The organism is Vibrio sp. ED002 (assembly GCF_023277445.1).
Classification (GTDB): domain Bacteria; phylum Pseudomonadota; class Gammaproteobacteria; order Enterobacterales; family Vibrionaceae; genus Vibrio; species Vibrio jasicida.
This window is the reverse complement of the sequence record NZ_CP080239.1, coordinates 2,016,139-2,131,481: the sequence shown is the minus strand read 5'-3', so window position 1 is coordinate 2,131,481 and position 115,343 is coordinate 2,016,139. Positions and strand designations below refer to the sequence as shown.

The following is a 115,343-nucleotide window of genomic DNA, read 5'->3' as shown; positions in this document are numbered from 1 at the left end:
TAAGCTTCAGAACCTGTTGTGTCACTGTAACCAGTGATTTCAACTTGAGCTTGTGGGTAAGTGTTCATTAGCTCAACAGTGCCGTTTAGAGAAGATGCATCTTGTACTTCTGCACTTTCTAGGCCGAACTGTAGAGTTGTAGTTTGAGCTGGGTACTCGTTTTCAACGATGCGAGTCGCTGGACGAGTTTCAACTACTTCTTCTTGAACTACTGGCTCAGAACCGAACTTGTAGTTGAAGCCAATACCGAAGAAGTCTGCGTCCATATCGTTGATGATGTCGTCAGACATATCTTGGTAACGTTGGTACTCAGCACGTAGGCTCCAGTTGTAGTTGATTTGGTATTCAGCACCTAGAGAGCCAGTTGGTACGAAATCTTTCTCGTCACCAGCCATCATGTATGCAGCACCTACTTTAGCAAATAGGTTCCAAGAATCTGTTAGTGGTAGGTTGAACTTAGGAGCAAGAGTGATTGCCCATAGGTCGCCATCTACTGTGTTTAGACCAGCTTTGTTGAAGTTAGCTGTGAAGTTACCTAGGTAATCAACGCCGTATTCAGCAGCAACGTATTCGTTGAAGTTGTAACCGATGTGCATGCCAGCTGCGAAGCTATCGTCATCACATGGAGCGTCAAGGTGACAAGCGTCGTTTAGTGCGTTGTAACCTAGTTTACCGCCAACGTAAGTATCAGCAAGAGCAACATTCGACATTACGCCACCAGCTAGAATGGTAGCCACTGCAAGAGCGATTTTTTTCATTATTTTACCTTTAATGCGAAGGCGACCCGACTACTATCCACAACTATACAGCTGCCATCACGCAAGTCAGAACCTACACTGTTTCGAGTGATTAAAAACTATGCCATTGGTCTCAATCAAAACGTCATCAGACATCTGGAATGAGCACTTATCTTCAAGCATTTTTCTCAGAGCTCAGATCCGAAACTCCGATTGTTTGGCGCATTCCGAATGATTCAGAGCACAAACAAAACGGACAAATCGTTCCAAAAACAGAACACCAAAATGCGAATTATCCTAAGCTAGGCGCAATAGTACATAGCAGCTATATTTTATTTTTAGCTACTGTGCCTACAAAGGGCGCTAAAGCATAAGATTGCTAAATGATTGAGATGAGATAACTTTTGTGACATAAATCTCAAAACAGACTTTAACAGAACAACCTTCGCTTTCATAAATTAGATTTCTTATCGTGACGATTAGTTTTTTTTATCGATAGCCACATAAGCACCAGAAACTGAAGGTTTTTTGTTTTTATTGGCGAAAAAATTTACAGTCACCAGACATTGAGGTAGGAAAAAACGCACAAAAAACACAGCCTACAAAAAGCAGGCTGTGAACTAATTGCTTTAAATCTTGTCGGAAACCGCCAACGTTGCCGCCAATACATCTTGGCCAAACAGCACACTACGTTCCGGAGACCAGCCGTAAAGTGGGTCTGGATGGTTGTTATTGTCTTTGAATGGCATTTCAATGGTGTAAGACAAACACTTGAATTGCTCTGCCACCCAGTTAGAGCCAACGGTTAGGTTCGCTTTACCCGGTTCATCTTTATCGTAACCGATCTCGTCTTGGAACTCTGGTGTAATCGTCAGAAGTGCTTGTTTAAACGCGTTTTCCAACTCAGCCATGCCTTCGTCATAAGAAGGAATACCTTCAGAGCCCGCCACGAAGTTGTACGGGATAGCTTCATCACCATGAATATCTAGGAACATATCCACGCCAGTTTCTAGCATGCGCTCACGAACCAAGAAGACTTCAGGACTCTTTTCCATTGATGGCGTTTGCCACTCACGGTTTAGGTTTACGCCAACCGCGTTAGTACGTAGGTGACCACGCACACCGCCGTCTGGGTTCATGTTTGGTACAACGTAAAGTACTGCTTTTTCAAGCAATGCACGTGCAACCGTGTCGTTCTCATCAAGCAGACGTTGGATCATGCCTTCCATGAACCATTCCGCCATCGTCTCACCTGGGTGCTGACGTGCAATCATCCAGATTTTCTTTTTGCCTTCTTCTGGTTCACCGAAAGTAAGCAAGCTCATGTCATTGCCATCTAGCGTATGGCCAAGCGTCTCTAGTTGGCAGTGGTGCGCGCTTTGTGCCATGTGTAACAGGTCTAGGTGACGGTCGTACGTGTAAGGTGCAAAGTACGCAAAGTAAATTGAGCTGCGCTCAGGGATAACAGTGAAAGTCAGCGTGTCGCCATCGAACTCTGCCGGTACTCGGAACCACTCTTCACGATCGTAAGACGCAACCACGTCGTAACCTTGCCAACCTTCAGGGTAAGCCGATTTCGCAAGATCAAGAAGTTTGATGGTGTGTGATTGCTCGGCTTCTGTCTCTAGACGGAAGTGGAACCACTGGTAGAATTCCGACATGTTGTCGTTAGGAATTTTGAGTTGGATGTCGTTTTTGTCGTCCGCTTTCACTACGTGAATGCTGCCGCTGTCAAAGTTGCTGAATACTTTCATTTTATTACTCACCTTTTGCATCTGAGCTTGAAAGACTGAGGCTAACACAAAGGGAAGAGGTGCCTCTAACACTTTCACTTCTTCCCTATCCGTTTGCGATCAAAATATTCAGTTTAGTCGAGCTTATCCGCTTTGCCTGCTGGTCCTGCGAGTTTTGCTAGCCACTTATCCCAGATGAATGGCGTCTGCTCGTTATCTTCTGCTTCCTCTTTTCGACGTACCGCGTTGCGTACCATCATTGCTCCTGTCCATCGGAATGGCTCTGGCGGGAAATGCCCCAACGGCCCTTTGGCTAAACCGCTTTTCGTCCATTCATTCTCGATTCCGAATACCAACGAAGATAAGATCTTTCCGCCCATTCGAGTCTGCGCTACCCCATTACCCGAATAACCAAAGCCATAAAAGATATTGCTTTGGTTATCTAACTCACCGAAGAATGGAAAACCAGTTGCGGAGCGATCTGAACCGCCTGTCCATGAATAAGCGAACTCAGCCCCTTTCAAACGCGGGAACAACTTATCGAACGACTTACGCAGTAGATCTTGATAGCGCGTTGGCTTGTTGAACATCGCGTTGACTTGGTTGTTGAAAGAGAACTGATTGCCGCCTTTCCCCAACATCAAACGGCCATCTGGCGTATCTCGGTAATAGTGGACGAAGATACGTGAATCCAACACGCTAGAACCTGACTGCCAACCAGATTGAGTCAGCGCGTCACCAAGCGGTTTGGTGATCACCATGTCGGAAGAAACCACCACGATACTGCTTTTGAATTGCTTAAACTGCTCCACCATCCAAGCGTTTAATGCCAACACCACCTGCTGCGCTTGAATATTCCCTTTAGGTGTAGAAACAGTAGCAGGTTTTCCATAATCTAAACGCGTCATCGGCGTGTTCTCATAGATCTCAACACCCAACTCCATTGCGACGCGTCTTAATCCTCTCGCCAACAAAGCAGGCTGAACACTGGCTGCAACCGGAGAGTGAAAGCCTTCTATATTGCGCGGCGATCCTGCATTGGCACGCAATTCCTCAGATTGACAGCGGCGCCAGCTGTTCACATCTAGACGCTTTAACTCGTCTACCACTGGCTGCATTCCCCCCGTCTGAGACTGATTGGTCGCCGTGTAGTAGACGCCTTTTAACGACAATTGCGCATCGATATTGTACTGCTGACAGAATTCGTCAATCTCCAATACCGCTTGCTCCGATTCCTTCACCAACCACGCTGCGTGTTCTTCACCAAATAAACGCTTTAATGTAGGGAACTTAGTCGACCATGTCAGCATGCAACCGCCATTAGCCCCGGAAGCACCGCTACCGCACAAGCCTTTTTCAACCACTATTATGTGTTTCTCCGGCGATTGTTGCTTGATCATGATTGCCGTCCAGAGCCCAGTGTATCCACCACCAACAATGGCGACATCAGCTTGGATATTTTGTTGAAGTGGTTTGGCGGTTTCTGGTTGCTCGGCTTCAAGCGCTTGCTTAAACCAATATGAAGGGTGAGTCATTACGTATCCTTTGTAAGTGTGCGCATACAATGTTGCTTTGTTGCCACTTTACAAACGATCCAAATCATCAACGAGCTAGAAAAACTGACGCTGAGCGTTAGAAAATATTAAACCTAAATTAGTCATTTATTTCATTCACCATAATTATGTATATTTAAATAATAAAAAAGGGGAGCAAAACTCCCCAAATTCAATAAGAATAAATATATGGCAACGATAATATTGAAAACAAAATATTTTGCTAGCGAGTAGATGTATTAACGATTACCTGGCTCACGCATGCGGTATTCATATTTCACATTCAATATTGGTTGATAGGCAATCTGACCGTTATCTTGAAGAAACTCATCAACGGTAACTTTTGCATTAGTAATGGAAAACGACTGACGGTCTACCATATCAAATGCACTCTTAAACTCATCTCGTAGCTCTTTAGAAGACTTGCTTTGGTAGTTTTTAATCATTTCAAAGCCCATGTCGTAGGCAGCTTGCTTACTATCCACAACATTACCTTGGATCGTTTTGCTGTTATTCGTCCATTGGTAACCACCAGCGAATGCCGCGACAGGAGTGGCAGTTAATACGATAAGACTGACTAGAGAGATTAAACGTTTCATAATATGCTCCTTACTTACCTTTTAAAATATCGAGTTCCAAATACTCGATGAATGTAGGTTACGTATAGAGACCTTTAGCTCGTCAAATTAATTTCAAAAAACATTCAATTATTTTTCAAGTTATTTTTAATTAAACGTAAGGCATAAAACTGCCATTTATTATTCATAATAAAAATATCTTAAAAAGCAGTCACTAAATAGCTTTTATTGTCTTATAAAGAAACCTTTATGGCTACTTTGCCACTCAGCCATGACACTCCCTTACCAAGCCATACAATACCTCTTGCCCCTTTTCTCTTAGAATCCTGCACAAACGAACACCGTTCAAAACGATCGTAATGGCACTGCGTCTGACACCAGAACACCACCTTTTGATGCCTCGGCGTCCTCTTTATCTTTTGGTGTTTTTCGACCATGACCAACAAGGCACTGCACAGATAACGAACTTAGGCTCGCCGAAAAGCCAGTCTGGAGTGAAATGACATGAATAAATCTATCCTTCATCACAGCAAAACCATTTACTCAGACGAGTACGCTGAGATCTATCACCCTATTTGGACATACCGCGCTAAGTTTATCGCGCGTGCACTGTTCTATCGCAAGTCATTCAACTATCTGGCGGACAATATTGAGGCGTCACTTCTAGAGATGCTTTGTTCTCGTACGCATCGTTTCTTAGAAAAGCCGTTTCGTCCTTACATCATCAAAAATAGCCCAGCAATCGATCGCTCTGAACTTGTGGTTGATCACTACAATACAGTGTCGAAGCTGCTCTCTTCAGAGCTGATTGAACAAATCTATACCGATGCTAAAGGCCAAACTCTGATGACATTTGAGATTGATGAGATCCTCTATACGGTTCGACTTGTTTATGAAGCTCGCTACCAAAAAGAAGGTGAGATGAGCTTGGTATTACATAGCGAAGAAGACGGAAACTTTTACACTATCTCTTTTACGCTCGGGCACGAGAATGGCGCTCGTTGCATCATGATTGGCGGCTTACAAGGTCCACGCAGTAATGAAACCAGCAGCGCAAAAATCAAAAAGCTAACACGTAAACTTTACGGTCAACGTCCAAAAAGCCTGATGGTGAGTTTACTGACTATTCTGGCGCAAATCTGGGGTGTAGAAACAATTTTGGCGGTCAAAACCGACTCCCACACTTACGCCGCGCGACGCTACAGCAAAGGACGAATCAAAACCGACTATGACGCACTCTGGCAAGAGTTGGGCGGGATAGAGTTCGACCGGAACTTCTACTCCCTTGCGGTGAATGCCCCAAGACGTGATATCGAAGATATGTCTCGCTCAAAACGCTCGATGTATCGTCGTCGTTATGAATGGCTAGACAACACCAAAGCCACATTCGAACAAGTACTAAAAAGCTAAAAGGCTAAAAGGCTAAAAAGCCAAAGAACTAAGGAGAAAGTCACATGCGTTATTCACTCGTGACGGCTTTGGTGTTGTCGACTCTTTCTTTGTCAGTGCACGCAACAACCAATAAACACATTGTTGGTACAAATTTAGGTTACGGCGTTGTCAATTACGATGCTCCAACAAGCGAAGAGTCCGGCGATATGTTCCTCGGTGAGGTTTACTACCGATACATGCTAACGCAAAACATTGGTATCGAAGCGGGCTTTAAAGGCGCTTTTGACGGTATCGGCTCGATACTTGTCAGCCCAATTTCTGAGGTCACGGATACCAGCTTTTCTGGGCCTAGGCTAAGTGGCTATGCGAGCTATCCACTTGGGGCAGGGTTTGAGTTGTACGGCAAAGCTGGCGTCACCGCCTACACACTGGAGTACACCTATAAAGTAAACGGGCAGAGTCGAAATATCGAAGAGTCGAGCATCGGCGGAGAAGCCGCGGCTGGTATTGGCTGGAGTTACAAACACCTTGGTTTAAATGCGGAATACGTGTATTCCAAAAACCGCGATTTTGATTCTGGCGGCGTGATGTTTGGCGCTCAAGTTCGCTTCTAACACCATCCAAATAAACAAAAAGGCAGCGATGGCCTGAGTCGCTGCCTTTTTCTTTCATCAATATGAGTCAGTTCGTCAACGCAAGAATGATCCCCGCCACGATAGAAGTAACGCCAAGTCCTCGGGTGAGATACCATTTCTCAGACAGAAACCAAATTCCCATAAACAAGCCAAACACGATACTGATTTGCCTTAGTGCCACCACCAAACTCACGTTATCCGTCATAGTCATCGCAAACAACACCAAGCCGTAGGTGGATGCCATCATTACCCCTGCCATGCTGGCTGTTTTGCGGATCTGCCACGCTGTCTTAATCTCATCTGGCTTGCCCGTAGCTAAGCACCATACAAGGGCTGGAATACCAATTGCCCAAAACTGCACACCCAAGTAGAAGATCGCACTGTACTGATCATTCAAGATTTCTGACGCTTGTCCTGTGAGTAAACTCAGCGCTTCTTTGTCGACCACCGAGTAACCCGTTGTGCCTATTGCGGCAATTAATGCCCAGAACACACCGACATTTAAATAAGAACCCAATGTCATTTGACGAAAATTCGTCAGTGGTACCAACATACAACCAAGGGTTATCAGCAGGAATCCAAGCCACTGCTGACTGGATAACTCATGCCCCATTGCCACACTGATTGCACCGACCATCATCACAGGCAGCGCCCGAGCAATCGGATAAACCACACCCACATCTGCGTGCTTATAAGCGACAATCAAACCGACCAGATAAACCATTTGTGAAATGCCGCTAATGAACAGCAATCCCCAAAATTCACTCGGTAATGATGCCCAGCCAATAGTTACCAAATACCAAATCAAATAAGGGGTAAGAATGAAACATGCAGAAAAGCTGGCCGCCATGGTAAACGCGAGCCCAGAGCCAGAATTGCTTTTACCAAGGATATTCCAACCCGCATGGAGAACAGCAGAAAAAACGACGAGACCAATCGCCAACAAATCCATTTCAATGTTCCTGTCTGAATAAAATAAAGGCCCCGAGATGGAGCCTTAGATAATGAGAAAATCCACTTAACGATTGAGTTCCGCAAGAGATTCAATGCTGATGGCATCGTGTCGCCAATACTCGATATCGCAATCAATTAACTCACCGTGTTGGTTGTAGTTGATGCGCTCCACTACCATCGCTGGTGTGCCGGCTGTCGCGCGCAGTGCCTGAGCCATTTCCCCCAACAAAGTACTGGTTGAAATGCGGTAGCGAATCTTTTGATACGTCACGCCATAATGATCGCGGTAAATGTCCGTCAGTGAATTTGATAAATCGTAATCCAACAGGTTCGGAAACAGCTCTGGGCGAATGTAGTTTGTTACGAATACCACAGGTCTGTCTTCAAGGTATCGCACACGGTCGACTCGATACACGTCCGAGAAAGGTTGCAAGTCCAGCAAGCGCGCGGCTTGTTTGTTTGCCAACGTCCCTTTTGCTGCGACCAACTCCGTTTTTGGCACGCGATTTTGCGCTTTCGCCATGTTCGGGAAGTTTAGCGTTTGGGTAGGGTCGTAACGCAATGGCTCAGGTGAGATAAACCAACCTCGGCGATCTTCGCGATAGATTCGACCTTCTGCTTCTAGCAGTGATAAAGCTTCACGCAAAGTAACGCGTGTAGTATCGAACGACTCCGCCAACTTACGCTCTGCTGGCAGTTTTTGACGCGGCGATAGCATGCCCGCTTCAATCTGTTCAACAATCGAATCTTTAATTTTTACGTATTGCACGAAGTGTCCTTATCTTTTGCGCCAAGCTTGTGTGCGATTCTCTAACAATTTACCCAAAGTCATCTGAACAATCTTCGCAATTGCGGCAGCCATCATAATCATCACGGCCATTGCCGCTGCAGCGCCAGTTTGACCTGCATCGTCCATATTCAGAATCGAGACCGAAGCCGGAATCGTATCGGTTGAGTAAAGGAATACTACCGCAGAAGTGGTGGTCAATGCATTAACAAACAAGTAAGTCGCAATGTCCAAAATCGCAGGTAAACACACAGGTAATGTCACTTTAAAGAACAACTTGTATTGAGGAAGCTTCACCGATGCCGCTGTGGCTTCAATCTCCGATGGCAACTGCTTTAGCGCTGTCAGGGCAGTCATGTGACCTACTGTGTAGTAATGGACTACCGTGTTAATTACCAAGAATGCCATGGTGCCATAAAGCATGTTCAAAGGATTGTTCGCATCATTGAAGTAAAAGATGTAACCCAAGCCAAGCACCATACCAGGAACCGCCATTGGCACCACGCTAAGCATTTGCATCACTTGACGAATTGGACCAAACGCACGTCCTTTCTCAATGCAGTAAGCACCGACAAAGATGATGGCTGTACCAATAACCGCTGTCCAACCTGCCAGCGTTAGCGAGTTGAAGAATGGGCTCCAACCGTAAGTGCTCATTTCGGCAAAGTTGTAGTTATTTAGCGTCAGCGCTTTGTTCCAAGGCCAGAACGTAACTAACGAGCCATACACTGCCATGCCAAGCACAGCCAACACTGCGATAGAAATGATACTGCAGTAAACCAAACAAATGCTGTCGCGCGCTTTGTTGGGTTCTGGCTGATATGGCACCGAACGTGTGTCGAATAAGCTCTTCTGCTTTTTCTGTACCCAGCGGTCTGCGCCGAATGCCATTACCGCAGGGAATAGAAGCATAATGCTGGTAACCGCACCCATGGCAAAGTTTTGCTGTCCCACAACTTGCTTGAAGATGTCAGTCGCCAGAACGTTATAGCTTCCACCAATCACTTTCGGCACACCAAAGTCCGTGATAACCAGCGTAAAGACGACAATAAGCGTACTGATCAAACCGTATTTCGCCGCAGGTAACGTCACCATAAAGAAGGTTTTGATGGGTGAAGTTTTCAGTGCGCGGGCTGCTTCATACAAGCGGGCATCTGAAGTTCGCAGCGAAGTGGTTAAGATCATCAATGCATGAGGAAAGGTCCAGAAGATCAAACCCATCGAGATACCAATCACGCCGTAAATCGAGTTTCCTAACAGCATCTCTTTGGCAATGCCTTGATTACCGAAAAGGAAGATCAAACTGATCGCTGGCAGTAACGAAGGCGCGAGGATTGGCGCAGTACCTAGGATTTGAAACAAACCTTTAAACGGCATGCATGAACGAGTCAGCGCGTAGGCATAACCGAACGCAAGCACACCCACTACCGAGGTCACAATCACGCCCAAAGTGAAGGTGTTTCCCACCGACACCCACAAGCTGGAAGAGGAAAAGTACGTCGCAAAGTTTGCCAATCCGACAAATTCGCCATTGGCATTTTGCACACTCTTGGTCAACATTGCCCAAAGCGGCATTAAGATGAACAGCACCATCATAGTCGACAAACCAGCGAGCAAACCGAACAACACAAGGTTGTCGCGGCTAACACGTCCGAGTAGGGATTTTGCTTTGTCTTGCGTAGTTAGGCTATTCATCGTCATTGTCTTCGCATCCATGTTTACACCTACGCTGCTAGTGCTTTATCAACCGAGGGCACGGCGTAACCATGCAGCCCTTCTTCAGCAAACTGGATGTAACGTACATCGCCCGCTTTGATATTGAGTTTTTGAACCGTTTCCACAGGCACATCCACGACGATGGTTTTCGTTGCGCTGTCGTTTTGCAATACGCAATCAATGCGGAAAAACGCCCCCAGAAACTCGGTAGCCGTAACTCGCACTGGTAAAGAGTTGGTGTAGTTTTCAACGAACTTGATACTTTCAGGACGCACCGCAAGGTCGAAGCGATCACCACGTTGGATCTTACGATTGGTCAAGCTTGGCGCTGGCATCAAGGTTTCTGCAATGCGCACTTGGGAGTCCGTCGCTACTGAGGTTTCAATAAAGTTCATGCTGCCGACAAACTCAGCGACAAAGCGCGTAGCTGGTTGTTGGTAGATCTCTTGAGGTGTGCCGACTTGCTCAATCACACCATGGTTCATTACCACGATACGATCCGCCATCGACAACGCTTCATCCTGATCGTGCGTAACCATGATGGTGGTAATGCCAAGCTTGCGTTGCAGCTTACAAATCTCATCACGTAAGTGAACACGTACTTTTGCATCCAGCGCTGATAATGGCTCATCAAGTAGCAGTAGACCCGGAGATAGCGCCAATGCACGAGCCAAAGCAACACGTTGTTGTTGACCACCAGAAAGTTGGTTGGGGAATTTCTCACCAGAGGTTGGAAGACCAATGGTTTCTAACCAGTAGTCCACCTTCTCTAGCACTTCTTTGGTCGACATACCTTGGTTCTTCAAACCCACCGCAATGTTCTCTTGCACAGTTAGGTTTGGAAACAGCGCGTAAGATTGGAATACGATACCGAAATCGCGCTTCTCTGGTGGTAAGAATGTGGTCTCTTGACCGTTTTGAAAAATCGCACCAGACGTTGGCAAGTCTAAACCTGCAATGGCACGTAACAGAGTGGTTTTACCGCAGCCAGAAGGACCAAGAAAACAAACAAACTCGCCCTTCTCAATCGCTAGCGAGATTTTCTTTAATGCAGTGAACTGTCCGAATTGCTTCACTACATTTTCGATATTTAGGTAATGTTGGTTAGTTGACATAACACACGCTCCAAATGGTATATACCAACTTTAGTTTTGGAGTGTTACGTTCCAATGACAAATTTATAGCCAGAAGATGACAAATAGATGAAGGGCGATGAGGTTTGTTTCTACGCTTGCAACCCCCTCCAACTCCCCCTTTTCTTGACATGGTTTGCCAAGCATTTGAATGTGGTTATCAAGGGGGAGGCTGTTCTTTGCTGCGGTGAGATCCGTGCTTTCCCGACGTCATTCTGAAGGAGCCTAGGCCAGTATTCAGAATCTACTTGAAGCGCGTTGGATGTTGCATTGTGAATTAAATTATCCACCAATGCAGAACCAGTCCCTCCCCTTTACCAGCACGACTATTATAGTTTCCCGAAGTTGAAGCCAAGGGGAGGTTAGGTGGGGTTGGTTGTTTAACGTTGAGTTAGAAGCTTGCAACCCCCTCCAACTCCCCCCTTTTATCGGCATGGTTTGCTAAGCATTTGAATGTGGTTATCAAGGGGGAGGGTTTTCTTTGCTGCGGTAAGCTCAGTGCTTTCCCGACGTCATTCTGAAGGAGCCTAGACGAGTGTTCATAATCTACTTGAAGCGCGTAGTGATGTTGCAACGTGAATAAAATAATCCACAAATGCAGAACCAGTCCCTCCCCTTTACCAGCATGACAATTGTAGTCTCCCGAAGTTGAAGCCAAGGGGAGGTTAGGTGGGGTTGGTGGTTTAATGCTAGGTTCGGTGCCTACAACCCCCTCCAACTCCCCCTTTTCTTGACATGATTTGCCAAGCATTTGAATGCGGTTATCAAGGGGGAGAGCTGTTCTTTGCTGCGGTGAGCTCCGTGCTTTCCCAACGTCATTCTGAAAGAGCCTGGGCGAGTATTCAGAATCTACTTGAAGCCCGTTGGATGTTGCATTGTGAATTAAATTATCCGCGAATGCAGAACCAATCACTCCCCTTTACCAGCATGACTATTGTAGTCTCCCGAAGTTGAAGCCAAGGGGAGGTTAGGTGGGGGTTGTTTTACGTTGAGTTAGGTGCTTGCAACCCCCTCCAACTCCCCCTTTTCTCGGCATGATTTGCCAAGCATTTGAATTTGGTTATCAAGGGGGAGAGCTGTTCTTTGCTGCGGTGAGCTCCGTGCTTTCCCAACGTCATTCTGAAGGAGCCTAGGCGAGTATTCAGAATCTACTTGAAGCGCGTTGGATGTTGCATTGTGAATTAAATTATCCACCAATGCAGAACCAGTCCCTCCCCTTTACCAGCACGACTATTATAGTTTCCCGAAGTTGAAGCCAAGGGGAGGTTAGGTGGGGTTGGTGGTTTAACGTTGAGTTATGTGCTTCCAACCCCCTCCAACTCCCCCTTCTCTCGACATGGTTTGCCAAGCATTTGAATGTGGTTATCAAGGGGGAGAGCTGTTCTTTACTACGGTAAGCTCAGCGCTTTTCCGACGTCATTCTGAAGGAGCCTAGGCGAGTATTCATAATCTACTTGAAGCGCGTAGTGATGTTGCAACGTGAATAAAATAATCCACAAATGCAGAACCAGTCCCTCCCCTTTACCAGCATGACTGTTGTAGTCCCCAGAACTTAAAGCCAAGGGGAGGTTAGGTGGGGTTGGTGGTTTAATGCTAGGTTCGGTGCCTACAACCCCCTCCAACTCCCCCTTTTCTTGACATGATTTGCCAAGCATTTGAATGCGGTTATCAAGGGGGAGAGCTGTTCTTTGCCGCGGTGAGCTCTGTGCTTTCCCAGCGTCATTCTGAAAGAGCCTAGACGAGTATTTAGAATCTACTCGAAGCGCATTAGATGTTGCATTGTGAATTAAATTATCCGCGATTACAAAACCAGTCCCTCCCCTTTACCAGCATGACTGCTGTGGTCCCCCGAAGTTAAAGCCAAGGGGAGGTTAGGTGGGGTTGCTGCTTTAAGGCTTTTGACTCTCGCCTCTTCTAAAAACAAAAAATCCACCTCAACCGAGGTGGATTTCAATATTCAAATCAAAGCAAATTCAATTAAGACTTTGGCTCTGATTTCGCGTCGAACTTCTCAGACCATGCTGCTAGAATCTCTGCACGCTTGCTGCCCATTTGCGCGAAGTCCATCTTCGCCATGTTCTCTTGAACGTTCGGGAAGTTAGAAACCTTAGCTTTCACTTCTTTATGTGCAACCACTGGGTACATTTCTACGTAAAGCTCGTTTGCTGCTTTAGAGATTGACCAATCGACAACGCGCTTCGCTGCATCCGACTCTTTTACTAGACCAACGGCTTCTGATTCCCAGCCGATGCCTTTTGGCGTGATAACCGCCAGTGGTGCGCCTTGTGTTTTCAGCTTCGCACCGCGGCTTGCCATCGAAATACCGATAGCCACTTCCCCCATACCCGCTTGAACACATGGCTTAGAACCCGAGTGCGTGTAGTGTGCAATGTTTTTGTCTAGGTCACGCATGTAGTTCCATGCCTGATCTTCACCCATGTTTTGTAGCCAAGCAGAAACCTGCATGTAGCCAGTGCCTGAAGAAGCTGGGTTAGGCATTGCAATATGACCTTTGTAAACCGGCTTTGTTAGGTCTTCCCAAGACGTTGGTTTCGGTAGGTTAAGTTGTTTCGCTACCGCTTCGTTGAAACAAACTGCGTTAAAGAATGCATCGTTACCGAACCAAGCTTGGTTTGATTGAGGGTCGTTTAGGTTCGCGTGCAGCTCTCCCAAACCTTTTGGTGTGTAAGGCTTAAGAAGACCTTCATCTTTAAGCAGTGCCATTGACGAGCCAGCAAGACCCCAAACCACTTCCGCTTGAGGGTTGTTCTTTTCTGCCAGCAACTTCGCCGTCATGATACCGGTTGAATCGCGAACCCACTTAATCTTGATATCTGGGTTATCTTTCTCAAACGCAGACTTGTATTTCGCAAGAATGTCAGTTTCGAAAGCGGTGTAAACCGTGACTTCCTGTGCTGCCATTGCATTCGTAGCTAGCAGAGAGACAAGTGCAGCCAGCGATCTTTTCATCAAACGGTTTTTCATCATTTTCTCCAGTTAATTTGGCTAAGTTTTCATTTGGTCTGTACCAGTTGACGATATACACCCTACTGAGCCTTTGTGACGAAATCATGACCATTAAATGGCAGTTTTACGAAAATTTGCGCTGAATAATCGTTCAATTGATCCGCCATTTTCTGGATATTAAAGTTTTATGAAATTGGATATTCGCCTATTTACTGCCCTTTTCTTCCTCGCTAGAGTGAACTCGAAATTTGGTGTAGACCAATTAGCCTATTCTGATGGAAATCGAGATGAAAAACGAATACCTACTACTGACTCCAGGTCCTCTATCTACTTCTGAAACAGTACGTGAAGCCATGCTAAAAGACTGGTGTACTTGGGATGATGAATACAACAAAGACATCGTAGAAGTGATCCGCACTAAGCTTGTAAAACTGGCGACGGAGCAAGACGGCTACACCAGCGTACTAATGCAAGGTAGCGGCACCGCATCAGTAGAAGCAACGATTGGCAGTGCCATTGGCAAAGATGGAAAATTGTTGGTTGTCGACAACGGTGCTTACGGTGCGCGTATCGCTCAGATCGCTGATTATCTAAATATTCCATGCCATGTAGTTTCCCCAGGCGAAACATCACAGCCACACTTGAACGAGGTGGAAACTGTATTGGCATCGGATCCTGCGATCACACACGTGGCGATTGTTCATTGCGAGACAACCACTGGCATGCTCAACCCAATTGAGGCGTTTGCTTCTGCGGCAAAAGCACACGGTAAAGTAGTGATTCTCGATGCCATGTCGAGCTTTGGTGGCATTCCTATCGATATTGCTGAGCTAGGCATCGATTTTATGATCAGCTCTGCAAACAAATGTATTCAAGGCGTGCCGGGCTTTGGCTTTGTGATTGCGAAACAAACTGAGCTAGAAAAGTGCCAAGGTCAGGCACGTTCTTTGAGCCTTGATCTTTACGACCAGTGGCACTGCATGAAAGTGAACCACGGCAAATGGCGTTTCACATCTCCAACGCACACGGTTCGAGCTTTCTACCAAGCATTGTTAGAGCTAGAACAAGAAGGCGGAATCGAAGCCCGTCACGACCGCTACCAGACTAACCAGAAAACACTGGTTGCTGGTATGCGCTCTTTGGGTTTCGAACCACTACTGAGTGATGACCTACACTCGCCAATCATCACTTCTTTCTACTCTCCGACGCACAGTGATTACCAATTCAAAGCGTTCTACACACGTTTGAAAGAGCAAGGCTTCGTGATTTATCCGGGTAAAGTATCAAACGCAGATTGCTTCCGTATCGGCAACATTGGCGAAGTTTACCCAGCAGATATCGAGCGCTTAATCGGTGCAATTGAAAAAGCAATGTACTGGCAAGTTGCTTAAAGCAGCCTTCTGATTGAGAGAGCGTTATGACTCAGAATATCAAACCGACCCATTTCCGCAGCGAAGGCGATGTCAACACAACACCAGCGCGCCAAGCTTGGAATGCATCGATGGACGACGAACGCACGCAAGCATTATTGAAGCGTGATTCGGAGGTCTTTCTTCATCAAGCCATGTCGACGCCTTGCTTAGATACCTTGGAAGCAGCAGAAGGCATCTACGTCCAAGATGCCACCGGCAAAAAGTACATGGACTTTCATGGCAATAACGTCCATCAGCTGGGCTATGGTCATCCGCATGTGATTAAACGCGTGCAAGAACAAATTGCCAAACTGCCGTTTTCACCACGTCGTTTTACCAACGAGACAGCGATTGAATGTGCTGAAAAGCTCACCCAAATCTGTGGCGGTGAATTGAATCGCGTGCTGTTTGCACCGGGTGGCACATCTGCAGTGGGCATGGCACTTAAACTAGCGCGCCACATCACGGGCAACTACAAGGTGGTGTCTCTGTGGGATTCTTTCCACGGCGCATCGTTGGATGCCATCTCAGTGGGCGGCGAAGCGTGTTTCCGTCAAGGCATGGGACCATTAATGGCAGGTGTTGAGCGCATTCCACCAGCCGTATCTTACCGTGGTGCTTTCCCTGTCGCGGACGGCAGCGACGTGCATTACGCCGACTACCTTGAATACGTGATTGAGAAAGAAGGCGGCGTGGGCGCGTTTATCGCAGAAGCAGTTCGTAATACCGACGTACAAGTGCCGAGCAAAACCTACTGGAAACGCATCCGTGAAATCTGCGACAAACACAATGTCATGCTGATCATCGACGACATCCCGAATGGCATGGGTCGCAGCGGTGAATGGTTTACCTACCAAGCCTACGACATCGAGCCAGATATGCTCTGTATCGGTAAAGGCTTGGGCGGAGGCTTAGTGCCTATCGCAGCCATGGTAACTAAAGACAAATACAACACTGCCGAGCAAATCTCCATGGGTCATTACACTCATGAGAAAAGCCCTATCGGTTGTGCTGCAGCACTAGCAACCATGGAAGCTATTGAGCAAGACGGCTTACTAGATAAAGCCAAAGCCGACAGCCAGTTCATGCGTGAAAAGCTGCTAGAGATGAAAGCCAAGTACCCTGTGATTGGCGATGTTCGTGGCATCGGCATGTTGTGGGGCATTGAACTGGTCACCGACCACGAGAGCAAAGCACGCGCGTATGACGAAGCGGAAGCTGTGTTGTACCAATGCCTCAACAATGGCGTGAGCTTCAAGGTATCGCAAGGTAACGTGATTCAACTCAGCCCACCGCTGATCATCACTCGCGAACAACTGACAGAAGCGTTGGCGATCTTCGAAGAAGCCATCGCCAAAGTGTGTAAAGACTTTAACTACTTCTAACCTCAACAAAAACCAATTTACCCAGAGCGCGGTTCCAACGTGTAGGCAAGCGCTCTGGCAAGCAAGAAAAAGGATTGAACATGAGCAACTCACCAATTCAAGCAGTGATCTTTGACTGGGCTGGCACTATCGTCGATTTCGGCTCTTTTGCGCCAACCAGTATCTTTGTGGAAGCGTTCAAACAAGGCTTTGATTTCGATATCGATCTTGAGGAAGCGCGCGAACCAATGGGGCTTGGTAAGTGGGATCACATCCAAGCTGTGGGTCGTATTTCTGCCGTTGATAAGCGTTGGAATGAGAAGTTCGGTCGCTCAATGACCAGCGAAGACATCGACGCTATCTACGCAGCATTCATGCCGCTGCAAAAAGCAAAAGTGGCTGACCATGCAGAGCCAATCCTTAATGCGATTGAAGTTGTGAACGGTCTGAAAGACAAAGGCATCAAGATCGGTTCTTGTTCTGGTTACCCTCGCGAAGTGATGGATGTGCTGATTCCTGTGGCTGCGGATTACGGCTACAAACCGGATTACGTAGTAGCAACGGATGACCTGCCGCAAGGTGGTCGCCCAGCACCATTTATGGCACTGAAGAATGTGATTGAGCTGAATGTTACCGACGTTAATGCGTGTATCAAAGTGGATGACGCCGCACCGGGCATCGACGAAGGTCACAACGCAGGTATGTGGACCGTTGGTTTGCTGCTTTCTGGTAACGAAGCGGGTCTGACATTTGAGGAATACCAAGCTGCGGACGAAACAACACTTAATGCTGCTCGTGAAAAAGCGCGTGCAAAATTGCTCATGAGCTCGCCGCATTACCTCATCGACACCATTGCTGACTTCCCAGAAGTGGTTGCAGATATCGAACGTCGCCTAGCGGCAGGTGAGCGTCCGTAGTCTTCATTTTCCACCAATAAATGAAAACAAACGCCCCTCACGTGAGGGGCGTTTTTCTTTTTGGCACTATCTTAAGGAGCTTTGGCTTATTGAAGCGTACTTCCATTAGATAGCAGCTTCCTTGTCGGCTCTTGCTCGGTGTATTCGACCGCATCTTGATCCGCGAGCTTATCGACTTCCGCCTGTTCACCCACCACAATCAACACGTGTTGTTTCACCAGAGCGTCGACCACTTCAATGTTGTGCTGACGAAGAAGCGCTCTCACTTCGCTCTCTTTTCCTTCATGATACTTAACAAAGTAACGTGCAGGTTGCTGCTCGGCTTGATCTTGGCGTTCATCCACGAGAGGAAATCCTTGATTGTTTGCCAAGCTGCTTGAGCTCAGTCCGATTGCCAATAGTGCGGTAGCGCCTACCGCAGACAAAGAAAGTAAGGTCAACTTCTTCATAGTCACTCCTTATTGAAAGGTCAGAGTCCAACTGTTGATGGTGCCTGTGTCTCTTCTGGCATTGTCCACCGCTTTAAGTTCCCATGTGCCTTGTGATTCAAAACCAGAGAAATCCGCTTGGAAACTGGTTTTAATGTCGTTTGCACCACCACCCGCATTGTCGTGCAGTACTACTTGACCACCGTCAGGTGACGTTAGCGTGACACGAAGATCGCCAATGTAGGTGTGAGTGATATCCAAGTCGATAGTCACTGAACCTGCATCGCCAGAGCGAGCCACATCTAATGGGCTTACGATACCTGCAGAGCTGTTGTCAGGAATCGCTACTGCATTCGAGTTGGTGTAGCTAGAAGGTGCAGAACCGCCACCTGATGAATCGCCCGAACCGTTATGCGCTGCAACAAGAGAAACACCAGAGTACGCGCTGTAGCCGTAAACCAATACTTCATATTGCCCTGCGCCAGATACGTTCAAGCTACAACTTTCGCCATTACCACCCGCCCATGAACGACAGTCGTAAGTGCTGGTGCTTGGTGTGCCATTAAAGCGTACGTAAAGGTCAGCATCACCAGAACCACCACTCATGTTGAATGTCGCTTGCGTTGCATCCGCTGGGACGTCAAACACGAATACTGTGCTTGATTTGCTGCCGCCAGAAAGCTGCGTTTTCGCCACGCCATTTTCTAGAACGTTGTCGTTGCCAGATCCACCGCCATCTGGACCATTACAGCCAGCGTCTAGGTATTGTTTCGCTGCTTCAGCATTCACAAGACCATGACCTGTGCGGTTATCACGACCTGTTACGTCGATGTCCGTTGCTGTCTTGATCAGTGCGTTACGTACTTGTGCTGCGGTACAGGTTGGATGGTAACTCCACACTAAACCTGCAACACCAGTTACGTGCGGCGTCGCCATCGAAGTACCGTTGTAGTATTCGTAATCTTCACCCTTAGTGGTCGATACCGTGATGTCTTGACCAACATAGCCCAATAGCTCCTGACCGAAGGCACGATCAACTGTCACTGACACAATACGCGCTGCGTTGTTTTGATCGACAAGGAAAGGATTCTGCAAACCCGGTAGCTCAGAGTTACTGTACACGATCGCCGCACTTGCGCCTGCGTTGTAACACGCTTGAACTGCATCGATTTCTGGGTAGTTGCCTGATGATTGGTTACCCACACGCTCGGTCAAACAGATCTTGCCAGACATATCACCACAGCTGAAACTGCTACCAGATACGTCACAGCTTGCCAGTGTCGCCGTGATAGAACCAGCTACTGGATCTGGACCGTAACTGCCGCCCGATTGGATCAAGCGGTTGTGAGGAACGATGCCACGATCGAACTGGCTAACACCGTTCAAGCGAATGTCTGAAAGCTTACCCTCGCCGACTGTCACCGTAGACAAAATTGCTACGCCCGGACCTGCGATTTCAACTTGATCTGTCGCTTGAGAGAACGCCGCGTGATCACGCTTATCATCCACTGCCGCAACCGACATTACTGAATCGTAAGACGCTGGGTAGCTATGTGCAGTATTACCATCGTTACCCGCAGCAGCAATCAGCAGCACGCCTTGATCATAAATAGTTTGCAACGCGTTTTTCTCCGTCACACTCGACTGGCTACCACCAAGGCTCATGTTGACGACGTTCGCGCCGTTGTCAGCACAAGTTTGTACCGCTTTCACCAAGCTGGATGAGTAGCCCCACCCCGCTTCATTGAACACCTTAACGATGTGCAAATTCACGTTTTGGTTTGGCATGACACCTTTGATGCCTTCCGTGTTGGCAATCGCAGCAATCGTACCTGCTACGTGCGTCCCGTGAGCGTTGTTGTTCCCCGGAACACTCCAAGAGCCTGTACCGCTGTCGTTTGTACCCGACACTCGGTTACCACTCAGATCGTTGTGCGCCAGATCGTAACCCGAGTCGATGATACACACGGTGCGATTCCCTGCATTCGAGTCATCCAGAAGCTGAGCGTTCACCGCCTCATAGCCCCAAGGGATAGTCTCACTTAACAGATAACGCGGTGGGTCAATTTCAACGTATTCCACATCGCTGCGGTTACGCAATTGCCCCAATTCCGAGTCTTCCATCTCCACGCTGTAGATCGCGCGGTTTCCTAGCTTTTCCACTTTACGCGCTTTGAGCTGATCTAATACCGACTCTTGCGCGATGCGTGGCCCCCAGAATGAGTTCCCACCCAATGCTGAGGGACTGGACGTATCTTCTTTAAATTTGACGATGTATTTGGTCGGCAAGTTAGATTCGTCGAACCCCGTTAGAGGAGCCGCATGCGCTGACATCGAAAATGTCATTGCTACTGCAACGGCAGACAATGAAAACAAGCCATTTAATTTAGTTGTTGTGTGATGCATTTGCTCTATTCCTTGTTGAGCTGATTTTTATTCACTTTTTACTCATGAAAAGTCATTCAAACCTCATTAACATGAGTTATTCAGCTATAGGTTATTTGTTAAAAAATCCAAATAATTCATTTTATGAATACATAATTGTTAATAAAAGATCATTTAATAAACAGAAATAGTGAACATTCAAAATCAACCAATTTACTTATAAAGCAATTACTTATTAACAACAAAAGTGCATGTTAAATTAATGTTGGTGAGTAATTATTCTAGATTTTATAAAATTGTTCTATTTACCAAATCTATTGAAATACGATTGCGGTACCAAAATTGACAATTTGAATAATTAGATATTTGACTGAATAGCGTATTTACCCAGAATGAGGAGAGTTGATGAGATAACTTCTCATCTAAATCATGACGATAATCATTATAGAGAGTGAATCATGAACAAAACCATTACGTTACTTAGTGCATTATTACTACCACTCAATCTTGCTCACGCTGCCGAATCAACACTGTCTCCGGAGATGATCAGTGCTTCACAAGTAAGAAGCACACAAGACAAGCAAACTTACACATACGTTCGCTGCTGGTATCGAACTAGTTATTCACACGATGACCCAGCAACTGATTGGGAATGGGCAGAAAACCCAGATGGCAGCTACTTCACTATTAACGGTTATTGGTGGAACGCACTCTCATTCAAAAACATGTTCTATACCGATACGCCACAAAATGTTATCAAACAACGTTGTGAAGAAACGCTCGATCTAGCGAATGAAAACGCCGATATCACTTTCTTTGCCGCTGATAATCGTTGGTCATACAATCATTCGATCTGGAGTAACGATCCTGTAATGCAGCCAGTTCAGATCAACAAAGTGGTCGCGTTGGGCGATAGCTTGTCGGACACGGGCAACATCTTTAACGCATCACAATGGCGCTTCCCGAATCCGAATAGCTGGTTCTTAGGGCATTTCTCTAACGGGTTTGTATGGACAGAGTACATTGCTCAAGCCAAGAACCTACCGCTCTACAACTGGGCTGTAGGTGGCGCTGCGGGTGAAAACCAATACATCGCTCTGACAGGAGTGGGTGAGCAAGTTTCCTCTTACTTGGCGTATACGAAACTGGCAAAAAACTACATACCAGCCAATACCTTATTTACCCTTGAGTTCGGTTTGAATGATTTTATGAACTATAACCGCAGCGTTCCAGAGGTAAAATCAGACTACGCTGAAGCTTTGATCAAGCTGACGGATGCAGGCGCAGAAAACTTTCTCCTGATGACGCTACCCGATGCCACGTATGCGCCACAATTTACGTACTCGACTCAAGAAGAGATCGCAACGATTCGAGCAAAAATTCTTGAGATGAACGAATTTATCAAAGCACAAGCTGATTACTACTCAGCGCAAGGTTTAAACATCACATTGCACGATACTCATGCACTGTTTGAAGGCCTAACAGCAAACCCTGAGCAACATGGGTTTGTAAATGCAAGCCAAGCCTGCCAAGACATCAATCGCTCATCGGCAGCAGACTACTTGTACAAACATTCGCTACGTTCTGAGTGTGCCTCTTCGGGCTCAGACAAGTTTGTATTCTGGGATGTGACTCACCCAACCACGGCCACGCATCGTTACGTAGCAGAGAAGATGTTAGAAAGCAGTGATCAGCTATCAAACCACCCTTTCTAAGCGGTCTATTAGAACCTCTCAAATGTTGAGAGGTTCTGTCCTCTAAATCTCTCTTTACATTCATAGTCTGAGATTGAATTAGCAGGCTGAACTCGGTAAGTTGAAAGAAAAACCAGAGGTCAATGTCGTGCTCGATCATCCATTTACTCAACGCGCTCTTGATGTGATTCGCTCGAAATCCGCAGGAGTACCGCAGTCACATCCTTTCGCAGTGACCATCAACTTTCATCCCGATCGAACCACTTCTGAGGGCGAACCGCTGCTTAAAGCAATAGCCCAAGATGGTAAGCTCAAATCCCAATTTGAAACCGGTACAAGCAACGGCGGACTGACGGCTTACGAAGGTGGGGAGCGTTGGCGTTGGGAGCAGCGCGTGTTTGATGGTGTTTACGACAATAGCCAACCAAATCAACGCCCAAAGTATGGCGCGTTAAACTTCTCTAGTTCAGAAGTTGGCGCATCACCAAGATTTGGTTCTAGCTACTTCTTATTGAAACCAGAGATCAGCAAGCGAGCGACATTTTGTTATCCAGATAGCTTCTTCGAGCCAGAGCACTTCGCCACTATTGAACGCATTCACCCCTTGTTGGATGAGTTAAACGCACAAGTGCCAGACAGGTTGGACGCCTATATCGAAACTCAAATCCACGGCGATTTGCACTTGAAGGAAGATATTCAAGCCTTGGTGCTCGACCCTTCATTTAAAGGCACTGAGGTAGAAGGTTACGCTCGTGAGTTACCAGTTGAGATTCGTTGGCACAGTGGTTTTTGTGTCTCAATAGAAGACATCAATCTTTATCCAGACTACCGAGGACAAGCCATTTTAGACATCGCAAATCAGGTTGCAGAAAATGGCATGCTAACGCCACGCATTATTGGTGAAGCGGTAAAAGCAAAAGCGTTTGACGAGCAAGATTTGAAAAAAGTCTGGCACTACTTAGCGCGATTTGGGTTTGATTATCGACAGACTGGCGATTAAAAGCCACCAGCCCATTTGTCGAAATCATCGATCACATTAAGCTCTTGTTGAGTACGAGGACGCGGATAATACGGCAGAGCAAGTAGCTTCTCTGATGGCATTAACAGCCAATCTGGTGACATTTTCATACGCACCAACTCTTGCTCATCATCACGGCGAACAAACATGTAATAGCCATCTGCGTGGGTATTGGCGTAACTGGCGATCTGCACAATCTCGCCGCTTGGCAGTTTTACTTTGCGTCCCAAAGGGTACAAACGATGCAGTGCAAAACTTACATGCGCATCTTCGAGATACCCCTTTTTAAAACGCGATAAACCAATCGCAGTGGACGTCGTGCGATGAGACCACCCAGCTAGCTTCAACCCTTTGAGAGAGTCTTTGAATGGTTGTCCTTTTGGCTCGCCTTCGTTGGAGATAAATTGCACCGTTAATGCGTCAGCTTGCTCATCTAAAATTTGCAAAAATTGCTCGCCCGTTTTATCTGCCAATAATTTCACGTTACTGCTCCGCCAAGATATGTGAATGGAATACTATAAAGACCTTAACGCAAAGTTCAAGGTCATCTTTTTAATCGTTTTTGCTTGTGATTTACACCCTCTAAAACAAGAATACAAAGCGACAGATTTTATAAATCATGTCAATGTATTGCTTCATAAAACAATGATAACTAGGGATCAGTTTGCTTAGATTATTACAAATAGTCGTACTGATAAATGCGGTCGCGGCAGTGATCGTATTTGGACTTTCTCACTTTGTGCCTCAATTTCAATCGACCCAATTGAGTGACTTTTTGTTTTTTGTCCTCGTCGTCATCTGGGTATTAGCAAAACTGACTTGGGAGGGCGGTATGTATTCTCGTCATTCGCTCCTCGATGATGAATTCACGGATAAAGTGCACTCAATGGTCGACCGTCAGCATTTCGAGACAGACACAAGCAAAAACTATCAGCTTGGGTTTATCTTTTTTATCGCGGGTTTACCATCACTTTTCGTCAATCTTGCTATGATGATTTGGTAACCCTTTAAGGAGCAAAGAATGAATCTAAAACGCTATGTTGTGTTGCCTATGATGGCTGCAGCGCTATTTGGCTGTGCTCAACACGAATCCGATGACACCGCAAAAATCATGACCGTTAATGTAGGTTCAGAACTGGTGGATTGTGTGGGCGTCGGGCCAATGAAATGCATGGTGGTCGATGGTAACTACTTCTATGACCAAATCGACGGTTTTGAATTTAAATCAGGTTCCGAGTACACGTTAAAAATCAAACGTACTCAGCGATTTACCCCAGAGAATGCACCAGCCGATGCGAGCTTGTATCGATATGAGCTGATTGAAGTGTTAGAGAAGCGATAGCCGTAACATTCACCACCCATAGAAAAGGAAGTTTTATGTTTGGAAATTGGAAACGAAACCGCCAAATTCGTGAGGTAGCAAAGGACATCACGCCAAAACTAGCACTCAAGTATGGTGAGAAAGCAGATTACTCGAAGGAAGAGATCGATTGGGCGCTGAAAGAAAATGGTAAGACAGATGATGCCTTTGCCCTGATCGCATACGGCATGTTGATTAGCCAAGCCGCTTACGTGCCGATGGGCCTAAGCCATGAGCTAGGGGAACATGCTGAATTCCAATCAGAAGTCTCACTTGCCTTATTTGACCAAGCGACGGATCTGGTGAGCGTCAGTGCTTTACTGACTTACGCGGAGATTCAAGACAGCCACAAACAACAGCCCGCTACCGATTCGGATGATTTCGATGCAGATGGTGGAGACTTTGGAGGAGACGGCGGTGGGGATGGTGGCGGTGAGTAGCATCACGCCAGCATCTGTGGCGATAATCATCTGAGGCAACAAAAAGCGGCGCTAAGTCATCTCAATATTAACCACCAAAAGGCTCATTGCGAGCCTTTTAGTTAACCACCTTAGGTAACTTAAAAGCTTTGTTTTGCTTACACCAAGCCTTTCAATTTCGCCAAACCATAAGCAGCGATGGTGACGCAGTCTTTGATTTCACCCTCTATCATCATTTGCTCGAACGCTTCAACGGAGAACGAGCGTGTGATCAAGTCTTCCTCTTCACTATCTAACTGATTGCCTACTTTAGACAACTCACTCGCGAAGTACACATGGCAAGTCTGGTTTAAGAACCCATAAGCGATGAACTGCGCACCAACGTATTCCATCTTATTGGCCTGCATACCCGTCTCTTCTCGAAGCTCACCTTTTGCTAGCTCAAGATGATCCGCATCTGGATTTGATTCCCAAGCACCTTGTGGAATTTCCCAACAACGTTGCCCTACGGTGTAACGAAACTGCTGTACTAAGTGAATCACGCCGTTATCGATCGCCAGAATTGCTGCACAGTCTGGCTTGTCGACCACACCGTAGATGCCTTCGGCTCCACTAGGACGTTGGATCTTATCTTCACGTACCGTCATCCATTTGTTTTGATACACCACTTTGCTGTCGAGCTGCTTGATGTCTGCCATGAGAGTCCTTACTGCTTGATTCTTCGAAATTAGTTATTGGATTAGAAGCCATTCTAACGCTGTTTGCGTGTCAGTTTGTAGACGGTTTTCAAAATCAACGCGCTTATTGGTATTCAATATATCCAATCAAAACAATCATTCATCGCAATGATTAGGATGGCGCGAAATGGCAAGTTTTCAATTCGAGGAACTCATATAGTTAACCCATCGACGCAAGGCATGGCTTTGCAAACTTGTTCATTATTGATTGAGGGTTCTTATGAGCGCATCGGATAAAGTCTACGGTTTCAACACTCCACAACGTCTGTTTGTTGGTTATACCTTGGCGGTATTGGTAGACCTTACGGTACTGAACTTCTATGACGAATATTGGGATTTCGTAACCATTGATTCATTTACGATTTCTTTCGCCGCGGCATTGCTGCTTCAGTTGCTCTTGAAGCTGTCTATCAAAGCGGAACACAAAATCGCAGAGTACTTTAAATCGAAGCCGGGTACGGCACCTAAGATTTACCGTGGTATCTCGACTTACGTTATCTTGGTCGGTTCGAAGTTCGTGATGCTAGAAGCCATTAACATTCTGTTCGGTGACAAGGTTGACTTTAGTGGTCCTTGGAACGGTGTCGTCGCCTTCTTTGCGGTGGTGTTTACCATCCTGATTTCAGAAGTCGTCGTCGGTAAGATTTACTTCAAACTTGGTGAGAAAGAACAACAAGCACAACGTGAATTGGCGGAAACTAACGCTAGCTAATATGCAAAATCGATGAATACAAAACAGCATCGATAGAAACAAAAAAGCGCTGAGAAATCAGCGCTTTTTTCGTTTGTTTGTTCACTTAAGCTTAAGCGACGAGGATGCTCTTAAGCTCGTTCAATGATTCCACCGTGTAGCTTGGTGCAATACGCTCATCCACACTCGCACCTGTGGTGTTCAACCAACACGTTTCAATGCCAAAGTTGTTACCGCCCAAGATATCGGAATGCAGGTTGTCACCCACCATTAATACGCGCGTCTTACATGGGTTGCCCATTTGCGTCATCGCGTATTCAAAGATACCCAGATCCGGCTTAGCAATACCAACTTGCTCAGAAATCACCACGTGCTCGAAGTAATCGCTCATACCTGTGCGCTCTAGGCGAATCGCTTGCAGCTCTGTAAAACCATTGGTGATGATGCCCATTTTGGCTTTACCTTGCAGCGCTTCCATCAACTCTTTCGCACCCGGCAACAAAGTACAGATGTCTGCCATCGCTTCTAGGAATGCGCTGTTAAGATCCGCTGTTGTGGTGTTGAGCTTTTCTGCCCATTCAGTAAAGCGTTTGTGTTTGAGCTCATCTGCCGTCACTTTGCCATCTTGGTAATCTACCCAAAGTGGCTTGTTGACCGTTTGGTAGTGGGCAAAATCTTGCTCGGTGAAATCTACGCCTTTGCGAGAAAACATCAGCTGTAAACCTTTGAAGGCATCAAAGTGAAACAAAGTTTCGTCAGCGTCAAACAAGATCCAATCGTATTTCATTTTCTTCTTTCCAATATCCAGGTCGTTTTCTGCCGCATAGTCTAATTGTTTTCTTCTTGAAGATAATCTCTATAATCGGAAAATGATTGTATCGTTTTTCTCAACAATAGATAACCCCAATAACCTAGGAGCACGCCGTGAATGCCATTGCGTCACTGCCAGTATTTGTCGCTGTCGTCGAATGCGGCAGCTTTTCCCTTGCCGCCAAGCAGTTAAACCTGACTAAATCGGCGATAAGCAAACGCATTAATCAACTCGAAGATGACCTCGGCATTCGGTTGCTTAATCGCACTACGAGAAAGCTCAGCCTAACCGAGGCTGGACGTCGATACTTCGAGTACGCTTCACAGGCAGTCAACTTAGCTCAACAAGGTGTCGATGCCGTTTCTGAGCTGCAAGGCTCCCCCCAAGGTCGGCTCAAAATCACTGCACCCATGTCTTTCGGTGTGTTGCACGTTGCGCCACTTATCAGCGAACTTCTTGCACGTTATCCGAAAATTGAGGTCGATTTACAGCTAGAAGACGCCATGGTGGATTTGGTCGAACAAGGCTTTGACTTGGGGATTCGCATTGGCGAACTTGCGACTTCGAACCTTGTCGCTAAGCGCCTTGCTCCGTGTAAAAGCGTACTGTGCGCCTCTCCCGAATACTTAAAAGAGTTTGGCGTACCAACCAAACCAAGCGACTTGGTGACGCACAACTGTTTGCGTTATTCGTATTTCCGAGGCGGTGTCGAGTGGATGTTCATCAACAGTGGTAACGAATATAAGGTGCTGCCGAAGGGCAACTTTGTGGTCAACAACAGTGAAGCGATTCGCCAGTTGCTATTAAGAGGGTCTGGCATCGCGCAATTACCGACTTTCATCGCCGCGAAAGACTTTGCATCCGGTAACTTAAAACCGCTGATGGAAGAGTTCTCCCTTCCTGAGCATGCCATCTATGCGGTGTTTCCAGAGCGCAAACACATGCCATTGAAAGTACGTGTGTTCATCGACTTTATCAGCGAAAAGCTAGGCACTGATACACCGTATTGGGATCGCTATTAATAGGTTCTAATACTTCATCACATTTGATGCAATAACATTTGGTTAATCTAATGTTTCATTTTTAACAGGTGCGCAACCAGCATTGGAGCGCTAACTTAAGTAGCACGTCAACCACACCGGAGTGTGAAGCTATGAAAGTACTGATTCAATACACCCAAGCGGGTAAATATCGTGACCAAGCGTGGGAATCGCTGACGCTAAAAGCAAAAGGCGAGATTCAAGCCGTAACGCCCTCTTACGCAGCTCAGCTTATCGAGCAAAACAAAGCGACGCTTGTAATGACAGAAGACGAGCAAGTGATCTTCCATTCTTAAAAAACATCGATAAAAATGAGCTCTACACCCGAGCTCATTTTTTTGATTAGTAGGAGAGTTACTACGCTCAATCTTGAATGATTTTATTTCCGCAGTTTTCGCAGATTAGATGACGAGAGAAGTCATCCATAGAAGCAAGGAAAGCACCAAATACTGTGCTTTTTAGAAAGCCAGAAATGAACTCCTTCTTACTACGATTCTTATCTCCCTCAAAAGCACTTTTCTTTCTGACCAACACCACGACATGATGCGTTTCCACACCACACGAAGGACACATAATAACTTCCGTCTTATTTGACATATCAACCCCTAAACTTCAAACGGGTGAATTCATTCTCGTTAAAAACGTCATAGCTTTCGATATAAGCATTTGAGATTTATAAATTAATGAAACCGATATGTAAACAAGCGCTTATTGATTATGGGAATAAGCGCCGTGAGTATGTGTGATTACTCGTCCTCGTTTAAGCGACGAATCAATTTGGCAGGCGTACCGCCATATAGACAATCTGGTGGAACATCGCTGTTTACCACTGAGTTAGCGGCAATGACTGAGCGAGCACCAATGGTTACCCCTTGGTTGATCACCGAGTTGCCACCAATCCAAACACTATCTTCAATGGTGATTGGTTTACAAAACGTTTCCCACTTAAGTCGGCTACGGTAATCCAACGAATGTGATGCCGTGTAAAGTTGCACACTAGGGCCGATAAGTACGTGGCTACCAATGGTGATTTTGGCCCCATCAAGCATGACGACATTCATATTGATGAAGGTCTCTTCACCGATTTCAATCGTCTTACCAAACTCACAATGGAATGGCGCTCGGATCATACTCATCCCAACTTTACCAAACAGATCCTTTTGCAAAGCATCACGTAGAGATTCGTCGGTATTGTTATTGAAGGCCTTCAACGCATGAGTTGCGTGAGTACGGATCGCTTCGATCTCTTCGTCTGTACCGTTAAACACTTTGCCAGACATCATTTTTTCTAATTCGGTCACTGGATCATTCCTACAACTTTTGACCTCGATAGATTAGCGTAAAAGAGGAATAAAAAAAGAGAAAAGCACGGGCTTTTCTCTTTCCTATTTTGTCGTTGTATCACGTCGGGGTTATACGATTTCCCAGCTGTGAGTCATCTCAACGCCTTCGCCCAACATCAGACATACTGAGCAGTATTTTTCTAATGAGTCCGCCGCCACTTTAGCTACGATTTCTGGGTCCAGTGTTTCACCAGATACTTCAAAGTGAATGTTCACCTGAGTGAAGATACGTGGAGCCGTTTCACGGCGTTCCGTGGTGAGTTTCGCGTTGACAGAAGCCACTTTCTGACCTGCTGTTTTTAGACCATCAACAACGTCCACAGAGCTACAACCACCAGCAGCCATCAATACCATTTCCATTGGGCTTGGTGCCGTTGCACCGCCATTGCCATCCATCACGACTGAGTGACCAGATTGAGACTGACCGAGGAATTTAAAGTCTTCGACCCATTTTACTTCTGCTTGCATGGTTTCCCTCATTATTGCTTTTGCCTCATCGGAAACCTTCTACCAATGAGCGCTTGTTTCGTGCCGTTACTGTAGCCCTGTTGTGAGAAAGGGCAAAGAATTTTTCGTAATCACTGCAATTTTTTCGCTCTTACTTCTGTCTTCTTACGTAACATTCATTGAGAAAAATGACGTTTGAGGAAGTTATGAAGAAAGTATCTAAGCTATTGGTGGGCTTCTCATTCACACTCCCTGTACTGTTCATCTTGCTAAGTAAAACAGGTACGGCCGATACCATGGATAAGATGAACGCATCTGGTAAAACTGACATCGCAACACTCGCAGGTGGCTGCTTCTGGTGTACGGAATCAGATTTAGAACAATTGCCCGGCGTGTTAGACGTTGTCTCTGGTTACTCAGGTGGTGATTTAGAAAACCCAACTTATCGACAAGTCTCTTCTGGTAAATCAGGCCATATTGAAGTGATTGAGGTGAAGTACGATCCTGCCGTCGTGAACTACGAACAAGTGCTGGACTACTTCTTCCGCCATATCGACCCGACTGACGACAAAGGCTCATTCGTCGACCGTGGCCCTCAATATCGCCCAGCGGTCTTCTATCATAACGCCGAGCAGAAACAGATTGCTGAGCAATTTATGATGGAAATCGACAAGGCGATGATCTATCCAAAACCGTTGAAAACAGAACTGATCGAGTTTGAAAAGTTCTACCCTGCGGAGTCGTACCATCAGGATTACTACAAGAAGAGTAGCCTGAAGTACAAATACTACCGCTACGCATCAGGTCGCGATAAGTACCTCGACGAAGTGTTTGGTGAAGATCGTAAAGACAACCCAAAAACGCTGCGTGAACTTATCAACGAAAAAGAGTTAGTGACGAAAGTGAAGGTGTACGAAAAGCCTTCAGACAAAGAAATCAAAGCTAAATTGACTGAGCTTCAATACTACGTGACACAAGAAGAAGGTACGGAGCGTCCTTTTAACAACAAGTATTGGGATAACAAAGAAGCAGGCATTTACGTTGATATCGTCACTGGTGAGCCTTTGTTCTCGTCAACGGATAAGTACAAATCGGGCACAGGTTGGCCAAGCTTTACGAGACCAATTAACCCAGGCTACATCGTAGAGAAAACCGACTTTAAACTGGTTTATCCGCGCACCGAGATCCGCAGTAAGTTTGGTGATTCGCATATTGGTCATGTATTTAAAGATGGTCCTAAGCCAACGGGATTACGTTACTGCATGAACTCAGCCGCAATGGAGTTTGTACCAGCGAACAAGATGGCGAGTTTAGGCTACGGCGATTATCTGTACCTATTTGATAAGTAGCTAGTTGTAACCAAATTAGGAGTGAACATTCAGCGCAATGAAAGGTTTTAAATCCAACCTTCCCATGAAAGTCTGTCCGGTCTGTCAGCGCCCATTTTCTTGGAGAAAGAAGTGGGCGCGAAATTGGGAGGAAATCGTTTATTGCTCTGAGCGTTGCCGAAGAAATAAATCAACGAAAACGTAGGTCACTCCGACCCTCTCTGGAGAACGCTATTTCCTTTGTATTAACGTTTGTATGCGTTCTCTTACCAAGGCAATAACGTCCCATCATAAGCCCAAAACGCCCCGCTATCTTGAGGGGTTGCTTTTTCTATCAAGCCTAATAGATCCTTAGCGACTCGCTCTGGTGTAAACAGCTTTCCTTCTGGGACATTGGTGTGAAAAGGTGCCGACAAAGCGGTATCTGTGGTGCCAGGGTGAAGTGACAGCACCGTGCCATGTTTTACCATTCTTTGCCATTCGATCGACATGGTTTTGAGGAACATGTTTAACGCCGCTTTCGATGCACGATAGCTGTACCAACCACCTAACTGATTATCGCTAATGCTGCCAACTTTGGCCGAAATGGTCGCAAACTTAGGTGCAGTACTGCGCTTTAGCTTGGGCGTGAAGTATTTCGCCAACAGTAAACTTGGCAAAGTATTAACCGTGATGGTTTGCTGAAAAAAGTCTGCGTCGAGCGAATTAAGATTCTTCTCAGGGCCTTTCTCTTGGGTGTGCAACATACCAACGCAGTTCACCAACCAATCGACATGTTCAATTTGCTCACTGAACGCTTTTACCTGCTCGTCTTGCGATACATCCACTCGATACCAAATTACATTTGGGTGTTGCCAATCTGGTTGCAGCTTACGATAAGTGGCATGCACACGAGCTTGAGGGAACCGCAAAGTGGCTTCTTGAACCATCGCTAAACCAATGCCACCGTTGCCACCAACAATCAGGATGTCCATCACAAGCTCTCCAAGTTTTTCATATAATGCTCTGCGGTTTGTAATATCGCATTCCGCTTTTCTTCTTCCATATTGTCCCAAGAGCGGAAAATCATCCCGATTCGTGGATTGGTTGCGAGACGCTTATCGTGCTTGTTCATAAAGCGCCAATACAAGCTGTTAAACGGGCACGAGCCTTCTCCACTGCGCGATTTATTGTCGTAATGGCAGCCCTTACAGTAATCGCTCATTTTGTTGATGTAAGAACCACTCGCCGCGTAAGGTTTGGTGCCAACAATGCCGCCATCCGCAAACAATGCCATGCCGCGTGTGTTAGGCATTTCGACCCATTCAATCGCATCAACATAGATACCGAGATACCACTCATCCACTTGGTCTGGGTCGATTTCGGTTAGCAAACAAAAATTGCCAGTGACCATCAAGCGTTGGATGTGGTGTGCGTAAGCGTAATCGAGAGACTGACCAATCGCATTATGCATACAAGCCATTTTGGTTTCGCCATTCCAAAAGAAGTCCGGCAACTTTCTTTCTGCGTCCAACTCGTTCTTTTTCGGGTAGTGAGGCATATTCGCCCAGTAGACGCCTCGGATGTATTCTCGCCATCCCAATATTTGGCGAATAAACCCTTCGACTTGAGAAATGTCGATGTCCGCGTTGGAATGAAATGCCTTGAGTGATGCATCAATGACTTCTCTCGGGTGCAGCAATTTGCTGTTGAGCGAGAATGAAATTCGACTGTGATACAAGCTCCACTTAGCATCGTGCTGACCTGTCATGGCGTCTTGAAAACGGCCGAACAACGGTAGACAGACTTGGCAGAAATGCGCGAGTAAAGACAAGCTTTGCGCGCGATTAATCGGCCACAACAAGTCCCCTTCGAGATTTCCGATGGTTTTGATGTCATGTTCTGCCAACCGCTCAACAATGCCGCGGACGTCGGTACTGAACATCAAAGGTTGTGGCAGTTGTTCAATGTCTTTGGCTTTAAGCTTATTACGGTTGTTGGCATCGTAATTCCATTTTCCGCCGACGGGTTTTCCGTCTTGCATTAAGATGTCGAAGCGCTTTCGCATCCGGCGGTAGAAGTGCTCCATCATAATGTGTTTGCCTTGAGGAAACTGCGATTCTATTTCTTCAAACGGCAACAAAAAGTGTTCCGAATCGACACAACGCGTCACAACCCCATCAAGCTTTAGTTTGGCTAACTGCTCTAGTAAACGGTATTCATCGGGGCGTTGATATTCAAACTTACTTGCACCAACCTCGCTCGCGTAGTGTTGCAAGACTTGCTCAAGATCGTCGAAGGATTGTGTGTCATCCAACGTGAGATGCAAAACTTGATGCCCCTCGCTCTGACGCTCTTTCGCAAACTGTTCCATTGCAGAAAAGAACGCACAAACTTTCTGAATATGGTGCGTGACGTAAGTATTCTCTTGCTTGAGCTCCGCAATCAGGTAAAGCACTTGCTCATCCGGTTGCTGAAACCAAGAGTGCTCACTGTTGAGTTGATCGCCCAAGATCAATCGTACGGTTTCAAATTGCATTACGGTTTCCCCGATGACGAAGCTTTGTCACTGCTGCCCATCACAATCGGCCAATCGACCATGTCTACACTATCCAAATGCGCGCCAGCACAACGACCTTGCCACCTATCGATGAATTCCATGTGCGGATCGTACATTTCGGTTTGCTTTTCAAGGTTGAATTGTCGTGAACCACGCGGATCAGCACCAACGCCTGCTAGGTATTGCCAATTTCCCCAGTTTGATGCCACATCGTAATCAACCAGTTGTGACTCAAAGTACGCCGCGCCATAACGCCAATCGAGGCCAAGCTCATGCACTAAACAACTGGCGACTAACTGCCTACCACGATTCGACATATAACCGGTTTCATTAAGCTGATGCATACACGCGTTCACGATAGGAAATGGCGTTTCACCTTTCTTCCATTGCTGGAAACGGTGCGCGTAATAGCTGGTGAGTGGTGCTTGATTTTGGATGCCACCGAATCGGAAGAGCTGCCGCTTGTATCGACGGGCATAACAATAAAAGTATTCACGCCAAAGCAGTTCGAAGTAAATCCAATAGGTTGAATCATTTGCGCCATTCGCGGCTTCATAACGTTTCAACATGGCATAAATGGTTTTCGGAGAAAGACCCCCATGAGCTAACCAAGGAGAGAACTTGGTGGAGTAATCCATGCCATCTAAACCGTTACGCGTTTGTTTATATTCGCTTGCTAGTGTTGAAGCAAAATACTGACGACAATGTTCAAGCCCTGCTCGCTCACCGCCGGTAAACAGGCTTGGCTGGACATCGCGGGTCAAACTCAACGTCGGCAGTGCGAGTTCGTCTGGCAGCGTAGGCAACGTTGTTATTGCTTCTACAGGTTCAGCTAGAGCGAGTTTCTCAACCTTTTTTCGGAACTTGGTGAAGGTGTCAGGAAGCGCCTCAAGCTCAAACGGTAAATCTTCGACACAGAACAAGCTGCGAACTTCACTTTGGACAATAGCCAAATGCGGCGCTTGTGCTTGAATCTTATCGACCACATCTTGTTCGTCTGATCCAGAGACCGCATCTACAAAGAGATGGGTCACATCAAGCTTGTCAGTAACATATTTGATTGCTTGGTAAGGAGGTAAGTCAACGACCTGTAAACGTTGATTAAGTGCATTCAAAGACAAGCTGAGGCAATGCAGTGACTCGTCCAAAAACTGTTGTTTGGCGGACCCAAATTCCGGAGTTTGTGCGTATTGCTTTAGGTAGGGCGACATTTTTGGATAGCAGTATATACAAATGAGCTCTTCGACCTCAGCAGATGCTCGGAGCAGGAGCGGATTGTCATGCAATCTCAAATCGTTGGTGAACCAATACAATCCTATAGTCTTGTTCAAGTGACGCTCCTTACTACTCTATTCTGTTATGTGCATGCCAAGTTTTACGCATCACCATTGGTCACGATCATCGCATCATTTAGATTGCTGAAATCTTCATCAAACAAACTTCTTTAGTAAACAAAATGTTATGGATAAATTTATAAGTTATGAAAGATTAAGTAAGAATTCATGAAACCGTTTGATTATTCGCTCAAGTTTTTTAAAAAAACCGTACAAAAATGACAAAAATTAAAGCGATATTGTTTTATATCCGTTACCCTTAGCCCAATTGCATTTTGCTTGTAACACCGCAGAAATGACCGACGAATTTAAAAAATCGACCGCTAATTTAAAAAAAGCGGTGCCCTTAATGATCAAAAACCACGTAGCGGCAACACCAGCCAACTACGCGCTTTGGTATACCTACGTAGATAAGACCATTCCAGAGTTGAACCAAGAAATGGATATGGTTCTGGAAAATTACGACGTATGCCCTCCTGCTATGCACAAACTGCTCTACAACAACTATGTAGCAAGCAAAGCAGAGACCAGCATAGAAGATCTTAAAACCAACGTAGAAGTGCTGTTGGGTGAGGTCTCCAGCTCTATGACAGACACCATCACTGATACGTCCTCCTTTTCTGACATGGTCGACAAAAGCTTTAATAAGCTAGAGAAAGTCGAAGACAGCAGCCTCAGCATTGAAGAAGTCATGAATGTTGTACGACAGCTTGTTGTTGAGTCTCGTGAAATTCGCCATTCAACCAAGTTTCTCAACAGCCAACTGACCAATGCGAGCGAAGAAATTTCTCGTCTCAAAAATCAGCTTGCTGAAGTACAGAAAGACGCCTTATTTGACGGCCTCTCCAAGCTGTATAATCGTCGTGCCTTCGATAACGACCTACGTATGCTGATTGACAGCAAACAGGCAATGACACTGATTATGCTTGATATCGACCATTTCAAAGCATTTAACGACAATTATGGTCACTTATTCGGTGATACGGTGATCAAAGCGATTGCGCGTCGCTTACAACAAAGCTGTCGAGATGGCATCAGTGCCTACCGTTTTGGTGGAGAAGAGTTTGCGGTGATTGTGCCAAACAAATCATTGAGAATCTCTCGTCAATACGCGGATACGTTGAGACGAATGATTGAGAAGTTGCGTGTCCGCGACAAACGCTCAGGTAGCCAAGTGCACAGTATTACTGCCTCATTTGGAGTTGCGGAATTTGAAATCGGCGACACGCCAGAAAGCTTGGTCAACAAAGCCGACAAACAACTTTATGAAGCGAAGCAACTCGGCCGCAACCGTGTCATGCCGCTGTAAGACTGATTTCCCGGTAAATAAAACACTCAAGCAAAACCCCAAGCACGTGCTTGGGGTTTTGCTTTCTTGGGCTGGATCGTTATTTTTTTCGCTTCTTAAAGCATCAGTCAATGCTGTAGCAGTAACTTAAGAAGTAATCTTCACCGTTTTTCGCGGTAAATTCTTTATCTTCACTGCACGCCATTGGTTTGCCTTTTTTGTCGCCTTTGATCAAGCTGATCCAATGACGCATGGCTGTTGGGGCGTTACCCGTCAGCTCAGGGCTAAACGTGGTACGGGTTTCTAGTTGGATATCGTCGATGTCCATCAACTCAACACAACCTGTGCCTTTGTGACAACCAAACAGCACTTCAGCGTGGCTTCCAGATTCGTCTTTAAACAGAATCGATTTCGGATCTTCTTTCTCACCAGTGTACGCTACGAAGTGCTTTGGACTTTTAAGGCCACTGTGCGTACCGTCTTTGAAGTAAGCCATTACGTGACGGTAGTCGATAACGTAACTGGATACATCTTGGTGTGACCCATTCTCTAGTGGGAACATTCGGTCTAGTAGTTGCTTCGCCTTAATTTGCTTTTCGCTTTGCTGCTCAGCACTTACCGCCTCGACGGCAAATACGGCTTCAGCGATAATTGGGCGTTGTTGTTCTTGGATGTCTTTTTTATCGAAGTTCAGCATATTCATCGTCGTTTCCTCTCACTTAAACACTCTTCCTAGAGTAAAAACTTAAAACCTCTGTTTAAGTTTCAGGCAAATTTGTGAAGTTGATGGTTAATTTCCTTGCCTGCTCAGTATGTAGACTAGCGAAATATTGACTACAATTTCACAACAAAAATTTTACAATGTGAATTTTACAAAATGTCTGTGTCAAAAAGTCTTATCCGCCAATCTCATTTCTTGGGTACGAAAATTCGCAACCTAAGGAAAAACAACCATTTAACGATGGAGGATTTGTCTGCGCGTTGTGTAAGGATAAATCCAGAGTACGCGCCTTCCGTTTCTTACCTATCGATGATCGAACGTGGAAAACGCGTACCGAGCATCGATATGTTGGAAGTGATCGCCGAAGTTTTCCAAAAAGAACCCGCTTGGTTTTTGGACGATGAGCCAGAGCTCGAAGCCATCACGCCCAATAAAGGCAACCGTGGCGGCATTAACGGGATGGCGCTCGAACCCAGCTTCTTGTTCTCTAACGATATCCTGCAAATCGCGATACCAGAGATGCTCTCCCAAACAGGTATCACTGGGCGTCAGTTTGCTCATCTTTTGATTCGTGCTCACCAAGAAAATCATCAAAACCACTTTCCAGACTTAGAAAGAGCGGCAGAAGAAGTCGGCTTAAAACGTTTGAATCTATCGGTTGAAGACTTAATCGACATTGCCAAAAGCTTGGGATTGGACATTCGTTGGATTGATCGCGCCCCTCAAGATGTGGTTGATGAACTGGGGGTCAGCGCCAAACAACTCGTGACTTCTTTTATGGAAGCCCCTGGCACGATTTACCTGAATAAACGAATGCGTGATTACCCCACTCGCTTAAAGTACGACTTGGCTGTGTATATTGGTCACAGGGTGCTACACAGCAGTGATGGTATGAGCAATGTGCTCTCTATTGGTCACCAGAACAATTGGGAACAGACAGACAGCCCGGTGTCGAACTCAGAGCTAAACTCTCAAGATATCCTCCAGGCATGGCGCGATTTTGAGTCGAGTTTCTTTGCCGGTGCATTACTCTGTCCAAAAGTGCCATTTCGCCAATTACTCGATCGCTCAGGTTATGAAATCGATGTTCACAAAAAAGCGGGCGTCTCCCCTTCTGTCGCAATGCGCCGCATGACGGTGGTATCGCCGTACCCACATTGGCATTACTTTGATGCTTATGGACCAGGTAAGCTCAAAGCGGTTTATCGTGGTAATGGTATTCCACTCCCTTGGGGGAACATGCGCAAAGTGAATGACCCTTGTCAACACTGGGCAGTCTTCCGTCGTCTGTCACAGCCGCTAGATACCAGCTCAGCACAGATCTCGATTCTCAATGTTGGTAATGAACCACGCATCTACTGTTGTGAATCAGTCAATGTATTTGATCCAGCAGGAAACAATCGCGTGCTTTGTGCTGGCATTGACCTCAACCCGGCTATTTCTGCACAGGGTGGGGATGCGATTGCAATTGCAGAAGAGCTAAAATCGCTGTGTGTCTCTTCAGGGGGCAGTACGGTGATTCCACAGCACATCAAAAAGGATCTGACGACGATAGCTAAGATCCTCAATATCAATTGGATTGAACGAGGAATTCAAACTCAAGCAAGATTGATTTGTTCAAGAGGCGCGGTATGTCCAAGACAACCGAGTTGCTATAACAAGTGTGGTGATTCAGGAGATACTGGAGACGAGGTGCAAGTTCTTGACCTATAGAAAGAAAAAACGCCAATCACAATAAAGGTGATTGGCGGTATATACTTGTGAACAATGTGTATTCACTAACAACGTCAGTTGGCTAGGTGACCCTCGGCTTAATAAGGGTCAATCTGTATAAAGCACGATGCGTGCCAACTTTTAAAACACCATTTTTTCTTCGATCCTGATGCATATTGATGATTTATTGAGCACACATTTTGCAAATCGCATTTGCAAAATGCAAAAAACTGCAAAATATGCTACAGATAGCATTGCTACTAATCCCTTTATCAGCAATAGCCTCGTTGATGAGTACACCCCTTTAAAATGAAAATCAGTCAAAAGCGGGAAGACACTGACTGTGTTTAAAGCACTATCAACGTTTAAGTATTACCCGCCATAATGCTTTTGCTGATACATCCGCTCATCTGCAATTTTCATCATTTGTTCTGGCGATGTCATGACAGGATCAAACATCGCGTAACCCATGCTAGTGCGCAGATAAATCAGTTCTCCGTCATAGATAACTGGTGTGGAGCACAATGCCGTTCTTAACTTTTTCAAAAGTGTTTGGATATTTTCTTCTGTTTTCGGGTTATGGACCACCACCAAAAACTCGTCCCCGCCCATACGTGCGACAATATCAGAGCGACGCAAGCTGCTTTTGATTCGCTCTGCACAAGCAACAAGTACTTTGTCTCCAGCATCATGTCCATGAGTGTCATTGATGTGCTTGAAATGATCTAAATCGATGTTCACAAGAGCGAAGCGATAACGTTTTTTATAACGCTTTGCGATTTCAAACTGATGCTTGTACGACTGCATAAAGTAACGTCGATTTGGCAACTGAGTCAGCTCGTCATGCAGCGCACGGCTATCTGCCACAATGTACAAACGATAAATCACCATCAATGCGATGCTCATCGCTAGTACAATGGGATAACCGACGAGTCGTGCAATATGAAGTCGGTGCCAAGACACTTGTTTTTCCAACTCTCCGTTGGCATAGACCGTAATACTCCAACCGCCATAAGGGAAATGCACTTGCTCTTTGGCATACACTTGGCCGTTTTCGCTCGTTTGACCAAAGAAAACATCGCCAAGTTCGCCACCACTATCATAGCCACGAATCGTCATGTAATAACGATATGAAAACTCGATAACCCCCGTATCTCTCAGCAAACCGTCAAAGTCGATGACGGTACTGATCACGCCCCAATAATCATTGTTTATCGGTGGATCACGAAAGACAGGGACACGCACAATCAACCCTTTCCCACCTTGCACTAGCTCGATAGGGCCAGCGATAAAGATTTCTTCAATTTCCTTAGCTTTTTGAACTTGTACCCATTGTTCTGGCACAGTCCGATAATCCAAGCCAACCACGGCTTCATTCCCTTTTAAGGGAAAGATATGGCTGACCACGTCGTTTTCTGCCATGCCAATCACTGTGATGTGCTTGCTTTTGTTTAGGATTCGATTGGCTGCAAGATTAAGCTTGCGCTCCTCATCTTTAGGCAGCAAAGTAATGAGTGTGGCAAGGGTGCTGGCTTTATAGATATCAGCCATAAGTTCCGCTTCCAAATTGGAACGGAGAATAGAAAGTTGTTCTTTGGCCTCAACTTGAACTCGCTCTTGGTAGAGGCTTTGCTGGTTCCGATGTAACAGCTCAATTACCCCAATACACAAGGCAAAAAAAGTGAGAAAGAACAATGCAAAATAGCCCTGCTTTCTGGGTGAATAGCGCATTTGTTCCTCACTATCTCGTCCTGACTACAACGAGACTTATTCATTATTGTTAAAATGCTTATTTACCTTAAGAATAACCAATAGCTATCGTAAAGGTAATAAATATCGACCATTTTTATAAATGAGAAAGGTAAAGTGAGATGCAAGTACAAGGTGATTTATTTAAAAGCTCATTTTGGCAAGAAGTAGCACAGGGCAGAATTTACTATGACCCTAACTTTCTCAGTAACTTAGAAGCTGATCGTTATTTCTCTAACCTTCGCTCTACTCTCCCATGGCAACAAGAGCGCATCACCATGTTCGGCCGCTCAGTACTGCAACCTCGGTTACAAGCTTGGCATGGCGATGTTGCCTATACATATTCAGGGTTAACCATGTCGCCACACCCTTGGACACCGGATCTCAATGAGCTAAAAGCGCGCTGTGAAGCCATTGCCAAAGTTCAATTCAACTCGGTCTTAGCAAACCTATATCGTCATGGACAGGACTCCATGGGATGGCACCAAGATAATGAGCCAGAGCTTGGAAGAAATCCGGTTATCGCTTCTGTAAACCTTGGCGAAACTCGACGCTTTTTACTGCGGAATTTACATTGTAAAACTCAGCTAGAGTATGAACTTAGCCATGGTGCCTTGTTAATTATGGCAGGAGAACTGCAGCATCATTGGAAACACGCGGTGCCCAAAACGGCAAAACCGAAAGGTGAGCGTATCAACCTGACCTTCCGCCATATCGTGACCAACTATTGACTGAGGCATTACATAGCAAAGAAGCATTGATGCTAGGTTTGAATTCTGGGCTTTTTGTGGAATGTAATTATGCGTATCAAACCTCTCAACTTAGCTATCTTGCTCTCTTGTTCGTTGGTCTTTAACGTTCAAGCCGATCAGGACTCACCCGTGTTGAGCTACCCTCAATCTGCACAGTTAATAAAAGATACGTTTGAGTCGCAGCTTTATTCCCTACCAGCATTTAAAGAAGGCCACTTTGGGTTGCGCATGTACCGCCAAACTCTAGATGATAAATACCTTCCTGCGGTGTGGACAGACATGGCTCAAGTCGCCAGCCGTTTGAATCACTTTGCCAGTGATGTGAATACGCCAGAACAAATCATATTGTATTCAGAAGAACGCCTTGCCAATTACCATGACCAAGAAGACGAACGAGGCCAGCGCCGCTATACCGTGACCAAGCATCAACCTGAGTATTTTTATCTAGGGGTCGATTTGCTGGGTGCAATGGCAAGAGCTGACGAATACGGCCTTAAACACAAACACGATAAGACCTTAAGAAGCGTCATTCGACGTTATGATTTCACCAAATACGCGACCGATCCTGAAATGATCGAGGCATGGGCGGCGCAACTGGCCAATCAAGTTTATTGGCTACGCCAACTGGGTGAGCAAGATGTCGTCAATGACTTCACCAAAGCGTTTAAAAGCACCTATCCAGATTCACAGGATAAGAAGTTGTCACCGCAGCAATACAGCAACAAAATCTACGGCATGACACACATTATTTTTGGTGATTCTCAGTACTATCAAAAACAGGTCAATGAGTCTGACCATCAATGGATATACGATTACTTCCGCGACAATATCGATACGATTATCTTACGCTCTAAAGAAGATGTGATTGCCGAAGTGGGTATTACGTTTCTTCTTGCCGGGCTAGAGAATGACCCAGTCGTCGAGAAAACACGTCAAGCGATTCAAGGCTCAATCAATCTCGAACAAGGCATGATCCCATCGGTCGATGGCGGCTTCGACTTAAAATATGGAGAGCATAGAAATGTCTTGGCTATCATGTTATTGGACTGGAAGGGTGTTCACCAAGCTCCGACGGTTGCCAATCAGCCATTCGCTTTTCAATCGTTACCCTACGGGCTGGTTCCGAAATCGTAATATGGTGCTATTTAAACAATAAGGTTAGACCTTCTGCTTTTTCTGTACTTGTTCATAACGGACTAAACGAAAATCTTGATAGCCTTCCATCACACTGAGAATCATCGGGTTATCAAAAAACTGTTCACTGGTTCCAGCATAAAAGGTGACGCTGCGGCTATAACAGCACTTTTCTAGGAAGCAGTCACTCATAAACTGCTTGAGGCTGCGGTCTCGAATCGGAAAATACACCATCAAACCTCGGCTGATCTCCGCGATATGATTAAGTAATGCGGTTCGAATGGTTTTAGTGAGAAAGACCACACTGATAAGATAAATCGCCCCTTGCTTTAGCTCATACAATACATGACCAACCAACATCTTCTTATAGTAAAAGCAAAACACTTTAGGCTGGGTCAAACATAAGGCATCAAACGTATCTGTGACTGCATTGCCATTTTGCCTGAAATGAGAATCGAAAATCAGCTGTTTGTCGTCCTCGTCCAGCTTATCAAAAGCAACATGACTGCGATGCGTGATTTCATAGTCATACACCGTATTCAGATTTTGGAAATTCACAGGATGTTGCAGTGCTTTTTTGACACTTTTTAGCTCTTGTTCATCATAGTGATAAGGCTGCTGAAAGAAATGAGCAACCCCGAGGCGGCGCAATAGAGTGGGTTCAATCTTCCCCCTTTCCCACTGGCTCAATGTAGCTTGGTTTAAACTAGAAAAAACACGATGAGCGGAGGAGAGGAGTTCGGCCAACCCATCCTGCGAGTAGTTTGATTTTTTTCGGTAATGCTTCAATGCATTTGCAAAATGAAGACGATCGAACTTCATCCTCTCTCCTAGCCAACTGGGCTCAATATCAATGTGTTATAAATCTTTTAATTAAAATAGATAAGATTTCAGTATTTCGTAAAATGAAAACACAATAAACCTTACCGGACTTAAATCGTATTCGCTGTAACGTCTTCAGGGTAATTGTCATGCAGTGACGTCAGTGGTTGTTCAAAACCGACTCGACTGCCTTTGGGAATCACGACCAATCCCCCCTCCGTTACGAAAAACCGCTCACTGTCTTTCTCAAGTTTCTCACCAATGACTGTCCCTGGAGCGATATGGACATCCTCTTCAATAATGGCACGTGTAATGCGGCTGTTTGCTCCAATCTTACAGCGCGCCATCAATACCGCCTCATGCAACATGCTGTTTCTACCTAAATCACAATCAACCCCAATCACAGAGCGGATAGAGCACGCCCCTTCAATTCGGCAGCCTGAAGCGATATAGCTGTCTTTAATGCGAACTTTAATGCCTCCCGCATCATTACATAAGCTCGATCGCTGCGAGACGATTTCTTTACTAAGCAATGGCTCTGAACTTTTCTTTTGCGTATCATTTTGCTCAACCAACATCGCCATTTGCACCGACCAATAGTCATCAACACTATTCAAACCATGCCAATACAAAGGGGCTTGGTCTGAATCAACGGTTCCCAAATCGAATAGTGCCACTTTGACCTTCTGAACCAGTTTACCAATCACATCACAAGTTAAATCATGTCGTCCGTCTAAGTTTTTTGCATTGGTGAACAAGCCTTTGACTAAGGTCGCACGCTTAAGTACATAGTTCTCGGTAAGCACAAGAGAGATGCCTGGCTTATTTGGTATCTCTGCAGGTTGCTGTGGCTGGTGCTGAATGCTTGTTACTTGGTTTTGCTCATCCAGTTCCACAACATGATAAGCAGACGCTCGCTCGGTAGGAACTTGAGCTACAACAAGCGTTAACTCAGACGCTTGGATTCTGTGGTATTGCAGCAATGAAGAAAGGTAGCGCCGATGAATTTGTTCTCCACCAACTAACAGTACATGCTCATCAGTCGGACGGTTAATGGCCTCTAGGTTTTGCAGCAAAGCATCGGTCCAATTGTACTGCAACGCAGACAAAAACTTATTATGGGGGTATGCCGGCTCAAGAATGTCGATGTTCGCTTCGTACTTGCTCCAAGCACGCTTAATGTGTTCATTTAAAGCAGGGCAATGGAATCGACTTAAGACAAGATTACGCTTGATGCCAGATTGAATTAGATTGCTCAACGCAAAGTCAATCAAACGATGGGCACCCGCGAATGGGGTAATAGATTTACAGCACGTTCCTGAGAGCGGCTCTAACCCACCACTCTCCTTATCGGCTAACACGATCGATACTACTTTTGACGTCATGTTTCACTTCCTTGTCTTATTTATAGTTTAGAAAGTAAACGTAAACCGTACGGCAGTACTATTCAATATTGGGGGCAATGTGCTCAAAAAATAATATTACAGAGCAATGTTCTCTTAAATATTTAAGCAATCTCTCATTCAAGCGTTTTATAAACAAAAACCCGCTATGGAAGCGGGTTTTGATTTATTTTTATGTGCGGGCATCCCTTAAAGAGAAATAAAGATACCGGCTAAACAAGCGCTCATTAGGTTTGCTAGGGTACCTGCTGCTACCGCTTTCAGTCCCATATTTGCTACGTCTTTACGACGCTCTGGTGCCATCACACCAATTGAACCAAGTTGAATCGCAATCGAACCGATGTTGGCAAAGCCACACAAAGCAAAAGTAATGATAATTTGCGTGTGCTCAGTCAGTGTCGCTTTATGTTGTACGAAGTCGATAAATGCGACGAATTCGTTCATTACGATTTTCTGACCGATATAAGAGCCCGCTGCAAGTACTTCGTGGCCCGGAACGCCAATCAACCATGCTAGAGGTGCAAATAGGTAACCGAAAATAGCCTGTAGCGTGATGCCAGCAAAACCGAACATTTCACCTAAGTTTTCTAAACCCGTGTTTACCATCGCAATCACACTCACGAAGGCAATAAGCATCGTACCGACAGCAACGGCAACTTTCATACCACCCATCGCACCGCTTGCTAGCGCATCGATTACGTTGCTTTCTTCTGATTTATCCAGCTCGATGTTGTTGTAATCACTTGGGGTTTGACGCTCAGGCACGATGATTTTTGCCATCAACAAGCTACCTGGTGCTGCCATGAAGCTTGCTGCGATTAGGTATTTCAACTCTACACCTAGACCTGCGTAACCACCCAAAACACTACCTGCGACTGACGCCATACCACCAGCCATTACCGCAAACAGCTCAGAGCGGGTCATGTTTTGTAGAAATGGACGGATAAGAAGTGGTGATTCGCCTTGGGATAGGAAGATGTTACCTGTTGCAACCAATGATTCTGCTTTGCTGGTACCCAAAAACTTTTGGATAGCACCGCCAATAAATTGAATCACTTTTTGCATGATACCCAAGTAGTAAAGGGCTGAGATAAGAGCGCTGAAGAAAATGATGATAGGAAGAACGCGGACAGCAAAGATAAAACCAGTAGAAGCAAGGTCACCAAAGAGGAATTTGATCCCTTCATCAGCAAAACTTAAAAGACCCGCAACGCCACTACTCAAACTGGCCAACGCAGCTTGCCCCCAAGGGAAGTAAAGCACTAGAGCAGCAAAACCCATTTGGAGCAACAAAGCACGAGATACGGTTTTCCAATTGATTGAAGAACGGCTCTCTGACAGTAGGAACGCACAACCTAGTAGTGCAACAATACCAAATAAACTAAATAGAACACTCATGAACCAGACCTACTGAACGTTGAAAAAGAAAGAAACACCAAAGGAATTGGCAAAAGAAAGGGACAACGTGTCGAGTGACAAGGCACCCGTAGATCTAACATGGCGACAGAACGGATAGTTCGACATCTTATTTTTACCTTATACAAGCAATTGAACTTAGCTGGTCCGGTCCGTGGGGTCATTCACTGCTGGAGAGTATTCGACTCATCCCGCTCCATGTGACGGCTTGTATGGGTAAGGGTCCTGAACAACGAACCCTAATTCCCGCTTAAACGGGTCGCAAGTATAGCCATCAAAACGAGAGTTTCATCACATTTATTTACGCAAACGTTCAAGCGTTCATTTTTTGCGCAAGAATGCCAATTTGTGTTCATACTTGTAGTGAAAATAGGGGTATTAAGAGGGGAACGCATGGTGAAACGGCCAAAAACGGACAATAAATGTTCAATCGAACACCAAAGTCCAAAAATGAGTAATTTTGCTCTCGCCAATCTATGGATTTTGGATATACAATTTGGAACGCTTCTTTCCGAAGCCTCTGTGTATTCAGAGCATCATGATGCCGAGATGGTGAAATTGGTAGACACGCTAGCATGAGGTGCTAGTGCCTTAGGTGTGAGGGTTCGAGTCCCTCTCTCGGCACCATTATTCTTCCTATAAGAAATTTAGAGTGTAATGCAAAGTTCTAAGCAGGCAAGACAATCCGCTGATGCTAACCAACTTCTAAGCGAGCTTGCAGTGCACGCCCTATTACACCTGCACTTCAAACTCCATGCGTCCTCGCGACCTATTCCCTTAAAAGAACGTAACGACTTACTGCAAAAATGGCTTAAGCCTAAGCTTAAAAGTAACCGCTACAAACTGATTAAAAAGCCGTTAAAGTCTCTGACTCAACAGGCCAAAGGGGAAAATGGCAACCTTGAAGCTTTGCTTGAACGCTGTGTGGGTGCGAATAAACCGAGCAATCCGCAACCTCACCTCGATAGTTACTTGCTACTGATTAACGAAGTAGAGAAAAAACTCGGTACGACCGTACTGCTCTCGCGTCCTGAAGATGTCGATTTATCACACGACCAGCATGGCTGCTTACTGTGTGTCCTCTCTGACAACTTAAACCAACATTTCGACGACAATAACGCCATGATCGCACCTATTTCGATGCTTTTCCGTGGCCCAATGAGTCAACGTTCATTGTTCTTAGGTAGCATTTATGCCAGCAACACCTTCAATTATGAAGTGCAATATCAAGACGAACAATTTGTACGTATCTCACTCGAGTTAGCGTAAGTTTGATTGATATAAACATACCATTAACGTTGTAAGCCAAGTTCTAAAAGGCCGCGAATTTCGCGGCCTTTTGCTTATCGAAACATAACGTTTTCTCGATCAATCCAGCTCGCGAAAGCGTGCCGTAAAGTGACGAAGTACCGGAGGCTCATAATCAAAGGTGAGTCCCTTTAACTCATGCGAGCGGTTCTTCAATTCAATAATGGCATCGGCGATATAATCCATATGGTCGTTGGTATATACACGACGCGGGATGGTCAAGCGCATCAATTCGAGTTCTGATGCTTTCTGTTCACCTGTTTCCGGATCTCGACCAAGCAACAGTGAACCAATCTCTACTGCACGAATCCCCGCTTCTAAGTACAAAGCATTACACAACACTTGTGCTGGAAATTGATCCGCGGGTATATGAGGTAATATTTTCGCTGCGTCAACAAACACGGCATGACCACCCGTTGGATATTGAATTGGAATGCCACCCTCGCGTAGACGCTCACCCAAGTATTGCACTTGGCTGATGCGGTAGTGAAGGTAATCCTCATCCGCACCTTCATATAGACCACGAGCCAAGGCTTCCATATCACGGCCAGCCATACCACCGTAAGTCACAAAGCCTTCCATCGGTACACATCGTGTTTGAACCGCTTGGAACAGCTCTTGATGGTCGCGAATACAACACATACCACCAATGTTTACCATTGGGTCCTTCTTCGCTGACATAGTGAGCATGTCGCCGTATTGGTACATCTCGCGGATGATTTCAAGAATCGATTTGGTCTCGTAGCCCGCTTCGCGTTGCTTGATAAAGTAAGCGTTCTCACAGTAACGAGCCGAATCAATCACCACTGGAATGTCGTACTTGGTTGCGATTTCGTACACGCTGCGCATGTTTTCCATCGACACAGGCTGACCACCTGAACTGTTACACGTAACCGTTGTGATGATCGCACAGATGTTGTGAGAACCATGCTCTTCAATCGTTGCCACCAGCTTATTAAGGTCAAAGTTCCCCTTCCAGTCGTATGGCGTGGTAGTGTCGAATGCTTCTTCTGTTACCACGTTAATCGCTTTACCGCCATTGAGCTCAATGTGACCCGCTGTGGTGTCGAAGTGGTAATTTGATATAAACACTGGTGTCTCACCACCGCGAACCTGACGCATACGTTCAATCAAAGCTGGGAATAAGATTTGCTCCGCCCCACGACCTTGGTGCGCCGGCACTGTCAGCTTGTAACCAAAGAAGTGCTCTACCGCATCACACAAGTTGTAGTAGTTGCGGCTACCCGCGTAGGACTCATCACCCATCATGATCCCCGCCCACTGATTGTCACTCATAGCACCAGTGCCAGAGTCGGTCAGCAGGTCGATATAAACATCATCACTACGAAGAAGAAATGGGTTAAAACCCGCTTGCTTGAGGGCAACTTCTCGGTCAGCCAAGGTCGTCATATTGATTGGCTCAACCATTTTGATACGGAACGGTTCTGGGATACGTTTCATTGTTAATTTCCTTATACGCATGACCCTACGCACTTAAGCGAAGAGTAAAACAAACAGATAAATTGCTTTTCAATGCGAGAGCATTGAGGAAATTAACGACCAGAAATTTTACTAAGAAGAGACAGGCAGAAGTCTAGGTTGTACCAGAACGACAGCACCAAACGGCTATCAAGAATATTCTTGACTCTCATCGTCTTCGTCCTCCTGATAAAAAGAAAAGCCAGAAACCCCATGTCCCTGACCTTTTCAATATAGTGCAGTTTTCAATCAAATTTCAGTGAAGCTCACCTCATTTCACGAAGGTCTTGCCCTTTTCATTCTGCGCTTAATGCTGCTCTCTTTGACCATGTAGTCGAACAATGGAGCAAACAAGTTGGCAAACAAAATCGCTAGCATGATGCCTTCCGGATAGGCTGGGTTGAGCACTCGAATAAATATCGTCATCACGCCAATTAGTATACCGTAAGCCCACTTGCCACCGTTTGTGAATGCAGCCGATACGGGGTCTGTCGCCATAAAGAAAGTACCGAACGCGACGCCACCAATCACGAAGTGCCAATAGAAAGGCATAGAGAACATGGGATTGGTATTCGATCCAATTGCATTAAGCAGTAGCGACGTCACGGCTAAGCCAACAAAGACACCCGCAACAATCCGCCACGACGCGATCTTCATAAAGATCAGCACCAGACCTGTAAGCACGATCAGCAGGGTCGAGACTTCTCCCATAGAACCCGGCAAATTACCGACGAAAGCGTCCATCCAAGAGATAGGCTGGCCTGTCATATTGTTGGTCAAAGCGCTCTGACCACCTTCGTACCATTGGCTAAGAGGGGTTGCACCAGAGTAGCCATCAGCCGAAACCCAAACGGCGCCGCCAGACATATTGGCTGGATAAGCGAAGTACAAGAATGCACGCCCTGCCAATGCAGGATTTAAGAAGTTACGCCCCGTACCACCGAAGATCTCTTTCGCTACCACGATACCAAAAGTGATACCTAACGCGGCTTGCCACAACGGAATGGTGGGCGGGAGAATTAACGCAAACAGAATGGAGCTAACAAAGAAACCTTCATTCACCTCGTGCTTGCGGACGATAGCAAACAGCACTTCCCAAAAGCCGCCAACTACAAACACAGTCGCGTAGACAGGCAAAAAGTAGGTTGCACCGACCAGCATTTTACTCGCCCAACCCGCTTGGCTGGCCGCCTCTACTGAACCCCAAACCCAACTCAGCCCCCAAGAGGCATCAATGGCTTGTTGCGCGACAGCTTGGTCAAGGCCGTACAGCAGAGCATCGCTGGATTGCTGACCGATGTTATACATGCCCCAAAACATCGCGGGGAATACGGCTAACCACACCATGATCATGATGCGCTTCAAATCGATGCTGTCTCGAACATGGGTAACGCCGTGGTTCACTTTACCCGGCGTATAAAAAAGGGTTTCAACAGCTTCGAAGAGTGGGTAGAACTTGTGGTATTGGCCTCCCGGTTCAAACTTTGGTGAGACCTTTTCAAAATAATGCTTCAGACTCATAACGTCTCCTCCTCTAAAGAATGTTACGAGCCGCTATCAAAAGCGATCGTTTTTAGCCTGTTTAACTCCCCCATTACGTATTTATCTGCTGGCACAGAAGACCTTGCTATTATGTAAACCGTGAAAGGCGTGCTTATACTCAATCAATAACAAAACAATGGAGTGGATTATGAAGTTAAGGATGATGTGGACCGCGATGATGTCGTTGGCCGCTTTTTCATTTGCAGGTAACGCATTGGCCGTAGACAAGCAGATGTCTCCTGGTTTGAAGAAAAAAATGCAAGCGATCTGCGGTTCGAAAGGCGGTGTCCCTGGAGGTTGGCAAGTGGCGAAAGTGACACCAGATGCCGAACGCTCGCTCAGCATGATTCTGCATCAAATGAATGCGACGGATAAGTTAAAACAAATCAATGATGTGAGAACTCAAATCGTCGGCGGTACACACTATGCGATGGAGTTTGAGCTAAAAGATGGTGAAGTCTGGAACGCGATAGTCCTGCACAGTGCTCGCGGCGATTACATGATCGAGAGACACGCCAAAAAAGGCGAACTCTGCCCGAAAGACGGCAACTCCTAATTCCCAGATTCAAATACAATAAAGGCGACAGTTTAGTCGCCTTTGTTCTTTTCTGGTTTAGCGACGGCTTCAAACGCTCGTGTAAACTGATAACTCATAATCTGGGGGCGAATCAAATCACATACTAAGTCAGACACATCATGCTTGGTGAATGGTAAATGTTCCGATAGAACCTCTTTGGACTCTTTATCAACCGTTTGAAAAGATTCAACAATTCTTAGAGGAACGTGAAACTGATGGTCTCTCACGAGAAAGAAATAGTATTGGAGATGTTCGCCATACGTCGCTGCGTTGTTAATTTCGCTACCAATTTTCACCGCTTCAACACGGCTGCCTTCACAATCAAATTTAAGCACATTGGTAATTTCTGCTTCCATAGAGCCTGGCACGTAGACCATATAATCTGACTCCAACTCGTGACCTGATAACAGATATGCATCATTAAAACTCAAGATTTGAAAACTTAAAGATGGAGTAGGTACCAACAACATCGTCAAAAAAAAACTACCTAAAAATATCTTTGAATGTACCTTTTTTATACAGCCCTGCAAAAATCTCATGTCGTTGTCCATATGAATCTGTATTTTTATTAACTACCGCTGTAATACTATCCGTGACAGTACGAGAGGCTCCTTTGTCAGCTTTCAAATATAACTTGTTATTTAACCAAAAAATCATCGCAGTCCTTACTGCATATTTTGGTTTAGCCACAAGGTTTGGGGAGGAAACAAAACTCACATCTTCATCCCAGATGTTGGCGTGTACTCCTTCTATTGCAGCATAATTCCCCTTACCTGTAAGCTGTATCATTCCTCTACCGCGGTACTTCCAGCCATCACCAGTGCTTTCACTTCCATTCCCTATTCTCATAGCATACGCATTGTTTGCTATTGCTTGTTGATTGGCTTTTTGATTGATTGCGGCGTTTCTTCCATGTTTTTCTGCTAGCTCTGGATTTTTACGATAGGTTTTGAATGTATTTTTTAATCCCTGAACTGAATAATTGAAATTCTCTTCAAGCGTGATATAAGGACCTACCTCTTTTACCAATTGAGCAATGAAGTGCGATATTCGTAATTCGCTATCTAACTTACATTCAACTAGCTTTGATGAAAGTTCTTCGCTTATAACTAGTAAATATTCATCTGAAACTCTCGCTTCATTCTTCCAAACTTTCCTAAGATGTTGCTTCGTAATCATAACTCCTCCAATAAATACAAATTTAAATAGAAAGAGCTAGAAAACAGCTTAAAAATGTAAGTTAAACGCTGCCATACGTCACCTTTAAATCGCTTTATACATATAAATTACGTTATCTTGCGATACAATCCACACTCGAAGAATAGCGCACGATATCAACAAACTCCTGTCGCCATGCAGGCTCATGTTTAACGACGTCTACTTTGTGATTGGCTAAGCCAAACTTCCAGCACACCCGACACTAATAACCTAACAAACAAAGTCATTATTTTTCTGGGGTACTTTTGGTTTGGCTTTTTACTGTTAAACCGTCTCGGTTTTCGCCTCTATCTTCTCATTCACTTTATCGCAAATGTACTCCCCAATCGGCATTGCAGATGTCGCCGCGGGAGAGGGGGCGTTGCAAACATGCAGGCTTCTCGCGCTTTCGGCAAACAAGAAGTCATGAACCAAGGTTCCATCGGATAACACTGCTTGCGCGCGAATACCCGCAGGATATGGTTTGAGGTCTTCGACCTTGATGCTTGGGCAATATTTGTTGACCAATTTCAGATAGCTCGGCTTCCACCACGAGTTCTTAAACTCATCCAGTCCAGTTTTTAGATGCTTTTGTGTCACCTTCCAGAAACCGGAGAAACTGAGCATTTGCATGGTATCTTGCAAGCTGAAGTTAACCTTGTCGTACCCTTCTCGCTTCCAGCCTTGCACCGCATTTGGACCAACGGTCACACTGCCATCAATCATGCGAGTCAGGTGGACACCTAAGAATGGCAAGTCAGGGTCTGGAATTGGATAAATAAGATGATTCACCACTTGGTCGTGTTTGCTATCTAAGCGGTAGTATTCACCTCGATAAGGGATGATTTGGAAATCGGTCGGAATAGACATCATCTTAGTCATGCGATCCGCCATCAAGCCGCTGCAAGTGACCAAGAACTTGGCATTGAGCTGCATAGTTTGACCGTCTGAAATGCAGGTCAATTGAACTTCTTCATCCTTCTCTTCGGCAGCCACCACTTTGGTTCTCAAGCTAATTTGCCCGCCGAGCTTTTTGAACTCTTCCGCCATCTGCTCAGTGACCAAACGATAATCGACAATACTGGTAGTTTTGACATAAATCGCGCCTAAGCCAGTGATGTTTGGCTCAGCCAGCTTGAGTTGAACTTCATCGAGTAGCTTTACGTCGATGCCGTTGACATGACAGCGCTCATAGAGGGCATTCATGCGTTCGACTTCTTGCTCATTGGTCGCAACCAGTAACTTGCCACAGTTCTCCACCGGAATATCGTGCTCAACACAGAACGAAATGGTTCGCTCTACTCCACGCTTACAAAAATCCGCTTTTAAGCTGCCCGGTGCGTAGTACACCCCAGCATGAATCACGCCGCTATTGTGTCCGGTTTGATGCTTGGCAAAACCGGACTCTTTCTCAACCAATAAAATGGATTTGTCTGGATGACGTTGCTGCAGTTGCCATGCCGTCGACACGCCAACGATACCGCCACCGACAATGATGTAGTCATAGACTGATTTCATACGACCTCTTATAAAACCGATAGTTGAGATTGTTGCAATTTGAACTTGCGACCACTGTAAATGAACACCGCGACAAATACCGCGCAGCTTGCCACACGAACCAACATTGGGATGTCGTGCCAAATCAGCAAAGTACCCACCACAACCAACAAGAGACGCGTCAGAATGTTTAGAGGACCTTCCAAGTAACCTTCAATCGCACCAATCAATGCATATGTACCGATGATGGCAAAGAAGCCCACGGTAATCACCGACGTCACATCCCAACTCACCAAGCCTGTGTAAGCAATCAACAGCGGTACAAGATACAAACCTTTGGCGATTTTCCACGCCATCAAACCGGTACGCATTGGCGGTGTTTTAGCAATGGTTGCCGCAGCAAAGGCGGTCAAACAGACTGGAGGCGTGACGTTGCTGTCTTGCGATAACCAGAAGATGATAAGGTGAGCAGCCAGCAATGCCAAGCCTACCGCTTCCATACCCAAACTTTGCTCTAGTAGGGTTTCCATAAAGTCCGCAGGTACTAACGCCACCATTTCTTTCGCGGTTTCCAACGCCATTGGTGCATTAAGAAGTTCCAACTTTTCTGGCGCCGCCAACATAAAGATGGCTTTTGCTTGTTCAGGCAATTGACCCGACACCATCAATTCAAGCAATTGGTTTTCCGCAATCAACTTGTAAAGCGCAGGGGCAGACAGTGTGCCCAATACAATATACGCCGCTGTCACGGGTAACCCCATGCCCAATACCAGAGAAGCGAGCGCAATCAGAACGATCATGATGAACAAGTCACCATTCGCCCAACCGTCGATCATCAATGAGAACGTATTACCAATGCCCGTCGTGCTGATCACGTTGACCACCAAACCGATACCTACCAGCAATACGGCGGTTGTCGCCATGTTTTTCGCACCTTGTGAAAGTGCTTCGATGATCGCTTTTGGTCCCATCTTATGATCTTTCGAAAACCAAGAAGCCACCACCACTGAAATGATCGACAAGCCCGCAGCGTAAGTCGGCGTAAAGCCTTGAACCAACAAAGTGACCAATACCGCCAGTGGAATAAGGTTGTGCCATCCGCTGATCACTACTTTTAGTAGAGACTCATCACTGGTCGTGATCTTTTGAACGCCGCTGCGTTTGGCTTCGATACGCACAAAGAACGCCACAGACAAGAAATAAATAAGAGCAGGAATAAAAGACACCGCGATGATATCGACATAAGGAATTTGCGTGTAAGACGCCATGATGAAAGCACCCGCGCCCATCACTGGTGGCATCAGCTGACCACCTGTTGACGCTGCGGCTTCAACGCCCGCAGCAAAGCGCGAAGGGAAACCTGCTTTCTGCATTAAAGGAATACTGATAACACCGGTTGAAACCGTATTTGCCACACTAGAACCCGATACTGAGCCCATCAAACCCGAGCCAATCACCGCAATAAAACCGGGACCGCCGATGATTTTGCCTGCCGCAGCACGTGCCACATTGATGATGTAATCACCGACACCAGAACGCACAAGAAACGCACCAAACAGAATGAACATGAATACGAAAGTCCAACTGATGCGCGAGATAGAACCAAACATGCCCTCGGAAGAATAGAAGCTACGGTAGAGCAAGGTTTCCATGCTCAAACCCGGAAAGTGGAAAATACCTGTCGCCCACTTACCCCAAAGCACAACGTAGCTTAAACACACCACAATCAGCACTGGAATAAACCAGCCCATGGTGCGTCGGATCAGCTCAATAACAATCAAAATTGCCATGATGGCGAAGACCCAATCGCTGGTCACGAACTTCACACCGCGTTCGTACAATGCATCTTCGGCATAAGGAATGTAGAGCAAACATGCGACCGCGCCCATAGCAATTAACACATCTATGCCGAGTGCAATCTTACTCTGCTTGAGAGAGATATGAGCCGGATACCAAAGCGCACAAATCACCGCGAAGCCAGCAAAGTGGGTCGCGGAAATCCATAACTCTGGTAAGGTCGATAAGGTATTAAACCAAATGTGCAAAGCAGACAACACCACGCCAAACACTGTAATTGTGGTGGTTACCCACGGAAAGTCAGTGCGCGTGGGCAGCTCAAACTTCTGCAATTCCTTTTCTATTGAGTCGCTCATCTCATACTCCAAGCTCTGGCGGCTTTTTCCATCTTAGAAATCGGTAGGGATAAAATGCCCCGAGCCGAAACTCGGGGCGAAGTAGGCGTTATTTCGCCATTAGGTCTGATGGGATTTCGATGCCCATTTCTTTGTAGTAACGCGCCGCGCCTGGGTGAAGAGGCACTGGCAAACCCGCAATCGCTTTCTCAATCGCCATTGCTTTGGTTGCTTTGTGGATGCCTTGTAGGAATGGCAAGTTCTCGTATATTGCTTTCGTTAGCTGGTATACGTCTTCTTCCGAGATATCTTCACGAACGGCCAAGAAGTTTGGTTGTGCGATAGTCGTGATCGGCTTGTCCAGACCTGGGTAGGTGTTGGCTGGGATCTCGTATTTCGTCCAAAGGTTATAGTGGCCATTCGCCTCTTTGATTTGTTCGTCTGTAAACGAAAGAATCGAGATGTCTTTACCTAGCGCAGCAAAAGCTTGAGTGACCGCCCCAACGGGGACTCCCGCTGGCGTGTTCATGCCGTCAATAGTGCCGTTTTGAAGCGCACTCGCGCTACCGCCGTAGCCCATGTAGGCTAGATTGAATTTATCTGGGTCGACATTCAGACCTTTCATGATTTGACGACCAGAATTCTCTGTACCAGAGTTTTTCTTACCGATGGAGAACTTCTTACCATCTAGGTTGTTTAGATCTGTCACTGTGCCCGTTTTTGCTAGGTCAGAACGAACAATAAAGTGCTCAACGTTTTGCCACAACATAGAGACCGAACGCAGCTGCTCTTGGCGACCGCTTTTCTCATAAGGACCTTCGCCAGACCAAGCCCACGCACCGTAAAGACCTTGTAGAATCGCGAACTGTGCTTCATTTTCGTTCAGCAGTTTGACGTTTTCACCAGAGCCCGCAGAGCTGATTGCAGAAAGGGAGAAGTGGTGCTTTGGTGCCAATTTCACTTTGCTTAACGTCGCCAACGCTACGCCCACAGGGTAGTAAGTACCACCTGTCGATGCCGTTGCAAGAATGTAGCTACGATCTTCTGCCGCAGCGTTAGCAGCAATACCAAAAGAAGTCACAGCGACAGCCAAAGCTTTTACCAGCTTATTCATTTTCATTATTACTCTCCGTGTAGTCGTTTCACGATTGGGGATTTACATCATGTTAAATCTTTATTAACAACACATTCCCTAGAGCAATTGAAATGCCAACTTTTAACCCTTTGTATTTATTGAACTAAGTGCTGAAAGACATCAAAAATGAGCAAAATCATGCTGATTTGATAGCAAAGTAATGAGCAAGATCTTGCTCATTGAAGAGAAGAAGGTTGTACGCCTAGATCGCAAAAGGTTAATAAAATGTGATCAAGACAAAATAAATGCACGATTCACTAATAAGCAATATTTTGCCGATGCAATTTTGGGTTGAACTGCAACTAATGAGCGTCTTAACAATAAGAAGAAAAAGCGCATCATTCTAAACTGCTCACTTTATCAGCGGAGGTTTATAGCCTAAACGACTACAAATAGCACAAAAATACAGCAAAACAAGTCATGTTACAGAAATGAAAAGTCATTTATTCTAATTTTGAATTTAAAAAGCAGTTCGATCCACCAGTTCAGAAACAAACGTTGACCGTATCAACTTATTTTCTACTTCGGGGTTGTGCCAATAGCCCTATGTTCGTTAGGGTAGAAACACGCCAAGGCAAACGTATTCCTTGGTATTTTTTCGTCATTAAGGATCATCCATGTCAGCAACTGCGCAATTACAATTCGCTTTAAAACGCCCATCAGGCGTTGCTGCTGCGATCCTCCTGCTCTCTCTGAAACTGATTTAGAGCTGACAGGCTATATCTAAACTTTCTGTCAGCTTGAGAAGAAGCTGACGGGAACACCACATACTCCTCCCATTCCTTTCAGTTTCTTCCAAGCGAAACATAAGAGGAATAACAATGTTAAGCGCACGCAATATCGCCGCTTTGGGCTTCATGACTTTCGCCATGTACTTAGGCGCGGGTAACCTGATCTTCCCTCCATTTTTGGGCTACCAAGCAGGTGAAAACTTTCTGAGCGGGATGTCTGGCTTCCTCTTAACGGGCGTAGGTCTGCCTGCGATGGCACTGGTGATGGTGGCTATCGTGAACGGTTCAGACAAATTAACCGCTGCCCTACCTAAACCTTTGGCGACCAGTTTTTGGGTAATGGTGTTTATCGTGATTGGTCCTGCGTTCGTAATACCACGTGCCATTACCGTCGCTTACCAATTTAGCTTTGCACCAATGTTTGGTAATGCCGCTTTGGTGCCTTTCACTATTGCCTTCTGTGCTATCACCATTCTATTTGCCCTATATCCGGGTAAGTTGGTCGACAACCTAGGTAAGATCTTAACGCCTGCCTTGATGGCTATCTTAATCATCATGTCTGTGACGGCTTTGATTTCTCCTGCAGGTGAGCTAACCACAGCAACCGGTCCATACGTATCTGGCGCATTTGCTGAAGGCTTGACCCAAGGCTACATGACCATGGATGCGCTAGGTTCTATCGGTTTTGGTTGGATTATCTTCCGCGCGATTCGTAGCATGGGTGTGGATTGTCCGAAAGCCACTGCAAAATACACGCTAATCGCAGCTCTGATGTACGCGGTTGCCATGGCATTTGTTTACATCTCATTAGCTTACATTGGTTCGACGAGCTCGTACTTGGGTTCTGAGTTCAGCAATGGTGGCGACATCTTAACGGCGTTCACCTTCAGCCACTTCGGCGCATTTGGCTCACTATTACTAGGTGCCGTGATGGTATTGGCGTGTTTGACTACTGCTATCGGCGTAACCACAGCAGGCAGTGAGTTTTACGACAACACTTTCAGCAAAGTGAACTACAAAGGCTGCGTGATCACGACCATGGTATTGGCAGGTTTGATCGCTAACGTAGGTCTAGAGCAACTATTGGCGATCACATTGCCAGCGGTTGTGGCGCTTCACCCAGTCGCGATTGCGTTGATGATCATGGCACCAGTGCGCAACAAGATGTCGCAAATCATGGTCGTCGCGACGGCGTTCACTGCTCTAACGTTTGGCTGCGTTGATGCGCTGCACATCCTAGGTTACATGCCAGAAGCCGCAAACCAATGGTTAGATAGCAACATGCCGCTGTACCACTACTTTGCAAGCTGGATTGTTCCAACGATTGCTATGGTGATTGTGGGTGTAGTCTTTACCCGCAAGGCAACTCAGCAACATACCGAGTTGGCAAACCAAGCCTAGATTGGCGAATACCTCAACAAAAAGTACCTCAACAAAAAACGGCTTCCTTAGAAGCCGTTTTTTCTATGTATAGTCAGAGCGATTCAAACCAAACTTCTGCATCTTTTGGTTGAGGGTTCGACGCGGTAAATCTAGCTCGACCATCACATCCGTAATTCGTCCTTGGTGTCGAACTAGCGAGTCATGCAGCACTTTACGTTCAAAGTTGTGGAGCTGAATCGCCAACGGAACGCCTGCTTGTGTCTCTTCGGTTGTAGAAGATGGTCGACTGGAGAGAATTTCCATTACGGAGACAGTTTCATCCAGTGCAAAACGCATCGCTACATTTCTCAACTCACGAACGTTCCCAGGCCAAGCATAAGCCAGAACAGCTTTTCTATCGGCTTCACTCAATGGACGACTCTCAGGGTTACTTTTCAGGGCAAAGTGTTCGAACAAGATCAACGCGTCTTCTTCTCGCTCACGCAATGGTGGTAAATAGATCTGCGCCACATTGAGCCGATAATACAAATCCTGACGAAACTCATCATGATCATTGAGATCTTCTTTCGCGGCGGCGATCACTCTCAAATTAACCGAGATCTGCTGATTACCCCCAACGCGCTCCACCGTATGTTCTTGTAATGAACGCAACACTTTCACCTGCATAGATAGCGGCATACTCTCTATTTCATCAAAAAATAAGGTGCCTTTATCCGCGTATTCCAACTTACCAATGCGCTTTTTACCTGCTCCAGTAAATGCCCCAGCTTCATGCCCAAACAGCTCACTTTCAAACAGGTTCTCAGGAATAGCGCCACAGTTGATTGGCACAAAATGATGAGCTCGACGTTGGCTTTCATTATGCAAACTGGTCGCCACCAACTCTTTACCACAACCTGTTTCACCGTAAATGATCACGTTGGTATCAATGCGTGCTAACTTGGCAACTTGTTCTCTAAGCTGTTGCATCACTCGGCTTCGCCCAATCAGCACTTCCTCTAAACCGCTCACGCTCGATAGATACTCTTGGCGATCTTGAGTAGAAGTTTGTGCGCGATAGCTTTCTACCGCTTCGGTCACTCGTTGGGATAAGCGCTCTGGTTGGAAAGGTTTCTCGATAAAATCGAACGCACCGTTTTGTAATGCGCCTACCGCCATATCAACGTCACCATGTCCGGTGATCAAGATAATCGGCGTTGGAATGTGATTGGCAATCAGGCTTTCTAGTATCGACAAACCATCGGTGTCTGGCAGGCGAACATCACTGACAATCGCATCAAATTCTTGGCTAAGAATGGCCGCTTTGCCCTCTTTGCCTAAACTGAATGCGGTCACATCAAACCCCGCCAGTTGCAGCCATTGGCTGGTAGCCTGACGAACAATGTCATCGTCTTCGATAAGTGCAATTTTAGGGATGTCGTCAAAAGCCATGAGTTACTGCCTGCTTTATGGGATGGGAAAGAAATCGCTCTTTATTAACGGTAGCAAAAACCACTGAGGAGAAAAGGAGCTAGATCTCACTTCTTGCTTACAAGTCTTTAACATCCAACCAGTTAGGCGCACTCTTTAATGACTGTCGGTGAGAACGCACTAGCTGAATGGAGTCAGTATGCAGCGCAAAAGGAATGGCAAAACATGGCTTGTGGTCGCAATTGCGGCAGTGCTGATGTTGTCTTGCTATAGCGCCAGCAGAGAGGTGGCTCGTCAGTGGTTGAGCGTACAAACTCAAACCGAAGCTCAACAAAAACTGCTCGACTATATTGGTGAAGTTCGCCGTGCACTCAAACGCTTCTATCACCTGCCTTATCTCGTCACCAATAACCCTGAAACCATCGCGTTTGTGAAAGGGAGTCTGACTTATTACGAGCCATTGCAAACCCAACTGACTCAGCTAGATAAAGCCGCCAATACGGAAGGCTGGCTAATCCTGTCTAACTCTGGCGAAGTATTGGTCTCGAGTTTAATCGAAGAGCGCTTTAGCCTGTCTGACCGAAAAGCCATTGTGGAACAAATTCACAATCAAGGTGGTGGGGTTTCCTTGGTGAACAAAACCAAAGGTTCGAGTCCGTTGTATTATCTTGCAGCCCCTATCTACGACGGTCTGGATATCGCAGGTATTGTCGTGGTGCAAATCAACCTCAGCCTGTTGACCGAACAGACCATTACCAGCCAAGACATCATTACGTTGCAAAATCGCCAGCAACGCTTTTTCCTATCAAGCAGCTCTCTCTACAACGCTGATTGGTTTAACGAACCAAGCAACACCGTTCAATTAGAAACTCAACGTTTGTACGACAACACCAATATCAACCTATGGACGCTCAATCAGCAACGCTATTTTGCGCACACCGTAAAGTTAGATGATTTGAATTGGTACGTAAGCTACCTCACCCCTTCTAAGCCGATTCAACAAACCATCAATGTGATTGGTTGGAGTGTAGCAGCGCTGCTCTTATTGGTTGTATTACTCGTCATCATTGGCTTACAACGCCGCCAAAAGCACATCAACCAACAAAGAATTCAAGCTCTGTTGGAAGAGTCCCAACGCCGCTTGAAACAGATGATCAATAAGACCCACGTTGGTTTGCTATTGATTGATGAACAAGGGCAACTGTTCGATCTCAACCCAATGGCGAAGCGTTTATTCTGTTTACCAGAAAGCGTCAATCGACACGCTTTTGCTTGGGAGTTATTCGATGCAGGCAACCCCAATTCCACCACACTCAAGTTGCTTAAGGATTTACCTAAACATAAAGAGCTCGCAGAGATCAGCACGGTCGAAACCATCGCCAGACGCAGTGACGGTAGCGTCTTCCCTGTCTTGTTCTCACTGACCAGTTTCCCTTGGCATGGCGAGCAGTATTTCCTTGCGACGATCATCGACATCAGCAAGCGGAAAAAAGCCGAGCAATCACTGCAACAGGTCAACCAAGAGCTGGCGCAGCGAGTAGAAGAGCGAACTCAAGCGCTAAAAGAAGCGCAAAGCCAGTTAATTGAATCGAGCAAAATGGCCGCTTTGGGTCGCATGTCGAGCGCGATTACTCATGAGCTCAATCAGCCACTGACGGGCTTGCGCACCCTGCTCACCACGAACGAGCTACTAGCAGAACGCGGTGAAACCGAGATGATGAAAGCTAACAACGTATTGGTCCAGAAGCTGATTGATCGCATGGCAAGCATGACTAGTCAGCTAAAGACGTTTGCCTATAACAAACCAGAAAGCTTGCAGGCAATTTCTCTTACCTCCGCACTCGAAGAGACCTTACGCGTTTATCAATCTCAATTAGACAAGGTGGATGTGCGTGTCCGGGTTCCTCATGACTTACCTAACATCATGGGTGAAGAACAACGACTGCTTCAGGTGCTCGGTAATCTTGTCTCGAATGCGCTAGACGCAATGAACAACACCACCAACCCGCAGCTCAACTTGATCGTCAACCCAACCGGCAATCGGGTCGAACTGATCGTCAGTGATAATGGCTGCGGCGTGTCAGATGAGATGCTTGAGTCCATGTTCGAGCCCTTCCAAACCTCAAAGAAAATTGGGGAAGGATTGGGGCTAGGTTTAGCAATTACGGCCAACAATATGCGTGATATGAATGGACAAATTAGCGTGCATAAGAATGAACAAAATGGGCTGACTTTCACTTTGTTTTTCAAATCAGCCTAGGTTGATATTGATTACAAAATCATCATTAGAACTAGGCATCCCCGCTGTTTGAGAAAAACACGATCTCGATACAAGAATCCCTCCTTGACCTACACTATTCTCAAGCAAATAGAACGAATAACTTCCGAACGATAAAGAGTGAGAAACATGATTAAGTTTCCTGAACATTTTCTTTGGGGCGGTGCCATTGCTGCAAACCAAGTAGAAGGGTCGTACAACCTTGGGGGTAAAGGGTTATCGACATCAGACATGCTGCCAAACGGTATTTTGAGTCCGCATCAAACCCGTGAAGAACGTACGCCGGGTATAAAAGACGTGGCGATCGACTTCTACAATCGCTACCCAGAAGACATTGCGCTATTCAAAGAGATGGGCTTTAACTGTCTGCGCCTATCTTTGGCATGGAGCCGCATCTTCCCGAACGGTGACGAGCTAGAACCTAACGAAGAAGGTTTGGCGTTCTACGATAAAATTTTTGACGAACTTGCCGAGCACGACATCCAACCTTTCGTGACCTTATCTCACTACGAAATGCCTTACGCACTGGTCGAGAACTACGGTGGTTGGGGCGATCGTCGCGTCATCGATTTCTTCGAACGTTATGCCCGCACCGTGCTGGAACGCTACAAAGACAAAGTAAAACTGTGGTTAACGTTCAACGAAATCAACATGTCACTGCACGCACCATTTACTGGTGTTGGTTTGCAAGAAGACGCCAGTGAACAAGAGATTTATCAAGCGATTCACCACCAACTAGTCGCCAACGCAAAAGCGGTAAAACTGTGTCAGCAAATCGTACCAAACGGCAAGATTGGTAACATGCTGCTTGGCGCAATCAACTACCCGTACACTTGTAACCCTGATGACGTGCTTGCTGCCATGCACGAAAACAACAAGTGGTTGTTCTTCGGTGATGTACAAACTCGTGGTCAATACCCTGGTTACATGAAGCGTTACTTCCGTGAAAATGGCATTGAAATTCAGATGGAAGCAGGCGATTTAGAAGAGATCGCATCGGCAAGTGTCGATTTCATCTCATTCAGCTACTACGCAAGTGGCTGTGCAAGTGCAGACCCGAAACAGAAAGAAGTGGGTAACATCGTCGATAGCGTACCAAACCCATATCTTGAGAAGAGCCAATGGGGTTGGTTAATCGATCCAAAAGGCCTTCGCGTTCTGCTGAACTTCCTACACGATCGCTACCAAAAGCCACTGTTCGTCGTAGAAAACGGCTTAGGTGCACGTGATGAAATCGATGAAAACGGTGAGATTCAAGATGATTACCGCATCGCTTACTTGAACGACCATCTTGTACAAGCACATGAAGCAATTTTGGATGGCGTTGAGCTGATGGGCTTCACCAGTTGGGGACCGATCGATTTGGTCGCGAACTCAACCGCTGAAATGAGCAAACGTTACGGTTACATCTACGTTGATCGCCACAACGATGGTCAAGGTACGTTAGAACGTAAACGTAAGAAGAGCTTCTTCTGGTATCAAGATGTGATTCGCACTGCGGGCGGCTCGCTCAAAAACTAAGTTACTTGTCTAGATATAAAGTGCATGTGTATTTAGATAGAAAAAACAAAGCCCTGCAAACGCAGGGCTTTTCTTATTCCCGATATTCAGTCGTATGACCTATTGGTTAAACACCAATTTCACCACCGTCTTCACGGCGAATAACCACCGTCGCGGCACGTGGACGCAGTGTCATCCCTGCAGGTGTTTCTTCTGCTGCATTGTCGCTGTAAGGCCAGTTGCCTGGGTGCTGAATGTTCACGAACAGAGACTTGTAATCTGGGCTAATGGTAAAGCCCGTCACTTCACAGCCGTTAGGGCCAACGAAGAAACGTTTCAACTCAGCTTGGTTTTCTGCACCGATCACTTCTTGTGTGCCGTTTTCATCCGTCAGCTTAGAAGGTACAACCGCAAGCATTTGGTCATTGGTGTAAGACGTCACTTCATCTGCACCGTTGTCCGTTTGAATCCACAGAATGCCGCGAGGATCAAACGCTAAGCCGTCTGGGCTCGCAAACTGGTTAAGCTCGGTCAAGCTCGAACGGTTAGTGTCCGCATCACCGTTTGCTGGAGAGCCAAACACAAAGATATCCCACGTAAAGTCTGTTGCTGCTTCGCCTTCATCCCAACGGATTACGTGACCAAACTTGTTGTTCAAACGTGGGTTTGCAGGGTTAGTTTCCTCTGTACGCTTGGTGTTGTTCGTTAGCGTCAGGTAAACCGAGCCTGTGAATGGGTCAACGGTACACCACTCTGGGCGATCCATTGGCGTCGCACCAACAAGGTCAGCTGCACCCGCCGTATTCAAGATGATTTCTGCTAGAGAATTGAAGCTGTCTGCAAGTGTGCCACCAGAAGCCGTCGTGCTGTCTAGCGTCAGTGGTAGCCAAGTACCAGAGCTGTCCTCGTTGAAGCGCGCCACATACAGTGTGCCTTCATCCATGTACTTGTCACCCATCGCCAAGCGGTTATCAGGGTTAGCATCCGCAGGATCCCACGCTGCCGCAGATTCAAATTTGTATAGGTACTCAAAGCGAGAGTCGTGACCAGAGTAGAATACCACTGGTTTGCCTTCTTCAAGCTTGCCGAATGTACAGCCTTCATGGCGGAAGCGGCCTAGTGCAGTACGCTTCTTCGCACGCGAGTTTTGCGTATAAGGGTCGATTTCAACAATGTAACCATGGCCGTTCGCCTCGTTACGGTAATCGTCCAATGCGCTTGCGCCTGTTGGTTCTACATTGAATCGCGTGAACTCGTCCAAACGCTCTTCCGCATTACCCGCTAACGTTTCCCATAGGTAACGAGTGCTTGTGTCATCAACACCAATACGATCTTGTTCTTCAGTACGAACACCAGCGTTAACAAAGTAACCCGGCCAGTTCTCTTCACACGTTAGGTAAGTCCCCCAAGGCGTAAAACCATTGCCACAGTTGTTCAGTGTGCCGCGCGCTTGGCTGCCATCTTGCGAGAAGCGAGTCACGGTCAATTCTGTATTCGCGACAGGGCCAGAAAGATCCATGACTGTCGCGCCAGTGTAACGGCGGTTTAGTGGATCGGTATCCACCAACTTCCACATGTTGTCTTCAAGTTGAACGCGAACCACAGACACACCATGTGCATTAATTTCTTTACGAACTTCGTCGACGATAGTACGCACACCGCCCACGGCTGTCGGACCGCTTGGATGCAGAGCTGCGGTATCAATGTACTCGTGGTTGATACACAACAAGCCGTCAGTGTCGCTGTCGTTTAGCGAGAAAAAGTGCATGCCGTCGTGGTGCATACCCAATGCATTAAGCTGGTCGGTACTCGTGTTGCTGCCGTCGTCTTTCCATGCATTACCTTGTGCGTTTAGAGGCGTACCCCATGGCACCAATACTTGTGCTATGTAACCTTGCGGAATCGATACTGCATCCGTCAGTGAGCCCGGAATCGAATCAAAATTCAGGACTGCACTTGAAACGCCAGAGCCGCCACCAGCAGAAGTGCCTGAACTAGAAGAGTTGCACCCTGATAGACCAAATGCGCCAAAAGCGGTCATCGCACTGATACCTAGGCCACCTTTCAGGATACTGCGTCGAGATAGGCTCGCTTCCAGTACTTCTTCAAAAGGTTTGTTATTACTCTGGTTGTAACGCGTCGCGTCGAAGGTTTCCTTACTCATGGTGTTGCTTTCCCAGTGTTAGGTTGAATTATAGGTTTGTAAATCATTGAGCGAGGGGAAGTTTGGAAGAGAAAAGTGACAGAACTAGTCTATCTTTATGAACTTTGTGTTTAGAAAATGTTATAAATCGCCCCTCTATTCTACGTACTTTCGATTTTGCTTGGGCTGAGCTAGATTTGGAGGTATAAGGTTTACTCAAATCATCTACGAGAAATAATCATGAAACTAGATAAAATCGATAACAAAAATCGTCGTCTTCGCAAGAAGCTGTTCCTAGGCGAATTCGCAATCCTAGGTTTTGAGATCAGCTGTGAGACTGACATCAACGACTTTGACCGTTACGATGCATTCGTTGATGAGTTTATCGACTACATTGATGGCCTAAACCTTTGCTTCGGTGGCGGTGGCCTAGAGCTGTTTGAAGGCTTCCTATGTTCAACAGAGCGTTACGAAAGCGCAACTGAAGAACAAAAAGCACAAGTTCTAGCTTGGCTACAAGCTCGCCCAGAAGTAAGCAGCGCAAAAGCTGGCGAACTGGTTGACGCAAACTACCTGTAATTACGGAATCACTCTGTAATAAATAGAGTTGAGCAAGTAATGAGAAAGCTGGTCTTCGGACTGGCTTTTTTGCATTTAAGGCTATGGTTTTGTGCTGAAATGTTGAATCTAGAAAGAGTGGAACGTTTGTTTTTTTTGGGAAGCTTAGTTTAGGAAAGCTGGAGTCTTGGAAAGTATGGATGCGCTAGATAATTTTAGAGCTGGCATTTTATGGAAGGTTATCCGTCCATTGCCAGCTCAGTGCCATTGAGTATGGTTTACTATGCTTTTTTAGCAGTCTCAGTCTTTGTGTCTTTCCAGTATTGGATGCGAACACGGTGTAGCTGAGCTCTTCTCATCTTTTTCATAGCAATCTCCCTCATCTATATAGGTAACGCTCATCTTGAGCTTATTGTCTAAGGTTGTATTCCTCTTCAATCTATCGAGGAACGAATCAATTAACCGTGACTAATTTCACAACATAATGATAAAAGTAGAAGCGTTGCAGTCATTTTTTGACCAGTAAAACGGCTTTTATCTTGTTGATACGGTCAACTTACTCATCACTTATGACAGAAATATGGCAATCAAGTTCCCTATTTAACCTGTCATCGAATCTTAATAACGATTCTTAGATAACCTAGCAAATAATATACCAGTTGCACATAAATTCCAGTTCAGTAAATAACAAAAGTACGCACATGCTCAAACTAAGGTTGGATTCGCTGCTGGTAATGCTGTCGGTAATCTCTCGGAGTCAGTCCCTTGTAGGTTTTAAAGTGGCGATTGAACAAAGCTTGATTGCGATACCCAACTCGCTCAAACACAATTCCTATTGGTAACTCCGTCGATTGCAATAAATCCGCGGCATGGTTGATGCGTAGCTTCATCAAGCGTTGGCTAAACGGCTCTTTAAAGTGCTTTTGAAACAATCGTGTGACCGCACTTTCACTCAACGACAAGTAATCGGCTAAATCAGCCAATGTCACCTTGTTGGCAAAATGCTGCTCAAGATACGCGTTCACACTTGCGACGCGTGCTCTTTCTTGTTGCTCGTGTTCACTCATCGAAAGATAAGAATGGGTCATCAAGGTTTTCGCCGCTTCGTCATGGGCAACCAAAGATAAGATATGAATGAATCTCGACAATTGTTCCATCGCGGGCACTTTCATCAACTCTTGCAGAAGATCCACTACTTGCTGTGCCGTTCGCTCAGAGAACACCACTCCTTTATTTGCGGCTTTCAATAACGGGTCTAGTTTGCGTAGCTCAGTACAATAGAACATTAGGTTCGCGATCCACTCACGCTTAAACCAAATCACATGAGTCTCGCAATTGCTTTCTACCGACGTGGAGTGAATAGAGTGAGGCACACCCGGCGCAATTAGCAGCATCTGATTGTGGGTCACCTCTAGCTCGTGATGCCCAATGTGCAAAGTCCCCGTAAAGTGGCGGTGGATGACCAACTCAAAAACATCATCGTGAAAATGAAAATCGTATTCTTTCGCTGGTTCATCAATACGACGGTAGCGCCAAGAAAAACCAGGCCTTTGCGGTACTTTTTCGATGTGCGCCATTTGATACCCCACAAGATAGTATTGTTTCACGCGCAAATAATATCAGTATTACCGACATATTCTTCATCACGCCTCAATAGTATTGATATTGAGCGGCATACTATCAACTAAGCCTCATCACGCTCCTTATTCTTCTCTTGTAAAGATAAGCTAACTAAGGAGCTTTTATGAGTAACTTTAAAACCAAGCTACGCCAGATTATGCAAAAAACTCGTGATGAGTGGGCTGTGTTTGCGATAAAAGAAATGGGGATTTCATCCAATACCATCGCCAAATCTTATGGCTACAAGTCGAGTTGTGATCTTGAGCAAACTCTTAAACAAGACGAAAAAGACGCCGATTCGTACATTCGCTCGGCACCTTGTGCGAGATCTCTCACAAGCGATGTAAGCAAAACGACCATTTTTGACTAAGAACAAATCGAACAACAAACCTAACTAACTGAAAATTAATAATTATCCTTTTTTAAGCAATATTCGCTGCCAAAGTTTTTTTACCTAGCTGATTGAGAGTAATCAGCAAAACAACAATACTAAGTGTGTCGACAGGATGTTGGCGGGAACAGGAAAAAAGCCTAAAGGATTGGGTATCTTCAGGATGAAGATTTGATAGCTTAGGATGAGTTGTCAGCAAGGATGTAGTTAAGCTCTAGGATAGAGTTCGCCCGTCAGGATGATAGGCAAGAATGGACACCGCTAGGAAGGCGATGAACAAGGAACTCGGTTAAAGGACTTAGCCACAATCAAGGATAGATGCAGGGAGCACCTATTAGTAGCCGGATTGCTGCGAAAAAGAATAAGCCCCGTCTGGGAAACCAGGCGGGGTTTTATTTTGCCTGTCATTTACCATCCTCCTCTGCGTTATTCCACGCATCATGCTATTATTTCTACACTTTCTCTCGAAACGCTTTCTTTAATAAACGCTGAGCAAACAACGTCCTATGCTTAATCCAGTTTGGTTACACACATTCAAAACTCTTGTCGAAGTCGGCCACTTTACTCAGACAGCAGAAAAGCTCTATATGACCCAACCCGGTGTCAGTCAGCACATCAAAAAGCTAGAGCAAGCTTGTCAGCACCCATTGATTAAGCGCGAGAACAAAAGCTTTGAACTGACAGAGCAAGGCCGAATGGTGTATACCTACGCGTTAGAGTTGGAAGAGAAAGAGAAAAACTTACTGGAAGATCTGAGCTTCGATGATCCCTTTGCAGGTCATTGCAAGCTAGCTTGCTCCGGAGCACTTGCCTTGATGCTGTTTGATCCACTGCTTGAAAAACAAACCCAGCATCGCGGATTGTCGATTCACTTGGAAGCGGCACCAAACCAGTCGATTCTAAACGGGGTTGCTGATGGCCGTATTGATATGGGCATCGTGACTTACTCTCCCAATAAGAGTGTTTTCCAAAGTGAACAAATTGGCAGAGAAGCGCTGTGTCTGATCTTACCAAAGTCCTATCATGGAAAAACGTTAACGCCTGAACTGCTTCGAAGTTGCGGCGTGATTGGCCATCCTGATGCTGAGCATTATATGACGTTGTTTTTCGACCAATGTGCAGAACCTTTACTCAAAGAGATCAAGGTCAGTGACATGCCATTATCGGGCTACGTTAACCAACTCAGTCAGATTCTTTTGCCCGTCAGCAAAGGGCTTGGTTTTACTGTTTTGCCCTACAGTGCGGTGGAAAGCTTTTCATTAAGAGAAGAGTTGTATGTGGCTGAGTTAAAACAACCGGTGTACGAAGATTTGTTTTTGGTGAGAAAACGCAGCCGCACACTGCCACTGCGATACCAGACCATCAAAGAAGTATTATTGGATGTGATTGGTGGAGCTCATCAATGAAGTTAGCCACTCTTCGCTGGTAATGCGTTTGTCTTGGCAATCCACCCAATAGGGTTTGCCAGATAACCAGCTCTTTGACGCGACCTCTTTTATAAACAAATCCACGGAATCAACGTCATCTTTGGCGTAATCCCATTTATTGCGCATGTGTTCTGCCGCTTCTTGATTAGTGTACGCCTTGCCGTTGCGGATAAAGGTGCAAGAGGATTGCTCAACTCGCTTTATCAACGTCGAGACATCTTGCTCTACCCCTGCTAGTGTAAAGATAGGCAGAATGCTTAATGTAAGTAACAGTGTCCACTTTGCTTTCATTGCATCTTTATCCTTATCCCTGACCACGTAACTAATACCAAGTAACTACTAATAAGTGACTTAACTATTCTGGTGTTTGGCTGTTTAGCCCAGCAATTATTGCCACCATGTCTTAGCAGGCTGAGGCTCCGCAATCGCCAAACGTTGACCAATCTCAGGGCTCACTAACGTTACACCGCGCTCTTCACTAATGTCTAACGCGCGTTGCATCGGTTCATTCCAATCATGCATCGACAGATCAAACGTACTGTTGTGAATCGGCATCATTACTTTGCCCTGCACATCAATGTGTGCTTGAACACTTTGCTCTGGGAACATGTGAATGTCTGACCAAAGTTCATTGTATGCACCGGTTTCAATCATAGTGAAATCAAACGGACCGTACTTATCACCAATCTCTTTAAAGCCATTGAAGTAACCAGAGTCACCACTAAAGAACACTTTGTGTTGTTGTGCATTAATAACCCAACTGCCCCACAGGGTCGTATCACGGTCTGTCAAACCTCGACCAGAGAAATGCTGAGTCGGAGTCAGTGTATATTCAATGCCGTCGACAGAATGTGACTCCCACCAATCTAGCTCGATCACTTTCTCCTTAGGCACGCCCCAGTTGACTAACAACTGACCGACTTTTAACGGCACCAAGAAAGTGCCCACTTTGTCGCCTAATACTTTAATAGAAGCTTTATCTAGGTGATCGTAATGGTCATGGCTGATCACCACCACATCGATACTTGGTAAATCTTCTAGCGTGATTGGTGTTTGGTGAAAACGTTTTGGCCCCGCCCATTGCACAGGAGACGCGCGATCACTGAATACAGGATCAGTCATTACCAATTTGCCATCGAGTTTCATTAATACACTTGAGTGCCCTAAACGGTAGATAACATCATCTTGCTCTTCTAACAGTTGATTCGCTGTCATGGCATGAACCGGAATTTCAATCGTTGGCGTTGGATTGAGGCGCTCAGTCGTAAAGTAGGCTTTCATGATGCCGAACATGTCACCCAAGCTGCTTTTGTATTCCAACTCTGTGTTGGCAAATTTGTCCGGGTATGTTGGCGCTTTTTCAGTATCAACATTAGAACAAGAAATCATTGATGTACCCATCGCGAACGCTCCTACTGTGGCTAGCAAAGTTTTTTTCATAAAAAGTTAACCCGAACAAAAGTAAACTACACGGTGCAGTTTACATTCTAATTATCAAAAGTAAACTACTTAGTGTAAAATAGATCCAGAAATGATCTTCTTAACTCGGCAAGTTTATGAATGTAAAAAGAAAAGGTCGCAGTGAGACCAAAAGAGAAGCCATCCTGTGCGCAGCAAAGCAAGCGTTCCAAGAGTTTGGGGTGCAAAACACCAGCATGGATAAGCTGTCTGCTATCGCACAAGTCTCTAAACGCACGGTCTACAACCACTTCCCTTCTAAAGAAGCGATCGTGACAGAGTTACTAACCGAACTATGGCGTTCTTCAATGATGGATAGCGACATTGAACGTTTACCAACACTCCCGCTAAAAGATCAACTGGTCGAATTGTTGTACAGCGAAATTATCGTGGTAACCGCACCTGATTATATTGAACTGGCGAAAGTGGCTTTCGGACATTTCTTGTTTAAGCCGGAAGATCTCAAAGAACAAGCGGAACACATGTCGAAGCAAGAAACGGCCTTGTACCGTTGGCTCACGCAACAATCAGAAAAAAACACATTGAAGGTTGATGATGTGGACGTGGCAAGCATTCAATTGCACAACTTAATTAAAGGCAGCGCATTCTGGCCACAATTGATGGGGATGCGAGCTTCGCTAAACTTGGAAGAATCTAGGGGTTTAGCCACCCAAACGGCTGAACTCTTCTTAAGTCATTACTTAGTTCAATAACAAAAAGCGGCTGAATGGCCGCTTTTTTGTGATTTATGCCATAGTAAATTGATGTAATTTTGACTCATTTTTCTTTTTCATTCCCTTGACAGTCGCATACAGCAAGGCTGTGAGAGTTCGATAAATTATTTTTGTCGTATCGACGATATTTTTTCGTTTTCATCTACTGAGAAAACGCCCTAAGGTTCGCACCTCTGACGACGTGGTTGTCCAACCACAATTCTAAGTCGCTGAAGAGAGTGGATTCTGTCACATCAATTACACCCACTCACTATACTCTATACTTACATTTTTAATTTGGTACTGACTTACTAAGGAATTGCCATGCGTATTGCTATTCTTTCTCGTAATGAGAATCTATATTCAACCATGCGCCTAAAGCAGGCGGGTGAAGAGCGCGGACATCAAGTTGATGTTATCGATACTCTGCACTGTTATATGGATATTACGAGTAACAACCCTAAGATCCGTTACATGGGTGAAGAATTGCCAAAGTACGACGCGGTTATTCCACGCATCGGTGCATCTATCACTTTTTACGGTACAGCGGTTGTACGTCAGTTTGAAATGATGGGCACATTCTGTGTGAACGAGTCAGTAGCAATCAGCCGCTCTCGTGACAAGCTACGCTCTATGCAGCTGCTATCACGTAAAGGCATTGGTCTACCTCGCACAGGTTTTGCTCACCACCCTGACAACATTCAGGACGTGATCAAAAACGTTGGCGGCGCACCACTGGTTATCAAGCTACTTGAAGGTACTCAAGGTATCGGTGTTGTTCTTGCTGAGACAACGAAAGCAGCAGAAAGTGTTATCGAAGCATTCATGGGCCTAAAAGCAAACATCATGGTGCAAGAGTTCATTGAAGAAGCAAACGGCGCAGACATCCGTTGTTTCGTAGTGGGTAACAAAGTTATCGCAGCAATGAAACGCCAAGCAAAAGAAGGCGAGTTCCGCTCTAACCTTCACCGTGGTGGTTCTGCTCAGCTTGTAAAACTAAGCAAAGAAGAGCGCGCAACCGCAATCAACGCAGCGAAAGTTATGGGTCTAAACCTATGTGGTGTTGATATTCTTCAATCGAAGAATGGCCCTGTGGTAATGGAAGTGAACTCTTCTCCAGGCCTTGAAGGTATCGAATCAGCAACTGAAAAAGACGTTGCTGGCATGATCTTCGACTTCATCGAGAAGAACGCAAAACCAAACGCTAACCGTACTCGCGGTAAAGGCTGATAATTGTTTGAGTGAGAGCCTGATAAAGGGCTCTCTTTTGACTCATCGCTAGGATGACACTATGAATCAGAAAATGATCATTGGGAACGCCGAAGCAATTTGCTTACCTGAGTTAGGGATTACTCACCTTGAAGCGCGTATTGATACAGGCGCACAGACTTCTTCTTTGCACGTAGATAACCTAGAGTGCACTGAACAAGACGGTCAGTCATACGTAGAGTTCGATCTACACCCAGATGTTTACCACTTAGAGCAAGTCGTTCGCTGTAAAGCTCCACTGAAGGCGAACCGCAAAGTGAAATCATCAAACGGTACTTTCGAACACCGCTGCGTGATCACAACGATGCTGCGCATGGGCGACCAAGAGTGGCCAATCGACATCACGCTAACTAACCGTGAAAAGATGACTTACATGATGTTGTTAGGTCGTCAGGGTATGGCAGACAAAGTTCTGGTAGACCCGAGCCAATCTCATTTATTGGCTCCATAATCCCCGTAGCTTCAGATGAGCGAACTCCGTGGTCGCTCATCTGGCTCTTCTCTGGTTTTCTAGCTGCCCTTCTCCTGTCTATCGTTCTTCCTTTTCAGAACAGAACGCATTAATCCTTTCAGTTTTATCTTCGTTACTCGCCAATGCGTAATGGGTCTAACCGGTGAGGTATTGATGATATGTTGATACGCGTCTTCATCAAACTCCACTTCGCCTCCATGTGCCGCCAATAAACAGCTTGGTTTCATCTCAAAAACGCGCTTTAACGAGCTTCGATATTGGTTAGGATGAAAGATAGGAAATGGCGCTATCAAATGGCTTTTTACCTGTACCATTAAATCCGCTACGTACAATACACTCTGTTCGGCATGATAAACCGATAAATCCCTGTCGGTATGCCCCGGAGTTTCCAATATCTGCCAATCAGCAAAACCGGGAATCACCTCTCCATCCACCAGCTCAATATCCGGCCTTAGTTTTCGCGAATACCATAAGTTGCGCTTGGGTTTGCGCATTCGGTTCGCCATCCAACGTGCCAAAATCAAATCCGTAAGATGCATTAGCCAACCATCAAAACCGCCATACCAATGTGTGTCTCGTTTGGCTGCCAATAGCTTGCAGCCCGTCAAATCTCTTAGCTTGTGCGCCGCACCAGCATGGTCTGGGTGCATGTGGGTAACGACGACCAACTTTAGGTCTGTGAATGGGCGATTGAGCTGATGCTCGATAAAATCTTTGAGGTGAGGAATATCCGCTCGACTTGCGCCATCAAGCAGCATCAATTTGTCTGGATACTCGGCGAGATACATGGTTTGGATGTATCCCTGAATTCTGTGCAGCTGCAAAACATGTCCTTGTTTTGTTGAGTCTTTGTTCTTATTTTTTGTCGACCAAATCCTTACTGGTCAGACCAACTATAACAGCAGAATGGACAGCCTGTTAAATAAATGTTTACACCAACCATCAACAACAGTTGTTAATCGAAAGCACAAATTTTAATCATTAGACTCTGGTTGGGTTTTATCCGTTAATGCGCGCACACGGAGTTCGTGTCAGGGTATGAGGTTAGCGCCTCATGATTTGCTTTTTTGTATTTTCTCCTCTATTTCCAATGAGGGCTTAAATACATTTTTGTGAGAATCGAGTTGGAAAAAGCAACTAAATTAGACCGCATCCGCGCGGACTACAACGTTCACTACTGGAGCCAAGGCTTCTACGGAATTGATGACCAAGGCGAGGTATACGTATCTCCTCGTAGTGACCGTGCACACCAAATCCCTTTCAGTGCGATTGTAAATGAACTAGAAGCTAAGCAGTTTAATCTGCCTGTGTTAGTGCGCTTCCCACAAATCGTACACCAACGCGTGCATGGCATTTGCCAAGCTTTCAACCAAGCAATTGAAGAATACCAATATCCAAACAAATACCTGTTGGTGTACCCAATTAAAGTAAACCAACAGCGCGAAGTGGTTGATGAGATCTTAGCAAGCCAAGCACAGCTAGAAAATAAACAGCTGGGTCTTGAAGCAGGCAGTAAGCCAGAGCTATTGGCAGTACTTGCACTAGCTCAACAAGGCAGCTCCGTGATCGTGTGTAATGGCTATAAAGACCGTGAATACGTGCGTCTTGCACTGATCGGTGAAAAGCTAGGTCACAAAGTATTTATCGTACTAGAGAAGCTATCTGAGCTTGATCTAGTACTTGAAGAAGCAAAAAGCTTGGGCGTAACACCACGTCTTGGCTTGCGTATCCGCCTTGCATCTCAAGGTGCGGGTAAATGGCAAGCAAGCGGCGGTGAGAAATCGAAGTTCGGCCTATCGGCGTCTCAAGTATTGAGCGTGATTGATCGCCTAAAACGCGAAGACAAACTGGACACCATGCAATTGGTTCACTTCCACCTTGGCTCACAGATGGCGAACATCCGTGACGTGCGTAATGGTGTAAACGAATCAGCACGTTTCTATTGTGAATTACGTGCCATGGGTGCAAACATTGATTACTTCGATGTTGGCGGCGGTTTAGCAGTAGACTACGACGGCACACGTAGCCAATCTTCGAACTCGATGAACTACGGCCTTGCAGAATATGCGCGCAACATCGTAAATACCGTCGGTGATGTGTGTCAGCAGTACGAACAACCGATGCCAGTGATTATCTCTGAATCGGGGCGCTCTTTAACTGCACACCACGCTGTACTTATCTCTAACGTCATTGGTACTGAAACATACCAACCGGAAGAAGTGTTCGAGCCAGCTGCAGACGCTCCATTCTTGCTACAAAACATGTGGCGAAACTGGGAGAACCTGCAAGATGGTACGGATGCGCGTGCATTAATTGAAATTTACAACGATACCCAAAGCGATTTGGTAGAGGTTCACTCACAATTCGCGACTGGCGTACTAAACCTTGAACAACGTGCGTGGGCAGAGCAACTGTCACTACGCATTTACTTCGAGCTAAGTCGTCAAATGAGTACTAAGAACCGTTTCCACCGTCCTATTTTGGATGAGTTGAGCGAACGTCTTGCAGACAAGTTCTTCGTGAACTTCTCTCTTTTCCAATCCCTGCCAGATGCATGGGGTATTGATCAGGTCTTCCCTGTTCTGCCGCTTTCTGGTCTCGGTGATGTAGAAGAGCGTCGTGCGGTGATGTTGGACATCACTTGTGACTCCGATGGCGTAATTGACCACTACGTTGATGGCCAAGGCATTGAGAGCACGCTACCAGTACCAGCATGGAGCAACGACAAACCGTACCTAATGGGCTTCTTCCTAGTAGGCGCATACCAAGAGATCCTTGGTGACATGCACAACCTATTTGGTGATACCCACAGTGCAGTAGTCAATGTTGATGAAGAAGGTCAATTTGAGATCAGCTACATCAACGAAGGTGATAGCGTAGAAGACATGATGCGCTACGTTCACATCGACGTAGATGCGATTCGTGACAATTACAAACAATTGGTTTCAGCACGTGTTGAAGCCAGTGAACAAGAACAAATCCTAGCTGAACTAGAACAAGGTTTGGCAGGCTACACCTATTTAGAGGACTTCTGATATGAATGATTTGTTTACGAAAACCGATTATTCGCTTTACTCCAACTCTATGTCGTTTCTACGTCGACCGTACATCAAAAATCCAGTATCGGCAGACGCAGACGTTGTAGTGCTAGGGGTTCCTCTGGACATGGCGACTTCTGGTCGTCCTGGTGCGCGTATGGGTCCAGATGCGATCCGTCGTGCGTCAGTAAACCTTGCTTGGGAAGGCAAGAAGTTCCCTTGGGACTTCAACGTATTTGATAAATTGAAAGTGATCGACGCAGGTGACCTTGTGTTCGATTGTGGTGATGCTGAAGATTTCACATACCGCCTAGAAGCGGCAACAAGTGAGATTCTAAAGAGCGGCAAGACAATGCTAGGCTTGGGTGGTGATCACTTCATCACGCTACCAATCCTACGTGCTTACGCAAAACACCATGGTCAAATGGCACTGATTCACTTCGATGCGCACACTGACACATACGCAAACGGCAGTTCTTACGACCACGGTACTATGTTCTACCATGCACCAAAAGAAGGTCTGATTTCTGCGAAGAACTCAGTTCAAATTGGTATTCGTACTGAATATGACCAACAAGATCACGGCTTCAATGTGATCAACTCGATGCAAGCGAACGACATGTCTGTAGAAGAGATTCTGGCAGAGATTCGTCGCACTGTTGCGGATAAGCCTGTGTATGTCACTTTTGACATCGACTGTCTGGATCCGGCGTTTGCACCGGGTACAGGTACACCAGTTTGTGGCGGTCTGAACTCAGATAAAATTCTGAAGATCATTCGTGGTTTCGCTGGCATGAACATCGTAGGTATGGACGTAGTGGAAGTCTCCCCTCCTTACGACCACAGCGATGTAACGGCATTGGCTGGCGCAACTGTCGCACTTGAGTTGCTTTACGCCTACGCTTCAGGTCGCGAATAACAAAAGTTGTTTTAAGTAAACGCTGTTTTTTAAAGGGAGTCACGGCTCCCTTTTCTGCTTTTAAAGCACCTCAAAATTAGATTAGTTTTTCTAATCCAAATCATAGATTTTTATCTTGCTCAACTTCACACTTTTTGATTGCTAAGTCGGCACTCAAGCTCTAATATCTCGCGCCTAGATTCCATAATCGCCTTATTCATTTGGCTCTCCTTAATGGAGCGCTAAGGCTCTTTACGTCCTAATTTTTAGAGAGATACGCAAATGTCCGCCTCGTTTCCATTAGCGAAACTTACCTTTTTAATCGCAATTCTGACTGCCGTAGGTCAAATGACTCAAACGATGTACGTGCCTTCTATCGGTCATATGGCGGGTGAGTTCTTGGTATCAGCGTCGTCACTTCAAGCCGTGATGGCGTGTTACCTGATCCCTTACGGTCTATCGCAATTCGTCTATGGTCCGCTTTCTGATCGCCTCGGTCGTAAACCAATTATCGTTGCTGGTTTGATCATCTACATTCTTGGTACTTTGGTGGCGCTATTTGCTCATGAGTACGAATGGTTTCTAGCGGGTAGCTTCATCCAAGGTTTGGGTATCGGCTGTGGTGGAGCTATGTCTCGAACTCTGACTCGTGACTGTTTTGAAGGCGCAGAGCTACACCGTGCAAACAGCTTGATCAGCATGTGTGTGATTTTCTCACCATTGATGGCCCCTGTACTGGGCGGTTACCTAACTGAAGCTTTCGGTTGGCGCTCTAGCTACTTATTCCTCGCACTATTTGGTATCGCGGTGGTCATTACCATGATGACAAGCATGATGGAAACCTTGCCGAAAGAGCGCCGCAAACATGAGTCTGTGGCAAAGAGCTACAAGTTCGTGCTTTCAGACAAACGCTTCCAAGGCTTCTTATTGGTGTTGGTGGCAACTTTCGCGGGCGTTGCAGTATTTGAAGCAGCAGCCGGTGTACTACTGGGCGGCGTACTTGGCTTGCCAGCAACCACTGTCAGTTTGCTGTTTGTTTTACCGATTCCGGGTTACTTAGTCGGCGCAGGCTTATCTAGCTACATCGCACAACGTCGCTCTGAGCGTCGTGCTCTAAACGTTGGTCTAGTGGCTATCTTAGTTGGCTCAGCAGTGGTATTGATTCCGGGTCTGTTTGGTCTAACAACGGCGTTGACTCTAATTGGCGGTGCAACCATTTATTTCTTGGGTGCGGGCATTTTGTTCCCCGCGGCAACAACAGGCGCACTTTCACCGTTCCCATACCACGCGGGCACTGGCGGTGCGATTTTGGGTGGCATGCAAAACCTAGGTGCGGGTATCGCGACGCTGTTGGCTTCGTTCTTCCCGGCACAAGACCAAATGCCGCTAGGTTGTTTGATGATGGCCATGTCGATCATAGCTATGCTTGGTTTGCGTTGGGTTAATCGCAAACACGATCACTCAAACGAAATGCCATTGGCGATCTAAAATCTGACTCTCATCCCAACCAAGATAAAGAAAAGGGACATGCTGCAAAGTGTGTCCCTTTTTTGTTGCACACATCTTACCCTTTAGCTCTCATCCACCAGCAATTGCATTTAACATCCCATCCAATCTTTGCTAAAAAGAACAGTTGCTTATACAGAAATTATTCGTTTGCCATTCGATATAATGATATTCACTGGAAGAACACAAACGTACTTTTACTCGCAAGATAAATGAATGGCGAAAAAACACGAGAAGAGTACACAATAAGGATACACAGATGCGTTTCACTTTAACCACGTTGGCCGTATCGGTCGCGCTAGTCGCCGGATGCAGCAATCAAGGATTACCAACCATGAACCATTACTCCCAATCGCAACTCGTCGCTCAACAAACCCAAGCTCCCGTTGCTAAAAAAGTCCCTCATGCAATGACGATTCATGGTGATACCCGAATCGATAATTACTACTGGATGCGTGATGATGAGCGCCAAGATCCAGAAATCTTGCAACACCTTGAGCAAGAGAATCAGTACGCAGAAACCGTTTTAAAACACACCGAAGCACTGCAAGAACAGCTTTTTGAAGAGATCAAAGGGCGTATTGCAAAAGATGACAATTCAGTTCCGGTTCGAAAAGGCAGTTACTACTACTCAAATGAAGTGACAGGCGACAACGAATACGAAGTACATCTGCGTGCAAAAGACTTTGCAGGTAAAGATAAGCAAGTCATCTTAGATGTTAACGAGCTGGCAAAAGAACATGAGTTTTTCAGTATTGGCGGCTTAACGATCAGCCCAAATGAAAACTTGTTGGCTTATGGCGAAGATACGCTGAGTCGCCGTATTTACACCATCAAGATCAAAGACCTCACGACGGGTGAATATCTAAAAGATGAAATTGAAGGCGCGTCAAGTGCGATTGCGTGGCAAAACGACAACCAAGCTTTCTACTACATCAAGAAAGACCCTCAAACACTGTTAGGTTATCAAGTTTACCGCCATGTATTGGGCACACCTCAAACAAGCGATGAGCTGATCTACGAAGAAACCGACAGCGCTTACTACACCTTCTTAAGTAAGAGTAAAGACGGTGAGCAAGTTTACATTTGGCACTCAAGTACAGAGACAAGCGGCGTGTCTGTGATTGATGCTAACAACCCGAACGCCAAAGCCGAAGCTTTCTACCCTAGAGAGACCGGCATTGAGTACAGCATCGCTAAATTAGATGATTGGTACTACATCTACACTAACTACCAAGCTGTAAACTTCCGTTTGATGAAAGTGAAAGCGGAAGAGATGCATGACCGCTCTAAATGGGTCGATGTCATTCCCGCTAACGACAATTCTCAGCTAGTCGATTTCGACTTGTTTGACGATCACCTTGTTTATGAGCAGCGTACGAATGGCCTGTCGACCGTGAAGGTTCGTCAATTATCAACAGGTAAAGAGTTTCCACTCGAGTTTAATGATACGGCTTTTGCTGCTTACCTAACGGGCAACCTTGAACTAGACAATTCAAAAGTTCGCATCTACTACAGCAGCCTGACAACACCGGGGACTTACTACGATTTCGACCTAAATACAGGTGAGTCTGAAATCATGAAGCAAACTCCAGTACTTGGTGATTTTGATGCTGATAACTATCAATCAGAGCGCATCATGGTTGCTGCTCGTGATGGTAAGCAAGTGCCAGTCTCATTGGTTTACCGCAAAGACCTATTCAAGAAAGACGGCACTAACCCAATCTACCAGTACGGTTACGGCTCATACGGTTCCACCATCGAGCCAACATTCCGCTCAACCCGCCTGAGCTTACTTGATCGCGGATTTGTATACGCAATCGCTCACATTCGTGGTTCAGAAATGCTTGGTCGTCCTTGGTATGAAGATGGCAAAAAGCTGACTAAACAAAACACCTTCAATGACTTCATCGACGTAACCAAAGGACTGGTTGAAGAAGGCTACGGTGCCAAAGATAAAGTGTTTGCTGTTGGTGGCTCTGCAGGTGGCCTATTGATGGGCGCTATTATCAACCAAGCACCAGAGCTCTACCGTGGTATTGGCGCGCACGTTCCGTTTGTTGACGTAGTGACGACCATGTTGGATGAGTCGATTCCTCTCACGACCAACGAATACGATGAGTGGGGTAACCCGAATGATAAAACCTACTACGACTACATGCTGAGCTACTCACCGTACGACAACGTGAAGGCTCAGAATTATCCGAACATGTTAGTGACAACAGGTTTGCATGACTCACAAGTCCAGTACTTTGAGCCAATGAAGTGGGTAGCCAAACTTCGTGAAATGAAAACCGATGATAATGTCTTGCTGTTCAAAACCGATATGGAAGCAGGCCACGGCGGTGCTTCTGGTCGATTCAAACGATTAAAAGAAGACGCGCTTGAGTACGCTTTCTTCTTAGACTTGTTGGAAACGAAATAAGCTCTATTAGGGCCTGCTTTTGAGCTGATATAAAAAGAAAAACGCCTACTCACAGCGAGTAGGCGTTAACACAATAAATGTGTTTAGGCAGTAGAAACTGTCCTATTTATTAGAAGTAGTAACGAGCACCTAGAGTCCAGTAGTCGTTTTCTTCGTTGTTGTAGTCGTTACCTAGATCAAACTGGTAAGCAGCAAACGTGTAGAAAGATGGCGTCACTGCATACTCAGCTTGTAGAGCCGTTTCGCTAGTAACTGTCTTGTTGTCTTTCTCGTCTTCCACGCCTTCGTAGTTAACACTGAATGTCCAGTTGTTAACGCCGTAAGCCAATAGACCTTCAAGCTGGCTTGTTTCTTCACGCATATCGTAGAAGTAGTCATTCATGCCATATACTATTGCTGCGTATAAACCTGAACCATAAGTACCGTAGTTAGCAGAGAATACGTGAGAAGTTGCTGACTCGTTTTTAGCACCAACCTCAACGTCACCACCACTGTATACGTAACCTAGACCGAAGCCTGCAAGCTCAGTGCTTAGAGCGATTTGGCCACGTTGGTCATAAATTGATTGTTCACCCTGCCAGCCTAGACCAACGTTCAGACCAAACCCTTCACCAAACTGAAAGCCCTTGCGGTAGCTAAGCATTTTGTCCGCACGTGCAGTACCTAGGTTGCCTTGGTTGTCGTATAAGAAGTCATTGGCAAACGCGATTGGTAAATCCGCAACGCCAGCTACGTCGTAGTATGGTGCCCATTGAGTACCTGCAACTACACGTCCGTATTGCTCATGTGTCGCGCCAATGTAACCTAAACGTGTTTTGAATGAAGTGTCGCCACCATTAAGGTAATTAAGTGCCCATTCACCTTTAGCATCGATAGTTACGCCGTTACCGATGTCTTTTTTACCGCCGATGTTAATACGCGGCGATACTTGGTGAACTTTAACTTCTTCTTCAAAGTACTCACCAACGCCCACAGATACGTGGCCGCCGATAGAAAGAGATGTGCCATCGCTGTTGTAAACTTCAGCTGCGAAAGCTTGAGAACCACATGCTAGTGCCGCCACTGCAACGGCTAGAGTTTTCATTTTCATTGTTAACATCCATATAGTTGTTTGTACTGGTTCGCCCCGACAGCAAAATAAAATGCATCAATCGCAACGAACAGATAACAAAGTAGTAATGAAATATAAATGAAACAAATACTTTCTTATGCAACTGGTATTATTTGTGGTTAATTTTTGATCTTGATCCCATAAAAAAAGGGAACTTTTCAGTTCCCTTCATAATTTGTGTGGTGTTTTGCGTGTTACAACTGCCAGCGTGCGAGTGGCTTCTCAGTTTTGATACCTTTACTGCCCCATCGGTCAACAACATCAATTTGCAGTATGCGATCCTGTGAAACTAATGAAGTTAACGTTTTTGACGGGCGTTTATCAGTGATCAGCCACAGAGTTTCATCTTCCTCAAATTGAGCTTTTAAAGATAGTTTCTCTGCCTCTGACCATTCCAATTCTGGTTTGAATTGGCGATCGACCACAAACAGTTGGTTTCCTGATGCAAAATCTTCTAACGATTCGCCCAACAATACCACCGAATCGATCTCTTTTTCGAAAATTACTTCTTGTTGTTGATTGATCAGTTCCCGCACGTCCAGCATCAAGGCTTGCTGGTTCTTTTCAATCTGAGCTTGATGTTGAGGGTACACCTTTTGTAGGTCCTCACCAACAATCGCTGCCATTCGAATCAAGTTACTCGGATTCATCCATGCGTATTTCGACGTCTCACCATTATCCAACGTTAATGCCGCAACACCTTGTGCTCTCGGTGAAATCGCTTGAGAGGCATCAATCTCTATCAAGCTTACATTTCCCTGGCGCGCATACACAAAAGTAGGGTCTTGATGCCAAACAGCACCTAGCGTGATCGCTACCGTTGCGCTCTTTCCTGCAGCGGTAGCTTGTTCATGTCCTTTACTTGCAAACCAATTCACCAAACGCTCAATCCCGTAACGTTTAGGCGGCAAGTAAGTCGTCTCGATATCCGTACCTTGCATCAACTGCTGAGCCAACATGTAGGTCACAGGAGTGCTCGTAACAATGTCTTTGGCAAAAGCAAACGGCGCTGCTGTACTCGCTATTGCCAAGCTCAATCCCATAATTATCTTTTTCGTGTTCATATTCGAATATCCAGATTTAAGCTTTGCGCACAATGCGATACATGGTTGCAGTTAAAAAGAAGATTGCCGAAACAATGATGATCGACGCACCAGATGGAACTGGAAGTTCCAACTCCATCGGTAAGACGGTGCCAACCAAGCACGCGATGTTCGCCAGTAATGATGAGAGCAACACAAAGCTCCCCATTCTCTTCGTAAGAAGGCGGGCTGTTGCACCAGGAATCAGCAGTAATGCCCCAACTAATACGGCGCCAATGATCTTCACCGCAGCAATGGTCACAAGCGTGATCATCATGACGAACAAGTAATCGTAGAAGCTGGTATTGAATCCACGGACACGCGCGATATCCGGGCTGATGCAAGTCAGTAATATGCGGTTAAATGTCGGGATCAAAAGCAATAAAATGATCAAACAACTCACGGCCAGAATCGTAATGTCTCTGTCTGTTACCGTCAGAATTGAACCGAATAGAACATTCTCCAGCATGTGGATGTTGATCTTGCGTGCCACGTACATTAGCAAGGCAGCACCAACGGCCAGTGCCAGTGCTAGAAATACACCAACTAATGTATCGTAAGGAACATTGGTTCGATTTCGCACGAAATGCAGCAAAAGTGCGAAGATCATGCAGAAGCTAAATAATCCAATGAATGGGTTTTCTGGTGGCTCACCAAGCAGTACACCAATTGCAATACCCGTTAATGCTGCATGGCCGACCGCCTCTGAAAAGAACGCTAAACGCTTCGCAATAACTAGCGTGCCTAAACCACCCAGCAAGGGACCAAGAATGAGTGCAGCCACTATCGCGTTGACCATAAACGCATAAGCAAAACTGTCACTTAACCAACCCGCTTCCACACCATGCAGAGCGAGATCTCTTAACCAATCCATTACGCCGCCTCCACTTTTGCTGTGTAGTGCTTAAACAACGACTCGATACGTTCTGGACTCAGTACTTCTGAATGGTGCCCTGACGCCACAATTTGACGATTCACGACATGGACCTGAGCATCCAAACGACGTACAGCCGTCACATCATGATGCACTGCGAGTACGGTTTTACCTTCAGCAACCACTTCATGAATCAAACCTTCTAGGTAACGAACCCCTTGCTCATCCATGCCAGTCGTTGGCTCATCAAGCACCAACAAACTTGGATCGTCTAAAAGGGCTTGAGCAAACAACACACGTTGTTGCTCACCACCAGAGAGTTGCCCCATACGACGATCGCAACGAGCTGCCATACCGACACGCTCTAGTTGAGCAAGCGCTTGTTGAGTTTGCTTAGATTTACGTCGCCAAAACAGCGGGACACGAGTTTGATTCAGTAAAACAAAATCCATAACCGTAAGCGGTAAGCTGGCTTCAAACATGGCTTTTTGTGGAACATAACCAATATTGCCCGCTTTTTTCGTATGCGCTGGTTCCGGCCAATGAACTGAGATATCGCCAGTAAAAGGCGTTAGCCCCAATACAGAACGCAACAAAGATGTTTTACCACCGCCATTTGGCCCCATGATGACGTGGCATTGACCAGCATCAAATTGGGTGTGAATGTCTTGTAGAATCAGGTTGTCACCATATTGAAGGCTTACCCCGTCGAGAGAAATAGAAGGCCCTAACATCAAGCTTTCTCCTGCTCGTGCTTGCTTGCCACGAACTTCATCGCTTCAATCAGAGTTGCGACGTTCTCACGCATTTCGATTTCCACCTTGTCGGCTTCATACTCTCCATGAGTCATGTGAGAAAAACGGTAAAGCTGTACACCAGTAGCTTCTTCAATCGTATCCACAAAGCGGTTTGGCATGTTTAATTCGTAAAACAGCACATCAATACCAGATTGACGAATCTTCTCTATCGTTTCTTGTAACTGGCTTGCGCTTGGCTCTACACCATGAGCAGGTTCGATAACTGCTGCGACGTCAACACCGAATTCCTGCAAAATATAGCCGTAAGCGTTGTGCGTAGTAGCGACCTTCATACCTGCTGTATCAAGTTGCCCTAAAGACAACATGGCATCACGCTTCAAAAGGCGGAATGTTTTTGCGTAAGAGCGAGCATTCTTGCGATAAAACGCCGCGTTTTCTGGGTCGAGCTTGCTTAGCTCACTCGCAATCGTGTAAACCTTTTGAATCGTGGTCGATAAGCCAACAAACGTATGCGGGTTAACTGCGCCTTTACCGACTGATTGACCCATCGCAGGTAGCAGTGGTACTTCTTTGTTCGCCTCTATCACCACAAGATCGTCACGTTGTGCAGCTTGAATCACTTTCAGAGCAAAATCATCGTGACCGATACCATTGACGACTATCACATCCATTTGCTTCAAGCGCTTTAAGTCATTCGGTTGAGGTAGATAGTTGTGGGGATTAAAGCCAGCATCCACCAAAGGTAGAATTTCGGCTTTGTCACCGACTACAGCTTTTACATAGCTGTAGTAAGGTTGAAGCGTAATACCAATATTGAGCTTATCTGCTGCAAAGCTCGATGAAGCTACAGCCAGCAATGCACTAGCCGTTATAATTCGACGTAGAAAAGATCGTTTCATCATAGTTTTTATCGTTAAAATTGAGCTTAATGGGCGTGAGCATTTGAAGACGTAGCAGGGACAAGAACAATTTGTTGCCAACCTTGCTTCTGCCGTTCACTTATCTCCACAAGAGATAAATCAGACGCCTTTGTTGTAGACTGAATAAACCAAATGTCGGCGTGTGCATTACGACTATCAAGAAGCATTGAAGCCGCCCCTTTTTCATCTTGTCTTATACCAAGGTAGATACCAGCATCTAGCAGCTGCCATTGATGAGAGCCTTTGCGTTGCCAGCTTTGATCTTGCACAAATGGGGCAACCCAAAACTCTTCCAATTCGCTTACGGCAGGCCACTCACCAACATCTAGATGAAGATCTCGAATCTCTTCATGTGCCAACTTTAGCTCGGCAATCATCGCAAGTTCTTCTTGTTCAAGATCAGTAATGAGCACTTGATGAGACTGCACGTCAGTATGTTCTGTCTCGGATTGATGGTGAGGCAGCAAAATCGAGGAGACCGCAAGAATACCTGCGATGGTTAGAGCAACCCATTTACCTTCTCGACTGCCGTTATCCGGCCTGATCTTCTGGGTAATCATTTCTCTTTTAACTCAACGATATCCACTTCTACTGGGTTTTCATGCCCCGCATCGAAAACCAAATAAAAATCGGTTTGAGGATGTGTGAACTCAGCAATGGAGCGTTTATCTGTCGTTACTTTGGCGATCAAGTTGTCGTCGTAATCGTACATTTCAACGTCATAGTCCACTGCGGTAGAACCGTCTGAATAGCCTGCCTCGCAAATCACTTTATCTTGCTCTAAATGGCAACTCATCAATGGAAAGTGCGCGAACGCTTGAGAAGAGATAAAACCAGCAACCAACACTGAGGTTTTGAGAATAGAAACGTTTTTCATGATGCATCCAAATTGGCTCAGCGTAAGGCTGAGCCAAATTTTGATTAGTTAAGTTGAGTTTCAAACGTTAGGTGAACGTTCATGCTTGCTTTGTCCGCAAGTGGATCGTTTTTCAGCTCACCCTTGTAGTTTGCTTTCATTAAGTAGCGACCTGCTACATCTGGCGTGAAGGTGATTTTTCCATCCTTGTCACTGACCACATCGATTTGCTCTTGATGGTTGCGATACAGAGTACCTTCACGCGTAATTTCCGCCGTGACACCTTGCTGAGGTTCGCCGTTAAAGAAGAATTGGAATATCACTTCTTCACCTTCAATAATGTCTGAAGGATGCGTAATCGGCTTCATTTCCAACAGCTTACCTTCAATCTCTAGCGCCTTTTCTGTTGGCATACCAACCGTTACATAGCTTTCTGCACGTGTGTAACTAAGTTGGGTAACAACATCACGTGCCTTTTCAGGAATCACACTTGCGCGATCTGCTTTGCTCGCTTTCGCCCACTTAACCGTGTCACGACGGCCTGCTTTGTACTGGGTGTAGTAGCTAGGTTGGTTATTGATAGCCACTTTGTGTGTGCCTTCTTCTTCGAAGTAGAAGTCAAACATCGAACGGCGCTTACCGCGTACCACAAAGTTCGGACGCTCAGAACGACCATCTGGCATGATCACGAACGCTTGCTCGCTACCTGCTGGCTTATCGAATACAAACGTACCGTGAGACGCTGTCACGTCGAACGTTAACCAATCACCGCCTTCTTTTGATACCGTAAAGTGAGAAGGGAGAAGCCAACGAGGGTGCGCTTGTGCTGTTGTCGCGGCCGCTAACCCCATTACCATTACACTTGCTAATGCCACCGCTTTCATCTTGGTTTTCATTGTTATTCCTTCTCTATCACTTAATTTGGTAATTGACGGTAATGACACCCGTCTCTTCCGTTGGTTTTATTTGGTAGCGTACTTCACTGTCCGCTAACTGCATTTTTTGACGTAAGTAATTACGGCCACCGTGTTCACGCACGACTTCGACATGTAAGGTGTAATTGCCCTGCTCGAGTCGTTGACCATCATCATTAGTGCCATCCCAAACGAATCGGTATTGGCCTGCAGGTCGAGTAGCTGACGTTACGGCATCAACCAATTCGCGATCGTAACGACCCACTTTGCGCCACCAGCTGCGAAGATCTTTCAACCACTCATCTTTACCAACCCAAAGCTGAATGGTTTTGACTGGTTTACGCTTTTCATCTTCGATCCATACTGCGACATAAGGTCTTGCGTACATCGAGGTATCAATCTTTGGTAACTCAAACTCAAAGTCGACTTTGGCATTATCTGGAAAGGGAGCGGCCATAAGCGGCAAAGGAGATAAAGCCGCGATCAATGCGGCTTTACTAAACGGGTGACGGCGAAAAATTCGGCCTATGTTTAACATTGGTTTTTTCTCTGAATAGGCTGTTATGGCACAGCGAAAAAATAAATAACGAGTGATAACGCAGTCCCAAAACTCATCCACTGCATTGATGTTCTAAAAGTCTTTTTCTTTGGAAGCAGCAAACACACACCGGTCAGCACAAAAAACACCATTAGCAGGGCTGTTATGTCGATAAACCATTTCCACGTATCGCCACTGTTGCGACCTTTATGTAGGTCGTTTAGCAGCGCAACCATGCCGTAGTTGGTGGTTTCAACTTCAGCTTCACCCGTCGTCATATCGACGAAAACGGTGGCGTTGTAGCCTGGGCCTTTGAAATCTAAAGAGAGTTCACCAATCATCAATTCACCATCCTCAACCTCGGTATACACATCGAGTGCTGATGGTGAGCCTCGTAGGTCTGTTTCTTGTGTTAAGAAACTTAACAGGGCAGAGCGATTAGGTTGGAAGCTTCCTTCATTCGCAAATAGTTGCTCGGAAGGAACTGTGAGTGTGTGTTGCTGAATGATGGGTTCACTGCGCTCAAACAATTCTGGTCGGTTCAACGTAATACCAGTTACCGCAAAAAACAGCGTCACCAATAAAAGAGCCATAGAAATATAAACGTGCAGACGGCGTGCCCAAGTTTGGACGCCTTTGCTTTTGAGCAACATAGAAAACAATCATCACCAGTAAATGAGGGAGTAATTTAGGTGATAATCATTCGTATTGGCATTTAATTTACATTGTTTACGTTTGGTCAAAAAGCATTGCTCCCGTCGATACTGACGGGAGCAAATAAGAGGAGGCGTTATCGAGCTAGAATGGGATAAGTAAAGAAAAGCAAGTGACAGAGATTAAACGCGAAGTGAGCGAGCACAGCGCACCATAAACGGCCAGTAAAATGGAACACCAAACCGTACCCAGCCCCAGCAAGCGCGGCAAATACCATTAATAGTGGGCCACCAGCAAAATGAGCCAAGCCAAATAAAAGACTCGCTACTACCAAGCCGACTCGCCAGTCAAAGCGGCGGGATAGTGACTGCTGTATAAATCCACGAAATAGCGCTTCTTCTGCCACACAAGTCAGGACTAAGTTGTTTAAAGCAAATAACCACCACCAAGATGGCAAACTCAATTCAGGCTTTAAAGCTCCAAGCGCTGACGCAATAGGCAACAACAAGAGCAAAGGAATCATCACCAGCAATGCCGGTTTGACTCTTACCTTTGACTCACCACCTAGCAAAATCGGATAAGCCAGTAAGAGTGCAAAGAAGGCAAGCGGCTTGTCTAAGTTAAGGTACATAGAGAATGGAACACTTAACGGCCCCGCAGATACCTTGTCGAGCACTTGCAGATTATTGAATCCCGGGATCAGATGGACAAACAAAAGAGCACACCAAGCAATCACGATTCCCCACCCCAAATAGAAAATAGGTTTCGTTTTTGGCTGCGCTTTTAGCCTTGAAGCGAGACTGGGAATTCGGTATGACACGCCAAGCACAAACAAAGAGCTGATCAAGGCGATAAGCTCAATACGGCCGAGAATAAAGCCACCAAACAAGGTGATTCCAAGCAATACGAGTGCGGCTCCAGTATGGCGGAGAAAAGCCGCTGCTATCGCCAAAATTAACGGGCACCATAGCCAGATGTCAGAATCGAGAATCATTGTATTATCCTTATAAACAAAAGCTGACGTTCCAGTCTTATCGCTGGATAGCGGTAATATAACGTTATGATATTTAAAAAGAGATCGAACCAGACTCAATATTTACAAACAAAAAGACCCGAGATATAACCCGGGTCTTTCGATCGTTGATGCATGTTCTATTATCACATGGACTTAGCTATTCTGGCTCGCTTTCGCTTTACGCAACTGAGATAGGTACTTCACCCAACTCTCAGCTTGAGTTGAAGGCTCAATCTCATTTGCCCGTTTTGCGTTGGCAAGTGCGTCTTCAATGCGTTTCAGCTTGTAGTAGGCACGAGTCTTAACCAATGCCACATCCGCTTTGCGACCCGAGACTTTATCCAATGCAATCAGAGCATCTTTGTAATGCCCTTCTTGGACAAGCAACTGCGACAAGTTCCAATAGTATTGGCGATCCAGCTTCGCGGCTACGCGCCAGCTCGCTATCGACTTATCCCATTCTTTCGCCATTTGCCAGTACGTAGCTTGCTGCGCTTTAAGCTTACTGTCTGAGTTAACTTCATTTAACTCACCCAACACTTTTGCTGCACGCTCTGGAATACCGTGCTTGCCATACAGCTGAGCAAGAAGTTTGAGGTCATCTTGGTTCAACTCTACGCCTTTCAGCTTCGCAAGAGCCAAAGCATCAAGAGCACGCTTATCATCATCCACACGTAGATACAGAGCAACAAGCTGACGCCACCATTCCACACGCTCTGGCTCGATCGCAATCAAGCGTTTGATCGTGCCAATCGCAGGCTGCCACTTTTTCAGCTCAAGCTCTGCAGATAGCTTGATGGACAGTGGTGCCATCTCGTCTGGCTGGCCATATTTCTCATAACGAGCCATTGCAGAGAGAACTTTATTCCACTGACTTAACTGGTAATGAGACTGTGCAATACGCAGCCAAATCTCATGCGCCTTTTGGCTCTCAGGAACCGATTTACTCAAGTCGTAATACTGTGGCAAAGCTTTAGAGAACTGTTGTTCATTGAGCAACATATCAGCCAACATTTTGCGCGTTTGCCAAGCTTGCTCATCTTCCAGAAGACCACTGTTTACCGCAATCTCTAGCTGTTTAATTGCAGACTTAACTTGCTCATTCTGCCAGTAGAAAATACCCAGCATTCGCGCCACAAACGCTTGATCGTAACCACGAGATAAATCGAGGCCTTCAAGAGTTGAAATGGCTTCTTGCAGCTTTTCTTCTTGCGCTAGGTTATGAGCGCGTTGAACACGAGTCGCCGTGTATTGACTCAGTTCATTCGCGACGGTGGTAAAAGCGCTTAGGCTTAATACCGCACCGATTAAGAATTGCTTCATCATTTGGCTAACTTGAACTCCACTTTAGCGGTTTGTCCGAACTGCTCAATTGAGACACCATCTTCAACTTTCGGTTGATATTTCCATTTCTTAAGCGCTCGAATCGCTTCTTTTTCAAACATACGCTTTGGCTTGGCATCAATCACTTCAATATCTTTTGGACGACCCGTGGCATCTATCGTGAATCGCATGATGACGTAACCTTCCATTTTACGTTTCAGTGCTTTGCTCGGATAACGAGGATCAACGCGGTACAGAGGTAATGCTTGCTGGTTACCCATCGTGCCTTTTAAATTAGGAGCACTGATCGCAATGCCATCCAGCGCAGTGTTCAAACCCAATGCGCTGATTGGCGTCACTTGGCTCATCGGCTCTACTTGGGTTTCCGCTTGAGACAAATCCATCGGCTCTGGTGCTTTTGGTGGTTCTGGCTGTTCAGGAACAGAACGTTGACGACGTTGAACATCAGCATCATTTTCGACCATCACCATATCAAAGCGCACCGCCTCTGATGGTTCAGGTGCGCGTTGATTGCCTTTATCGACCATCCACGCCATAAAGCTAAACAAGCTCACCGCAATCAGAATTGACGCTGGTAGCGCGAGTAGTAGCCTGCCCATTAAGGTTTCTCCGCTGCCAACGCGATGTTCTTCACACCAGCACCTTTCGCTGCATCCATCACCTTCACAACAGTTCCGTTGTATGCATGTTCATCCGCTTGAATGACAAGTGATGCCTCTGGTTGCTCAAGTAACAAGTGCTCAATGGTCGCTTCTACGCGTTCGATATCCACCAAACGTTTATCGATGTACACATCGTTCGCCGCTGTTACCGCAATAAAAATGCCTGCGTCTTTTTGGCTAACCACGTTCGATGCTTGTGGTCGGTTAACTTCTACACCTGACTCACGTACAAATGAACTGGTCACAATGAAGAAGATCAGCATGATGAACACGATATCCAGCATCGATGTTAGATCGATTTGCGCTTCATCTTGTTGATTATTTCTACGTCCGAGTCTCACTTCTGACTCCTTAAAGATTGTTCTAACTGGAGGGCTTTACGCTCACACACTTTGCTCAAACGTGCATGGACAAACATGCCTGCAAGTGCCGCAACCATACCTGCCATGGTTGGCAGTGTTGCAAGTGAAATGCCTGAAGCCATCAATTTTGGATTGCTACTGCCTTGTGTAGCCATCACATCAAAAACCGTGATCATGCCAGTCACCGTACCTAGCAAACCTAACATCGGGCAAATCGCCACGAGTACTTTGATGGTTGATAGGTTTTGGCGCAGTTCAATGTGTGCTTTTGCAATCCATCCTTCGCGGATTTGATGCGCGTACCAAGAGTGGTGGTCAGGTCTTGCTAGCCACTGCTCACAAAGCTGTTTCTTCACCTTCGGAAACTCCGTTGTCAGGTAAAGTACACGCTCCATAACCAGTAGCCAGCACACCGCAACAACGGCCGCTAGCCACCATAGGATTTGGCCACCTTGCTGCATAAAGCTCATCAAGGTTGAGGCCCAATCCTCACTGATCAAACCCAATGTGTTGAGTAGGATCTGCTCCATTACGCTGCGTTCTCCGCTGTCGTGTTAGGGTTGTTTTTGCCTTTTGGCATATCGCGCTCAGCTTGTTCCGCAACAAGACCAATGCCTTGCTTTTCAAGAATATTGCGAATGTTCTCTGCTTGAGAGCTCAAGACGTTATGAGCAAGAAGCAATGGCATTGCCGCAACAAGACCAAGAACAGTTGTAACTAGCGCCATAGAGATACCACCTGCCATGACTTTTGGATCGCCATTACCAAACTGAGTGATCACTTGGAACGTTTCGATCATGCCTGTTACCGTACCTAATAGACCAAGCATCGGTGCTAGAGCAGCAAGCAGTTTCAGCATCGACAACCCCTTCTCAAGGTGAGTCTGCTCGTCAACTACCGCTTCTAATAAGCGAAGTTCTAATGCTTCAACGCTACGATGTTTGTCTTTTTGGTACACAGCAAGGATACGACCAAGCGGGTTGTCTTCTGGCTGAGTTGGGTTCTTTAACTGTTTGGCGATTTTTTGACGAGCAACCATCAATGACACACCACGAACCAACGCGATGATCAAACCAACCGCTAACAAGCCAAGAATGATCTGACCAACGACACCACCTGCATTCAGGCGATCCGCCATTGTCGGTGAATTTGCCAATTGCTCAAGCAAAATGCCGCGTGATGGGTCAATCACTAAAGAATCGATTTCACCCGAGTTCAACGAGCTTGCTGTTGGTCCATTTTCTGGTTGGCGGAGGTAGCTCACTGCATCGCCGCGTTGGCCATTCCACTTCACGTAACCAGCATCATCCAGTAGTGCCATTGAGCCAAGGCGAACGCCGTTGACCGTTTGTTCACGACCTTCACCATCAAGCAGAGTGAATGACACCTTCGCCATCTCACCACTTGCTTTAACTTGTTCTTCCATACTGCGCCACATCGCTTGAAGCTGAGGCAAAGTAGGCAGGGATTTCGCCGCAACGATATCATCGATGTTTTGTTGGAAAGTGTTCGCATCTACACCAGTGACTGAGTGCTTAAGTTCTGCTTCCAGCTCTTTTGCGTTTTGACGAACAACACCAAACAACTCACCCAAGCTACCTGTTTCTAAACGTAGTTTTTCTTCTAGTTGAGCCAGTTCTGATTCGTTTTCACTAAAAGTAACACCAAGCGTGTCAGCTTCTGCTTGTAGCGCCGCACGTTCTGCTACAAGCTTATTTTTCATTGCTTGTAGCTCTTGCTGAGTTTTGTTAAAACCAGACTCACGAGCCACGTTATGGGATTGCTGTTGGCGATTTTCTTGTTGTGCTTTTTGCAGCAGAGCGTCACTCGCAAACGTCGTATGCGGTAAAAGCGCAGCACTAGAAATCAACGCAACCGATAGCCATTTCTTCATCATTTATTTGCCCTCCGCTACGTTTAGAGACACTGGCAGAGTTAGCATGCTTGGTGCGATCTGTTTATTTGCCATGGCAAACGCTTTATCGAGTTCAGATTTTTGTTCTGAACCAACGGACTGCCATGCGTTCTGTTGTTGTGACCAGCTCCAGAACTGTTCACCAGATAGGCTACGTGCAACTAGCGACACGCGACCTAAGTAAAGAATATCAGCCTCAACTTGGTCGTTACCTTCCAATGCAATCTTGCCTTGGTAGATACCAATCTTAGTGCCGTAATCCATTTCGATTTGGTACGCTTCTAGAATACGACGGAACTTCTCAGCATCCGCGACATCTGCTCGAGTCATCATGGCATCAAGCTTAGCAATACGCTCCTCACGCTGCGCTTTGCGGATCGGCTTATCATTCGCAACGATAGTCTTTAGACCATCCAGCATGTGATACATAAGCGGGACCACACCTTGACGAGTTTGAGCGATTTGCTCAATTTGCTCATTCAAACTTGCCACTTCCTCGTTTTGGCTATCAACAAGGTTTGAAAGGTGGTCGCGATAAATCGTCAAGTTGCTGACTTCTTCATTCAACTGTTCAATTTCAGCTTCTAGTGACAAAGACTTCTCAGCACTTGCATCGATACGCTTCTGGCTTACCGAAGACGCTTGGTTAGTTTTACTCTGCACAGCTTGAGCATCGTTAAGATTTTCCGCTTGAACGGGAATCAAAACCGATGTGATCAACAGAGCGATACTTGATTTCATTAGATTCATACGAGTTATATTTTCTGTTTTCCAAAAACGACTAAAGGGGAAGACAACTCTTCCCCTTTAAAAATCAGTTTGTTATCAGTACTTGAACTGAATTGTCGCCATGTAGTTTCGGCCCTCGCCTATCACTACACCGCTAGCTCCTTCTTGTTTACTGTTGGTACTACCCCCACCTGCTAGGTAGTCAGTATCAAACAAGTTTTCTACATTGAATCGAGCCACAATATCTAAGTTCTCATCATACTTGTGAGTGTACGCAACGCCCATATCAATACGTGCATACCCATCTTTCTTAAATGTGTTCGCTGCGTCACCGTAGCGCTCACCTTCATAAATCAGACCTAGGTTCACATCTGTGTTGTTCTGAACTTTGTAGCTCGACCAAACACTTGCTGAAAACTCAGGAACGTCCGCTGGACGGTTGCCTTTGTAATCCGCACTTTCTGTGATTTCTGCGTCTAAGTACATTGCAGAAGCCGTTAGCGAAAGCTCTTCAGTAACAAAACCTTGAGCTAGGATTTCTGCACCGCGGTGTACTTGCTCACCATCTTGAGTCTTCTTGTACATAACGTCACCGCCAGCGTTAACGCCATTTTCAACATCAAGCGCAATGTTTTCTAGCGTGATATCGAACACAGCACCAGAGACCAATAGACGCTCGTCAAACAGCTCCCATTTAGTACCCATCTCATAAGAGATCCCGCGTTCTGCATCAAGCTCTTCACCATCGTTGGTGTAATCTGTGCCATTTACCGTACCTTGAGGCATAAAGCTTTCAGAGTACTGAACGTAAATAGAACCATTGCTTGCAGGGTGGAAAATCACACCTAGTTTTGGTGACACCTGACTTTCTGTCAGCTCATCGCTGCGTTTTTCATCGTAACGAACACCCGCAAGTACTTGCCAGTAATCGTTAATCGTCATCATGTTTTGTGCGTAGATACCCCAAGTATCATATTCGCTTGTTGGCCATCTCTTTGAGCTTGTTGGCTCTGGCTTCACAACCGTCTCACCAGCTGGTACATACTCGCCATCATGGAAAGCCATAAAACGGTCGTAGCTGTAATCCAAGTAGTTTGCACCGACTAAGAAAGTGTTATCTGTACCAAACAGAGAAAAGTCAGTCGTCACATCTACATAAGCAGTATCAAATACCCAGTGATCAGAACGCTCGTTACCCTTGTGCTTGATCGTACCGTTTTCTTCGTACATATCGAATTTAGGGTAAGACTCTACATCGAAACGTTTAAAGTCTTGACGGTTGTAACCCGCTTTAACATTCACGTTGTCTGTCACTTGAGCATTGATGTCGATACCATAGTTTTCAACATCGTTGTCAATCTCTGACCACTGTGCATCCCAGATGTACTTGTCACCACGAACGGCTTTGCCATCAACGATGTAAGCACCAGAATCAACGCCGCCGTCATCTTTCGTACGGTCATAGTGTGCTGAAACCATGACGTTTTCTGTGATGTCATATTCCACGACCAAACCACCTACTACGCGGTCAGTTTGTGGCTCTGTACCATCACCGTATTTACGCCATGAGCCGTAGCTTTCTTTTGCAAGAATCGCACGCGCACGTAATGTTTCAGCATCATTCAGCGCACCACTGACATCAAGTACAGTTCGTGAATGATCATTTGAGCCGATATCTTGGCTTAAGCTTGCTTGCGTTTCTGTTGTTGGCTTCTTAGAAACCATGTTCACAAGACCACCTGGTTCTGACTTACCGTAAAGTAGACCTGATGGACCTTTAAGAACTTCAACACGCTCTAAAAGCTCAATTGGTTGACGGTAGTGTGACCAATGCTGACGACCATCACGTAGGAAGCCGTCTGAACTGCTCAGTTCAAAACCACGTAGCGAGAAACGCTCACGGTTACGGCTTGTACCGCCCGCACTAACACTCGCGTCATTTTGTAGAACTTCACCTAACGTGCTTGCACGCTGCTCATCGATTACCGCTTCATCAATCACAGCAACTTGTCCTGGAGTTTCCAGTTGCGTCATTTCCATGCGCATTGCTGTTGTATTCGTATCCGCTTTGTAACCGAATTCGCGACCTTCTACGACTAGGTGCTCATCCGTATTTTGAACTTCTGCCACTGCAGGTGCCGCTAACACCGCACCGATCACTAATGCCAATTGGCTCTTAGAAAACATACCCATTCACTCCGATTATTGGGTAGCACATAACTGCTATGTGGTTCCCTCTTAGTTATTTCGCGAGTGAATATAAGTGATAACTATTACTATTTGCATTAAATTTACATTCTTTGCATTCGTATAGTTTTGTAAAGCGGTAAAGGGTCATACTCGCCAACAATCGAGATATAGATCACATTAAATCTGCACTTTTGACATGAATTTTACTGTCTAAAAAGTAATGTCACTACAAGCCCGCCTTCTGAACGATTGCTTGCAACGGCTTTCCCACCCATCATTCGCATGGATTCTTTTACAATGGCCAACCCCAGACCGTAACCACCTAACTTTTTGTCTCGGGAAGCATCTAATCGTGTGAACGGGTCAAAGATATCTGTCAGTTTATCTTGTGGAATGCCGGGTCCATTGTCGGCTATCGTCACGGCTAAGTAGCTGTGCTTGTCCGTTGTTTTGTTCGCCAGAGAAACATCAATCTGGGCTGACTTACCAGCATACTTAATGGCATTGCCAATCAAATTATTCAAACAACGCACGACGAGCGTATCATCACATTGCGCTTTTGTTCTTGTCGCCTCAGAAACAAACGTAAGGTTTTGCTGTATTTGCAAATCGATTTTGCAACGTTCTACTTGAGGCGCCAATAGTACTTCTAAATCGCTGCGTTTTAATTCCGTATCGTAGCGAGCATTCTCTAAACGGCTGAATTCCAGGATTTCACCAATAAGATGATTTAGCTCATTGGCCTCTTCTTCCATACGCGTCACTAGGGTTTGTTCATTTTCCCCTACTCGCTTGCGCAATAGATGTAACACTAAATTTTGGCGCGCTAATGGTGTACGTAACTCATGGGAAACATCACGAATCAAGCGACGCTGCTTTTCAGCAAGAGAATGAATCTCTTTTGTCATGTGGTCGAAGTCTTGCGCTAATTCGTTGAATTCGCGGGTGTTCGACTTAAGCTCATCCACCACACTGACGTTAAAGTCACCATTCGATAGCTTTTTACTGGCTTCTCTTAAGCGGTCCAATGGTTGTTGTAAATTCCGTGCCATTAACAAAGAGAACAGCGCCAAGATGACCGCCGCAATCACAACCTTTAATACAGAGAAATAAAGGATGAAATCATGAGCCGGGTGCAAACGATGAGGCAACTGAATCACTAGGCTGTTGTTTCCGACAAGAGGAATATTGAATATCGGACGACTTACTCGGCCTTCCAGTTGTTCGTCCAAACGTCGCTTAAATTTCAACTTGAATTCAAAGTGAGGGTGCATCAAACGGTGTGTAAGAGGGCGCTGATTTTCGTCGAGTACAAACAAGTAAAAGTGCTGTGCATTTGCCCAATCGGCCAGCTCGTCCATGTCACCTTCTTCGATCAACACGTTAGCTTGATGCGCTAAGTCCAACATTTCAGTCTTTACACTAGCAGGTACCTTTAGCATGGCTTTGACTAGGGCTTGTTCGGCAACCGCTTGAACAGCCAAGATGCTAATGACGATAGCCGTCATGTAACTAAAAAGCTGAAATGCGAGGCTGTCTCTTCGTTTCACAAAGTAGGATGGACACACAAATCGCATTAGCCAGTCACAGCCTCTAAGTAGCTATAACCCTTACCACGAAACGTTTTGATGTGCTGTTTGGATAAGCCCGCTTCAACTAACTTGCGACGAATATTACTGATATGCATATCGAGGTTACGGTCAAAAGGACTCAACTCTTTCTTTAGAACTTTGGTCTGCAGTTCCGCCTTAGAGATTACCACGCCTTGGTTTTTTACTAGGTAGCACAATAGTTCAGCCTCTGTACCAGTCAAAGGAAGGCTGTTGAGATGGTCACTCATGCTCTGTACAGTACAACACATAGCCTGTCGTTGACGCTCTAAGCCAACACGACGAAGAATCGCCTTAATACGCATAAGCAGTTCGGGGACGTTGAATGGCTTACCGATGTATTGGTCAGCGCCAGCTTGGTAGCCATCAAGCATCGAGTTCTCATCGTTTAATGCCGTCAACATCAGTATAGGGGTAGCGAATCGTTGGCAAATACGGCGAGCCACCTGCATACCACTGAGGTTAGGTAACATCACATCGAGTAAGACGAGGTCAACAGGCGTTTTTTCCATGTACTGTAACGCGCTTTCACCACAGTGAACTGACGAGACCGTATACCCTTCTTCTTGTAACACGGCTTCCAATAGTTCACACAACGGAACATCGTCATCTACGACCAAAATTCGTGACATCATCCACTACCAGTTAAATAAAAATGGTTCGCATTCTATTACTCATTTGCAGATTAAACAACTATAGTTTTTAGGGTTTTTGAACATAAAAAATACCAAAAAAGCCCTTATCAAAAAGGGCTAAACAAACCAATTAGTTATGTTCTCATCGCCGCTGTTTATAGATGAAGTACCTTTCTTTAATATGCATCGATAATTATTGGATACCACAAGAAACAAAACTCGCACTCTATTTTCCATAAAAAAGAGTACAATTCTGTGCAGTTTCTTATTGAGCATAGACGTATATGACAACGCTATTGATTGGCCACCGAGGTGTGGCAGGTAAGTTCCCCGAAAATACGAAAGTCAGCGTTCAAGCTGCGATCGATTTAGGGTTAAATTGGGTTGAAGTCGACGTACAACCGACCAAAGACAATGTACTGGTCGTTTGCCATGATCATACCGTGAACCGCTGTAGTAACGGTAAAGGTCGAGTTGACCAAATGACATTATCTGAGCTCAAAGCGTTAGATTTTGGTCGTTGGTTCGGCGATGAATTCGCCAATGAATCCATCATGACACTATCTGAGCTCCTAGAGCTTGCTGCAGAAAATGACCTAAATCTTAACATCGAGGTTAAAGTAGATCATCACTCTGCCAATGACGTTGCTCAAATGGCGGCTAAAACTCTTCTAGACGGTCCTTTACCAAAAGAACGCATCCTTTTATCAAGCTTCAGTCATGACGTAATTAGAGCACTGCACAAGCATTGTGAGGGTTATAGACTAGGTGTGCTAAGTGAATTCTTTAGTCGAAAAGACCGATTATTGCTCGAAGAAGTAGATGCCTACAGCTGTAACCTCAATATTAACTGGGTTCGCTCACGCCAAATCAATAAGCTACAAAAAGCAGGCTACAAGGTGATGTGTTACACAGTGAACAATCCCAAAAAACTAAAACATCTGCCAATGTTGGATGGCATCTTTAGTGACCATCCAAGTCGTTTTATGTAGTAGCTGAGATGTCGATATTAGGAACTTCATTACCATTCAATAGTAATTGGGGTTCCCATTTTGACTAGCTTGATAAATTCGTCCATTTCTTCGTTAGTAATGGCAATGCAACCGTTAGTCCAATCGAAGCTTTGAATAAATTGAGGTGATTGAGTCTCACCATTTTTAAGACCGTGAATTTTAATTGCCCCTCCAGGTGCAACACCGCGACGATGCGCTTCCAAACGATCAATCGCATCAGGGTAACTGATATGCACAGAACGGTAGAAAGCAGAATCGTTGATCACGTAATCTAACGTGTAATCACCTTCTGGAGTTCTATTGTCACCCTCTTCTTGCTTGTGCCCTTTTGGATTAGCACCCAATGCGATGCGATACTCTTTTACGACCTCGCCATTCTCCATCAGGTACATCCTACGCTTCGACTTATCAACTTTTACCAAATCGACCGCTGCGTGAGCACCGGACATAAACGTACAACACAAGATCAAAGACAACCATTTTACTGACATCGCCAGAACGCCTAACTCATCCACTTAAGGGGAACACAAAAAAGAGCAACCATGCTAGTCAGATGGTCACACTAAAGCAAACTTAATGTGTGCAAATTTAACTACTCATTACACTAAAATTGGCTTATTTTATAAGGAGATTACTTTACAAATTCAGCACAAATAGAGAGGGTATTATGCTCAACATTGCTTTTTTCAGTGCAAAATCCTATGACGAAGCCTCTTTCAACAAAATCAAAAACAACCGGGACTTCGAATTTCACTATCATGATTTTAGATTAACGTCTAAAACTGCAAAAATGGCACAGGGTTGCGAGGTTGTTTGCGCCTTCGTAAACGATGACCTGTCTGCTCCAGTTCTAAAACAACTTTCCATTGGCGGCACGAAACTGATCGCGATGCGTTGTGCAGGTTTCGACAAGGTTGATTTGGAAGCGGCGAAAGAACTTGGTTTACAAGTTGTCCGCGTTCCTGCCTATTCTCCAGAAGCCGTGGCAGAGCACACTGTCGGCATGATGATGTGTCTGAATCGACGCTTGCATAAAGCTTACCAGCGTACTCGTGACGCAAACTTCAACCTAGAAGGTTTAGTCGGCTTTAACTTTTATGGCAAGACTGTTGGTATCGTAGGGACAGGTAAGATAGGTATCGCCACCATGCGCATCTTTAAAGGGCTAGGGATGGAAGTCTTATGCTACGACCCATATGAAAACCCTCTTGCGTTGGAGATGGGCGCGCGTTACTGCTCTCTTGAAGAGATCTATGCTAACGCAGACGTCATTTCTCTGCACTGTCCAATGAATGAAGAAAACTACCACCTATTGAATGAAAAAGCCTTCGTTCAAATGAAAGACGGTGTCATGATCATCAATACCAGTCGTGGTGAGTTACTTGATTCTGTAGCTGCCATTGAAGCGCTTAAACAAGGCAAAATTGGCGCGCTCGGCTTAGATGTTTATGACAACGAAAAAGACCTGTTCTTCCAAGATAAATCGAACGATGTCATCGTAGATGACGTATTCCGCCGCTTATCAGCTTGCCACAATGTGCTATTTACTGGGCATCAGGCCTTCTTGACCCATGAGGCTCTAAACAACATCGCCTCTGTTACGCTAAATAACGTCGAAGCGTTCTTTTCAGAGCAGGCTTCAGGCAATGAATTGATCAAGTAAAGTGGGGATATCGAGCAGTATAGTAGAGCGTTGAATTTCAGCTATGCTATACTCCTCGACCATAAAAAATTTGAGTCTAATTACCATGAGCATTAAAACTGACATTCAAAAGCTGCACAACCGTTTAGATACTTGCCAACGTAAACTTGATGCGGCGCGTTCTCGTGGTGATCACGAAATGATTACTAAATTCACGAATGAAGTTGAAGATCTAACAAAGAAACTCAACCAACTTAAGCACAAGCAAACATACGAGCTAAACAAAGAGCGTAAGAGCCTGCTTGATATGCCATTCTCTCGTGAAATCACTAAAGCAGAACAAGCAGATATCGGCAAGCTTAAGAAGCGTGTGAAAGGTCTAGTTATCGTTCATCCACTGACTAAAGTTGGTAAAGAACTTCGCCTAGATGCAATGACAGGCTTCGCACCAAAAGAGTTTTAATTAACTCTATCTAAGCCGCTAAATATAAAAAGCCCAAGCAGAACGCTTGGGCTTTTTTGTATCTCAAATTCAACAAGTTAAGCATAGGATTATCGCCATTGTAGAAACTGGGTGACAGCGCAACCTGCTCAGTTTTCAAACTAATAAAAGATAGAACCTTAGACCACTTTCGAATGCTAAAAACGACGAAAGCCCGCTGATTTTTCAGCGGGCTTTCTATGTGGTGGCCTAGTTCTGGAATGCCTAGCCTAGGGTTGTGACTAACTGGAACTTAATGCAAATCCCGTCTAATTCTCAAACGTCAGAAATGAAAAAAGCCTCGCTATTTCTAGCGAGGCTTCTCAATAGTGGCGGAGAGATAGGGATTTGAACCCTAGGTACGCTATTAACGTACGCCGGTTTTCAAGACCGGTGCTTTCAACCACTCAGCCATCTCTCCACAAATTGTTACTAAAACTTAGTCTTACTTAAATAATGCTAAATCTCAGTTTTGCCTTTAGATTTTTTAAAATCTAAAAACAGTAAGCAAGCCTGGCGATGTCCTACTCTCACATGGGGAAACCCCACACTACCATCGGCGCTAATTCGTTTCACTTCTGAGTTCGGAATGGAAGTCAGGTGGGTCCAAATCGCTATGGTCGCCAAGCAAATTCTTTAATTCGGAAAACTGATTTTAAGTTCTACTACACATTCAATCGTTCTTGCATTGAGTCCATCAAAACCCCTTGGGTGTTGTATGGTTAAGCCTCACGGGCAATTAGTACAGGTTAGCTCAACGCCTCACAACGCTTACACACCCTGCCTATCAACGTTCTAGTCTCGAACAACCCTTTAGGATACTTAAAGTATCAGGGAAGACTCATCTCAGGGCTCGCTTCCCGCTTAGATGCTTTCAGCGGTTATCGATTCCGAACTTAGCTACCGGGCAATGCGTCTGGCGACACAACCCGAACACCAGAGGTTCGTCCACTCCGGTCCTCTCGTACTAGGAGCAGCCCCTTCAATCTTCCAACGCCCACGGCAGATAGGAATAGAACTGTCTCACGACGTTCTAAACCCAGCTCGCGTACCACTTTAAATGGCGAACAGCCATACCCTTGGGATCGACTTCAGCCCCAGGATGTGATGAGCCGACATCGAGGTGCCAAACACCGCCGTCGATATGAACTCTTGGGCGGTATCAGCCTGTTATCCCCGGAGTACCTTTTATCCGTTGAGCGATGGCCTTCCATACAGAACCACCGGATCACTATGACCTGCTTTCGCACCTGCTCGAATTGTCATTCTCGCAGTCAAGCGGGCTTATGCCATTGCACTAACCTCACGATGTCCAACCGTGATTAGCCCACCTTCGTGCTCCTCCGTTACTCTTTGGGAGGAGACCGCCCCAGTCAAACTACCCACCAGGCACTGTCCGCAACCCCGATAAGGGGTCGACGTTAGAACATCAACACTACAAGGGTGGTATTTCAAGGACGGCTCCACGCAATCTAGCGACTGCGCTTCAAAGCCTCCCACCTATCCTACACATGTAGGGTCAATGTTCAGTGCCAAGCTGTAGTAAAGGTTCACGGGGTCTTTCCGTCTAGCCGCGGGTACACTGCATCTTCACAGCGATTTCAATTTCACTGAGTCTCGGGTGGAGACAGCGTGGCCATCATTACGCCATTCGTGCAGGTCGGAACTTACCCGACAAGGAATTTCGCTACCTTAGGATAGATTATAGTTACGGCCGCCGTTTACCGGGGCTTCGATCAAGAGCTTCGACCGAAGTCTAACCCCATCAATTAACCTTCCGGCACCGGGCAGGCGTCACACCGTATACGTCATCTTACGATTTTGCACAGTGCTGTGTTTTTAATAAACAGTTGCAGCCACCTGGTATCTGCGACTCTCGTCAGCTCCATCCGCAAGGGACTTCACCATCAAGAGCGTACCTTCTCCCGAAGTTACGGTACCATTTTGCCTAGTTCCTTCACCCGAGTTCTCTCAAGCGCCTTGGTATTCTCTACCCGACCACCTGTGTCGGTTTGGGGTACGATTCCTTACAATCTGAAGCTTAGAGGCTTTTCCTGGAAGCATGGCATCAATGACTTCACTACCGTAGTAGCTCGACGTCGTGTCTCAGCCTTAAGAAGAGCCGGATTTACCTAACTCTTCAGCCTACGCACTTGAACCTGGACAACCGTCGCCAGGCTACCTAGCCTTCTCCGTCCCCCATCGCAATTGTAAGAAGTACGGGAATATTAACCCGTTTCCCATCGACTACGCCTTTCGGCCTCGCCTTAGGGGTCGACTTACCCTGCCCCGATTAACGTTGGACAGGAACCCTTGGTCTTCCGGCGAGGAGGTTTTTCACCCCTTTATCGTTACTCATGTCAGCATTCGCACTTCTGATACCTCCAGCATGCTTTACAACACACCTTCAACGGCTTACAGAACGCTCCCCTACCCAATGAAGTAAAACTTCATTGCCGCAGCTTCGGTTTATTACTTAGCCCCGTTACATCTTCCGCGCAGGCCGACTCGACCAGTGAGCTATTACGCTTTCTTTAAATGATGGCTGCTTCTAAGCCAACATCCTGGCTGTCTGAGCCTTCCCACATCGTTTCCCACTTAGTAATAATTTGGGATATTAGCTGGCGGTCTGGGTTGTTTCCCTCTCCACGACGGACGTTAGCACCCGCCGTGTGTCTCCCGGATAGTACTTACTGGTATTCGGAGTTTGCAAAGGGTTGGTAAGTCGGGATGACCCCCTAGCCTTAACAGTGCTCTACCCCCAGTAGTATTCGTCCGAGGCGCTACCTAAATAGCTTTCGGGGAGAACCAGCTATCTCCAGGTTTGATTGGCCTTTCACCCCTAGCCACAAGTCATCCGCTAATTTTTCAACATTAGTCGGTTCGGTCCTCCAATTGATGTTACTCAATCTTCAACCTGCCCATGGCTAGATCACCTGGTTTCGGGTCTATATCCAGCGACTAAGTCGCGCAGTTAACACTCGCTTTCGCTACGGCTCCCCTAGATGGTTAACCTTGCCACTGAATATAAGTCGCTGACCCATTATACAAAAGGTACGCAGTCACACCACGAAGGTGCTCCTACTGCTTGTACGTACACGGTTTCAGGTTCTATTTCACTCCCCTCACAGGGGTTCTTTTCGCCTTTCCCTCACGGTACTGGTTCACTATCGGTCAGTCAGTAGTATTTAGCCTTGGAGGATGGTCCCCCCATATTCAGACAGGATATCACGTGTCCCGCCCTACTCGATTTCACTGAATGTGCGTTGTCAACTACGGGGCTATCACCCTTTATTGCCGGACTTTCCAGACCGTTCGTCTAACGCATATAAAGCTTAGGGGCTAGTCCAATTTCGCTCGCCGCTACTTTCGGAATCTCGGTTGATTTCTTTTCCTCGGGGTACTTAGATGTTTCAGTTCCCCCGGTTCGCCTCGCTGCGCTATGTATTCACGCAGCGATACTAGCTTATGCTAGTGGGTTTCCCCATTCGGAAATCCCAGACTCAAGTGGTTTTTACTACCTAATCTGGGCTTATCGCAAGTTAATACGTCCTTCATCGCCTCTGACTGCCAAGGCATCCACCGTGTACGCTTAGTCACTTAACCATACAACCCGAAGGAGTTTCGAGTTGATAATCAAATCACCAAAGTTGTCTCTCATTATTTGAATGAGCGAGAGACATTTCGATTTTGCCGGACTCAATTTCGAATAATCACTTTAAAAGTGATATTCCCAAGAACACTTGAATGTGTTTTTGGTGTTTGTCTTAAAGACAAACATTGAGAACTTACAAACAATCTTAAAGATTGTTTTGTCAGCTTTCCAAATTGTTAAAGAGCAAATCACTTCCTAAGAAGTTCATTTTCTAAAGACTTTCAGAGTCGAAGATTCTAACCACATACGTCTTACTGAAGTGGTTTGGAATTCCTATCCAAAAATACTTAGAGAATGGTGGGCGATACCGGGCTCGAACCAGTGACCCCCTGCTTGTAAGGCAGGTGCTCTCCCAACTGAGCTAATCGCCCACATTATTTTTTCATTCTCGTGGAGAGAATGGTGGGTCGTGCAGGATTCGAACCTGCGACCAATTGATTAAAAGTCAACTGCTCTACCAACTGAGCTAACGACCCAATGGTATCCCGTAGGGGAGTCGAACCCCTGTTACCGCCGTGAAAGGGCGGTGTCCTAGGCCTCTAGACGAACGGGACACTGGATTGAAGATATTGGGATATCTTCGTCTCTTTACTTATAAACCGTATCAATCTGTGTGGACACTCATCGTGAGTAATCATCGTATAAGGAGGTGATCCAGCGCCAGGTTCCCCTAGCGCTACCTTGTTACGACTTCACCCCAGTCATGAACCACAAAGTGGTAAGCGTCCTCCCGAAGGTTAAACTACCTACTTCTTTTGCAGCCCACTCCCATGGTGTGACGGGCGGTGTGTACAAGGCTGGGAACGTATTCACCGTGGCATTCTGATCCACGATTACTAGCGATTCCGACTTCATGGAGTCGAGTTGCAGACTCAATCCGGACTACGACGCACTTTTTGGGATTCGCTCACTATCGCTAGCTTGCTGCCCTCTGTATGCGCCATTGTAGCACGTGTGTAGCCCTACTCGTAAGAGCTATGATGACTTGACGTCGTCCCCACCTTCCTCCGGTTTATCACCGGCAGTCTCCCTGGAGTTCCCGACATTACTCGCTGGCAAACAAGGATAAGGGTTGCGCTCGTTGCGGGACTTAACCCAACATTTCACAACACGAGCTGACGACAGCCATGCAGCACCTGTCTCAGAGTTCCCGAAGGCACCAATCCATCTCTGGAAAGTTCTCTGGATGTCAAGAGTAGGTAAGGTTCTTCGCGTTGCATCGAATTAAACCACATGCTCCACCGCTTGTGCAGTCCCGTCAATTCATTTGAGTTTTAATCTTGCGACCGTACTCCCCAGGCGGTCTACTTAACGCGTTAGCTCCGAAAGCCACGGCTCAAGGCCACAACCTCCAAGTAGACATCGTTTACGGCGTGGACTACCAGGGTATCTAATCCTGTTTGCTCCCCACGCTTTCGCATCTGAGTGTCAGTATCTGTCCAGAGTCGCCTTCGCCACCGGTATTCCTTCAGATCTCTACGCATTTCACCGCTACACCTGAAATTCTACCCCCTCTACAGTACTCTAGTCTGCCAGTTTCAAATGCTATTCCGAGGTTGAGCCCCGGGCTTTCACATCTGACTTAACAAACCACCTGCATGCGCTTTACGCCCAGTAATTCCGATTAACGCTCGCACCCTCCGTATTACCGCGGCTGCTGGCACGGAGTTAGCCGGTGCTTCTTCTGTCGCTAACGTCAAGTAATGCAGCTATTAACTACACCACCTTCCTCACGACTGAAAGTGCTTTACAACCCGAAGGCCTTCTTCACACACGCGGCATGGCTGCATCAGGCTTGCGCCCATTGTGCAATATTCCCCACTGCTGCCTCCCGTAGGAGTCTGGATCGTGTCTCAGTTCCAGTGTGGCTGATCATCCTCTCAGACCAGCTAGGGATCGTCGCCTTGGTGAGCCATTACCTCACCAACTAGCTAATCCCACCTAGGCATATCCTGACGCGAGAGGCCCGAAGGTCCCCCTCTTTGGCCCGTAGGCATCATGCGGTATTAGCCATCGTTTCCAATGGTTATCCCCCACATCAGGGCAATTTCCTAGGCATTACTCACCCGTCCGCCGCTCGACGCCCTTAACGTCCCCCGAAGGTTCAGTTAAGTCGTTTCCGCTCGACTTGCATGTGTTAGGCCTGCCGCCAGCGTTCAATCTGAGCCATGATCAAACTCTTCAATTTAAAGTTTTTGATTCCCTAAATAAATAGGGAGAGGCTCAACGAATACTGACTTCAAAACTCATCCTTACTCGAAAGTAAGAAGTAATTTTAAAGCTATTATCATTCCAACAGAATGATAATGAATTGACTGTGCCAAGTCCGAAGACTTGATTGGTCACTCAGTTCATTGAAACCTAATTTGAAACCGCTCTTTATTAAGAGAAATTTCTAATTGGATTATCATCAACGAGTGCCCACACAGATTGATAGGTCTATATTTTTAAAGAGCTTGCTTCGTAAGCTTTGCTATCGAAGCGGAGGCGTATTCTAAGGAATTAACTCTTAGTGTCAAACACTTTTTCAAATTAATTTTTAGAAGCTTTTCTTTCGCCTCATTGCCAACCACTTTTGCGTTTCCGCTTTGCCCTGACAACGGAGGCGCATTATAGGGAGATGATTTTTCTTGGCAACCCTTTTTTAGAAAAAAACTTAAAAAAAGCGTCGAGTGATGAAATCTCACTCAAACGCTTATTTTTAGCACTTAGTTGTTAACTTAACGTAGCAAATAGGCAATCAATATGTATCTATCCAAGACTCTTCAAAGCTTGTGATATCAAGATCCCGAGACTTCGCCGCTTCGATTTGCTCAATAGCCTCTAATTCTTTATTTACACTGCTCATCGTCAATGTGTTGTTATCTAGCTCAAACACCTGACTTTGAGTCGTATAGTAGAACTTAAGTATCGTCAGTGCTTTTACATCGTGCTCAGTAGAAGCGGCTTTAATACTTTTCAGTTTGCGAAAGATCTTGTTGTGCAGCTGCTTGAGTTTCCAGACATACAACACTTCTTCCATATAAGGGCGTGTTTTGAATTGGTTCAGCAAAGACAGTGAAGTGACTAAGGCGAGCACAACACCAATTAAGTTCCAATGAAAGTTCCCCGTCGACTGTTCAGGTACTACATCTGTATTACCGAACAAGACAATTAATAAAGTACTAAAAGCAAGAGAAGAGATAGCAAGCAAGGCAACAAAGCAACCAATCACTAAGTTGACCTTCTTTCTATAAACTTGTTTGTTTATTTTTTTGATTTCCATATACCGCTCCTAACAGGTTGCCTCTATTCTAACCAGCACACTCCGCACGACAATCGAAGCTTTGTAAGTAAGTTCACATTTGCTATTAAACTCGCATCCCTTCCCTGCTTGGGTATATACTTCCGCGCATTCACTCTTCTTATATAGAGGCTAAATTCATGCGCTCTTTTGTTTTACGAGCTCGCGCGGCACCAACCACCAGCAAAGCACTGTTAGAAGGTGTTGGTAATGAAGCGCATACAGAGATTCTTGCTCATACCATGATGAACACTATGTTCGTTGCTCAATCGCACCGTGAAGATGTGGTTGTGCACTTGGTTTTAGAAAGCACAAAAGATTTCTCACGCACCATTACTATTCGCTCCAACGACATCACCAACATTGGAGGCTTTCATGAGTCAACCTTGATTGCAGCAGTGGCTCGCGCTTTGGATGCTTCGGTTGGCATGGGCAAAGAGCAACTTCGTGAAGTCGAACCTGGTATCACCGTTCGTACCGTCAGTTTTGAACGCCTAGTGCAAGAACTGGCAGAAGATCACCAACTATATATGTTGGATAAAAAAGGCGAATTTGTTCGTGATGCAGAAATCGGTGGAAACCCATGTTTCTTGCTAACTGACCATATTCCGATGCCGAAGAAGTCTTTTAACAGCTTGAAACGCCTTGGCACAGAGAAGATCAGCTTAGGTCCTAAGATGCTTTTCGCTTCTCAGTGTGTGGTATTGATCCACAATGAACTGGACATCCGCGAATTTTAATTCTCACGAGTTAATCACTCCATATAAGAAAGAGGACTCGATTGAGTCCTCTTTTTGTTTCTATAGGAATGCTGGGGTTATTTACCACCAATGCTCAAACGAGCAAAACGCACGTCTGGAGCAAAGAAGGTGCGACTATCGCTAATAAGCTGAGTATCACCTACCGCCTCAACTTCTTGCAGCATCTTGTAGAAGTTACCCGCTACAGTGATACCACGCACTGGTTGAATGCGCTCACCATCACGGCACAAGAAGCCACTCGCACCAAATGAGAAATCACCACTCACTGCATCCGCACCAGAATGGACACCTTGAAGTTCGACTAACTCTAGGTACTCACCCGCTTTTACTTCTGATGCACTGCTGCCGCCGGTCGAAATCACTTTATGATTCGCTGAAACGTCTAGACTCGATTTTGCACCGCGAGCGGCACTTGCTGTCGAGACTGCGCCCAAATAACTCGCAGTCTGGCTGTTGTGTAGCAAGGTTTTCAATTCACCATTGGCAATCATTACATTGTCTTGAGTAGCAAAACCTTCACTATCAAAGCCCGAAATTGCCATACCATTTGGCATGTAAGCCGTATCAGTAAAGGTAATCAAGTCACTCGCAACACGCTGACCAAGCTTGTCACCCAGTGGCGTAATGCCTTTCATCGCGCTTACGCCGGAGAAAGCACTGCCAAAAGCACCGAACAAACTTGCTAGCGCATTGATATGGAAGATTGCTGGGTAGTTACCCGTAGCCACTGGTGCGCCTTCAAGAAGATCACGAGCAAGGTTGTAACCGCCTTCAATGCAGTAAGCTGGATTCAACTCATCAAAACGGCGACCAAGTGACATTCTGCCCGCCATTGACTGTTTGCCGTCTTTTTCAAACAAGGTATACGCGTAACAAGTGAACGAGCGCTCGAAGTGTTGACACAATGTGCCTTGAGTATTGGCAATGATCAGTTGTGTTTCGCCATCGCTGTAACCATTGTAAGGCGCGCTAGAGGCGTGAGGCAAAGCCACTACGCCTTGCTCAAGAGCGAGAGACAGTTCGATTTTTTCGTCAACAGAAGTTGTATCTTCTTGCGCAATCTCAGCAACATCAGTCGCGATGTGGCTGTTCACGCAACTAATCGTCTGATGTTCATCTTGCTTGGAAAAGCGAGCGCTTTGCAGTGCGTTAGTCAGCATCAAATCTAAGCTTGGTTGCTCTAACGACTCAGAATAGCTTGTTGCAACGCGCGCACCTTTCACAACACGAACACCCAGAACTTGGCTTGAGCTTACTTTGTACTCATCCAGCTTTCCTTGGTTCGCTTTCAGAGAAAAGCTGCTGTTGCGGTTTACAATGACGTCTGCTTCTGCCCCTTGGCGTTTTGCTTCTGATAGGACGTAATCAACCGCATTAAGAAGTTGTTGTTCTTGGCTCATTAGTTACCGCCTCCTACCAGAATGTTATCGACTTTCAGCGTTGGCTGACCGACTGTTGTTGGCACTGAACCACTCACGGAACCACACATGCCCGGCGCAAGCGCCATGTCTTTGCCGACCATGCTGATTTCTTTCAACACTTTTGGACCCGTGCTGATCAGCGTTGCTGTTTTCAGAGGCTTGGTGATTTTGCCATTTTCAATAAGGTAAGCTTCACGAACAGCAAAGTTAAACTCACCTGTGCCCGGTTGAACCGAGCCACCGCCCATCTTCTTCGCATAGATACCACGTTCGATGCCTGCCAGCATGTCATCAAGTGAATGCTCGCCTTCTTCGATAAAGGTGTTACGCATGCGTGAGGTTGGTGCGAACTTATAGTTTTGGCGACGACCAGACCCCGCAGGCTCATAACCTGTCTTCATGCCACCCATTTTATCAACCATAAAGCTGGTTAGCTTACCGTCTTTGATCAATTGAGTGCGCTGAGTCTTCATGCCTTCGTCATCAACGTGAATCGAGCCCCATTCGTTGGTCATGGTGCCATCATCTACTGCATTCACCGCGGTGTGAGCAACCATTTCGCCCATCTTGTCGTGGAATACGGACGCCTTCTTCGCAACTGAAGTGGTTTCTAGCAAGTGGCCACAAGCTTCGTGGAAGATTACGCCACCAAAGCCGTTACCAATTACCACTGGCATTTCACCCGATGGGCACGCATCTGCGCCAAGTTTTACCAACGCTTGTTGCGCGATAGTTTGACCTAGCTCTTTCGCATCAAGTTGTTCACTGAATTCCCAACCAGCAAGAGCGCCAGGACCTTCCATACCAGAAGACTGCTCATTACCTTTTTGAGCGACAGTATTACCAGCAACTCGGATGTAGTGGCGAGTATCGTCAACGTGTAGACCTTCTGAGTTGAAGATAGACACTTGTTGTTCACGCTGAAGCACACTACCAATGAACTGGCTGATATATGCACTCTCTGCACGTGCTGCTTGGTCAACTTGCAATAGGAAAGCGATTTTAGAATCTAGGTTAGCGTCTTTGCCAAGTGGCATACGACAACCATGTTGAATTGGGTAGCGGTTCAGATTGAGAGAACCTGCTGACGCGATTTGCTCACGCTTGTCTTTTGCTGCAAGCAGTGAGGTTACGCGTTTAAGTTCGGCTTCATCGGTGCTGTTGGTGTAACCGTAAAGCACTTTATGACCGAAGAAGAGACGAATACCGATACCAAAATCGATACCCGAGTTAACCTTGTCCACCTCACCAGATGCGATCTGGACAGTGTTGGTTTGATGGTGTTCAACGAATAGCTCAGCGAAATCAGCCCCTAAAAAGAGGGCATGATCGATCACCGCTTTCGCTGTTACAGAATTAAGCATGAAATCTCCTTGCTCGTTGATCGTCCTAGCCTTCCCCACCTTTGAGTTAGACTCTGTTTATAACAGTCATAACCTAAATTGGATGACTCAAAAGGATATTGGCAACGCGTTAAATATTAACACTTTTTTAACCTTGTTTTATGCTAATCCTTGCTAAATCAAAGGACGAATCGTTACGTATTATGTCGACATCTCACTATTAGATAGTGTCTTGAACTGCCAGTTTCAATGCAGCACGTTATTTATACCCAAGTGACTTCAAGATGCAGGATTCAGAGCGTTGTCATTGATTCGAGAGCAAGGAAAACAACGAAGCGGAATAGCACGCTCTTTCCAAGTTGTTTGACGTAGCAATCGGGTCAATGACACGCTCCCAGAGGGCGAGTTGCCTTGGCTTGTATACTTTGTTGCCGATTCTTGATTTAGACCCACTAAGCCTTCAAATCGCCGCCGCGTCTACAAACCAAGTCATTCTCGCTGAACCAAGCATCTCGAGGTTACTTGGGTATACACTAAATTCTGTTATCTCGTTACTGCTCTCAAGTCTCATATTTAATCGATTGCCCCCTCTTGGCCGGAAAAAACACGTGCACCGTAACTGAGTGAACTGCTATTATCTTGACGAAATAGTCGGGGGGCCCATGCAGTGAATGCGTCGGCTGAGATCGAAATTCGAGACCCGTTGAACCTGATTCAGTTAGCACTGACGTAGGGAACTATCATCACTTTGCCACTAGCTTGCCTTGAGTCTCTACTAGTGCAGCTAGCCCAATGGATCCGATCACCGATCTACCCTTGCTTGGCCAAGTCAGTTCCTGTACGTCTTGTAATAGGAGCGACCATGGCACAGCAGTCAAGCCAAGAAAAACCATCAACACAGCCACAAGCAGCAACTTCAACAGACACACCGATTGTGTTGACGATTGCAGGTTCTGATAGTGGCGGCGGCGCGGGCATTCAAGCCGACATCAAAGCGATGTCCGCAACCGGCAGTTTTGCTTGCTCGGTAATCACGGC

At 45.9% G+C, this 115,343-nt stretch carries 101 protein-coding genes, 5 tRNA genes, 3 rRNA genes and 1 riboswitch (2 of these 110 only partly in view); of the genes, 40 read left to right on the top strand and 69 right to left on the bottom strand.

Annotated features, from left to right (window positions below):
* The 4 genes from ITG12_RS26230 to ITG12_RS26215 all read right to left on the bottom strand — a co-directional run.
* Positions 1-758, bottom strand: partial view of an outer membrane beta-barrel protein gene (locus ITG12_RS26230; RefSeq protein ID WP_038868247.1) — the 5' portion only. 208 nt of this gene lie to the left of the window's left edge; 758 of the gene's 966 nt are visible here — the first part of the coding sequence; its start codon is at positions 756-758; the stop codon falls past the left edge of the window.
* Between the two features lie 608 nt (positions 759-1,366).
* Positions 1,367-2,491 (bottom strand): M14-type cytosolic carboxypeptidase, encoded by a 1,125-nt coding sequence (locus tag ITG12_RS26225; protein WP_009705048.1) that lies wholly within the window; start codon positions 2,489-2,491, stop codon positions 1,367-1,369.
* 113 nt (positions 2,492-2,604) lie between these two features.
* Positions 2,605-4,005, bottom strand: coding sequence for an FAD-dependent oxidoreductase (locus ITG12_RS26220; protein WP_038868244.1), 1,401 nt, complete (start codon positions 4,003-4,005; stop codon positions 2,605-2,607).
* A 257-nt stretch (positions 4,006-4,262) separates the two neighbouring features.
* Positions 4,263-4,622, bottom strand: coding sequence for a DUF3316 domain-containing protein (locus tag ITG12_RS26215; protein ID WP_038868241.1), 360 nt, complete (start codon positions 4,620-4,622; stop codon positions 4,263-4,265).
* Positions 4,623-5,105: 483 nt separating this feature from the next.
* Between ITG12_RS26215 and ITG12_RS26210 the strand changes: the two genes are divergently transcribed.
* Together ITG12_RS26210 and ITG12_RS26205 are read left to right on the top strand one after the other, a co-directional pair.
* Positions 5,106-6,011, top strand: coding sequence for a VirK/YbjX family protein (locus ITG12_RS26210; protein ID WP_038876521.1), 906 nt, complete (start codon positions 5,106-5,108; stop codon positions 6,009-6,011).
* 44 nt (positions 6,012-6,055) lie between these two features.
* Entirely contained in the window at positions 6,056-6,607 is a 552-nt protein-coding gene (locus ITG12_RS26205) for an outer membrane beta-barrel protein (RefSeq protein WP_038876525.1), read from the top strand.
* Positions 6,608-6,674: 67 nt separating this feature from the next.
* On the opposite strand, the gene ITG12_RS26200 is transcribed toward ITG12_RS26205, so the two are convergent.
* From ITG12_RS26200 to ITG12_RS26180, 5 genes are all read right to left on the bottom strand, one after another.
* Positions 6,675-7,580 carry an EamA family transporter gene (locus ITG12_RS26200; RefSeq protein ID WP_038876526.1) on the bottom strand — a complete coding sequence of 302 codons (906 nt, stop codon included), beginning with the start codon at positions 7,578-7,580 and terminating at the stop codon, positions 6,675-6,677.
* Between the two features lie 66 nt (positions 7,581-7,646).
* The gene (gene phnR / locus ITG12_RS26195; protein WP_005442366.1) at positions 7,647-8,351 is read right to left on the bottom strand and encodes a phosphonate utilization transcriptional regulator PhnR; all 705 of its coding nucleotides are present in this window, start codon (positions 8,349-8,351) and stop codon (positions 7,647-7,649) included.
* Between the two features lie 9 nt (positions 8,352-8,360).
* A complete protein-coding gene (locus ITG12_RS26190) occupies positions 8,361-10,085 on the bottom strand; it encodes a putative 2-aminoethylphosphonate ABC transporter permease subunit (protein ID WP_248874515.1) in 1,725 nt (574 codons plus the stop codon).
* A gap of 8 nt (positions 10,086-10,093) precedes the next feature.
* Complete coding sequence (locus tag ITG12_RS26185; protein WP_038876529.1) at positions 10,094-11,200, bottom strand: putative 2-aminoethylphosphonate ABC transporter ATP-binding protein; 1,107 nt, start codon at positions 11,198-11,200, stop codon at positions 10,094-10,096.
* Between the two features lie 1,995 nt (positions 11,201-13,195).
* Positions 13,196-14,206 carry a putative 2-aminoethylphosphonate ABC transporter substrate-binding protein gene (locus ITG12_RS26180; RefSeq protein ID WP_248874513.1) on the bottom strand — a complete coding sequence of 337 codons (1,011 nt, stop codon included), beginning with the start codon at positions 14,204-14,206 and terminating at the stop codon, positions 13,196-13,198.
* Positions 14,207-14,472: 266 nt separating this feature from the next.
* Between ITG12_RS26180 and phnW the strand changes: the two genes are divergently transcribed.
* From phnW to phnX, 3 genes are all read left to right on the top strand, one after another.
* On the top strand, positions 14,473-15,576 hold the full coding sequence (gene phnW / locus ITG12_RS26175; RefSeq protein ID WP_248874511.1) for a 2-aminoethylphosphonate--pyruvate transaminase: 1,104 nt from the start codon (positions 14,473-14,475) through the stop codon (positions 15,574-15,576).
* A 26-nt stretch (positions 15,577-15,602) separates the two neighbouring features.
* The gene (locus tag ITG12_RS26170; RefSeq protein WP_038875220.1) at positions 15,603-16,982 is read left to right on the top strand and encodes an aspartate aminotransferase family protein; all 1,380 of its coding nucleotides are present in this window, start codon (positions 15,603-15,605) and stop codon (positions 16,980-16,982) included.
* An 80-nt stretch (positions 16,983-17,062) separates the two neighbouring features.
* On the top strand, positions 17,063-17,878 hold the full coding sequence (phnX, locus tag ITG12_RS26165) for a phosphonoacetaldehyde hydrolase (protein WP_038875221.1): 816 nt from the start codon (positions 17,063-17,065) through the stop codon (positions 17,876-17,878).
* An 86-nt stretch (positions 17,879-17,964) separates the two neighbouring features.
* Here phnX and ITG12_RS26160 read toward each other — a convergent pair whose 3' ends face one another.
* Both ITG12_RS26160 and ITG12_RS26155 read right to left on the bottom strand, forming a co-directional pair.
* Positions 17,965-18,327 carry a hypothetical protein gene (locus tag ITG12_RS26160; RefSeq protein WP_038875223.1) on the bottom strand — a complete coding sequence of 121 codons (363 nt, stop codon included), beginning with the start codon at positions 18,325-18,327 and terminating at the stop codon, positions 17,965-17,967.
* Positions 18,328-18,336: 9 nt separating this feature from the next.
* Positions 18,337-20,712 (bottom strand): S8 family serine peptidase, encoded by a 2,376-nt coding sequence (locus ITG12_RS26155; RefSeq protein ID WP_248874509.1) that lies wholly within the window; start codon positions 20,710-20,712, stop codon positions 18,337-18,339.
* A 437-nt stretch (positions 20,713-21,149) separates the two neighbouring features.
* Here ITG12_RS26155 and ITG12_RS26150 point away from each other — a divergent pair, with 437 nt between their 5' ends.
* Positions 21,150-22,406, top strand: coding sequence for an SGNH/GDSL hydrolase family protein (locus ITG12_RS26150; protein WP_283102933.1), 1,257 nt, complete (start codon positions 21,150-21,152; stop codon positions 22,404-22,406).
* Between the two features lie 127 nt (positions 22,407-22,533).
* Positions 22,534-23,385, top strand: a complete 852-nt coding sequence (locus ITG12_RS26145; protein WP_042599993.1) for a DUF3626 domain-containing protein — start codon at positions 22,534-22,536, stop codon at positions 23,383-23,385.
* Here the strand turns inward: ITG12_RS26145 and ITG12_RS26140 are convergent.
* Entirely contained in the window at positions 23,382-23,885 is a 504-nt protein-coding gene (locus ITG12_RS26140) for a hypothetical protein (protein ID WP_042599941.1), read from the bottom strand. The two genes, ITG12_RS26145 and ITG12_RS26140, sit on opposite strands and share 4 nt — an antisense overlap.
* 182 nt (positions 23,886-24,067) lie before the next feature.
* Here ITG12_RS26140 and ITG12_RS26135 point away from each other — a divergent pair, with 182 nt between their 5' ends.
* The 3 genes from ITG12_RS26135 to ITG12_RS26125 are packed head-to-tail and all read left to right on the top strand — an operon-like array spanning position 24,068 to position 25,203.
* A complete protein-coding gene (locus tag ITG12_RS26135) occupies positions 24,068-24,406 on the top strand; it encodes a hypothetical protein (RefSeq protein ID WP_038873136.1) in 339 nt (112 codons plus the stop codon).
* Between the two features lie 18 nt (positions 24,407-24,424).
* A complete protein-coding gene (locus ITG12_RS26130; RefSeq protein WP_248874507.1) occupies positions 24,425-24,745 on the top strand; it encodes a DUF4377 domain-containing protein in 321 nt (106 codons plus the stop codon).
* Positions 24,746-24,780: 35 nt separating this feature from the next.
* Entirely contained in the window at positions 24,781-25,203 is a 423-nt protein-coding gene (locus ITG12_RS26125) for a hypothetical protein (RefSeq protein ID WP_038873130.1), read from the top strand.
* 137 nt (positions 25,204-25,340) lie between these two features.
* Here ITG12_RS26125 and ITG12_RS26120 read toward each other — a convergent pair whose 3' ends face one another.
* On the bottom strand, positions 25,341-25,880 hold the full coding sequence (locus ITG12_RS26120) for an NUDIX hydrolase (protein ID WP_063345036.1): 540 nt from the start codon (positions 25,878-25,880) through the stop codon (positions 25,341-25,343).
* A 259-nt stretch (positions 25,881-26,139) separates the two neighbouring features.
* Between ITG12_RS26120 and ITG12_RS26115 the strand changes: the two genes are divergently transcribed.
* Entirely contained in the window at positions 26,140-26,631 is a 492-nt protein-coding gene (locus ITG12_RS26115) for a hypothetical protein (protein ID WP_042599944.1), read from the top strand.
* Positions 26,632-26,722: 91 nt separating this feature from the next.
* On the opposite strand, the gene yjjG is transcribed toward ITG12_RS26115, so the two are convergent.
* Complete coding sequence (gene yjjG, locus ITG12_RS26110; protein ID WP_005438169.1) at positions 26,723-27,397, bottom strand: pyrimidine 5'-nucleotidase; 675 nt, start codon at positions 27,395-27,397, stop codon at positions 26,723-26,725.
* Between the two features lie 137 nt (positions 27,398-27,534).
* Between yjjG and ITG12_RS26105 the strand changes: the two genes are divergently transcribed.
* Entirely contained in the window at positions 27,535-28,443 is a 909-nt protein-coding gene (locus ITG12_RS26105) for a LysR family transcriptional regulator (RefSeq protein WP_038875245.1), read from the top strand.
* A gap of 131 nt (positions 28,444-28,574) precedes the next feature.
* On the top strand, positions 28,575-28,757 hold the full coding sequence (locus ITG12_RS26100; protein WP_005445428.1) for a hypothetical protein: 183 nt from the start codon (positions 28,575-28,577) through the stop codon (positions 28,755-28,757).
* Positions 28,758-28,824: 67 nt separating this feature from the next.
* Here the strand turns inward: ITG12_RS26100 and ITG12_RS26095 are convergent, their stop codons facing one another.
* From ITG12_RS26095 to ITG12_RS26085, 3 genes are all read right to left on the bottom strand, one after another.
* Positions 28,825-29,058 (bottom strand): hypothetical protein, encoded by a 234-nt coding sequence (locus ITG12_RS26095; RefSeq protein WP_038875249.1) that lies wholly within the window; start codon positions 29,056-29,058, stop codon positions 28,825-28,827.
* Positions 29,059-29,207: 149 nt separating this feature from the next.
* Positions 29,208-29,762, bottom strand: coding sequence for a sugar O-acetyltransferase (locus ITG12_RS26090; RefSeq protein WP_038875258.1), 555 nt, complete (start codon positions 29,760-29,762; stop codon positions 29,208-29,210).
* 111 nt (positions 29,763-29,873) lie between these two features.
* Positions 29,874-30,272 carry an OsmC family protein gene (locus tag ITG12_RS26085; RefSeq protein WP_038868562.1) on the bottom strand — a complete coding sequence of 133 codons (399 nt, stop codon included), beginning with the start codon at positions 30,270-30,272 and terminating at the stop codon, positions 29,874-29,876.
* A gap of 185 nt (positions 30,273-30,457) precedes the next feature.
* Between ITG12_RS26085 and msrB the strand changes: the two genes are divergently transcribed.
* Together msrB and ITG12_RS26075 are read left to right on the top strand one after the other, a co-directional pair.
* Complete coding sequence (gene msrB / locus ITG12_RS26080; protein WP_038875310.1) at positions 30,458-31,600, top strand: peptide-methionine (R)-S-oxide reductase MsrB; 1,143 nt, start codon at positions 30,458-30,460, stop codon at positions 31,598-31,600.
* 37 nt (positions 31,601-31,637) lie between these two features.
* Positions 31,638-31,784 carry a DUF2256 domain-containing protein gene (locus ITG12_RS26075; RefSeq protein ID WP_005374142.1) on the top strand — a complete coding sequence of 49 codons (147 nt, stop codon included), beginning with the start codon at positions 31,638-31,640 and terminating at the stop codon, positions 31,782-31,784.
* A 61-nt stretch (positions 31,785-31,845) separates the two neighbouring features.
* Here the strand turns inward: ITG12_RS26075 and ITG12_RS26070 are convergent, their stop codons facing one another.
* From ITG12_RS26070 to ITG12_RS26060, 3 genes are read right to left on the bottom strand one after another with little or no spacing between them, the layout of a single operon-like run.
* The gene (locus tag ITG12_RS26070) at positions 31,846-32,553 is read right to left on the bottom strand and encodes an SDR family oxidoreductase (protein ID WP_038875262.1); all 708 of its coding nucleotides are present in this window, start codon (positions 32,551-32,553) and stop codon (positions 31,846-31,848) included.
* The gene (locus ITG12_RS26065) at positions 32,553-34,097 is read right to left on the bottom strand and encodes a cryptochrome/photolyase family protein (RefSeq protein WP_038875265.1); all 1,545 of its coding nucleotides are present in this window, start codon (positions 34,095-34,097) and stop codon (positions 32,553-32,555) included. Before ITG12_RS26065 ends, ITG12_RS26070 begins: the two co-directional genes overlap by 1 nt.
* Positions 34,097-35,449: a DASH family cryptochrome gene (locus tag ITG12_RS26060; RefSeq protein ID WP_038875267.1), complete on the bottom strand. Its 1,353-nt coding sequence runs from the start codon at positions 35,447-35,449 to the stop codon at positions 34,097-34,099. The genes ITG12_RS26065 and ITG12_RS26060 overlap by 1 nt, the downstream gene beginning before the upstream one ends.
* Before the next feature lie 298 nt (positions 35,450-35,747).
* Between ITG12_RS26060 and ITG12_RS26055 the strand changes: the two genes are divergently transcribed.
* Positions 35,748-36,761 (top strand): GGDEF domain-containing protein, encoded by a 1,014-nt coding sequence (locus tag ITG12_RS26055; protein WP_038868575.1) that lies wholly within the window; start codon positions 35,748-35,750, stop codon positions 36,759-36,761.
* A 103-nt stretch (positions 36,762-36,864) separates the two neighbouring features.
* Here ITG12_RS26055 and ITG12_RS26050 read toward each other — a convergent pair whose 3' ends face one another.
* Positions 36,865-37,443, bottom strand: coding sequence for a malate synthase (locus ITG12_RS26050; RefSeq protein ID WP_038868558.1), 579 nt, complete (start codon positions 37,441-37,443; stop codon positions 36,865-36,867).
* 174 nt (positions 37,444-37,617) lie between these two features.
* Between ITG12_RS26050 and ITG12_RS26045 the strand changes: the two genes are divergently transcribed.
* Positions 37,618-39,174, top strand: coding sequence for a DUF3612 domain-containing protein (locus ITG12_RS26045; protein ID WP_080774276.1), 1,557 nt, complete (start codon positions 37,618-37,620; stop codon positions 39,172-39,174).
* Positions 39,175-39,546: 372 nt separating this feature from the next.
* Here the strand turns inward: ITG12_RS26045 and ITG12_RS26040 are convergent, their stop codons facing one another.
* Complete coding sequence (locus tag ITG12_RS26040) at positions 39,547-40,905, bottom strand: diguanylate cyclase (protein WP_038868556.1); 1,359 nt, start codon at positions 40,903-40,905, stop codon at positions 39,547-39,549.
* Between the two features lie 140 nt (positions 40,906-41,045).
* Between ITG12_RS26040 and ITG12_RS26035 the strand changes: the two genes are divergently transcribed.
* Positions 41,046-41,654 (top strand): alpha-ketoglutarate-dependent dioxygenase AlkB, encoded by a 609-nt coding sequence (locus ITG12_RS26035; protein ID WP_038875271.1) that lies wholly within the window; start codon positions 41,046-41,048, stop codon positions 41,652-41,654.
* Between the two features lie 69 nt (positions 41,655-41,723).
* Complete coding sequence (locus tag ITG12_RS26030) at positions 41,724-42,809, top strand: DUF3541 domain-containing protein (RefSeq protein WP_248874505.1); 1,086 nt, start codon at positions 41,724-41,726, stop codon at positions 42,807-42,809.
* Positions 42,810-42,833: 24 nt separating this feature from the next.
* On the opposite strand, the gene ITG12_RS26025 is transcribed toward ITG12_RS26030, so the two are convergent.
* From ITG12_RS26025 to ITG12_RS26015, 3 genes are all read right to left on the bottom strand, one after another.
* A complete protein-coding gene (locus ITG12_RS26025; protein ID WP_038875274.1) occupies positions 42,834-43,631 on the bottom strand; it encodes a helix-turn-helix transcriptional regulator in 798 nt (265 codons plus the stop codon).
* Positions 43,632-43,741: 110 nt separating this feature from the next.
* Positions 43,742-45,016: a sugar phosphate nucleotidyltransferase gene (locus ITG12_RS26020; RefSeq protein WP_038875276.1), complete on the bottom strand. Its 1,275-nt coding sequence runs from the start codon at positions 45,014-45,016 to the stop codon at positions 43,742-43,744.
* 207 nt (positions 45,017-45,223) lie between these two features.
* Positions 45,224-46,432 (bottom strand): NupC/NupG family nucleoside CNT transporter, encoded by a 1,209-nt coding sequence (locus ITG12_RS26015; protein WP_038875278.1) that lies wholly within the window; start codon positions 46,430-46,432, stop codon positions 45,224-45,226.
* Between the two features lie 561 nt (positions 46,433-46,993).
* Between ITG12_RS26015 and ITG12_RS26010 the strand changes: the two genes are divergently transcribed.
* Together ITG12_RS26010 and ITG12_RS26005 are read left to right on the top strand one after the other, a co-directional pair.
* Positions 46,994-47,077, top strand: a tRNA-Leu gene (locus ITG12_RS26010).
* Between the two features lie 30 nt (positions 47,078-47,107).
* Positions 47,108-47,719 carry a DUF2913 family protein gene (locus ITG12_RS26005; RefSeq protein WP_038868549.1) on the top strand — a complete coding sequence of 204 codons (612 nt, stop codon included), beginning with the start codon at positions 47,108-47,110 and terminating at the stop codon, positions 47,717-47,719.
* A gap of 99 nt (positions 47,720-47,818) precedes the next feature.
* Here ITG12_RS26005 and ITG12_RS26000 read toward each other — a convergent pair whose 3' ends face one another.
* Together ITG12_RS26000 and ITG12_RS25995 are read right to left on the bottom strand one after the other, a co-directional pair.
* On the bottom strand, positions 47,819-49,219 hold the full coding sequence (locus ITG12_RS26000; protein ID WP_038875281.1) for a tryptophanase: 1,401 nt from the start codon (positions 49,217-49,219) through the stop codon (positions 47,819-47,821).
* Positions 49,220-49,513: 294 nt separating this feature from the next.
* Positions 49,514-50,758 carry an NADH:ubiquinone reductase (Na(+)-transporting) subunit B gene (locus tag ITG12_RS25995; protein ID WP_248874503.1) on the bottom strand — a complete coding sequence of 415 codons (1,245 nt, stop codon included), beginning with the start codon at positions 50,756-50,758 and terminating at the stop codon, positions 49,514-49,516.
* Between the two features lie 169 nt (positions 50,759-50,927).
* Between ITG12_RS25995 and ITG12_RS25990 the strand changes: the two genes are divergently transcribed.
* Positions 50,928-51,335 carry a cystatin gene (locus ITG12_RS25990; RefSeq protein WP_032802191.1) on the top strand — a complete coding sequence of 136 codons (408 nt, stop codon included), beginning with the start codon at positions 50,928-50,930 and terminating at the stop codon, positions 51,333-51,335.
* Between the two features lie 32 nt (positions 51,336-51,367).
* Here ITG12_RS25990 and ITG12_RS25985 read toward each other — a convergent pair whose 3' ends face one another.
* The 5 genes from ITG12_RS25985 to ITG12_RS25965 form a co-directional block, all read right to left on the bottom strand.
* A complete protein-coding gene (locus tag ITG12_RS25985) occupies positions 51,368-51,733 on the bottom strand; it encodes a hypothetical protein (protein ID WP_227741113.1) in 366 nt (121 codons plus the stop codon).
* Positions 51,734-51,839: 106 nt separating this feature from the next.
* Positions 51,840-52,535 (bottom strand): hypothetical protein, encoded by a 696-nt coding sequence (locus ITG12_RS25980; RefSeq protein WP_050568801.1) that lies wholly within the window; start codon positions 52,533-52,535, stop codon positions 51,840-51,842.
* Between the two features lie 303 nt (positions 52,536-52,838).
* Positions 52,839-54,071, bottom strand: a complete 1,233-nt coding sequence (gene lhgO / locus ITG12_RS25975) for an L-2-hydroxyglutarate oxidase (RefSeq protein ID WP_038875287.1) — start codon at positions 54,069-54,071, stop codon at positions 52,839-52,841.
* A gap of 8 nt (positions 54,072-54,079) precedes the next feature.
* Positions 54,080-56,203 (bottom strand): TRAP transporter permease, encoded by a 2,124-nt coding sequence (locus tag ITG12_RS25970; RefSeq protein ID WP_038875290.1) that lies wholly within the window; start codon positions 56,201-56,203, stop codon positions 54,080-54,082.
* 88 nt (positions 56,204-56,291) lie between these two features.
* Positions 56,292-57,302: a TAXI family TRAP transporter solute-binding subunit gene (locus ITG12_RS25965; protein ID WP_038875293.1), complete on the bottom strand. Its 1,011-nt coding sequence runs from the start codon at positions 57,300-57,302 to the stop codon at positions 56,292-56,294.
* 836 nt (positions 57,303-58,138) lie between these two features.
* On the opposite strand from ITG12_RS25965, the gene brnQ reads away from it, so the two are divergent.
* Entirely contained in the window at positions 58,139-59,449 is a 1,311-nt protein-coding gene (gene brnQ, locus ITG12_RS25960; protein ID WP_038875295.1) for a branched-chain amino acid transport system II carrier protein, read from the top strand.
* 63 nt (positions 59,450-59,512) lie between these two features.
* Here the strand turns inward: brnQ and ITG12_RS25955 are convergent, their stop codons facing one another.
* On the bottom strand, positions 59,513-60,862 hold the full coding sequence (locus tag ITG12_RS25955) for a sigma-54 dependent transcriptional regulator (RefSeq protein ID WP_038875298.1): 1,350 nt from the start codon (positions 60,860-60,862) through the stop codon (positions 59,513-59,515).
* A 178-nt stretch (positions 60,863-61,040) separates the two neighbouring features.
* Between ITG12_RS25955 and ITG12_RS25950 the strand changes: the two genes are divergently transcribed.
* Positions 61,041-63,101 (top strand): ATP-binding protein, encoded by a 2,061-nt coding sequence (locus ITG12_RS25950; protein ID WP_248874501.1) that lies wholly within the window; start codon positions 61,041-61,043, stop codon positions 63,099-63,101.
* 147 nt (positions 63,102-63,248) lie between these two features.
* Positions 63,249-64,640 (top strand): family 1 glycosylhydrolase, encoded by a 1,392-nt coding sequence (locus ITG12_RS25945; RefSeq protein WP_038875305.1) that lies wholly within the window; start codon positions 63,249-63,251, stop codon positions 64,638-64,640.
* A 106-nt stretch (positions 64,641-64,746) separates the two neighbouring features.
* Here ITG12_RS25945 and ITG12_RS25940 read toward each other — a convergent pair whose 3' ends face one another.
* Positions 64,747-66,783 (bottom strand): PhoX family phosphatase, encoded by a 2,037-nt coding sequence (locus ITG12_RS25940; RefSeq protein ID WP_248874499.1) that lies wholly within the window; start codon positions 66,781-66,783, stop codon positions 64,747-64,749.
* Between the two features lie 219 nt (positions 66,784-67,002).
* Here ITG12_RS25940 and ITG12_RS25935 point away from each other — a divergent pair, with 219 nt between their 5' ends.
* On the top strand, positions 67,003-67,341 hold the full coding sequence (locus ITG12_RS25935; protein WP_005438242.1) for a YggL family protein: 339 nt from the start codon (positions 67,003-67,005) through the stop codon (positions 67,339-67,341).
* Positions 67,342-68,030: 689 nt separating this feature from the next.
* Here ITG12_RS25935 and ITG12_RS25930 read toward each other — a convergent pair.
* Entirely contained in the window at positions 68,031-68,897 is an 867-nt protein-coding gene (locus tag ITG12_RS25930; protein WP_038882238.1) for a helix-turn-helix domain-containing protein, read from the bottom strand.
* 167 nt (positions 68,898-69,064) lie between these two features.
* Between ITG12_RS25930 and ITG12_RS25925 the strand changes: the two genes are divergently transcribed.
* Positions 69,065-69,310, top strand: a complete 246-nt coding sequence (locus ITG12_RS25925) for a hypothetical protein (RefSeq protein ID WP_042599972.1) — start codon at positions 69,065-69,067, stop codon at positions 69,308-69,310.
* Positions 69,311-69,837: 527 nt separating this feature from the next.
* Positions 69,838-70,737: a LysR family transcriptional regulator gene (locus tag ITG12_RS25920; RefSeq protein ID WP_038882234.1), complete on the top strand. Its 900-nt coding sequence runs from the start codon at positions 69,838-69,840 to the stop codon at positions 70,735-70,737.
* Here ITG12_RS25920 and ITG12_RS25915 read toward each other — a convergent pair.
* Positions 70,705-71,049: a DUF5329 family protein gene (locus ITG12_RS25915; protein WP_038882232.1), complete on the bottom strand. Its 345-nt coding sequence runs from the start codon at positions 71,047-71,049 to the stop codon at positions 70,705-70,707. The two genes, ITG12_RS25920 and ITG12_RS25915, sit on opposite strands and share 33 nt — an antisense overlap.
* A 96-nt stretch (positions 71,050-71,145) precedes the next feature.
* Positions 71,146-72,159: an MBL fold metallo-hydrolase gene (locus ITG12_RS25910; RefSeq protein ID WP_104029610.1), complete on the bottom strand. Its 1,014-nt coding sequence runs from the start codon at positions 72,157-72,159 to the stop codon at positions 71,146-71,148.
* A gap of 155 nt (positions 72,160-72,314) precedes the next feature.
* Between ITG12_RS25910 and ITG12_RS25905 the strand changes: the two genes are divergently transcribed.
* The 3 genes from ITG12_RS25905 (at position 72,315) to ITG12_RS25895 (ending at position 74,649) form a co-directional block, all read left to right on the top strand.
* Positions 72,315-72,929 carry a TetR/AcrR family transcriptional regulator gene (locus ITG12_RS25905; RefSeq protein ID WP_039976063.1) on the top strand — a complete coding sequence of 205 codons (615 nt, stop codon included), beginning with the start codon at positions 72,315-72,317 and terminating at the stop codon, positions 72,927-72,929.
* 324 nt (positions 72,930-73,253) lie between these two features.
* The gene (gene rimK / locus ITG12_RS25900) at positions 73,254-74,159 is read left to right on the top strand and encodes a 30S ribosomal protein S6--L-glutamate ligase (protein WP_005438260.1); all 906 of its coding nucleotides are present in this window, start codon (positions 73,254-73,256) and stop codon (positions 74,157-74,159) included.
* A gap of 61 nt (positions 74,160-74,220) precedes the next feature.
* On the top strand, positions 74,221-74,649 hold the full coding sequence (locus ITG12_RS25895) for a RimK/LysX family protein (RefSeq protein WP_005432588.1): 429 nt from the start codon (positions 74,221-74,223) through the stop codon (positions 74,647-74,649).
* A 59-nt stretch (positions 74,650-74,708) separates the two neighbouring features.
* On the opposite strand, the gene ITG12_RS25890 is transcribed toward ITG12_RS25895, so the two are convergent.
* A complete protein-coding gene (locus ITG12_RS25890) occupies positions 74,709-75,458 on the bottom strand; it encodes an MBL fold metallo-hydrolase (protein ID WP_248875090.1) in 750 nt (249 codons plus the stop codon).
* A 336-nt stretch (positions 75,459-75,794) separates the two neighbouring features.
* On the opposite strand from ITG12_RS25890, the gene speA reads away from it, so the two are divergent.
* The 4 genes from speA to ITG12_RS25870 all read left to right on the top strand — a co-directional run bounded on the left by speA (position 75,795) and on the right by ITG12_RS25870 (position 82,537).
* Complete coding sequence (gene speA, locus ITG12_RS25885) at positions 75,795-77,705, top strand: arginine decarboxylase (protein ID WP_038882241.1); 1,911 nt, start codon at positions 75,795-75,797, stop codon at positions 77,703-77,705.
* A 1-nt stretch (position 77,706) separates the two neighbouring features.
* Positions 77,707-78,627 (top strand): agmatinase, encoded by a 921-nt coding sequence (gene speB / locus ITG12_RS25880; RefSeq protein ID WP_038882222.1) that lies wholly within the window; start codon positions 77,707-77,709, stop codon positions 78,625-78,627.
* A gap of 261 nt (positions 78,628-78,888) precedes the next feature.
* Positions 78,889-80,094 (top strand): multidrug efflux MFS transporter EmrD, encoded by a 1,206-nt coding sequence (emrD, locus tag ITG12_RS25875; protein ID WP_042599978.1) that lies wholly within the window; start codon positions 78,889-78,891, stop codon positions 80,092-80,094.
* Positions 80,095-80,371: 277 nt separating this feature from the next.
* On the top strand, positions 80,372-82,537 hold the full coding sequence (locus ITG12_RS25870; protein WP_038882218.1) for an oligopeptidase B: 2,166 nt from the start codon (positions 80,372-80,374) through the stop codon (positions 82,535-82,537).
* 109 nt (positions 82,538-82,646) lie between these two features.
* Here the strand turns inward: ITG12_RS25870 and ITG12_RS25865 are convergent, their stop codons facing one another.
* The 20 genes from ITG12_RS25865 to ITG12_RS25770 form a co-directional block, all read right to left on the bottom strand.
* Complete coding sequence (locus tag ITG12_RS25865; protein WP_038882216.1) at positions 82,647-83,627, bottom strand: porin; 981 nt, start codon at positions 83,625-83,627, stop codon at positions 82,647-82,649.
* 215 nt (positions 83,628-83,842) lie between these two features.
* Entirely contained in the window at positions 83,843-84,712 is an 870-nt protein-coding gene (locus ITG12_RS25860) for a zinc ABC transporter substrate-binding protein (RefSeq protein ID WP_038882214.1), read from the bottom strand.
* A 16-nt stretch (positions 84,713-84,728) separates the two neighbouring features.
* Positions 84,729-85,604 carry a metal ABC transporter permease gene (locus tag ITG12_RS25855; protein ID WP_038882212.1) on the bottom strand — a complete coding sequence of 292 codons (876 nt, stop codon included), beginning with the start codon at positions 85,602-85,604 and terminating at the stop codon, positions 84,729-84,731.
* Positions 85,604-86,338 carry a metal ABC transporter ATP-binding protein gene (locus ITG12_RS25850; protein WP_104025993.1) on the bottom strand — a complete coding sequence of 245 codons (735 nt, stop codon included), beginning with the start codon at positions 86,336-86,338 and terminating at the stop codon, positions 85,604-85,606. Before ITG12_RS25850 ends, ITG12_RS25855 begins: the two co-directional genes overlap by 1 nt.
* Positions 86,338-87,264: a zinc ABC transporter substrate-binding protein gene (locus ITG12_RS25845; RefSeq protein WP_061034356.1), complete on the bottom strand. Its 927-nt coding sequence runs from the start codon at positions 87,262-87,264 to the stop codon at positions 86,338-86,340. Before ITG12_RS25845 ends, ITG12_RS25850 begins: the two co-directional genes overlap by 1 nt.
* 23 nt (positions 87,265-87,287) lie before the next feature.
* On the bottom strand, positions 87,288-87,842 hold the full coding sequence (locus ITG12_RS25840; RefSeq protein WP_104025992.1) for a hypothetical protein: 555 nt from the start codon (positions 87,840-87,842) through the stop codon (positions 87,288-87,290).
* On the bottom strand, positions 87,839-88,159 hold the full coding sequence (locus ITG12_RS25835; RefSeq protein ID WP_005438283.1) for a hypothetical protein: 321 nt from the start codon (positions 88,157-88,159) through the stop codon (positions 87,839-87,841). The genes ITG12_RS25840 and ITG12_RS25835 overlap by 4 nt, the downstream gene beginning before the upstream one ends.
* A 44-nt stretch (positions 88,160-88,203) precedes the next feature.
* Entirely contained in the window at positions 88,204-89,034 is an 831-nt protein-coding gene (locus tag ITG12_RS25830) for a DUF4198 domain-containing protein (RefSeq protein WP_104025991.1), read from the bottom strand.
* 16 nt (positions 89,035-89,050) lie between these two features.
* Complete coding sequence (locus tag ITG12_RS25825; protein ID WP_038868515.1) at positions 89,051-89,590, bottom strand: DUF2271 domain-containing protein; 540 nt, start codon at positions 89,588-89,590, stop codon at positions 89,051-89,053.
* Between the two features lie 23 nt (positions 89,591-89,613).
* Positions 89,614-90,243, bottom strand: coding sequence for a PepSY-associated TM helix domain-containing protein (locus tag ITG12_RS25820; protein ID WP_104025990.1), 630 nt, complete (start codon positions 90,241-90,243; stop codon positions 89,614-89,616).
* Positions 90,244-90,380: 137 nt separating this feature from the next.
* On the bottom strand, positions 90,381-91,238 hold the full coding sequence (locus ITG12_RS25815) for a CPBP family intramembrane glutamic endopeptidase (RefSeq protein ID WP_248874497.1): 858 nt from the start codon (positions 91,236-91,238) through the stop codon (positions 90,381-90,383).
* A gap of 174 nt (positions 91,239-91,412) precedes the next feature.
* A complete protein-coding gene (locus ITG12_RS25810; RefSeq protein ID WP_248874495.1) occupies positions 91,413-92,585 on the bottom strand; it encodes a hypothetical protein in 1,173 nt (390 codons plus the stop codon).
* Complete coding sequence (locus ITG12_RS25805) at positions 92,582-93,202, bottom strand: energy transducer TonB (RefSeq protein ID WP_039976087.1); 621 nt, start codon at positions 93,200-93,202, stop codon at positions 92,582-92,584. Before ITG12_RS25805 ends, ITG12_RS25810 begins: the two co-directional genes overlap by 4 nt.
* Complete coding sequence (locus ITG12_RS25800; protein WP_005438299.1) at positions 93,202-93,606, bottom strand: biopolymer transporter ExbD; 405 nt, start codon at positions 93,604-93,606, stop codon at positions 93,202-93,204. Before ITG12_RS25800 ends, ITG12_RS25805 begins: the two co-directional genes overlap by 1 nt.
* A complete protein-coding gene (locus tag ITG12_RS25795; RefSeq protein ID WP_009705136.1) occupies positions 93,603-94,157 on the bottom strand; it encodes a MotA/TolQ/ExbB proton channel family protein in 555 nt (184 codons plus the stop codon). Before ITG12_RS25795 ends, ITG12_RS25800 begins: the two co-directional genes overlap by 4 nt.
* Positions 94,157-95,524, bottom strand: a complete 1,368-nt coding sequence (locus ITG12_RS25790; RefSeq protein WP_248874492.1) for a MotA/TolQ/ExbB proton channel family protein — start codon at positions 95,522-95,524, stop codon at positions 94,157-94,159. Before ITG12_RS25790 ends, ITG12_RS25795 begins: the two co-directional genes overlap by 1 nt.
* Entirely contained in the window at positions 95,525-96,292 is a 768-nt protein-coding gene (locus ITG12_RS25785; RefSeq protein WP_045422763.1) for a DUF3450 domain-containing protein, read from the bottom strand.
* 75 nt (positions 96,293-96,367) lie between these two features.
* The gene (locus ITG12_RS25780; protein ID WP_042606140.1) at positions 96,368-98,458 is read right to left on the bottom strand and encodes a TonB-dependent siderophore receptor; all 2,091 of its coding nucleotides are present in this window, start codon (positions 98,456-98,458) and stop codon (positions 96,368-96,370) included.
* A 206-nt stretch (positions 98,459-98,664) separates the two neighbouring features.
* A complete protein-coding gene (locus ITG12_RS25775; RefSeq protein WP_038868506.1) occupies positions 98,665-100,038 on the bottom strand; it encodes a sensor histidine kinase in 1,374 nt (457 codons plus the stop codon).
* Positions 100,038-100,703, bottom strand: a complete 666-nt coding sequence (locus ITG12_RS25770) for a response regulator transcription factor (protein ID WP_038868505.1) — start codon at positions 100,701-100,703, stop codon at positions 100,038-100,040. The genes ITG12_RS25775 and ITG12_RS25770 overlap by 1 nt, the downstream gene beginning before the upstream one ends.
* Before the next feature lie 287 nt (positions 100,704-100,990).
* On the opposite strand from ITG12_RS25770, the gene ITG12_RS25765 reads away from it, so the two are divergent.
* Complete coding sequence (locus tag ITG12_RS25765) at positions 100,991-101,698, top strand: glycerophosphodiester phosphodiesterase family protein (protein ID WP_038882195.1); 708 nt, start codon at positions 100,991-100,993, stop codon at positions 101,696-101,698.
* A 29-nt stretch (positions 101,699-101,727) separates the two neighbouring features.
* Here the strand turns inward: ITG12_RS25765 and ITG12_RS25760 are convergent, their stop codons facing one another.
* On the bottom strand, positions 101,728-102,210 hold the full coding sequence (locus ITG12_RS25760; RefSeq protein ID WP_038868568.1) for a L,D-transpeptidase family protein: 483 nt from the start codon (positions 102,208-102,210) through the stop codon (positions 101,728-101,730).
* A gap of 176 nt (positions 102,211-102,386) precedes the next feature.
* Here ITG12_RS25760 and ITG12_RS25755 point away from each other — a divergent pair, with 176 nt between their 5' ends.
* The gene (locus ITG12_RS25755; protein WP_248874490.1) at positions 102,387-103,382 is read left to right on the top strand and encodes a 2-hydroxyacid dehydrogenase; all 996 of its coding nucleotides are present in this window, start codon (positions 102,387-102,389) and stop codon (positions 103,380-103,382) included.
* 85 nt (positions 103,383-103,467) lie between these two features.
* Entirely contained in the window at positions 103,468-103,824 is a 357-nt protein-coding gene (locus ITG12_RS25750) for a YibL family ribosome-associated protein (protein WP_039976094.1), read from the top strand.
* A gap of 348 nt (positions 103,825-104,172) precedes the next feature.
* Here the strand turns inward: ITG12_RS25750 and ITG12_RS25745 are convergent.
* From ITG12_RS25745 to ITG12_RS25710, 8 genes are all read right to left on the bottom strand, one after another.
* Positions 104,173-104,263: transfer RNA gene (locus ITG12_RS25745), tRNA-Ser, on the bottom strand.
* 90 nt (positions 104,264-104,353) lie between these two features.
* Positions 104,354-104,470 (bottom strand): 5S ribosomal RNA (gene rrf / locus ITG12_RS25740).
* 90 nt (positions 104,471-104,560) lie between these two features.
* Positions 104,561-107,448 (bottom strand): 23S ribosomal RNA (locus ITG12_RS25735).
* Positions 107,449-107,792: 344 nt separating this feature from the next.
* Positions 107,793-107,868, bottom strand: a tRNA-Val gene (locus ITG12_RS25730).
* A gap of 29 nt (positions 107,869-107,897) precedes the next feature.
* Positions 107,898-107,973, bottom strand: a tRNA-Lys gene (locus ITG12_RS25725).
* A 2-nt stretch (positions 107,974-107,975) separates the two neighbouring features.
* Positions 107,976-108,051 (bottom strand) — tRNA-Glu (locus ITG12_RS25720).
* Positions 108,052-108,139: 88 nt separating this feature from the next.
* Positions 108,140-109,685 (bottom strand): 16S ribosomal RNA (locus ITG12_RS25715).
* Together the 16S, 23S and 5S rRNA genes with 4 tRNA genes alongside form the textbook arrangement of a ribosomal RNA operon.
* 552 nt (positions 109,686-110,237) lie before the next feature.
* Positions 110,238-110,762, bottom strand: coding sequence for a DUF3087 domain-containing protein (locus ITG12_RS25710; protein WP_248874489.1), 525 nt, complete (start codon positions 110,760-110,762; stop codon positions 110,238-110,240).
* Between the two features lie 158 nt (positions 110,763-110,920).
* On the opposite strand from ITG12_RS25710, the gene trmY reads away from it, so the two are divergent.
* Positions 110,921-111,520, top strand: a complete 600-nt coding sequence (gene trmY / locus ITG12_RS25705) for a tRNA (pseudouridine(54)-N(1))-methyltransferase TrmY (protein ID WP_005374282.1) — start codon at positions 110,921-110,923, stop codon at positions 111,518-111,520.
* Positions 111,521-111,597: 77 nt separating this feature from the next.
* Here trmY and ITG12_RS25700 read toward each other — a convergent pair whose 3' ends face one another.
* On the bottom strand, positions 111,598-112,941 hold the full coding sequence (locus tag ITG12_RS25700) for a TldD/PmbA family protein (protein WP_248874487.1): 1,344 nt from the start codon (positions 112,939-112,941) through the stop codon (positions 111,598-111,600).
* Positions 112,941-114,326 (bottom strand): TldD/PmbA family protein, encoded by a 1,386-nt coding sequence (locus ITG12_RS25695; RefSeq protein WP_248874485.1) that lies wholly within the window; start codon positions 114,324-114,326, stop codon positions 112,941-112,943. The genes ITG12_RS25700 and ITG12_RS25695 overlap by 1 nt, the downstream gene beginning before the upstream one ends.
* Positions 114,327-114,947: 621 nt before the next feature.
* Positions 114,948-115,058, top strand: a riboswitch (TPP riboswitch).
* A 109-nt stretch (positions 115,059-115,167) separates the two neighbouring features.
* Here ITG12_RS25695 and thiD point away from each other — a divergent pair.
* On the top strand, positions 115,168-115,343 hold the 5' portion of the coding sequence (gene thiD / locus ITG12_RS25690) for a bifunctional hydroxymethylpyrimidine kinase/phosphomethylpyrimidine kinase (protein WP_050910044.1). The gene runs 697 nt beyond the window's last position; the window shows 176 of its 873 coding nt (coding positions 1-176); its start codon is at positions 115,168-115,170; its stop codon lies beyond the right edge, outside the window.

What these genes read in the sequence shown, in the direction of transcription:
- trmY (WP_005374282.1), top strand. Translation starts at nt 110,921, where the DNA reads ATGCGCTCTTTTGTTTTACGAGCTCGCGCGGCACCAACCACCAGCAAA.
- ITG12_RS25950 (WP_248874501.1), top strand. Translation starts at nt 61,041, where the DNA reads ATGCAGCGCAAAAGGAATGGCAAAACATGGCTTGTGGTCGCAATTGCG.
- ITG12_RS25985 (WP_227741113.1), bottom strand. Translation starts at nt 51,733, where the DNA reads ATGGTCTACGTGCCAGGCTCTATGGAAGCAGAAATTACCAATGTGCTT.
- ITG12_RS26170 (WP_038875220.1), top strand. Translation starts at nt 15,603, where the DNA reads ATGACTCAGAATATCAAACCGACCCATTTCCGCAGCGAAGGCGATGTC.
- ITG12_RS26005 (WP_038868549.1), top strand. Translation starts at nt 47,108, where the DNA reads ATGCAAAGTTCTAAGCAGGCAAGACAATCCGCTGATGCTAACCAACTT.
- ITG12_RS25890 (WP_248875090.1), bottom strand. Translation starts at nt 75,458, where the DNA reads ATGTATCTCGCCGAGTATCCAGACAAATTGATGCTGCTTGATGGCGCA.
- ITG12_RS25750 (WP_039976094.1), top strand. Translation starts at nt 103,468, where the DNA reads ATGAGCATTAAAACTGACATTCAAAAGCTGCACAACCGTTTAGATACT.
- ITG12_RS26030 (WP_248874505.1), top strand. Translation starts at nt 41,724, where the DNA reads ATGCGTATCAAACCTCTCAACTTAGCTATCTTGCTCTCTTGTTCGTTG.
- ITG12_RS26075 (WP_005374142.1), top strand. Translation starts at nt 31,638, where the DNA reads ATGAAAGGTTTTAAATCCAACCTTCCCATGAAAGTCTGTCCGGTCTGT.
- ITG12_RS25915 (WP_038882232.1), bottom strand. Translation starts at nt 71,049, where the DNA reads ATGAAAGCAAAGTGGACACTGTTACTTACATTAAGCATTCTGCCTATC.
- ITG12_RS26055 (WP_038868575.1), top strand. Translation starts at nt 35,748, where the DNA reads ATGACCGACGAATTTAAAAAATCGACCGCTAATTTAAAAAAAGCGGTG.
- ITG12_RS25935 (WP_005438242.1), top strand. Translation starts at nt 67,003, where the DNA reads ATGAAACTAGATAAAATCGATAACAAAAATCGTCGTCTTCGCAAGAAG.
- rimK (WP_005438260.1), top strand. Translation starts at nt 73,254, where the DNA reads ATGCGTATTGCTATTCTTTCTCGTAATGAGAATCTATATTCAACCATG.
- phnW (WP_248874511.1), top strand. Translation starts at nt 14,473, where the DNA reads ATGAAAAACGAATACCTACTACTGACTCCAGGTCCTCTATCTACTTCT.
- ITG12_RS26050 (WP_038868558.1), bottom strand. Translation starts at nt 37,443, where the DNA reads ATGAATATGCTGAACTTCGATAAAAAAGACATCCAAGAACAACAACGC.
- ITG12_RS26040 (WP_038868556.1), bottom strand. Translation starts at nt 40,905, where the DNA reads ATGCGCTATTCACCCAGAAAGCAGGGCTATTTTGCATTGTTCTTTCTC.
- ITG12_RS25970 (WP_038875290.1), bottom strand. Translation starts at nt 56,203, where the DNA reads ATGAGCGACTCAATAGAAAAGGAATTGCAGAAGTTTGAGCTGCCCACG.
- ITG12_RS25895 (WP_005432588.1), top strand. Translation starts at nt 74,221, where the DNA reads ATGAATCAGAAAATGATCATTGGGAACGCCGAAGCAATTTGCTTACCT.
- ITG12_RS26180 (WP_248874513.1), bottom strand. Translation starts at nt 14,206, where the DNA reads ATGATGAAAAACCGTTTGATGAAAAGATCGCTGGCTGCACTTGTCTCT.
- ITG12_RS25920 (WP_038882234.1), top strand. Translation starts at nt 69,838, where the DNA reads ATGCTTAATCCAGTTTGGTTACACACATTCAAAACTCTTGTCGAAGTC.
- ITG12_RS26125 (WP_038873130.1), top strand. Translation starts at nt 24,781, where the DNA reads ATGTTTGGAAATTGGAAACGAAACCGCCAAATTCGTGAGGTAGCAAAG.
- ITG12_RS26210 (WP_038876521.1), top strand. Translation starts at nt 5,106, where the DNA reads ATGAATAAATCTATCCTTCATCACAGCAAAACCATTTACTCAGACGAG.
- msrB (WP_038875310.1), top strand. Translation starts at nt 30,458, where the DNA reads ATGAAGAAAGTATCTAAGCTATTGGTGGGCTTCTCATTCACACTCCCT.
- ITG12_RS26160 (WP_038875223.1), bottom strand. Translation starts at nt 18,327, where the DNA reads ATGAAGAAGTTGACCTTACTTTCTTTGTCTGCGGTAGGCGCTACCGCA.
- ITG12_RS25830 (WP_104025991.1), bottom strand. Translation starts at nt 89,034, where the DNA reads ATGAAAACCAAGATGAAAGCGGTGGCATTAGCAAGTGTAATGGTAATG.
- ITG12_RS26035 (WP_038875271.1), top strand. Translation starts at nt 41,046, where the DNA reads ATGCAAGTACAAGGTGATTTATTTAAAAGCTCATTTTGGCAAGAAGTA.
- ITG12_RS26185 (WP_038876529.1), bottom strand. Translation starts at nt 11,200, where the DNA reads ATGTCAACTAACCAACATTACCTAAATATCGAAAATGTAGTGAAGCAA.
- ITG12_RS26045 (WP_080774276.1), top strand. Translation starts at nt 37,618, where the DNA reads ATGTCTGTGTCAAAAAGTCTTATCCGCCAATCTCATTTCTTGGGTACG.
- ITG12_RS25815 (WP_248874497.1), bottom strand. Translation starts at nt 91,238, where the DNA reads ATGATTCTCGATTCTGACATCTGGCTATGGTGCCCGTTAATTTTGGCG.
- ITG12_RS25925 (WP_042599972.1), top strand. Translation starts at nt 69,065, where the DNA reads ATGAGTAACTTTAAAACCAAGCTACGCCAGATTATGCAAAAAACTCGT.
- ITG12_RS25850 (WP_104025993.1), bottom strand. Translation starts at nt 86,338, where the DNA reads ATGTTAGGGCCTTCTATTTCTCTCGACGGGGTAAGCCTTCAATATGGT.
- brnQ (WP_038875295.1), top strand. Translation starts at nt 58,139, where the DNA reads ATGTTAAGCGCACGCAATATCGCCGCTTTGGGCTTCATGACTTTCGCC.
- ITG12_RS25865 (WP_038882216.1), bottom strand. Translation starts at nt 83,627, where the DNA reads ATGAAAATGAAAACTCTAGCCGTTGCAGTGGCGGCACTAGCATGTGGT.
- ITG12_RS25910 (WP_104029610.1), bottom strand. Translation starts at nt 72,159, where the DNA reads ATGGGTACATCAATGATTTCTTGTTCTAATGTTGATACTGAAAAAGCG.
- speB (WP_038882222.1), top strand. Translation starts at nt 77,707, where the DNA reads ATGAATGATTTGTTTACGAAAACCGATTATTCGCTTTACTCCAACTCT.
- ITG12_RS25955 (WP_038875298.1), bottom strand. Translation starts at nt 60,862, where the DNA reads ATGGCTTTTGACGACATCCCTAAAATTGCACTTATCGAAGACGATGAC.
- ITG12_RS25695 (WP_248874485.1), bottom strand. Translation starts at nt 114,326, where the DNA reads ATGCTTAATTCTGTAACAGCGAAAGCGGTGATCGATCATGCCCTCTTT.
- ITG12_RS25780 (WP_042606140.1), bottom strand. Translation starts at nt 98,458, where the DNA reads ATGTTTTCTAAGAGCCAATTGGCATTAGTGATCGGTGCGGTGTTAGCG.
- ITG12_RS25945 (WP_038875305.1), top strand. Translation starts at nt 63,249, where the DNA reads ATGATTAAGTTTCCTGAACATTTTCTTTGGGGCGGTGCCATTGCTGCA.
- ITG12_RS26015 (WP_038875278.1), bottom strand. Translation starts at nt 46,432, where the DNA reads ATGAGTGTTCTATTTAGTTTATTTGGTATTGTTGCACTACTAGGTTGT.
- ITG12_RS25995 (WP_248874503.1), bottom strand. Translation starts at nt 50,758, where the DNA reads ATGAGTCTGAAGCATTATTTTGAAAAGGTCTCACCAAAGTTTGAACCG.
- ITG12_RS25840 (WP_104025992.1), bottom strand. Translation starts at nt 87,842, where the DNA reads ATGATTACCCAGAAGATCAGGCCGGATAACGGCAGTCGAGAAGGTAAA.
- ITG12_RS26150 (WP_283102933.1), top strand. Translation starts at nt 21,150, where the DNA reads ATGAACAAAACCATTACGTTACTTAGTGCATTATTACTACCACTCAAT.
- ITG12_RS25710 (WP_248874489.1), bottom strand. Translation starts at nt 110,762, where the DNA reads ATGGAAATCAAAAAAATAAACAAACAAGTTTATAGAAAGAAGGTCAAC.
- ITG12_RS25760 (WP_038868568.1), bottom strand. Translation starts at nt 102,210, where the DNA reads ATGTCAGTAAAATGGTTGTCTTTGATCTTGTGTTGTACGTTTATGTCC.
- ITG12_RS26020 (WP_038875276.1), bottom strand. Translation starts at nt 45,016, where the DNA reads ATGACGTCAAAAGTAGTATCGATCGTGTTAGCCGATAAGGAGAGTGGT.
- ITG12_RS26115 (WP_042599944.1), top strand. Translation starts at nt 26,140, where the DNA reads ATGAGCGCATCGGATAAAGTCTACGGTTTCAACACTCCACAACGTCTG.
- ITG12_RS25790 (WP_248874492.1), bottom strand. Translation starts at nt 95,524, where the DNA reads ATGATGAAGAAATGGCTATCGGTTGCGTTGATTTCTAGTGCTGCGCTT.
- ITG12_RS26065 (WP_038875265.1), bottom strand. Translation starts at nt 34,097, where the DNA reads ATGCAATTTGAAACCGTACGATTGATCTTGGGCGATCAACTCAACAGT.
- ITG12_RS26215 (WP_038868241.1), bottom strand. Translation starts at nt 4,622, where the DNA reads ATGAAACGTTTAATCTCTCTAGTCAGTCTTATCGTATTAACTGCCACT.
- ITG12_RS25775 (WP_038868506.1), bottom strand. Translation starts at nt 100,038, where the DNA reads ATGCGATTTGTGTGTCCATCCTACTTTGTGAAACGAAGAGACAGCCTC.
- ITG12_RS26155 (WP_248874509.1), bottom strand. Translation starts at nt 20,712, where the DNA reads ATGCATCACACAACAACTAAATTAAATGGCTTGTTTTCATTGTCTGCC.
- ITG12_RS25795 (WP_009705136.1), bottom strand. Translation starts at nt 94,157, where the DNA reads ATGGAGCAGATCCTACTCAACACATTGGGTTTGATCAGTGAGGATTGG.
- ITG12_RS25700 (WP_248874487.1), bottom strand. Translation starts at nt 112,941, where the DNA reads ATGAGCCAAGAACAACAACTTCTTAATGCGGTTGATTACGTCCTATCA.
- ITG12_RS25905 (WP_039976063.1), top strand. Translation starts at nt 72,315, where the DNA reads ATGAATGTAAAAAGAAAAGGTCGCAGTGAGACCAAAAGAGAAGCCATC.
- ITG12_RS25755 (WP_248874490.1), top strand. Translation starts at nt 102,387, where the DNA reads ATGCTCAACATTGCTTTTTTCAGTGCAAAATCCTATGACGAAGCCTCT.
- lhgO (WP_038875287.1), bottom strand. Translation starts at nt 54,071, where the DNA reads ATGAAATCAGTCTATGACTACATCATTGTCGGTGGCGGTATCGTTGGC.
- ITG12_RS26025 (WP_038875274.1), bottom strand. Translation starts at nt 43,631, where the DNA reads ATGAAGTTCGATCGTCTTCATTTTGCAAATGCATTGAAGCATTACCGA.
- ITG12_RS25805 (WP_039976087.1), bottom strand. Translation starts at nt 93,202, where the DNA reads ATGGGCAGGCTACTACTCGCGCTACCAGCGTCAATTCTGATTGCGGTG.
- ITG12_RS25980 (WP_050568801.1), bottom strand. Translation starts at nt 52,535, where the DNA reads ATGATTACGAAGCAACATCTTAGGAAAGTTTGGAAGAATGAAGCGAGA.
- ITG12_RS25940 (WP_248874499.1), bottom strand. Translation starts at nt 66,783, where the DNA reads ATGAGTAAGGAAACCTTCGACGCGACGCGTTACAACCAGAGTAATAAC.
- ITG12_RS26190 (WP_248874515.1), bottom strand. Translation starts at nt 10,085, where the DNA reads ATGGATGCGAAGACAATGACGATGAATAGCCTAACTACGCAAGACAAA.
- ITG12_RS25770 (WP_038868505.1), bottom strand. Translation starts at nt 100,703, where the DNA reads ATGTCACGAATTTTGGTCGTAGATGACGATGTTCCGTTGTGTGAACTA.
- ITG12_RS25855 (WP_038882212.1), bottom strand. Translation starts at nt 85,604, where the DNA reads ATGGATTGGTTAAGAGATCTCGCTCTGCATGGTGTGGAAGCGGGTTGG.
- ITG12_RS26000 (WP_038875281.1), bottom strand. Translation starts at nt 49,219, where the DNA reads ATGAAACGTATCCCAGAACCGTTCCGTATCAAAATGGTTGAGCCAATC.
- ITG12_RS26070 (WP_038875262.1), bottom strand. Translation starts at nt 32,553, where the DNA reads ATGGACATCCTGATTGTTGGTGGCAACGGTGGCATTGGTTTAGCGATG.
- ITG12_RS25860 (WP_038882214.1), bottom strand. Translation starts at nt 84,712, where the DNA reads ATGAACACGAAAAAGATAATTATGGGATTGAGCTTGGCAATAGCGAGT.
- ITG12_RS26120 (WP_063345036.1), bottom strand. Translation starts at nt 25,880, where the DNA reads ATGGCAGACATCAAGCAGCTCGACAGCAAAGTGGTGTATCAAAACAAA.
- ITG12_RS25765 (WP_038882195.1), top strand. Translation starts at nt 100,991, where the DNA reads ATGACAACGCTATTGATTGGCCACCGAGGTGTGGCAGGTAAGTTCCCC.
- ITG12_RS25820 (WP_104025990.1), bottom strand. Translation starts at nt 90,243, where the DNA reads ATGTTGCTCAAAAGCAAAGGCGTCCAAACTTGGGCACGCCGTCTGCAC.
- ITG12_RS26100 (WP_005445428.1), top strand. Translation starts at nt 28,575, where the DNA reads ATGAAAGTACTGATTCAATACACCCAAGCGGGTAAATATCGTGACCAA.
- ITG12_RS25870 (WP_038882218.1), top strand. Translation starts at nt 80,372, where the DNA reads ATGCGTTTCACTTTAACCACGTTGGCCGTATCGGTCGCGCTAGTCGCC.
- ITG12_RS25965 (WP_038875293.1), bottom strand. Translation starts at nt 57,302, where the DNA reads ATGAAAATGAATAAGCTGGTAAAAGCTTTGGCTGTCGCTGTGACTTCT.
- phnX (WP_038875221.1), top strand. Translation starts at nt 17,063, where the DNA reads ATGAGCAACTCACCAATTCAAGCAGTGATCTTTGACTGGGCTGGCACT.
- ITG12_RS26205 (WP_038876525.1), top strand. Translation starts at nt 6,056, where the DNA reads ATGCGTTATTCACTCGTGACGGCTTTGGTGTTGTCGACTCTTTCTTTG.
- ITG12_RS26220 (WP_038868244.1), bottom strand. Translation starts at nt 4,005, where the DNA reads ATGACTCACCCTTCATATTGGTTTAAGCAAGCGCTTGAAGCCGAGCAA.
- ITG12_RS25785 (WP_045422763.1), bottom strand. Translation starts at nt 96,292, where the DNA reads ATGAATCTAATGAAATCAAGTATCGCTCTGTTGATCACATCGGTTTTG.
- ITG12_RS26085 (WP_038868562.1), bottom strand. Translation starts at nt 30,272, where the DNA reads ATGCAAGCAGAAGTAAAATGGGTCGAAGACTTTAAATTCCTCGGTCAG.
- ITG12_RS25835 (WP_005438283.1), bottom strand. Translation starts at nt 88,159, where the DNA reads ATGAAAAACGTTTCTATTCTCAAAACCTCAGTGTTGGTTGCTGGTTTT.
- ITG12_RS26130 (WP_248874507.1), top strand. Translation starts at nt 24,425, where the DNA reads ATGAATCTAAAACGCTATGTTGTGTTGCCTATGATGGCTGCAGCGCTA.
- ITG12_RS25810 (WP_248874495.1), bottom strand. Translation starts at nt 92,585, where the DNA reads ATGATGAAGCAATTCTTAATCGGTGCGGTATTAAGCCTAAGCGCTTTT.
- ITG12_RS25825 (WP_038868515.1), bottom strand. Translation starts at nt 89,590, where the DNA reads ATGTTAAACATAGGCCGAATTTTTCGCCGTCACCCGTTTAGTAAAGCC.
- emrD (WP_042599978.1), top strand. Translation starts at nt 78,889, where the DNA reads ATGTCCGCCTCGTTTCCATTAGCGAAACTTACCTTTTTAATCGCAATT.
- ITG12_RS26225 (WP_009705048.1), bottom strand. Translation starts at nt 2,491, where the DNA reads ATGAAAGTATTCAGCAACTTTGACAGCGGCAGCATTCACGTAGTGAAA.
- ITG12_RS25845 (WP_061034356.1), bottom strand. Translation starts at nt 87,264, where the DNA reads ATGATGAAACGATCTTTTCTACGTCGAATTATAACGGCTAGTGCATTG.
- yjjG (WP_005438169.1), bottom strand. Translation starts at nt 27,397, where the DNA reads ATGAAATACGATTGGATCTTGTTTGACGCTGACGAAACTTTGTTTCAC.
- ITG12_RS25930 (WP_038882238.1), bottom strand. Translation starts at nt 68,897, where the DNA reads ATGGCGCACATCGAAAAAGTACCGCAAAGGCCTGGTTTTTCTTGGCGC.
- ITG12_RS26200 (WP_038876526.1), bottom strand. Translation starts at nt 7,580, where the DNA reads ATGGATTTGTTGGCGATTGGTCTCGTCGTTTTTTCTGCTGTTCTCCAT.
- ITG12_RS26095 (WP_038875249.1), bottom strand. Translation starts at nt 29,058, where the DNA reads ATGTCAAATAAGACGGAAGTTATTATGTGTCCTTCGTGTGGTGTGGAA.
- ITG12_RS25990 (WP_032802191.1), top strand. Translation starts at nt 50,928, where the DNA reads ATGAAGTTAAGGATGATGTGGACCGCGATGATGTCGTTGGCCGCTTTT.